This window comes from Streptomyces canus 299MFChir4.1 (assembly GCF_000383615.1).
Lineage (GTDB): Bacteria > Actinomycetota > Actinomycetes > Streptomycetales > Streptomycetaceae > Streptomyces > Streptomyces canus_C.
Genome location: NZ_KB911611.1, coordinates 1 through 106494, shown reverse-complemented (window position 1 = coordinate 106494; position 106494 = coordinate 1). Strand labels below are relative to the sequence as shown.

The 106494-nt window shown below is 68.2% G+C and carries 75 protein-coding genes and 15 pseudogenes; 61 read left to right on the top strand and 29 right to left on the bottom strand.

The features are described 5' to 3' along the window. The first annotated feature begins 86 nt into the window (after positions 1–86). The gene (locus tag H293_RS0138375; protein WP_310591947.1) at positions 87–1205 is read left to right on the top strand and encodes an IS630 family transposase; all 1119 of its coding nucleotides are present in this window, start codon (positions 87–89) and stop codon (positions 1203–1205) included. 31 nt (positions 1206–1236) lie between these two features. Continuing rightward, the gene (locus H293_RS55700; RefSeq protein ID WP_020124820.1) at positions 1237–1557 is read left to right on the top strand and encodes a MafI family immunity protein; all 321 of its coding nucleotides are present in this window, start codon (positions 1237–1239) and stop codon (positions 1555–1557) included. 171 nt (positions 1558–1728) lie between these two features. Here H293_RS55700 and H293_RS60595 read toward each other — a convergent pair. Next, positions 1729–1884, bottom strand: a pseudogene (locus tag H293_RS60595) (transposase domain-containing protein); the annotation flags it as partial. Positions 1885–2391: 507 nt separating this feature from the next. Between H293_RS60595 and H293_RS55690 the strand changes: the two are divergent. Further along, positions 2392–2673 (top strand): WhiB family transcriptional regulator, encoded by a 282-nt coding sequence (locus H293_RS55690; protein WP_078612802.1) that lies wholly within the window; start codon positions 2392–2394, stop codon positions 2671–2673. 203 nt (positions 2674–2876) lie between these two features. On the opposite strand, the pseudogene H293_RS62020 reads toward H293_RS55690, so the two are convergent. Both H293_RS62020 and H293_RS59355 read right to left on the bottom strand, forming a co-directional pair. Then, positions 2877–3082 (bottom strand): annotated as a pseudogene (locus H293_RS62020) (IS701 family transposase); the annotation flags it as partial. Positions 3083–3261: 179 nt separating this feature from the next. Continuing rightward, positions 3262–3856 (bottom strand): annotated as a pseudogene (locus H293_RS59355) (IS701 family transposase); the annotation flags it as partial. 185 nt (positions 3857–4041) lie between these two features. Here H293_RS59355 and H293_RS60585 point away from each other — a divergent pair. After that, positions 4042–4268, top strand: a pseudogene (locus H293_RS60585) (hypothetical protein); the annotation flags it as partial. Between the two features lie 15 nt (positions 4269–4283). On the opposite strand, the gene H293_RS0138360 reads toward H293_RS60585, so the two are convergent. After that, the gene (locus H293_RS0138360; RefSeq protein ID WP_020123094.1) at positions 4284–4883 is read right to left on the bottom strand and encodes a TetR/AcrR family transcriptional regulator; all 600 of its coding nucleotides are present in this window, start codon (positions 4881–4883) and stop codon (positions 4284–4286) included. 111 nt (positions 4884–4994) lie between these two features. Between H293_RS0138360 and H293_RS0138355 the strand changes: the two genes are divergently transcribed. Together H293_RS0138355 and H293_RS0138350 are read left to right on the top strand one after the other, a co-directional pair. Next, a complete protein-coding gene (locus H293_RS0138355; protein WP_020123093.1) occupies positions 4995–5963 on the top strand; it encodes an NADP-dependent oxidoreductase in 969 nt (322 codons plus the stop codon). Positions 5964–6081: 118 nt separating this feature from the next. Beyond that, on the top strand, positions 6082–6927 hold the full coding sequence (locus H293_RS0138350) for an alpha/beta fold hydrolase (protein WP_020123092.1): 846 nt from the start codon (positions 6082–6084) through the stop codon (positions 6925–6927). On the opposite strand, the gene H293_RS58655 is transcribed toward H293_RS0138350, so the two are convergent. Both H293_RS58655 and H293_RS0138345 read right to left on the bottom strand, forming a co-directional pair. Next, positions 6902–7063: a hypothetical protein gene (locus H293_RS58655; RefSeq protein WP_158694495.1), complete on the bottom strand. Its 162-nt coding sequence runs from the start codon at positions 7061–7063 to the stop codon at positions 6902–6904. The genes H293_RS0138350 and H293_RS58655 overlap by 26 nt on opposite strands. Continuing rightward, positions 7060–7413 carry a hypothetical protein gene (locus H293_RS0138345; protein ID WP_020123091.1) on the bottom strand — a complete coding sequence of 118 codons (354 nt, stop codon included), beginning with the start codon at positions 7411–7413 and terminating at the stop codon, positions 7060–7062. The genes H293_RS58655 and H293_RS0138345 overlap by 4 nt, the downstream gene beginning before the upstream one ends. 275 nt (positions 7414–7688) lie before the next feature. Here H293_RS0138345 and H293_RS50835 point away from each other — a divergent pair, with 275 nt between their 5' ends. Further along, positions 7689–8702 (top strand): glycoside hydrolase family 26 protein, encoded by a 1014-nt coding sequence (locus H293_RS50835; RefSeq protein ID WP_106968507.1) that lies wholly within the window; start codon positions 7689–7691, stop codon positions 8700–8702. Positions 8703–9070: 368 nt separating this feature from the next. Here H293_RS50835 and H293_RS0138335 read toward each other — a convergent pair whose 3' ends face one another. Next, positions 9071–10270 carry an MFS transporter gene (locus tag H293_RS0138335; protein ID WP_051138215.1) on the bottom strand — a complete coding sequence of 400 codons (1200 nt, stop codon included), beginning with the start codon at positions 10268–10270 and terminating at the stop codon, positions 9071–9073. Between the two features lie 233 nt (positions 10271–10503). Here H293_RS0138335 and H293_RS0138330 point away from each other — a divergent pair, with 233 nt between their 5' ends. Then, positions 10504–11469, top strand: coding sequence for an alpha/beta fold hydrolase (locus H293_RS0138330; protein WP_020123088.1), 966 nt, complete (start codon positions 10504–10506; stop codon positions 11467–11469). 75 nt (positions 11470–11544) lie between these two features. Here H293_RS0138330 and H293_RS0138325 read toward each other — a convergent pair whose 3' ends face one another. Continuing rightward, positions 11545–12180, bottom strand: coding sequence for a TetR/AcrR family transcriptional regulator (locus tag H293_RS0138325; protein ID WP_020123087.1), 636 nt, complete (start codon positions 12178–12180; stop codon positions 11545–11547). Between the two features lie 298 nt (positions 12181–12478). Between H293_RS0138325 and H293_RS55675 the strand changes: the two are divergent. From H293_RS55675 to H293_RS0138240, 17 genes and pseudogenes are all read left to right on the top strand, one after another. Beyond that, positions 12479–12646: pseudogene (locus H293_RS55675) on the top strand (dTDP-glucose 4,6-dehydratase); the annotation flags it as partial. Positions 12647–12693: 47 nt separating this feature from the next. Beyond that, positions 12694–13020, top strand: a pseudogene (locus tag H293_RS0138320) (transposase); the annotation flags it as partial. A 446-nt stretch (positions 13021–13466) separates the two neighbouring features. Beyond that, the gene (locus H293_RS0138315) at positions 13467–14246 is read left to right on the top strand and encodes an aspartate/glutamate racemase family protein (RefSeq protein ID WP_020123085.1); all 780 of its coding nucleotides are present in this window, start codon (positions 13467–13469) and stop codon (positions 14244–14246) included. A gap of 8 nt (positions 14247–14254) precedes the next feature. After that, positions 14255–16168 carry a flavin-containing monooxygenase gene (locus tag H293_RS0138310; RefSeq protein WP_020123084.1) on the top strand — a complete coding sequence of 638 codons (1914 nt, stop codon included), beginning with the start codon at positions 14255–14257 and terminating at the stop codon, positions 16166–16168. 26 nt (positions 16169–16194) lie between these two features. Further along, a complete protein-coding gene (locus H293_RS53905) occupies positions 16195–17886 on the top strand; it encodes a CocE/NonD family hydrolase (protein WP_020123083.1) in 1692 nt (563 codons plus the stop codon). A 114-nt stretch (positions 17887–18000) separates the two neighbouring features. Next, complete coding sequence (locus tag H293_RS0138300) at positions 18001–18471, top strand: Ohr family peroxiredoxin (RefSeq protein ID WP_020123082.1); 471 nt, start codon at positions 18001–18003, stop codon at positions 18469–18471. Then, complete coding sequence (locus H293_RS50825; protein WP_020123081.1) at positions 18468–19223, top strand: RidA family protein; 756 nt, start codon at positions 18468–18470, stop codon at positions 19221–19223. Before H293_RS0138300 ends, H293_RS50825 begins: the two co-directional genes overlap by 4 nt. Then, the gene (locus H293_RS50820; protein ID WP_078612798.1) at positions 19216–21243 is read left to right on the top strand and encodes an oxidoreductase; all 2028 of its coding nucleotides are present in this window, start codon (positions 19216–19218) and stop codon (positions 21241–21243) included. The genes H293_RS50825 and H293_RS50820 overlap by 8 nt, the downstream gene beginning before the upstream one ends. A gap of 55 nt (positions 21244–21298) precedes the next feature. Further along, positions 21299–22036: an SDR family NAD(P)-dependent oxidoreductase gene (locus tag H293_RS0138285; protein ID WP_020123079.1), complete on the top strand. Its 738-nt coding sequence runs from the start codon at positions 21299–21301 to the stop codon at positions 22034–22036. Continuing rightward, positions 22033–22590, top strand: a complete 558-nt coding sequence (locus H293_RS50815; RefSeq protein ID WP_020123078.1) for a hypothetical protein — start codon at positions 22033–22035, stop codon at positions 22588–22590. Before H293_RS0138285 ends, H293_RS50815 begins: the two co-directional genes overlap by 4 nt. Positions 22591–23262: 672 nt before the next feature. Then, a complete protein-coding gene (locus tag H293_RS0138270) occupies positions 23263–24414 on the top strand; it encodes an ABC transporter substrate-binding protein (protein ID WP_078612795.1) in 1152 nt (383 codons plus the stop codon). Between the two features lie 79 nt (positions 24415–24493). Then, positions 24494–25342 (top strand): ABC transporter ATP-binding protein, encoded by an 849-nt coding sequence (locus tag H293_RS0138265; protein ID WP_020123075.1) that lies wholly within the window; start codon positions 24494–24496, stop codon positions 25340–25342. Positions 25343–25377: 35 nt separating this feature from the next. Beyond that, positions 25378–26241, top strand: coding sequence for an ABC transporter permease (locus H293_RS0138260; RefSeq protein ID WP_020123074.1), 864 nt, complete (start codon positions 25378–25380; stop codon positions 26239–26241). A gap of 176 nt (positions 26242–26417) precedes the next feature. Then, positions 26418–27656 carry a CaiB/BaiF CoA transferase family protein gene (locus tag H293_RS0138255; protein ID WP_020123073.1) on the top strand — a complete coding sequence of 413 codons (1239 nt, stop codon included), beginning with the start codon at positions 26418–26420 and terminating at the stop codon, positions 27654–27656. Next, entirely contained in the window at positions 27656–28465 is an 810-nt protein-coding gene (locus tag H293_RS0138250; protein WP_020123072.1) for a cyclase family protein, read from the top strand. The genes H293_RS0138255 and H293_RS0138250 overlap by 1 nt, the downstream gene beginning before the upstream one ends. Beyond that, positions 28462–29910 carry an MmgE/PrpD family protein gene (locus H293_RS0138245; RefSeq protein WP_020123071.1) on the top strand — a complete coding sequence of 483 codons (1449 nt, stop codon included), beginning with the start codon at positions 28462–28464 and terminating at the stop codon, positions 29908–29910. The genes H293_RS0138250 and H293_RS0138245 overlap by 4 nt, the downstream gene beginning before the upstream one ends. After that, positions 29907–31373, top strand: coding sequence for a dihydroorotase (locus H293_RS0138240; RefSeq protein ID WP_020123070.1), 1467 nt, complete (start codon positions 29907–29909; stop codon positions 31371–31373). The genes H293_RS0138245 and H293_RS0138240 overlap by 4 nt, the downstream gene beginning before the upstream one ends. Before the next feature lie 59 nt (positions 31374–31432). On the opposite strand, the gene H293_RS50810 is transcribed toward H293_RS0138240, so the two are convergent. After that, a complete protein-coding gene (locus tag H293_RS50810) occupies positions 31433–32230 on the bottom strand; it encodes an IclR family transcriptional regulator (RefSeq protein WP_051138214.1) in 798 nt (265 codons plus the stop codon). Positions 32231–32360: 130 nt separating this feature from the next. Here H293_RS50810 and H293_RS0138230 point away from each other — a divergent pair, with 130 nt between their 5' ends. Further along, on the top strand, positions 32361–33314 hold the full coding sequence (locus H293_RS0138230; protein ID WP_078612794.1) for an HpcH/HpaI aldolase/citrate lyase family protein: 954 nt from the start codon (positions 32361–32363) through the stop codon (positions 33312–33314). Between the two features lie 179 nt (positions 33315–33493). On the opposite strand, the gene H293_RS55670 is transcribed toward H293_RS0138230, so the two are convergent. Further along, a complete protein-coding gene (locus H293_RS55670) occupies positions 33494–33688 on the bottom strand; it encodes an IS110 family transposase (RefSeq protein ID WP_259294615.1) in 195 nt (64 codons plus the stop codon). Between the two features lie 236 nt (positions 33689–33924). Further along, positions 33925–34131: pseudogene (locus H293_RS55665) on the bottom strand (transposase); the annotation flags it as partial. An 802-nt stretch (positions 34132–34933) separates the two neighbouring features. Here H293_RS55665 and moaA point away from each other — a divergent pair. After that, complete coding sequence (gene moaA, locus H293_RS0138215; RefSeq protein ID WP_028808546.1) at positions 34934–35923, top strand: GTP 3',8-cyclase MoaA; 990 nt, start codon at positions 34934–34936, stop codon at positions 35921–35923. On the opposite strand, the pseudogene H293_RS53085 reads toward moaA, so the two are convergent. From H293_RS53085 to H293_RS50795, 5 genes and pseudogenes are all read right to left on the bottom strand, one after another. Further along, positions 35920–36467: pseudogene (locus H293_RS53085) on the bottom strand (IS630 family transposase); the annotation flags it as partial. The gene moaA and the pseudogene H293_RS53085 overlap by 4 nt on opposite strands. Positions 36468–36666: 199 nt before the next feature. Beyond that, positions 36667–36996 carry a WhiB family transcriptional regulator gene (locus tag H293_RS55650; RefSeq protein WP_078612792.1) on the bottom strand — a complete coding sequence of 110 codons (330 nt, stop codon included), beginning with the start codon at positions 36994–36996 and terminating at the stop codon, positions 36667–36669. A 498-nt stretch (positions 36997–37494) separates the two neighbouring features. Further along, entirely contained in the window at positions 37495–39630 is a 2136-nt protein-coding gene (locus tag H293_RS55645) for an ATP-binding protein (protein WP_078612791.1), read from the bottom strand. Then, positions 39627–40490, bottom strand: coding sequence for a hypothetical protein (locus H293_RS58650; RefSeq protein WP_158694493.1), 864 nt, complete (start codon positions 40488–40490; stop codon positions 39627–39629). The genes H293_RS55645 and H293_RS58650 overlap by 4 nt, the downstream gene beginning before the upstream one ends. Positions 40491–41635: 1145 nt before the next feature. Beyond that, positions 41636–41908, bottom strand: a pseudogene (locus H293_RS50795) (IS5/IS1182 family transposase); the annotation flags it as partial. Between the two features lies 1 nt (position 41909). Here H293_RS50795 and H293_RS0138175 point away from each other — a divergent pair. Both H293_RS0138175 and H293_RS0138170 read left to right on the top strand, forming a co-directional pair. Then, positions 41910–42609, top strand: a pseudogene (locus H293_RS0138175) (transposase); the annotation flags it as partial. An 85-nt stretch (positions 42610–42694) separates the two neighbouring features. Beyond that, positions 42695–42877, top strand: a complete 183-nt coding sequence (locus H293_RS0138170) for a hypothetical protein (protein WP_020123056.1) — start codon at positions 42695–42697, stop codon at positions 42875–42877. Positions 42878–43053: 176 nt separating this feature from the next. On the opposite strand, the gene H293_RS58645 is transcribed toward H293_RS0138170, so the two are convergent. Next, positions 43054–43212: a hypothetical protein gene (locus H293_RS58645; protein ID WP_158694492.1), complete on the bottom strand. Its 159-nt coding sequence runs from the start codon at positions 43210–43212 to the stop codon at positions 43054–43056. Positions 43213–43495: 283 nt separating this feature from the next. On the opposite strand from H293_RS58645, the gene H293_RS0138165 reads away from it, so the two are divergent. The 4 genes and pseudogenes from H293_RS0138165 to H293_RS61770 all read left to right on the top strand — a co-directional run. Further along, positions 43496–45838, top strand: coding sequence for an ATP-binding protein (locus tag H293_RS0138165; protein WP_020123055.1), 2343 nt, complete (start codon positions 43496–43498; stop codon positions 45836–45838). Between the two features lie 457 nt (positions 45839–46295). Beyond that, positions 46296–48863 (top strand): ATP-binding protein, encoded by a 2568-nt coding sequence (locus H293_RS50790; protein WP_078612789.1) that lies wholly within the window; start codon positions 46296–46298, stop codon positions 48861–48863. 176 nt (positions 48864–49039) lie between these two features. Then, positions 49040–49178 (top strand): annotated as a pseudogene (locus H293_RS59350) (IS5/IS1182 family transposase); the annotation flags it as partial. Between the two features lie 356 nt (positions 49179–49534). Further along, a pseudogene (locus H293_RS61770) lies at positions 49535–49992 on the top strand (Tn3 family transposase); the annotation flags it as partial. A 45-nt stretch (positions 49993–50037) separates the two neighbouring features. Here H293_RS61770 and H293_RS50780 read toward each other — a convergent pair. Continuing rightward, positions 50038–50610, bottom strand: a complete 573-nt coding sequence (locus H293_RS50780) for a TetR/AcrR family transcriptional regulator (RefSeq protein ID WP_020123051.1) — start codon at positions 50608–50610, stop codon at positions 50038–50040. Between the two features lie 143 nt (positions 50611–50753). Between H293_RS50780 and H293_RS0138135 the strand changes: the two genes are divergently transcribed. Continuing rightward, positions 50754–51491: an SDR family oxidoreductase gene (locus tag H293_RS0138135; protein ID WP_020123050.1), complete on the top strand. Its 738-nt coding sequence runs from the start codon at positions 50754–50756 to the stop codon at positions 51489–51491. Positions 51492–51546: 55 nt separating this feature from the next. Here the strand turns inward: H293_RS0138135 and H293_RS50775 are convergent. After that, a pseudogene (locus H293_RS50775) lies at positions 51547–52029 on the bottom strand (IS30 family transposase); the annotation flags it as partial. A 431-nt stretch (positions 52030–52460) separates the two neighbouring features. Here H293_RS50775 and H293_RS58640 point away from each other — a divergent pair. The 18 genes from H293_RS58640 (at position 52461) to H293_RS0138035 (ending at position 73003) form a co-directional block, all read left to right on the top strand. Then, positions 52461–52649: a hypothetical protein gene (locus H293_RS58640; protein ID WP_158694491.1), complete on the top strand. Its 189-nt coding sequence runs from the start codon at positions 52461–52463 to the stop codon at positions 52647–52649. Positions 52650–53277: 628 nt separating this feature from the next. Further along, the gene (locus H293_RS0138115; protein ID WP_020123046.1) at positions 53278–53904 is read left to right on the top strand and encodes a class I SAM-dependent methyltransferase; all 627 of its coding nucleotides are present in this window, start codon (positions 53278–53280) and stop codon (positions 53902–53904) included. Positions 53905–54065: 161 nt separating this feature from the next. Next, positions 54066–55328 (top strand): MFS transporter, encoded by a 1263-nt coding sequence (locus H293_RS0138110; RefSeq protein ID WP_020123045.1) that lies wholly within the window; start codon positions 54066–54068, stop codon positions 55326–55328. Between the two features lie 50 nt (positions 55329–55378). Further along, positions 55379–56620 (top strand): ATP-grasp domain-containing protein, encoded by a 1242-nt coding sequence (locus H293_RS0138105; RefSeq protein WP_020123044.1) that lies wholly within the window; start codon positions 55379–55381, stop codon positions 56618–56620. Positions 56621–56629: 9 nt separating this feature from the next. Continuing rightward, positions 56630–57874, top strand: a complete 1245-nt coding sequence (locus H293_RS0138100) for a hypothetical protein (protein ID WP_020123043.1) — start codon at positions 56630–56632, stop codon at positions 57872–57874. Further along, entirely contained in the window at positions 57871–58857 is a 987-nt protein-coding gene (locus H293_RS0138095) for a phosphotransferase (protein ID WP_020123042.1), read from the top strand. The genes H293_RS0138100 and H293_RS0138095 overlap by 4 nt, the downstream gene beginning before the upstream one ends. Next, entirely contained in the window at positions 58850–60343 is a 1494-nt protein-coding gene (locus H293_RS0138090) for an FAD-dependent oxidoreductase (RefSeq protein ID WP_020123041.1), read from the top strand. The genes H293_RS0138095 and H293_RS0138090 overlap by 8 nt, the downstream gene beginning before the upstream one ends. Positions 60344–60347: 4 nt before the next feature. Further along, positions 60348–62615, top strand: coding sequence for a non-ribosomal peptide synthetase (locus H293_RS0138085; protein ID WP_020123040.1), 2268 nt, complete (start codon positions 60348–60350; stop codon positions 62613–62615). After that, entirely contained in the window at positions 62602–65604 is a 3003-nt protein-coding gene (locus H293_RS0138080; protein WP_020123039.1) for a beta-ketoacyl synthase N-terminal-like domain-containing protein, read from the top strand. Before H293_RS0138085 ends, H293_RS0138080 begins: the two co-directional genes overlap by 14 nt. Further along, complete coding sequence (locus H293_RS0138075; protein WP_028808544.1) at positions 65604–66452, top strand: 3-hydroxyacyl-CoA dehydrogenase family protein; 849 nt, start codon at positions 65604–65606, stop codon at positions 66450–66452. The genes H293_RS0138080 and H293_RS0138075 overlap by 1 nt, the downstream gene beginning before the upstream one ends. 1 nt (position 66453) lies before the next feature. Next, positions 66454–66714, top strand: a complete 261-nt coding sequence (locus H293_RS0138070) for a hypothetical protein (protein WP_020123037.1) — start codon at positions 66454–66456, stop codon at positions 66712–66714. Continuing rightward, on the top strand, positions 66711–67862 hold the full coding sequence (locus H293_RS0138065) for an acyl-CoA dehydrogenase family protein (protein ID WP_020123036.1): 1152 nt from the start codon (positions 66711–66713) through the stop codon (positions 67860–67862). Before H293_RS0138070 ends, H293_RS0138065 begins: the two co-directional genes overlap by 4 nt. Continuing rightward, complete coding sequence (locus H293_RS0138060) at positions 67859–68911, top strand: HAD-IIIC family phosphatase (RefSeq protein WP_020123035.1); 1053 nt, start codon at positions 67859–67861, stop codon at positions 68909–68911. Before H293_RS0138065 ends, H293_RS0138060 begins: the two co-directional genes overlap by 4 nt. Further along, positions 68908–69867 (top strand): aminotransferase class IV, encoded by a 960-nt coding sequence (locus H293_RS0138055; protein WP_020123034.1) that lies wholly within the window; start codon positions 68908–68910, stop codon positions 69865–69867. Before H293_RS0138060 ends, H293_RS0138055 begins: the two co-directional genes overlap by 4 nt. Before the next feature lie 29 nt (positions 69868–69896). Beyond that, positions 69897–70703 (top strand): DODA-type extradiol aromatic ring-opening family dioxygenase, encoded by an 807-nt coding sequence (locus H293_RS53900; protein ID WP_158694490.1) that lies wholly within the window; start codon positions 69897–69899, stop codon positions 70701–70703. Positions 70704–70705: 2 nt separating this feature from the next. After that, positions 70706–70996 carry a hypothetical protein gene (locus tag H293_RS0138045; protein WP_020123032.1) on the top strand — a complete coding sequence of 97 codons (291 nt, stop codon included), beginning with the start codon at positions 70706–70708 and terminating at the stop codon, positions 70994–70996. Beyond that, positions 70984–71733, top strand: a complete 750-nt coding sequence (locus H293_RS50760) for an SDR family NAD(P)-dependent oxidoreductase (protein ID WP_020123031.1) — start codon at positions 70984–70986, stop codon at positions 71731–71733. The genes H293_RS0138045 and H293_RS50760 overlap by 13 nt, the downstream gene beginning before the upstream one ends. A gap of 1 nt (position 71734) precedes the next feature. Continuing rightward, positions 71735–73003: a Gfo/Idh/MocA family protein gene (locus tag H293_RS0138035; protein WP_020123030.1), complete on the top strand. Its 1269-nt coding sequence runs from the start codon at positions 71735–71737 to the stop codon at positions 73001–73003. A gap of 748 nt (positions 73004–73751) precedes the next feature. Here H293_RS0138035 and H293_RS50755 read toward each other — a convergent pair. From H293_RS50755 to H293_RS0138020, 3 genes are all read right to left on the bottom strand, one after another. Further along, positions 73752–75464 (bottom strand): BTAD domain-containing putative transcriptional regulator, encoded by a 1713-nt coding sequence (locus tag H293_RS50755; RefSeq protein ID WP_033416124.1) that lies wholly within the window; start codon positions 75462–75464, stop codon positions 73752–73754. A gap of 98 nt (positions 75465–75562) precedes the next feature. Beyond that, positions 75563–76582 carry a methyltransferase gene (locus H293_RS0138025; protein ID WP_020123028.1) on the bottom strand — a complete coding sequence of 340 codons (1020 nt, stop codon included), beginning with the start codon at positions 76580–76582 and terminating at the stop codon, positions 75563–75565. Continuing rightward, on the bottom strand, positions 76579–76794 hold the full coding sequence (locus tag H293_RS0138020; protein WP_020123027.1) for an MbtH family protein: 216 nt from the start codon (positions 76792–76794) through the stop codon (positions 76579–76581). Before H293_RS0138020 ends, H293_RS0138025 begins: the two co-directional genes overlap by 4 nt. 121 nt (positions 76795–76915) lie before the next feature. Between H293_RS0138020 and H293_RS50750 the strand changes: the two genes are divergently transcribed. The 9 genes from H293_RS50750 to H293_RS50740 all read left to right on the top strand — a co-directional run bounded on the left by H293_RS50750 (position 76916) and on the right by H293_RS50740 (position 99845). Beyond that, a complete protein-coding gene (locus H293_RS50750) occupies positions 76916–79582 on the top strand; it encodes an amino acid adenylation domain-containing protein (protein ID WP_078612785.1) in 2667 nt (888 codons plus the stop codon). Then, complete coding sequence (locus tag H293_RS0138010; RefSeq protein ID WP_020123025.1) at positions 79579–80823, top strand: cytochrome P450; 1245 nt, start codon at positions 79579–79581, stop codon at positions 80821–80823. Before H293_RS50750 ends, H293_RS0138010 begins: the two co-directional genes overlap by 4 nt. After that, positions 80823–82028, top strand: a complete 1206-nt coding sequence (locus H293_RS50745) for a prephenate dehydrogenase (protein WP_020123024.1) — start codon at positions 80823–80825, stop codon at positions 82026–82028. The genes H293_RS0138010 and H293_RS50745 overlap by 1 nt, the downstream gene beginning before the upstream one ends. Positions 82029–82059: 31 nt before the next feature. Continuing rightward, positions 82060–83358, top strand: coding sequence for an aminotransferase-like domain-containing protein (locus tag H293_RS0138000; protein WP_020123023.1), 1299 nt, complete (start codon positions 82060–82062; stop codon positions 83356–83358). A 306-nt stretch (positions 83359–83664) separates the two neighbouring features. Continuing rightward, the gene (locus tag H293_RS0137995) at positions 83665–85458 is read left to right on the top strand and encodes an acyl-CoA dehydrogenase family protein (protein ID WP_020123022.1); all 1794 of its coding nucleotides are present in this window, start codon (positions 83665–83667) and stop codon (positions 85456–85458) included. Next, complete coding sequence (locus tag H293_RS0137990; protein WP_020665688.1) at positions 85455–94784, top strand: non-ribosomal peptide synthetase; 9330 nt, start codon at positions 85455–85457, stop codon at positions 94782–94784. The genes H293_RS0137995 and H293_RS0137990 overlap by 4 nt, the downstream gene beginning before the upstream one ends. Positions 94785–94786: 2 nt before the next feature. Beyond that, positions 94787–96112, top strand: a complete 1326-nt coding sequence (locus tag H293_RS0137985; RefSeq protein ID WP_106968504.1) for an MFS transporter — start codon at positions 94787–94789, stop codon at positions 96110–96112. Then, positions 96109–99087 (top strand): type I polyketide synthase, encoded by a 2979-nt coding sequence (locus tag H293_RS0137980; RefSeq protein ID WP_020123020.1) that lies wholly within the window; start codon positions 96109–96111, stop codon positions 99085–99087. The genes H293_RS0137985 and H293_RS0137980 overlap by 4 nt, the downstream gene beginning before the upstream one ends. Beyond that, the gene (locus H293_RS50740) at positions 99084–99845 is read left to right on the top strand and encodes a thioesterase II family protein (RefSeq protein ID WP_020123019.1); all 762 of its coding nucleotides are present in this window, start codon (positions 99084–99086) and stop codon (positions 99843–99845) included. The genes H293_RS0137980 and H293_RS50740 overlap by 4 nt, the downstream gene beginning before the upstream one ends. A gap of 1056 nt (positions 99846–100901) precedes the next feature. On the opposite strand, the gene H293_RS0137970 is transcribed toward H293_RS50740, so the two are convergent. The 7 genes and pseudogenes from H293_RS0137970 to H293_RS0137935 form a co-directional block, all read right to left on the bottom strand. Beyond that, the gene (locus H293_RS0137970) at positions 100902–102008 is read right to left on the bottom strand and encodes an alpha-hydroxy acid oxidase (protein ID WP_020123018.1); all 1107 of its coding nucleotides are present in this window, start codon (positions 102006–102008) and stop codon (positions 100902–100904) included. Continuing rightward, positions 102005–103054, bottom strand: coding sequence for a 4-hydroxyphenylpyruvate dioxygenase (gene hppD / locus H293_RS0137965; RefSeq protein WP_020123017.1), 1050 nt, complete (start codon positions 103052–103054; stop codon positions 102005–102007). Before hppD ends, H293_RS0137970 begins: the two co-directional genes overlap by 4 nt. 776 nt (positions 103055–103830) lie before the next feature. After that, positions 103831–104553, bottom strand: a pseudogene (locus H293_RS50735) (recombinase family protein); the annotation flags it as partial. Positions 104554–105160: 607 nt separating this feature from the next. Beyond that, positions 105161–105577 (bottom strand): nuclear transport factor 2 family protein, encoded by a 417-nt coding sequence (locus H293_RS0137950; RefSeq protein ID WP_028808541.1) that lies wholly within the window; start codon positions 105575–105577, stop codon positions 105161–105163. Positions 105578–105623: 46 nt separating this feature from the next. Next, complete coding sequence (locus tag H293_RS0137945; protein ID WP_020123014.1) at positions 105624–105872, bottom strand: NAD(P)-binding domain-containing protein; 249 nt, start codon at positions 105870–105872, stop codon at positions 105624–105626. 32 nt (positions 105873–105904) lie between these two features. Further along, entirely contained in the window at positions 105905–106120 is a 216-nt protein-coding gene (locus tag H293_RS0137940; protein ID WP_020123013.1) for a hypothetical protein, read from the bottom strand. 72 nt (positions 106121–106192) lie between these two features. After that, positions 106193–106494, bottom strand: a pseudogene (locus H293_RS0137935) (IS630 family transposase); the annotation flags it as partial.

The window sequence follows — 106494 nt, the reverse complement described above, 5'->3', positions numbered from 1 at the left end:
CTAGTGCTCTGACCGGGAAGGTTCGCCGGGTTGATGTTGGGGGCGGTTGGATGTGCGGTGACGTCCGTCTGATCGTTGGGGGTGTGGTGTCTGAGCCTGTCCGTGTACGCAGGTTGACCGATCAGGAGGGGCAGAAGCTTCAGCAGATCGTGCGTCGGGGCACCACCAGTTCGGTGCGGTACCGGCGCGCGATGATGCTGCTGGCTTCGGCCGGCGGGAACCGGGTGCCAGTGATCGCGAAGCTGGTGCAGGCCGACGAGGACACCGTCCGGGATGTGATCCACCGGTTCAACGAGATCGGGCTGGCCTGCTTGGACCCTCGGTGGGCGGGAGGCCGTCCCCGCCTGCTCAGTCCTGACGATGAGGACTTCGTCGTCCAGACGGCCATCGCCCGCCCGACCAAGCTGGGACAGCCCTTCACCCGCTGTTCCATCCGCAAACTCGCCGCCTACCTGCGGAAAGTGCACGGCCGTGTCATACGGATCGGCCGTGAGGCGTTACGGTGCCTGCTCGTGCGCCGCGGCGTCACCTTCCAGCGGACCAAAACATGGAAGGAGTCCCCGGACCCCGAGCGCGACGCCAAGCTCGACCGCATCGAACACGTTCTGGACCGCTTCCCTGACCGGGTCTTCGCGTTCGACGAGTTCGGTCCGCTCGGCATCCGCCCCACCGTCGGCTCGTCCTGGGCGCCTACCGGTCACCCTGAACGGCACCCTGCCACCTACCACCGCACCCACGGCGTTCGCTACTTCCACGGCTGCTACTCCGTCGGCGACGACACCCTGTGGGGCATCAACCGCCGCAAGAAGGGAGCCGGCAACACCCTGGCCGCATTCAGGTCGATTCGCGCGGCCCGCCCCGACGGCGCCCCGATCTACGTCATCCTGGACAACCTGTCCGCCCACAAGGGCGAACAGATCCGACGCTGGGCGAGGAAGAACAGGGTCGAGCTGTGCTTCACGCCGACCTACGCGTCCTGGGCCAACCCGATCGAGGCTCACTTCGGGCCGTTGCGGCAGTTCACCGTCGCCAACTCTCACCACAGCAACCACATCGTCCATACCCGGGCCCTGCACGCATACCTGCGATGGCGCAACAAGAATGCCCGGCATCCCGACGTCCTCGCCGCCCAGCGGAAGGAGCGTGCCCGCATTCGCAGCGAGAAGGGCCTCCACTGGGGCGGACGTCCAACGAAAGTCGCGTGATCCCACTCATGGCACCGGCGACACTGGCGCCATGACCCATGATCGTGAGGCTCTGCAGGGCAGTTGGAATCAGACCCGTGACCACCTCGACGCCGCCCGAGCCCACCTCACACGCCTGCCGGACATCGATCTCTCAGCGACGCTGGAGTTCCTGGAGCACAACGAACTGGGACTCGCCTTCGACTGCTTGGTCGATCTCGGTGACGACCTCGACATGCCCCTCAGTTTCTGGCGACACCTGGACCGAGCGGCTCGTGAGATGCGGCTTTACAGCGCTGCGCTGCGCAGGCCCCATCTCACAGCTGCCGACTTCTGTCGCCGTCACCTCGCCGCTGCCTCCGAGCAGGAATGATCCGCCAACCCGGCGAACCTTCCCGGTCAGCCGCGTAGAAGGCGCCCTGAGTGTCCGGTGCGGCAACAGGACGGCACACCCTCGCGAACAGCTGCCGCAGCGGCGCACCCCCCCCAGCTGGGACCTGGCTTTCCAGATCGCCGCCGTACTCGGCACCACCCACGACGTCCGCCTACGCCGCGCAGCCTGCAGACCTGCGGTCAGCAGCCGCGCGACCTCCTCATAGCTCTGCCCGGAGAACAGGCACATCGCCAACACGAAGTAGACCACCAGCCGGGTCGGCAACAGCCGGTTCCGCTGCTCCACCCGCCCCGTCTCCGCCAGCACCTCATCCACAAGCGACTGAGGAAACGCCGGGGTCAGCACCCCGACCGCGACCCGGTCCGACAACCGCTCACCAGATGACTTCGGATCTTCGTGATGCGGCTGGGGTCGAGGTTGACCCGGCGCAGGCCAAGTGAAGCCAGGGGGTTCGGTGTTGACATCGGAAGAAGACCGGGGCAAGCTCACTGCACGGGAGAACGTTCTATCTTTTGGACCTGCTGGGGGTTTCGCCTTGGAAGCAAGGTGCCGGTGTGCAGCCCTCGGCACCACTGCACCCGGACCAAGGCCGCACGCCGCTCCGAAATCGCCCAGCAGCCCACGGACCGCCGCGCGGCACAGTCCTGGTCAGCCGGTCGGAAAAGGTCGCCATCATTCTGCCGGTGATCGCCGGAAGGAACTCATCGAGCGGGTCAGTCGTGCCCACAGCCGACCAGCGGCTGGTCCCGGCGAAACGCCAGGGAACCACGGCACGCTGCACAGTTCTTGACCAGAGTGGAGGAGAAGGCTGTTGTGGCCAGCACTCATTGGATCGAAAACGCCGCGTGCCGGGACAGTGACCCGGACGAGCTGTTTGCCGAGAGTGCCCGACAGAATCGGGCTAAAGCGGTATGTGGCGGATGTGTCGTGCGTACGGAGTGCCTGGCCGAAGCCCTCGACACCCGTATCGAGTTCGGGGTATGGGGCGGCATGACCGAGCGCGAACGCAGAGCACTGCTAAATCGTCGCCCGAACGTCACCTCATGGCGAACGGTCCTCGAGCAAGCGCACAAGGCATCGTCCCGTGTCGGCTGACCACCGGCAGCCGGCCGCTGCAGAACCGCGGGAATCAGCGCAGCAGATGCACTATCCGCTCTGCCGCTTCCCGGCGCGGCCTGTCACTGGCGAGATGCGACAACTACAGGTAGTAGTGCTTCGCTAGGTTCTGGATCGTCTGCGGTGGGTTCGTGGGCTGGGCAGGGGCCGGCCGCAGCTGGTGGAGGCACCGGTCCAGCACCTCAGCAGGTTCTGAAGAACGTCAAGGCCCTGGTAGAGGGGCAGGCCGGTGTATGGGCTTTTGGGTCGAGCCGCCTGAGGGTGAGGAATGCCTGGGCGGCAGTGACGAGGGTGACGTGGTGGTGCCAGCCGCGCCAGGTGCGGCCCTCGAAGTGGTTCCAGGCCGAGGCCGTGCTTTGAGTCCGCGGTAGTCGTGTTCGATCCGCCGGCAAGGGCACGATGACCTCACGGTCCTCCTGCGCCGCAGCCAGGGACTGCTTGCCCGCGCGGGCCGCGCGGTCAGCACCGCGAACCGTGAGGTCATCGTGCCCTTGCTGCCTTGCTGCCTTGCTGCCTTGCTGCCTTGTTGCCTTGTTGCCTTGTTGCCTTGTTGCCTTGTTGCCTTGTTGCCTTGTTGCCCTGGCGCCAGGTCACCTCGGTGAACCGGTCGGCGCCGGCCTCGACCGCGAGGGCAGAGACGGCTCGCGGTGGCGTCCGGTAGCGGGGCAGCGTCGGCGGACTGGGCCCGCCGTAAGCGGGCTGATGCGGCTCGGCATCCTCTGGGTGGGCGACTTGTTTCCCGTTCAGGGCGCGAACATAGGCCAGCCCTCGCTCCTCAAGACCGACCCGGAAGGGGGTGCTGACGCCGTAGCCGACATCGGCGACCACGACGGGTGCCTTCAACTGCCAGTCGGTGAGCGTGTCGAGCAGGCTGAGCGCGAGACGCCAGTTCTCCGGGTGGGCGACATCATCGGGGGACTCCCGCCCTGCGGCATCGGTCCCGCTGGTCCGTCCACTCGCGCGGCAGATACAACTGCCAGTGCAACGCGCATGAGGCAGTGTCGGTGCCGGCGTGGACGCTGACCGAGACCTGGCAGTTCACCCGTTTGCCGACGGCTCCGCAGTACTGGCGCGCAACGCCGACCGACGCTCTGCCGCACTTGGGGAACGACACGTCGTCGCCCACCCACACCTTGGGCGTGGTCACCTCGGTCAGCCGCTGGAGCGGCATGGACCCCTCCTCGGTGTATACAGCTGGCGCATCCTCGGTGTACGACCGGTGCGGCTGCCCCTCGGTCATGAGGCGTGCCGAGCGGCCGAGGCGCACTGACTTGCCGTTCCGGCAACCTCGTCGCGGGCGCGGTGTTGGCCTTCGCGGGCGCGCGTCGGTTGAAGCCCGACGATGACTCCAGCCTTCACATCGTGGGGTTCTACCCGTCTCTGCACCTGAATCCTGCGGACAACTACCGTGGCTGGGGTCGTTCGACGCCGCCACCGAACACATCGACGCGGCCAGGGAGCACGCCCCGAACCTCCCCTAGGACGCGTACGGAACCTTTCTGCGCACCGCTATCGCACAGGTGGCCGAGGCCATCGCCGCTCGCCGGCGGACCTCTGACCGAACGCGCCGGTGAGCGCCCGCGCCCCCCTCACGGGGAAGAGGGCGGCGGCTGGGGCAGCGGGTGGGCTCCCGCGGGGCGCAGGCCGTCGAAGATGATCGCGAGGTAGCGCTGCCAGAGGTCGGGTGGGGCGTCCGGCAGGGAACTCGCCGCGTGCTTCGGCGCGCACATCAGCGCCACGACATCCGCTCCGGTGATGTCCGCGCGCACCGCGCCGTACGAACGCGCGCGCTCGACCAGCACATGGACGTGCCGGAACAGCCGCTCCTGGGCCCGGGACAGCTCAGGGACAAGCTCGGCCGCGCGCTGGAGGTACACCAGGTCGAAGTGCTGCATCTCGCGCGCCACAACGGACAGGAACTCCAGCAGCGCGGCTCCCGCATCGGGGGCGTTGAGCAGTTCTCCACCCGTCTCGGTGAGCGCGGCGATCCGGTCGAGGACGATCGCGGCGATGAGGTCGTCTTTGGTCGCGAAATGCCGGAAGACCGTGCCTTTGCCGACGCCGGCCCGGCGGGCGATGTCGGCCACCGACACGTCCAGCCCTCGCACGTCGAACTCGTCCGCCGCGGCGGCGAGCAGCAGCTTCCGGTTTCTGGCGGCATCCGCGCGCAGCGGTCGGGGCGAGGTCACACGCAGAGACTAGCAAGTTGACCGCTCAGTCCGTTTAGGGTTACGGTCCTTTCATAACCGGACCGCATGGTCAGGTTACTGTGCATGAGACCCACGTAGGGAGCGCTATCCATGAAGGCCGTCGTCGCGCACGCATACGGACCGCCCGAGGAGTTCACGGTGCAGGAGGTACCGGTACCCCGACCTGGGCCCGGTCAGATCCAGGTCCGGATCGCCGCCGCCTCGCTCAACCCGACCGACATGCGGCTGCCCGGCGGTGAGTACCGCGCGCTCGTGGACCTGCCGTTCCCGCACATACCGGGCAACGACTTCGCCGGGACGGTGAGCGAGGTCGGTCCCGGCGTCACCGCCTTCCAGGTGGGTGACGAGATCTTCGGCGAGGCCGTTCCCCGCGCCCTGCGCGCGGTGGCCGACCCGTCCCGTCCCTCGCTGAGCACGGGCTCGCTCGCCGAGTACGCGGTCTTCGAGGCAGACACTCCGCTGATCGCGCACCGCCCGGCGGGCCTGTCCGCGCCGGACGCCGCCGCCGTGGCGACCGCGGGCCTGACCGCGCTGTCAGTGATCGGATCGGCCGAGGTGAAGGAGGGCGAGAGCGTCCTCGTCGTCGGCGCGACCGGTGGCGTCGGCACCGCCGTGGTCCCGCTGCTCGCCGCCGCCGGGGCGCGCGTGATCGCCACGGGCACCCCTGCGGACGCTGACGTCCTGCGCGAGCTGGGGGCGAGCGAGGTCATCGGCTACGCGGCCAGCGAGTACCCCGCGGACCTCGACGTCGCGTTGAACCTGACGCTGCCCGATGACCGGCTGGCCGGACTCGCCCGGACACTTCGGCCCGGCGGTCGCCTGATCACGATCATCTTCCCGCCGCCCGCGCCGGAGGTCCTCGGCCGCGACGACGTGGAGCTGCGCTTCCTGCTCGACCTGGGCGGGGAGTTCGGCGGCATGCGCGAGGTCGGCGCACTCGCGGTGGACGGCCGGCTGCCCGTGACCATCAGCGGCCGCTACACCCTCGACCAGGGCCCGCAGGCATGTGTCGACCTGGTCCGCACGCACACCCTGGGCAAGCTCGTCGTCACCATGTGAGCGACGGCCGGCCGGCGTCCCGATCCCGTCCTCATCCGCATCGGTACACCCGCAGGCGAGCGGCGGCCTCCCACACCCCTGTCCTGATCCGCCCGACAGAAAGCGAGGTGGTCCGATCATGGCCGCCGACCCGTCCGCCCCACCCGAGCTGTCTGAATACGTCCGGTCCGTCAACGGGATCGAACTGCACGTCACGGAAGCCGGCTCGGGTGCGCCGCTGCTGATGCTCCACGGCGTCGGCGTGGACGCTTCCGCACAGCGCCGCGAGATCGAGGCACTGGCCCGCTCCCACCGGGTCATCGCGCCCGACCTGCGCGGCCACGGGCGCAGCACACGTCCTGCCGCCTTTTCGCTGCGCGACCACGTCGACGACATGATCGGTCTGCTGGACGAGCTGGGCCTTGCCCGGACCGCCGTGCTGGGCGGCTCGATGGGCAGCTACGTGGCACAGGCTCTGGCGCTCGCCGTACCGCAGCGCGTAAGCGAGTTGATCCTGGTGGTGGCCACGTCCCACGGCCGCACGTCCTCCACGGACCGCGTGCTCGCTGAACACGCCGACGAGCTGCGGGGACTCTCCCGTGAACAACAGCAGCAGTGGCTCAGCGCCCGCCTGTTCGCGCCGGAGACCCCGCCGTCCGTCCGCGACCAGGTGCGTGACTGGTACGTCTCGCGGTACAGCCTCGGGCTGGCGCTGAGCCCGGAGCAGATCGAGGCCGCCAACAAAGCCGTCCTCGGGTTCGACTTCCGGGCCGACCTGCCCACCCTTGAGATCCCCACCCTGCTGATCAGCGGACGCCACGACATTCTCAACCCGGCGGCGGAGGCCGAGCAGATGGCCCGGCTGCTGCCCTCGGCCCGCCTGGAGGTGTTCGAGCACTCCGGCCACCTGCCGTCCCTGGAGGAACCGGAGCGCTTCGACTCCACCGTCCTCGCCTTCCTCACTGAGCACACGGCGGTGTCCTGACCGCATTCGCCAACGGCCGGCGACGCGGAGTGAGCGTGCGGTCCTTGATCTCGGCGACAATGCCGTTGAAGGGCACGTTGTCGGTCGCGGCCGCCGCGAACCCCATGCCGGTGAGGGCGACTTGGACGCCGGTCACACCGGAGGCCGGTTCTCTCTTCGAGATGGTGGGGCCGGAGGGGGCCACCGAGAACGAGTCGGTGGCCTCACGCTCTTCCCGGCCACGGTCGCGGCCACCTTCCCGCTCACCGCATCCGCGGGCACGGTCACCACGAGGCGGGTGGCCAAGGCGGAGGTGACGGTGGCGGCCTTGCCGCCGAAGGTCACGGCATTGTCGGGGCCGGCCAGGGTGACCCTGGCACTCGCCTTGGCCCTGCCCGGTACCACGGACTGCACCAACAGCGTGTTGGAGGCATACCGGTCGATGCCCAGCCGGTTGCCGGCCTTGCCGTAGCGGTAGCGGGCGGTCTCGTCATCGGGGTCGCTCACGCCGACCGCGGGCCGGGCATCCCCACCCAGGAGAGAGAAAATCCTCGGTTACCGAGTGACCGGCGGCCCGGGGCGGCACCGGCATTGGGCTCGCCATCGTGTGATGGGTTGCCGAACCGCGCGGCGGAAGCACCGACGCCGCCGCATCAGCCCAGGGGGAGCACTCGTGGAACTCACACTCTTCGAGTACGTCCCTTCTCGACTGTTTCGGCGTCTTGATCGTCTCCTCATCAAGACCGCGGCATCGTAGAGACGTGAACAGACACTTCAGGCCCATGTATGCCGCCGCCTCCCAGCCACCACTGCGCAGCGCGCCGAGCAGACGCTTCGTCAGGACTGCCGCCGCGCTGGTACTGCTCGTGACAGTCACTGCACTCGCCGGCGCGTGTGCCGGCCCAGAACCTGACGCGCGCGCCCCGCTGCAGGCCCCTGCCCCGACGCCAAGTCCATCGACGGCTCAAGAAGCTCCTCTCGTGCCTGCGCACGGAGCGCTTCTCGGTCACTACTACGGTGCGGGTTCGATCGCCCAGACGGACGCCCGCATCGGACGCAAACCGGCGGTGCATCTCACCTACTACAGCTGGCTGGACGACTGGGCAGGTTCCCCGACCACCCGCGCGGACTTCGCCGACGGGCGTATTCCGCTGGTCAACTGGGAGCCGTTCGGCGCCGACTTCGACGACATCGTCAACGGCGACCTGGACGCGACGATCCGGCAGCGCGCGGACGGCGCCAAGGCACTGGGCAAGCCGTTCTTCCTCGACTTCGCGGCCGAGATGAACGAGGAGGAAGGCTGGGGCGGACACGACGCGAAGAAGTACATCGCCGCCTACCGCCACATTCATGACATCTTCGTGCAGCGAGGCGCGACGAACGTGGTCTGGGCATGGTGCCCGAATGTCACCGACAGTCCCGACGCTCCGTCGGCGCTGGCCTATTACCCCGGCGATCACTACGTCGACTGGACCGGCGTCGACGGATACAACTGGGGCACGTCCGATCCGGACTTCCAGTGGCAGAGCTTCGACGATCTTTTCGCCGACATCTACGCCAAGCTGGCCACCAAGGGCAAACCCATCATCATCGCAGAGACGGCCTCCGACGAGACGGGGGGCAGCAAGGCGTCATGGATCAACGACGTCATCCCGACACTGATGACCAAGTTTCCCCTGATCAAAGCCCTCGTGTGGTTCGACGTAGACAAGGAACGTCACTGGCAGATCAACTCCTCACCCCTGTCTCTCACGTCGTACCAACGCATGGCACAGGATCCCTATCTCAATCCCTGACCTGCCCCGCCAGGGAGGCGTGACTCACGCCCGGTGTTCCACACCCTCTCGCCACGGGTGGCGATGGTGTGGGAAGCCTTCAGGTCGGCGTGGGCAACGACCCCGCACCCCCGGCCGATGTAAAGTCCCTGGTCGGCACGGTTTAGTTGAGCGGCTGGTGCCGGACGGGCGGTGGGAGATCTTGCCGCTGTCGCTGTCTGCTCCGCCGGTTTCCCTCGCCTGGTCGAACCGACGCAAATATACGGCATTTGAATGGGGTCACGGTAGGGTCGCCGTAGCCGGGGAACAGCGCGAAGCGCGCCCTGGACCCGCCATGACGTCGGGCCATGGGGCGGCCCGGCCAGCGCAGGTGAACCGCCGGAAGCCCTCTACCGTCCCTGGGGAAACGCCGTCCGACGGCCCCAGCCGACGAGTGCGAGGGCGACGAGCGCCAGCGCTGTCACCCCTGTGGGAAGCATTCGGGCCCCGATCCCGTCGACCACGACGGCGCCGAGAGCGCCGCCGCCGAAGATCGCGAGGTTGAAGGACGTGGTGAGCAGCGAGTTACCCACGTCGGCGTTCTCGCCCGTTGCCTCGCCCATGGCTGTCTGCAGGTGTGTCGCCGCTCCGCCGAATGCGACGCCCCACACGACGAGAGCGACGAGTGCGACGGCGAGTGAGCCCTGGGCGAGCAGGAGCACCGCCCCGGTGACGGCGAAGAGCGCCACGCTCGTCATCGTGAGAATGCGCAGCGCGCGGTCGATGAACTGGCCGGTGATCCAGATGCCGACCAGAGCGGCGACACCGAAGACGATCAGGGCCAGGTCCGGGCGGAGGGCGATCTCTGCCTCGCGCAGATACGGGGCGATGTAGGTGTAGAGGAGATTGTGAGCGAGCATCCAGATGAAGACGACCGCCAGGATGGTCCGTACGCCGGGAAGCCGCGCCACGCCCGTCAACGGTAGCTGTGTCTGCGCCGGTTGCCCCGGGACGTCGGGGACGAGGCCGCGCGCGGCGGTCATGATGAGCGCGGCCAGCAGGGACATCACGGCGAAGGACCACCGCCAGCCGAGCACGCTGCCGAGCCAGGTTCCCAGCGGTGTTCCGACGGACAGCGCCACCGGCGTCCCGGTCATGGCGATGGCCAGCGCCCGCCCGGCATGCCGGGGCGCGGCTATGCGGCGGGCGTAACCGGCGAGCATGCCCCAGAGCAGGCCGGAGAAGGCGCCCGCGATGAACCGGCCGACCAGGGCGACCGCGAGTGAGGGAGCCAGAGCGGTGACGGCGTTCGCCGCCAGGAACCCGAACAGACCCATCAGAAGCAGTGGATGTCGGCGGACCTTGCGGGTCACCGTGATCGCGGGTATGGCCGCGAGCACCGTACCGATCGCGTACGCGCTCACCAACTGTCCCGCACTGCCCTCGGACACGCCCAGCCCCACGGCCAGTTGAGGGAGCAGCCCGGCGGGCAGCGTCTCCGTCGTGATGACGAGGAAACCGGTGCAAGCCATCACGAGGAGCGCGGTCAGGGGAAGCTTGCCCTCCTCCCGCGGAGGGGCTTGAGCGGGGACGGGAAGTCCTGTGGGCACGAGGGGGTGTCTCCTCACATAATTTCGGATTGCCTGATCCGATATTGACCTGGGCGTGCTCGCATGTCAATATCGGAACGTGCGATCCGAAATCGGGCGAGCCGTCGTCGACGCGGCTGAACAGGCGTTTGCGGCAAGGCGCCACCGGCCGGACGGCGTCCGCCCCCTCCCCACTCGTGAGTCGCTGGACCCGTGTGAGCGCTCATGACCTGTCGAAAGGACAACCCGCCTACATGACCACCCCCACCACCCTCGCGGCTCAGCCGACAAGCCCAGTAGAGCCGTTAGGCTTCGGCACCGTCACCGGCGTACCGGACCTGCCCGCAGGCTTCGCGGACGTCTTCTCCAGCAGCTACGTCGACACCGGTTCGGTGCGCCTGCACACCGTTGTCGGAGGCAGGGGACCGGCCCTGCTGCTGATCGGCGGCTGGCCCCAGTTCTGGTACCAGTGGCGCCACGTCATGCTGCCGCTCGCCGAGCAGTACACGGTCGTGGTCGCCGATCCGCGCGGGACCGGCCTGTCCGACAAGCCGGTGACCGGCTACGACTCGGCGACGTGCGCGCAGGATTTCCACCGGCTGATGGAGCGGCTCGGTCACGAGCGCTTCGCCGTCGTCGGACACGACATCGGCATGTGGACCGCCTACGCCATGGCGGTGGACACGCCCGGTCGTGTCCAGCGGATGGCGCTCGTGGACGCGATCATTCCCGGCGTCTCCCCGTCGCCCCCGCTGCTGGGCGACCGGCGCACCAGCGACTTCCTGTGGCACTTCAACTTCAACCGTGCCCACGACGTCAACGAGCAGCTCGTCCAAGGCCGTGAAGACGTCTACTTCGGCTACCAGTTCGCCACCAAGGCAGCCACCCCCACAGCCATTCCCTCCACCGCCGTGGATGTGTACGTCGAGGCGATCCGTCTGCCCGGAGCTCTGCGAGCCAGCTTCGAGTACTACCGGGCCATCGACGAGACCATGACGCAGACCGTGCTGCGCAAGCAGAACAAACTCACCATTCCCGTCCTGGCCGTCGCCGGCGACGCGCTCGGCGGGGAGAACGTGGAGAGGGAAGTCCGCTCTCTGGCCGACGATGTCACCGGTGTCGTCATTGCGAACTGCGGACATTTCGTGGCGGAGGAGGCGCCGGAAGCGTTCCTCAACGCTCTGCGGCCGTTCCTGGAGCCGTACCGCACGGCCGAATGACCTGACCGTACGGCCGCTCGCGATCCTCTGCGCGGCGCACATCGCGTCGCGCAGAGGACGCGACCGCCGAGTCCGTCACGACCTGGCCGTGCTCGATCCGGCCGTGCTGTCGGCCGGAGTCCAGAGGCGGAGGAGGGCGTCCGCCGCGGCGTGCAGTTCCTGTGCTGCCACGCCATCGCGGACCTGGGTGGAGATGCCGAGCAGAAAACCGTGGATCATGGTGGTGACCGCGTTCGTGTCGATGTCCTCGGGAAGTTCACCCCAGCCGACCCCGCGCACCACGGCGGCCCTGATGCGAGTGCGGTCGGTCGCGCGGCGTGCCGCGACGACCTCGCGGACGCCCGTGTCATGTCCGTCCTGGGCTTCCAGGGTTCCGGACAGGGCCACCAGGCAGCCGCGGGGGTGGGTGGGATCGGTCTGCATGTCGATCGACCCGTGCAGCAGGCGTGCGACAGCCTGATGCGGAGTCAGTGACTCGTCCGCGACGACGTCGGTCACACTGCCCGGCCCGCTGACGTAGTGCTCCACGGCCCGGGTGAACAGGCCTTCCTTGGAGCCGAAGGCCCCGTACAGACTCGCGGAGGACAGCCCGGTGGCTTCACGGAGCTGCGCCATCGAGGTTGCCTCGTAACCCTGTCGCCAGAACAGCAGCATGGCTGCGTCGAGAACGAGGCCCTCGTCGAAGGCGCGGGGGCGGCCGACTGATGACATCGCAGCCCTCCAAACTTCTAGATTGATCGATCCGAATTTACGCGTGGGGTCTGCGGCTGTCAAGACGGGCCACGTGCTGAGCATCACGCGGACCCGACGGCCGCCGCGCCGTGGCTGAGTCGAATCAACGGCCATTCCGCCGGCCTCCTGAGCGGCGCTGGCCGGGGCCGAACCGCGCAGTCCGCAGAGCCTCGCCCGGCGATGTCGCTACGGCAGGCCCAAGATGCGGACCGCGGGGAAGAAGGCGGCCGCGCAAGTTCGAACGAGGACCAACCCTTGAGATCGTTGTTCGCGTGTTCTGGCACACTTCGTCAAGCGACTTCTGCGATGTGAGGACATCGTTCAGGTCACCGTCCTGGACGCCCTGACGTACGCGGGGAACGTCGAAAACCTCGGGGAGGCGTTCCTCGATCCCGAGCTGGACTTCGTCGAAGGCGACATCCTCGACGCCGACCTGGTGGACAGCCTCATCAAACGGCACAGCCACGTCGTCCACTTCGCCGCCGAGTCCCACGGCCGGACGTGGTCGCCGGGGGCAAGGCCTACTCGTCCTGCGGCAACCATGCCCACCTGCGCAAACGCCGTATCAAGGCGGTCATCCCGGAGAAGAAGGACCAGGCCGCCAACCGGAAGAAGAAGGGCTCCAGAGGTGGTCGGCCCGTCAGTCACGACGCCGACCTCTACAAGGAGCGGAACACCGTCGAGCGTGCGATCAACAGGATGAAGGCGTGGCGGGGCATCGCCACCCGCTACGACAAGACTCCGGGGAGCTACCTCGCCGGCCTCCACCTCGGCGCCTCGATTATCTGGATCAAGGACCTCACGCAAACCTCTCTTTGATCACGACCGAATACGCTCCCTAACCTAATCGGGGTCGAAGGCTCGGGGAATTCCGGCCGGGCGATCGCGGTGCACCTGATCCTGAGGTCGACGCCCTCGCGGGAGGCCATGGCCGTGGAGGTCCCGGTCCTGATGACCTCCCAAGAGCGTCGCGCTCAGGTCGGCCGGGGCGAGAGGACCCATTCGATGGGCCGGCGACCGCCCGAGTCACCGCTCGGGAGACGTCAGTTGGCGGGCGATTCACGGATGGTGGAACTCGACTCATGGAACGCGACCATGTCATCATTGTCGTTCCTGCTAGCGGAACGGTTGACGGCCCATATAAGCCCATGTACCGTCTGCGGCAGATCAATGATCCGGCAAGCGGAACACTCGTGATCGGCATGTGAATAGGTCGACGTGATCGTATGAGAATTTGGTTTCAAAAACACACCGTCGAGGGCCGCATGCCACTTCTCGACAAGTGGTATGCGGATCATCTTTCAAGCGTGGTGAGTGACGACGTCACGATCGACATCCATACCCTCCCGGCTGAGGCATACCCGAAGAGCATTCCGGAGGGCGTGGTGCGCTTCGGGGCCGTAGAGACTTTCTTCAGTACTTACTTCGCACAGCAAGCCCTCGAGGCGGACCGGCAGGGCTATGACGCCTTCGTCATCGGCACGAGCCAAGATCCCGGTCTGCGCGAGGCCCGCACGCTCGCCAGGATCCCTGTCCTCGGTTACGGCGAGACTGCCTTCCACATTTCAGCAATGAGTGGCAACCGCTTCGGGGTGGTGGGCTTCATCCGGGAGCTGGCTGAGCCGATCCGGGAGAACGTCGCCGCCGCCGGTCTACTGCACCGGCTTTCGGGGTTCCACTATCTGCAAGGCGGACAGTCGAGCGTAGTGGCTGCTCTCGAGGGCGATCCCGAACGGTTCCTGCAGGATTTTCGGGCGTCCGCCCGCGAGGCGATCGCGGCGGGGGCTCAGGTCCTCATCCCGGGGGAAGGGTTGCCGAACGAGATCCTGTGGAGCCTAGGGGTCCACGACATCGACGGCGTGCCCATCATTGACGCGGACGGGCTGGTGGTGAGCACTGCAGAGTTCATGGTGCGCCTGACTCGGCACAACATCATGCGGCGCTCCCAGGTCGGCTACTGGATGGCGCAACCGGACGGCGACTACGTCGATCACCTGAGGTCGGTGTTCTGGAGTCGGCCGAGCCCTCCCCGAGAAGAGAGCTGATCCTGAACATGGACTTCTCCGCATCCTACAGCGACTCGCCGCTGCGCGCCGATCTCATCGAACGAGCCGTTGATGAGGCCGAGTTGCCCGCCCTCCTGGCCTGCCTGGCGGTGGCCACCGGCGACGAAAGCCTGATACCGGACCGACTTCGGCCGGATCCCCGACCGCTGGGGATAGTCCCGGCGCGGCAGGGCGGGCTGGATCAATCCTGCCAGCAAGAGGCACGCAGATTGGCCGTGGCCGCATTGCAGCGCCTGACGCAGCACGGCGCGACGCCCGAGCCAGGCCTGGTCGATCGTGCCATCGCCTTCATCTCGGGGCCGACAGACGCCTCTCAGCGCGATTTCCTGCGCGAGGAACTGGGGCTGGATGGGGACCTGCGTCGTCCGGGCTGGTCCCAGGAGCAGGTGGCACCGGGGCGTCGTCTGAGGGTCGCCGTCATCGGAGCGGGCTTGTCAGGACTGCTCGCGATGTATCGCCTGGCGCAGGTCGGCGTGGACTTCGTGGGGTTCGAACGGCGCAGTGACGTCGGGGGCGTGTGGTTCGACAACGACTATCCGGGCGCGCGTTTGGACGCCAACAACTTCCTTTACAGCTACTCCTTCGCGCAGAAGGCGGGCTGGAAGCACTACTACTCCTCCCGCGACGAGGTCCAGGATTACCTGCGTAGCATGGCCGACGCGTTCGGCGTCCGCCAGAAGATCCGCTTTGGTACCGCGGTGACCGGCATCGTCTTCGACGACGACCAGCGCGTGTGGCGGATCAGCTCCGATGGACCCGACGGTCCCACCGAGACACTCACGGACGTCGTCATCTCGGCGGTGGGGCAGCTCAGTGAGCCGAAGCTACCCGACATCCCTGGGCTCAAATCCTTCGCGGGCGAGTCGTGGCATACGGCTCGCTGGAACCATCGGTACCCGCTCACGGATAAGCGGGTCGCGGTTATCGGCACCGGCGCCAGCGCGTACCAGGTAGTGCCCTCGATCGCCGACGCCGTCGGACATCTCGACGTCTTCCAGCGCTCGGCACCATGGATGGTGCCGACCCCGACCTACCACGACGAGATGCCGCCCGGGCTCCGCTGGCTCTTCACCTGGGTACCGAATTACCACTCCTGGTACCGCTTCTACCAGTTCTGGCACAACGTGGAGGGACGCCGAAGGTTCGCCATCGTCGATCCCTCGTGGGACGTGCCAGGCTCGGTCTCGCCGGCCAGCGCGGAGCTACGCTCCTACCTCACCGACTACATCCGCGGTCAGTACGAGGACCGCCCGGACCTGGCACAGAACGTGGTGCCCGCCTACCCGCCCTACGGCAAGCGCATGCTCCGCGACAACGGGGTGTGGGCGAGCACACTGCACCGGGACAACGTCGCGCTCGTCACCCAGTCGATCTCCGAGATCGTCCCCTCCGGGGTCCGCACGTGCGACGGCCGGGTGCACGAGTGTGACGCGATCGTCTACGCCACCGGTTTTGTCGCCACCGACATGCTCAACACCCTCGGCGTGCGGGGCCGCGGTGGGCGACGCCTCTCCGAGGTGTGGGGGAGCGATCCGGCCGCTTACCTGGGCATCACCGTCCCGGGGTTTCCCAACTTCTTCTGCCTCTACGGACCCAACACCAATCTGGTCGTCAACGGCAGCATCGTGACGTTCTCCGAGTCCTCGGTGAACTACGTCATGTCCGCTCTCCATCTTCTGCTCGAGTCCCAGGCCCGGACGATGGAGGTCCGACAAGCGGTGCTGGACGACTTCGTGGCGATGGTCGACGAGGCGAACCGGCACATGGCCTGGGGCGTCGAGGGAGTCGACAACTGGTACAAGGCCGCTTCGGGCCGGGTCTCCCAGGTGTGGCCGCTCGAGGTCGCCGAGTACTGGCGCCTGACCCGACGTGCGGACGCCGACCACTTCGACCTCACCTGACCGCCGATCGAGAAGAATGGACCACAGTGCCGACCCTGACCCCACCCGGCTACGACGTCCACGTGGGCGTTCCCATGCGCTGCCGCGACGGTGTGCAGCTCCTGGCCGACGTGTACCTTCCCCGAGGGCGCGCTCGCTCCCCTGCACTCCTCCAGCGGACCCCGTACTCCCGCGACCGCTCAATCGTGGTCGACGGGGCCATCGCGCTGCGAGCCGCCGTCGAGGCCGGATTCGCGGTCGTCGTTCAGGACGTGCGCGGGAGGGGGGGCTCGGACGGTCGCTTTGAGCCTCTGGTCCACGAGGCGGACGACGGTTTCGACGCAGTGCAGTGGGTCGCCGCACAGGACTGGTGCGACGGCCAGGTCGAGATGTACGGCCGCTCCTACGCCGGACTCGCTCAGTGGCTGACCGCGGCGGCATGCCCCCCTGCGCTGCGGGCGATCGCGCCGATGATGGCGGGCAGCGACGCCGGCCGCAACTGGTTCGGGGTAGGGCGGGCTTTCGAGCAGGGCTTCGTGACGGCCTGGGTCCTCACATCGCTGGCGGCCGGCGACCTGCGCAGGAGCGGCGACGAGGAGGCCCTCGACCGGTTGTCCACACTCACGGCCGACCCGGACGGGTGGCGACGCCCGCTCTCGGCGGCCGACCGCGAGCTGCTCGGCCGTACCCTGGGTTACGTCGGCGACTGGCTGGGCGGACCTGAACCGCTGGAGCGATGGCTGAGCGATGAGCGCCTGCACGTCGACCTCGCCTCCGTCGAAGTGCCGGTGATGATGACTGGAGGCTGGTACGACTTCGGTATCGGGGGCGTGCTGAGTACCTACGTCGAGTTGCGTTCGGTAGCGGCCCATCCGCCGACGCTCGTGGTAGGTCCGTGGTCCCACGGCTCCTTCACGGGTTCATATGCTGAGCACGACTTCGGACCTGGCGCCGGCGTCGACGGCGTGGGCCACAGTGCGCGGCAGTTGCGGTGGCTGGCAAGTCACCTCCGCCCGGTCCCGGGAGACGCAGCGACGCCGCCCGACCGGGGACGCATCGACCTGTTCGATACGGGCGCGAGGTCATGGGCCGAGATCGAGCCGCACAGCCTGTCGGCGACGGCCGACCTCGTCCTGCACGGGGCCGCCACCTCGGACCGGCTCGGCCCAGACGCGGACGCCACGACCGAGAGCGCCGCTCCCCTCATCCTCGTCGCCGACGTCTCCGACCCCGCACCCACGGTCGGAGGGCCGGTATATCTCCCCGGACGACTCGAGCGGTCCGGGCCCCGTGACCAGCGCGCCCTGCTCGGGCGCCCAGACGTGGTCGAACTCCCGTGCGTCGGAGTGCCGCGCGGCACGCAACTGGCCGGCGCGGTAGTGGTGCGCCTCGCCGTGTCGGCGCCGCACACCGGGACGCGCTTCGTGGCGAAGCTGTGCGTACGGCACGAGGGGACCGCTGGAAAAGGATCGACCATGCTGCTGCGTGAGGCTGCTGTCACCGTCGAGGTCGCCGGTGACAGCGAGGTGGAGATCGCGATGGGCTACGTCCTGCACCGACTCGGCGACGACGAGCGGTTGGTGCTGCTCCTGAGCAACACCAGCGCCCCTCGTTACGGACCCTCACCCGTCGAGGGGCACAGCACGACAGAGCAGGACGGACCGATCCGGTGCGCCGTTCGTCACGTGACCCTCGGACTGGTGACCCAGGCGGCGGACGTCGGTCCCACCGAGGTGTGACTGGTGCCGTGGCAGGCAGTGTCTGCGCGACGGGGCGAACGCTGCCGGCCACGGCCAGGGCGAGCGGCCACCCCGGTCGCGCGCCGGAACAACGAAGAGATGAGAGGACTGACCATGACGGCCACGAAGGTCGACCGAGTGCGGTACACCGCGAGCGCCGAGGCCACCGGCGGACGAGAGGGAAGGGTACGGTCCTCTGACGGCGTGCTGGACCTGGGCCTCGTGAAGCCGCCCGGCATGGGAGGGCCTCGCAACGGAGCCTCGGGCACCAACCCGGAGCAGTTGTTCGCGGCCGGGTACGCCGCATGCTTCCACGGCGCACTGCTGTTTCACGCCAAAGCGAAGGGCTTGGACCTCGCGCACCGCTCCTCGGTCGGCGCCGCGGTCGGGATCGGGCTGTCTCATCAGGCAGAGGGCCTGTGGTTGACGGTCACCCTGACCGTCAACCTTCCCGAGGAGGTCTCCGCGGCCGACGGTCGCGACCTACTTGCGGCGGCTGACATGACGTGCCCCTACTCACGCGCTGTGCGCGGCAACATCGAGGTGCGTATCCAGCGGGCGGACGAACAGATGGAGGACCAGTGAGCCGCGACCTGCTCCAACTGTCCGTGACCAGCACGTCAGCCTCCCTGGGCGCGACCACGACCGACGGGACCGCCGACGAGGGCCGGTTCGTGGACCTGTACCGCTCGTGCCTGGCCGAGCTCGAACGTCGGGTCCGTCCAGCCGGCTATGAGCTACGCGACGTGGTCTCGATGGTCGAGCACGTCGCTCCCTCGGCCCGCGCACATTACCGCGAGGTGCGAGGACTCCGTCGGTCAACGTTCGGTGCGGTACTGCCCTGCTCGGCCGTCGTCGTCCGCTCGGACCATGCCGAAAACGGAACGATGCTCACGCTCGACGTGACGCTCGCGCGGGGGGCGAAGAAGTCAGTCGTGATCGACAGCAAGCACGTCGGTGACGTGAGCTACAGCGCCGGGGTCGTGCGGGGACGGGACGTCTTCCTCTCCGGATTCGCGGCCATCGATCTCGCATCGGGCGAGACAGTGGCGGCCGGCGACCTAGCCGCCCAGCGCAGCCACTCGTACGCCTCGGTGGCCCGTGTCCTCGATGCTGCCGGCTCCTCGTGGTCGCAGATCACTTCGGTCCAGGAATTCGTCACCCCTGCGGGGCTGCGAGCCGCGGGCGCGTCCGGCGTTTCCCCCGACACGTCGCGCCCGCCCGCCGCCCGGGTCGCGATCTGCCCGTGTGACGGCTTGATCCGCGACGAACTGATGTTTGAGGTGGTCGTCACGGCGTTGACCGGGCCCGGCGCAGTCGAGCACGCCAATGACTGAGTCTGCCGCCGGCATGCCGCTGAGGATCGGGCCGCACACGATGCGCAACCGAATCTTCATCTCCGCCCACACCCTCAACTTCGCCGAGCATCACCGCGTGTCCGACCGCCACCTAGAGTACCACCGGCGCAGGGCCGCCGGGGGTGTCGGACTCATCGTCACCGAGGGCCTGCGCATCCATCCCACCAGTCTCAAGCGTCCCGAGACGCTGTCGCTGTGGACCAACGATGCGGTCCCCGGGCTGGCTCGGCTGGCCGAGGTGGTTCATGACGAGGGGGCCCTGCTCTTCGGCCAAATCCTGCATTCGGGCCGTGAGGCCGCAGACGCCTATCCCCGCACCCCGTCGTGGGGCCCCAGCCCCATCCCGTGGGCGCGCGGTGCCGCCCTCCCGCACGTCATGACTGACGAGGACATCGCCGAACTCGTCGACTGTTTCGCACAGGGTGCCAGGCGCGTGGTCGAGGCGGGCCTGGACGGACTGGAGGTGCACCTTGGCCACGGGCACCTGCTCCAGCAGTTCCTCTCGCCCCTGTCCAACGCGCGGCTCGACTCCTACGGGGGCTCGCTTGAAGGTCGTCGTCGCGTCGTCGATGAGGTCCTGGCAGCGGTGCGAGCCATGGTGCCCGGCTCGGTCGCCATGGGAGTGCGCGTCAGTGGGGACGAGTTCATGGACGGCGGTCTGACTGTCGAACACATGGCTCCGATGTGCGCCTCCCTGGTCGAGGACCACGACCTGGACTTCGTCAACGTCAGCCACTCCGCCTACGTCGGCGGTCCCAGCCTGTCCACCCAGATGGCGGACATGGCTCATTCCCCGACGCCGTTCAGGTCCATCCCTCGCGCGGTCAAGCAGGCACTCGGCTCCTCCGTGCCCGTTCTCGCCGCCGGCCGGGTCGACACGCTGGAGGACGCGGACCGTCTGATCGCGGCCGGGGACGCCGATGCAGTCGCGATGACTCGCGCTCATATCGCCGACCCGACGATCGTGGTGGGCCGGCGCGCGGGAGCCACCCAGCGCCGCTGCGTCTCGTGCAACCAGCTGTGCATCGGCCGCTCCTCCGAAGGGCTGGCCCTCAGTTGCGTGGTCAATCCCGAGGTCGGTCTCGAGGAGGCATGGAGCCGGATCTACAGCAGCCTCGAAGCGGCCGTGTCGTCCCGCCCTCGCATCCTGGTGGTGGGAGCCGGTCCGGCCGGGCTGGAAGCCGGTGCCGTCGCCGCGCGGTGGGCGGACGTCACGGTGGTGGACGGACGGACCGAGCCCGGCGGCAACATCGCCCTCGCTTCCCGCGTCGGTACCCGCCGTTCCAAGTGGGCGCAGATGGTCGAGGACCAGGTTGCGGCGTGCGAGGAACGAGAAGTGACGCTGAAGCTGGACACGTACGTCGACCCCAGCGCCCTCAACGGAGACGCTTGGGACAGCATCGTCTACGCAACAGGTGCTCCCTATCACGACCGCCCCGTACCTACCCAGCGCGCCCCGTACCGGTCGATCGTCGCAGACGTGACCGCGGACCTCGGTCCGGCGGGCCGGTTCATCGTCTTCGACGACGTCGGCGGCTGGCCGGCGTGGAGTTGGGTGGAGCACTTGCTCGACCGCGGGCACGAGGTCCACTACGTCACCCCCCTGTCCTCTCTCGCCCCCCAGATCACCGTCTACAGTCGGCTGGGCCTTGTGAGTCGGGTAAGGGCCACAGGCCGTCTCTCGGTCCACCTGATGAAGGAAGTTGAGTCGTGGGACGGCTCACGCGTGCGCCTGTCCGCCGCCTTCGGGGAGTCGGTCGAGGTCCCGGACGTCACTGCGGTGTACGACCTCGGCGTGCCGGTCTCGCCGCACACCGACGGCTGGCCTCGGGGAGTGGTCGTTGGTGACGCCTACGCGCCTCGTGATGCGGGGTGGGCGGTGTTCTCGGGACGCCGCGGCGGCCTCGAGGCGCTGGTGCGGTCGGGGGCCGTGAAGGACCCTGCGACCTGCGCCGACCTCTTGCACAGACTAACGACCCTGCCTCTGCTGGGCCTGTAGCCCTGCTCCGATCTGTTGGCGAGACGTTGAGCAACCGCTCTGGAAGAAGGATGCTGTGGACGAACGATCGACACCCCCGGAGGACGTGCCCGTCGCCGTGGTGTCCGGGTCCTCGGGGGCTCTGGGAGGCGGGATCGCCCGCGCGCTTGTCGACGGCGGTTACCGCGTCGTGGGTCTGGACCGATCGGCACGACAGGCAGGAGATTCGCTGCACGCGTCCTATGCGCTGGACGTCGTCGACGAGGTCGCCTGCCGCCGAGTCTTCGAAGAGATCGCTCGGGCGGTCGGGCCTCCCCGTGTGCTGGTCTGTGCCGCCGGCGTCATTGAGCGCGGGAGCGCGGCCGCCACCTCGCTGGACTCGTGGAACCGGGTGCTGCAGACCAACCTGACCGGCACGTTCGTGGTCGCGCGGGAATTCAACCGGGTCCGGGTCGCGAGTGGCGCATCTGTGGTGAGCATCGGGTCCATGCGCGGCGAGCACTCTTCTCCGGGGGCTGTGGCCTATGCCGTGAGCAAGGCGGGCATCCACCACCTCACCCGTCTTCTGTCCAGGGAATGGGGCCCGACCGGTTGCCGCGTCAACGCAGTAGCACCAGCGGCGGTCGCCGGCAACGGCCAGGCCGCCGAAATCACCTCGTCTCCGGGCTACCTGGACGCGAAGCGGGCCTCCATTCCGGTCGGACGGCTCGGCACCTCGCAAGACGTGGCCAACGCGGTTTTGTACCTATGCTCGGACCGCGCGTCCTTTGTCAATGGCACGGTCCTCGCTGTGGACGGGGGCGAGTACGCATGAGGCCCGCGCTCGACCAGGGGATCGCGAACGTCCTGCTGACCGTCCTTTCTGCGGGCAGAGACGTGACCGTGCGCATCAGCACGCCGCCCAGTGCCATGGCACAGGCGCGCCGGACAGCACAGCTGTGGCCGGAGGACTGCGAGATCGCGCCGATCACGTCCCAGGGGGACCGGAAGCGCGCCGTTGCCGACAAGGCCGACTGGATCTCCGCGCTGGTCACATCCCTGCGCGACGGTGAAGTCGACGTGTCGGTCCACGCGGCAAAGGACGTTCCGAGCCGACTCGCGGACGGCTGCGTTCTGGCCGCCGTGCCGTGCCGCGACGAGCCGTACGACGCCCTGCGTGGTCGGCGGGGCCTCGCCGGTCTGCGCCCAGGCGCACGGATCGGAACCAGTTCGGCGCGACGCCGCGTATGGCTGGAGGCCGCGCGTCCCGATCTCGTCGTGCAGAACCTGCGCGGCAACGTCGAGAGCCGTCCAGGCAGTTGGTGTTTCTCGAGTCGGATCCCAGATAGCGAGACAACGTTCGACTCGAAAGCGGACGGCTTACCCTAATATCGCCCATACTGCTATCTGAGATTTTTCCGCTCAACACCCGCCACCCAGAGTGCCTCCGGTCAGGGGGCGACGCGATCGTCGTCACCCTCGCGGTGCTCGAATGCCCAGGACGTCAGAATGCCTGCGCGGAGGTCTTGACAGACATGCCTCCCGCCCCAGCCCGAGGCGCCCCCATCCTCGAGACTCGGGCAGAGGATGCCGGTTGCCTCCGCACTGCTCAGACACTCACCGACCCCGCAGCGAACGAGCGGTGCTGTGCGAAGCGCGAGCTCGTCCGATGGCTCGGCGCCGACTGACGCAGTGCTCTCGGGGCACACACGATCGTGCACGAGGGCGGCGGCGACCCTGCGCGCGGACGTCTTCGGCAGACGTGAGCGGGTGACGTCCTCGGAATCCGGCGCCGAAGCGTCCATGGTCTCAGGGCGCGGCGCCACCAAGCTCCTGCACTAGCGCGCCGGCCGCCTCCTGGCTGAGTGGAATCTGCAAAGCGTTCCGTTCACAGAAACAGTTCTGCATCACGAATCGATGATGGGGACCCCGCGCAAGATGTTTACCTATGGGCTACATCTACCTCATTGACGTGAAGAGAAGGTTCGGTTCCAATACTTTCAAGCTGACCTCTCGTGCAAATGTTCCGCATAGCGGTACACACAAGGAAGCAGGTCTCTCATGGACAACGTGACAAACCGCCGAGGCGCTCGTCGAGCGTGCCTGATGGCGGTCGTCGTGCTGCCGCTGGCGATCATTACGGGATGTGGAGGGGACTCCGAACCTGCGTCGGACGGATCGACGACGCACTTCAACATCGGGCTTGCGACCACGCCCATCTCGATGACCGAGGTCGTGCCCACGATCGCGGTCCCCAGTCAACTTGGGTTCTTCAAGGACGAGAGGGTCTCGGTCGACGTCCAGCCGATGGCGGGGTCCACGGCAGTCATCCAGGCCGAGACGGCAGGGTCCATCGAGGTCGGCGAAGCCTCCTCGACGAACGTCATCCAGTCGGCCCAGAAGGGCGTGCCCGTCAAGTCCTTCCTGGCCCTTGGCGTCTCCTACCCCTACAAGGCCGTCACCCTTCCCGGCAGCGGCATCGCCAAGATCTCAGACCTCAAGGGAAAGACGCTGGGCGTGACCAGCCTCGCCTCAGCCAGCTTCGACGTCGCGAAGGCAGAGGTGAAGGCGGCCGGCCTGACCGGCAAGGTCAAGATCGCCCCCATCGGCTCCGGTGCGGCCGCCGTCGCCGCCCTGAAGTCAGGTCAGGCTGACGCTCTGGTCAACTACACCGGTGACCTGTTGTTCATCGAACAGAGCGGCGTCAAGCTCGATGACGTCGATCTCCCACGCAGCCTGGACCGTGGCCATTTCGGTGTCACGTGGACCGCGCCCGAGTCGGTCATAAAACGCGACTCCAAGGCCCTCACGGGGCTGTCTCGCGCCATGCTCAAGGGTCTCATCTGGAGCGCCGCCCACCCCGAGGACGCCGTCAAGCTCGGCTACAAGGAGTTTCCGCAGCTCAAGCCGCCGTCCAACTCGTACGACAAGCAGTTCAAGCTGGACGTGGCGAGCATGAAGCAGACGTTGTCTCTCATCGCCCCGCCGTTCGCGGACGGAGTGCCGGGGACCTCACAGGGCGAGGACCCCTCCACGTGGAAGAACTTCGGCTGCGTGGCGGACAAGGCATGGAACAACATGATCAAGTTCGCCGAGGCTGCCGGCAACCTGACGGACGGCAAGCCGGAGATCAGCGACGTGTGGGACGGCTCCATCTGCAACGCAGCTGGTGAGGGCATCAACAACCAAGAAGTCATCGATACTCGCCCCTGAGTGGATGCTCCGGGATGTGCGGCCCGCGCCGCGGCCGCACATCCCGCGCCACCCGCGTGTACAGCGAAGGACAATCCGCATGAACACCGAGCAGACATCCCTCAACACCGACGGTGTCGACCGCTCCGACACCGCCGAGTCGGGCTTCATCGACGTGGCGGAGACGTCGAAGGTCTATCGCCGCAACGGCGAAGTGAAGCAGGCGCTGCGGTCGGCCTCGTTCCAAGTCGGCCGTGGCCAGTTCGTCTCTCTGGTGGGACCGTCGGGGTGCGGCAAGACCACCTTGCTGCGCATGATCGCCGGACTGGTAACCCCCACCACCGGGCAGATCCAGTTGAACGGTACCCGCGTAGACGGGCCCCGTCGTGACACCGGGATGGTGTTCCAGAGTCCGACGCTACTTCCGTGGCGGACGGTGCTCGGCAACATCATGCTCCCCGTTGACATCCTGCGTCGCAATCGCCGCGAGTACCGCGACCGGGCCCACGAGCTGCTCGACATGGTGGGATTGGGCGAATGCGCGCACCAGCACCCCTGGGAGCTCTCGGGTGGAATGCAACAGCGGGTCGGCATCTGCCGCGCCTTGATCCACAATCCGTCCGTGCTCCTGATGGACGAGCCCTTCGCCGCGCTGGACGCCATCTCCCGCGAGTCACTCAACAGAGAGCTGCTGCACATCTGGCGGGCGAGCCAGAAGACGATCGTCTTCGTGACGCACTCGATCTCGGAGGCCATGTATCTCTCGGACCAGGTCGTGGTGATGCAATCTCACCCGGGGCGAGTTCGGCAGATCCTGCAGATCCACACACCCCGGGAGCACCGGGCAAACGATCCGCAGGTGCAGAAGGCCGCACAGGATGTCCGCGTCCTACTCGAGCGCAATGACCCGCCCGCACCCGACCCGGCCACTTCTGGAGCCAGCCGATGACAGCCATGCCGCCAGTCCCTGACAGAGCCACTCCGATGAACGCCGGCTCGGTGACGGTGGTCGACTTCGTCACCGACGAAACGACGACGCCGATCCTCGCGGACGAGACACCTACGAGTCGAGCATACCGAGGTGCCCGGTTCGTGCTCCGCTACCCCGCCGTGTTCATCTCTCCGCTGATCGTCATCGCGCTTGTGGCCCTATGGCAGTGGGCGGTGACGACGTTCGACGTGTCGACCTACGTGCTGCCCGCGCCGTCGGAGATCTGGACGTCGCTGCACGGGATCATCAGCACCGCGACCTTCTGGCAAAACGTGAGCGTGACGGTGCAAGAGGCCGTACTGGGCTTCGCACTGGGCGCCGGCCTCGCCTTCCTCATCAGCCTCGTCATCTCCGAAATCGCTCTTCTCGAACGCGCGGCGATGCCCTACATGGTGGCGTTCCAAGCCGTCCCTACAGTCGCACTCGCGCCCATTATCGTCATCTCTGTCGGCTACGGTCTGACCTCGAAGGTCGTCATCGCGGCCATCATCGTGTTCTTCCCCATGCTTGTGAACTGCGTCGTAGGTCTCAGGGCCACCGGGATGGACCGCATCGAGCTCGTCCGCTCGCTGGGCGGGACACGATGGCAGGTCTTGCTTCGTATCAAGCTCGTCGGAGCGTTGCCGTACATCTTCGCCGGCCTGGACATCGCGATCGTCCTTTCGGTCGTGGGGGCCGTCGTTGGGGAGTTCGTCGGCGCGAAGGCCGGACTGGGCTATGCGCAGCTCCAGGCCAACTACAACTTCGACATCCCGGGCTCGTTCGCCATCTTGGTGGTGATGGCCGTCATCGGCATTGGCATGCACGAGATCGTCCTGGTCGTCCGCCGCCGGGTGGTGTTCTGGGAGCAGCACTGAGCGGGAAGGCCACCACCCGGTCCGAACGCAGTGGCCCCGGACGGCCCCATCCGACCAGCGGCGAAAACGCCGCGGCGTCGCCGCTGGCCCACCTCGGCGTCCAGAGGCATGCGGTCCGGCCGCCCCCTCCATCTGGGTCCTGTCACGCAGCGACCCTGCAACCAAGGAAGTGAGTCATGACGCTGTCGGAGCCTGACGGGGCGCCGTACGCCCGAAGCCGACCGACGATGCCCCTCGAGGGCATCAGGGTCCTCGACGTCTCCACGATCCTGGCGGGCCCCTTGTGCTGTCAACTGCTCGGTGACTTTGGTGCCGACGTCATCAAGGTCGAGCACCCGCGCCACGGCGACAACCTGAGGGGTCACGGCCCGCAGAAGGATGGAGTTCCGCTGTGGTGGAAAGAGGTCAGCCGCAACAAGCGGACCGTCGCGGTCGACCTGTCCCAACCGGACGGAGCGCAGGTGCTTCTTGAGCTTGCTCGAGACGCCGACGCCCTCGTGGAGAACTTCAGGCCGGGGACGCTGGAGCGATGGGGGCTGGGACCTGATGTCCTGTATGAGGTCAACCCCGGGCTGGTGCTGCTCCGACTGACCGGCTTCGGGCAGGTCGGCCCCTATGCGAGCCGACCCGGGTTCGGCACCCTTGCCGAAGCCATGAGCGGCTTTGCGGCCCTGACGGGTGAGGCAGAGGGACCGCCCACACTGCCCGCCTTCGGGCTGGCTGACAGCATCTGCGGCATCGCTGCGTCCTCAGCTTTGCTGATGGCGCTCCGCCACCGTGAGGTGAACGGAGGGCCGGGCCAGGTAGTCGACCTGAGCATCCTGGAGCCGATCATGGCGGCGGTCGGCCCGGGTCCGACTCAGTTCGACCAGCTCGGCACGGTGGAGACCCGGCACGGCAACCGCTCGACCAACAACTCTCCTCGCAACACCTATCGCACCAAGGACGGATCATGGGTCGCGGTCTCGACCAGCGCCCAAGCGATCGCCGAGCGGGTGATGCACCTCGTCGGCCACCCGGAGGTGATCGACGAATCCTGGTTCGCGTCGGGCCGGCAACGCGCTGAGCACGCCGACGAGCTCGACGGCTACGTCGGCAGCTGGATCGGTGGTCGGGACCGGGACGAGGTGCTCGACGCCTTCGCCGCCGCGGGAGCGGCAGTCGCCCCCGTCTACGACGCACGCGACCTGACAGCCGACCCGCACGTCCGTGCCACGCAGATGCTCCTCGACGTCCCTGACGACGACCTGGGCACGATACTGATGCACAACGTGATGTGGCGCATGTCCCGGACACCGGGCGCCATCCGCTTCACCGGTCGAGGCATCGGCGCGGACACCGACGAGGTTCTGGGCGAGGCGGGCATCTCGACGAGCGAACTCGACAAGCTGCGTCAGCGCGGGGTGGTGGCCTGATGAGCGCCCTCCTCGATGCGGTCTCGGACGGAGTCCGCGTCATCGACCTTGCGGTACCGCTGTTCGTGGGGATGCCCCAGTCTCCGAACCATCCCGCCTTCTGGCACACCCTTCCACGACGGCACGGCGACACGGTCCGCGATGACGGCTCCTCGGCGTCGAACGACATGATCGTGATGGGCACCCACGTCGGCACCCACATCGACGCCTTGGCCCACGTCTCCTTCGACGGGTGCCTGCACGGAGGCGTCGACGTCCCCGACGCGATGAGCGGAGGCAAGTTCCTCGAGCACGGTGTCCACACGATCGAGCCGATGGTCACGCGGGGCATGCTGTTGGACATTCCTCGCGTGCTGGGTGTGTCGGCCTGCGAGCCGGGCTACGAGATCACGGTGGACGACCTCGTCCGAGCCGAGGAACTCACGGGGTCGACCCTCAGAACGGGTGACGTGGCCGTCATCCGCAGCGGGTGGGGCCAGAGGTTCGAGGACGCCGTCGCCTTCGTCGGCAAGGACAGCGGTGTGCCGGGCGTCTCCGAGGCCGGGGCCCGTTGGTTGGCGGGCCGTCAGATCCTCGCCGCCGGAGCGGACACCATTGCCTTCGAGCGGCTCCCGCCCGGCGATGGCCATGCCGTGCTGCCAGCGCACAAGGTCCTCCTTGTCGAGTCGGGCGTCTACATCATCGAGACGATGGCGCTCGAAGAGCTGGCGCGATCTGGCGAGTTGGTCTTCACCTTTGTGCTCGTGCCGCTCAACATCATCGGGGCCACGGGTTCCCCGGTCCGTCCGCTCGCGGTGCTGAGCCGGTGACCCGAGAGACCCTGGCCGAGCAGGTCGCCGCGTTCGCCGTCCGGGTGCGTGACGCCGGGCACGACCCTGAAGTCCTCCCTGCCGAGGTGGTGGCCAGCGTGCGCATGAGAGTGCTCGACGTGCTGGGCATAGCCGTTGCCGCCTCGGCGCTCGAAACCAGCGCGTCCGCCCGAGCCTACGTCGCCGAGCAGGGCGGGCGGGGGGTGGCGAGCGCGATCGGGGTGCCGGAGATGTTGTCGGCGCCGCTCGCCGCCTTCGTCAACGGCGTCCTCGCCCATTCCCTCGACTACGACGACACCCATCTGCCATCCGTTCTTCACCCCAGTGCCTCGGTTGTCCCCGGAGCCCTCGCAGTCGCGGAGGCGACCGCGGCGACCGGGCGGCAACTGGTGGCGGCGATCGCCGTCGGTCTGGAGACCACCGTCCGGCTCGGCATGGCCGGCTATGACCGCGAGGCCCAGAACTCCATGTTCTTCGAGCACGGGCAGCACGCGACCTCGATCTGCGGAACGATGGGAAGCGCGGTCGCGGCCGCGCTGCTGCTCGGGCTGGACGAGCGTGGGGTCGCCGACACGCTCGGCGTGGCGGCGTCGATGGGATCAGGCGTGATCGAGGCCAACAGGACGGGTGGCACGGTCAAGCGGATGCACTGCGGGTGGGCCGCGCATTCGGGCGTGGTCGCGGCCCAGCTGGTCCGTCACGGGTTCACCGGCCCGCCCACGGTGCTTGAGGGGCGCTTCGGCTTCCTGCGAGCTTGGTTGCACGGCAGATCCTTCCCCGACGAGGTGTCTGCGGGGCTCGGCCGGACCTGGTCGCTGCCCGAGATCTTCTTCAAGCCCTATCCGGCCAACCATTTCACCCATGCCGGCATCGACGCGGCACTCACCCTGCGCGCACGTGGGCTGGACCCGGCCGAGATCGAGTCCATCGAGCTGCGGGTGCCACGTCAGAACCTCCCCACCATCGGTGAGCCTATCGAGGTGAAGCGGGCGCCACAGACCGGCTACATGGCCCAGTTCAGTGGCCCCTACACTGTCGTGGCCGGTCTGCTGGGCGGTGGGGGACTCGGGGTCGGCCTCGAGGACTTCACCGACGAGTTGGCCCAGGACCCCGCACGCCGTGAACTCATGGCCAAGGTCGACGTCGTAGCCGACCCGACGTGCACCGCCATCTTCCCCGCACAGTTCCCGGCCATCCTGCGTGTCCGCACCCGTGGGGGCAAGGAGTGGGCAGAAGAGGTTCTGGCGAACCGGGGAGGGCCGCAACGACCGCTGTCCTTCGCCGAACTCGCCCTCAAGTTCCGTCAGAACGCCTCACTCGGCCTCGACGACGACGCGCTCGAGTTCGTGGAGCGGACGGTCGCTGCATTGGAAGGGCTCGACGACGTGCGCCCGCTGTTGTCGTCGTTGCGCACCTTGGCGAAGACAACAGAGGAGAAGTCATGACCCAGTACGACCTGATCATCAAGAACGCCCGCCTCGTGCGGGCCGACGAGGCAGATGTCAAGCTGATGGACATCGGCATCCGCGACGGGAAGTTCTCGGCATTCGCCCCCCATCTCCGTGTGGAGGATGCCCGCGAGGTGGTCGATGCCGGCGGGAAGCTCGCCTTTCCCGGCGTGATCGACGTGCACCAGCACTGGGGCATCTACAACGACCTGCGCGAGGACGCCGTCAGCGAAAGCCGCGCGTCGGCCCAGGGCGGTGTGACCACCGGACTGACCTATATGCGCACCGGCCAGTACTACCTCAACCGCTCCGGCCCGTACGCCGACCTGATGCCGGAGGTCCTGCAGGCCACCGAGGGGCACTCGCACATCGACTTCGGCTTCCATTTGGCCCCGATCGAGCGCGAGCACATCGACGAGATCCCTTCCATCATCGACGACCTTGGCGTGCCCTCCTTCAAGATCTTCATGTTCTACGGCGGTCACGGGTTGCACGGGCGATCGGCGGGGCAAGACTCGTTCCTGATGCTGAGGGACGGGCAACGCTACGACTACGCGCACTTCGAGTTCGTCATGCGCGGCATCCAGCAGGCCCGTGAGGAGCGACCCGACATCGCGGACGCGATCTCGCTGTCCCTGCATTGCGAGACGGCCGAGATCATGCGCGCGTACAGCGAGATCGTGGAGCTCAGGGGCGGCGCGCGTGACCTCGCCGCCTATAGCGACTCGCGGCCCCCGCACTCCGAGGGGTTGGCCATCACCATCGCGTCATACCTCGCACACGAGACGACGTTGCCCACCATCAACCTGCTCCACCTCTCTTCGCGCAAGGCGATCGAGGCGGCGATGATGATGCAGTCGACCTTCCCGCACATCGACTTCCGGCGCGAGGTGACCATCGGGCACCTCGTCGCCGACATCAGCACGGCGACGGGAACAGCGGGGAAGGTGAACCCGCCCCTGCGCCCCAGGGAGGACGTCGAGGCGTTGTGGGAGCACCTGCTGGCAGGGCACTTCTCATGGGTCACGAGCGACCACGCTTGCTGCCGTGAGGAAATGAAGTTTGGTGACCCGCGCAACGACGTCTTCGCCGCGAAGTCCGGGTTCGGCGGTGCCGAGTACCTGCTGCCGGCGCTCGTCAGCGAGGGCCGCCGCCGTGGTCTGCCGATGCACAAGGTGGCCGAGCTCACGAGCACGACGCCGGCCGCTCGCTTCGGCCTGACGACGAAGGGGCAGTTGCAGGTGGGTCTGGACGCTGACCTCGCACTCGTCGACGACGACGCGAGCTGGACCATCACGGCCGAGGAGTCCGCTTCGACGCAGGAGTACACGCCGTTCGAGGGCTTCGAGCTCACCGCCAAGGTGACCGACACCTTCCTGCGCGGCCGCACCATCCTGCGTGGCGGTGAGATCATGGGGGTGGCGGAGGGTCGCTACCTGCATCGACCGACCTCGCGGTGAAGTCGTTCGCAGGCTTCGTCCTCGTCCCCCGGCAACGCGCAGGTCGGACCGGCCACATCCTAGTCGGGCAGCCCGCCGCGCCATCCCAGCAAGCAGGAAAGCTCATCCGCGCCGGCGCGCAATGCCGACGCCAACCGGGCGCGGACCTCGTAGTTGAAGCGATTGACCGGCCCGCACACCGAGAGTGCCCCGATCGCATGCCCGTCGACATCGAGGACGGGTGCTGCCACGGACGCAGCCCCTGCTTGGCGCTCGCCGCCGGAGAACGCCAGTCCCTCGCGGCGAACCTCCGCGAGGCGTTCTCGCAGGACCTCCTTGTCGACGATCGTGCTGTCGGTCAGGGCAGGGAGGTCGCCGGCGAGTATGCGGTCACGGTGCGCGGGTTCGAGGAAGGCCAGGACGGCGCGACCGGAGCTGCCGGCGTGCAGTGGCCAGCGGCGGCCGATCTCCACCGTCATCTTGATCTCGTCGTCGCTGATGACTTGGTCGAGGTAAACGCGTTCGTCGGCCACGAGTGCGGAGACCGTGGCGGTTTCCCCCGCACGCGACGCGAGGTCGCGCAGGATGGGGAGAGCAGCCCGGCGCAGGTCGCTGTCGCGCAGGGCGCGGGAGCCCAGGGCCGCGACGGCAGGGCCCATCCGATACCGACGGGTGCCGACATCGAACCCCAGGAGGTCTCGGTCGACCAGGGTGCGCAGGATGCGGTGGACCACGGCCTTGCTCAGACCCAGGTCACGCGCGATCTCAGAGACCCCCTGCGTCTCGCTGCCGCCCAAGAAGTGCAGGAGCACGTCGGCAACCCGCGCAGTGGCTTCGGTACGGTCGTCGCCGCCCTGGAGGGGAGAAGATGGTGACACAGATCGTTCCGTTCCGCTGGACGATACAATATCGCTCAATCTACTACATCGACTTATCGGTGCGAGGCCCGGTTCTGGATGACATGGAGCCTGTGGAGGACGGTGAAGGCATTCGACGGGAGGAAGTCAGATGTTCCGACTGGCGAAACCCGAACGAGGACTACGGGGTTTCGTACTGCCCCCGAGGAGGAGGCATCTGATGGGTGAGAATAAGGACGACCTCCGACCAGCCCGGAGCTATCTCTACGTCCCGGGGAACGACGCACGTCTGTTGGCAGGCGCCGACCTCCGGCGTCCCGATGCCATCATCGCCGACCTCGAAGACGCCGTGGCACCGGCCGACAAGGTCCCGGCTCGACGCACGGTAAGTGACTGGCTCGCGCGCAGGACCGGGGCTCAGCAGTGGGTCCGCGTCAACGCCGACAGTGTGAGCGCCGACCTGGACGCAGTGGTGGGACCGAACCTGACCGGCGTCGTCGTGCCGAAGGCGGACTGCCGCCTGATCAAGGAGGTCGCAGCCCATCTCGACAGGCTTGAGGCGCAACGACGGCTGCTGGAGCGGAGTATCGTCCTCGTACCGCTCATCGAGAGCGCGTCCGGCCTGATGGAGGTAGGACAGATCGCGCGGCTGCCGCGACTTCACCGCATTGGCGTGGGGGAGGTCGACCTTGCCGCGGACCTGGGGGTGGAGCTCGACGAGGAGCGCCAGCATCTGACCGCGATCCGGCTGCAGGTCGTGACGGCCTCTGCAGCAGCCGGCGTCGCGAGACCACTGGGATCGACCTCCACCGCGTTCAGGGACCTGAAGCTCTTCGACCGCACGTCCAGGAACCTGCGCAAGCTGGGATTCCGTGGGCGCACCGCCATCCATCCGCAGCAGATCCCAGTAATCCACGAGGTGTTCACGCCGTCGGACGACGACGTCGTCCGGGCCCGCCGGCTGCTGGATCTCAGCTGCCAGGCGGACAGCGGCACGCTCGTCGACGACGAAGGGAGGTTCGTGGACGCGGCCGTCCTGCGAAGCGCCGAGGAGATCCTCGCTGTTCGCGCGCTGGCCGACGCGACAGACAGATCCTCGGGATGAGGCACGCCGATCCATGCCGCCGAGCGCCGCACCGAAGTCTCACGCACGCGGATCTTCCCCCCGAGTGGTGGACACCTCCGATCCCGGCCCCGGGGAAGAGGAGTCGCGTATGGTCATGAGGGTGTATTCGCCCGAGTTCAAGGCCGATGCCGTGGTCTCGTGCCCCTCGGACCCGGACCTCACGATCGCTCCAGGGCCGCGTAGGCGGCCAGGTTACCGGGGAAGTACTCGCGCAGCGTGTTCCTCAGCCGCTGGAAGGTGCGGGTCCGCTCCCAGATCAGGGTCTGGTGGGCGCGGGTGACAACCTTCACGGCCTGGGCCCGCTCGCTGTCGCCCGCGATCAGGCGCAGTTGGGCACGGTCGATGCGGACCAGCCGGGCGGTGGCGAGCCTGCGGCCCGCTCCGTCCCGGACCTCGATATCGTGATGGTCCTCAGCCCAGTCGTCGCCGACGAACTGAACCCGCTTCTCCAGCCTCTCGACGAACTCGTGCGTGCGGCCGGCGGAAGGCAGCTCGCGCCCTAATGGATCCAGTGATCACGCCAGCACAGCTTGGCGGGTACGCCATCCCGTCAGCAGTCATGGCCTCCCGGCCGGACCAGCAGGGGCACGGTCTGGCCACAGAGCTCGAAACACGGCGGCAGAGCCCGCCAGGCACAGCCGCTGACCAGCACGTAGATGATCGCCGCGAACAGCGTCTCATCAGGCGTGTCCTGCGTTCCACCGCCCTGCGGCCGCAGCTTCGACGGTGGAATCAGCGGCCTCGCGATCTCCCACAGCCCATCCGGAACAATCCAACTCCATGTACCCCGCCCCATAAACAGTCCAACGAGCGGCGAGGATGCGCAGTTCGCTACGCATATGGGCGTGAGCCGCGAGCTCGGCAACCGCCGGGAGACGGTGGCCAGTTGGGAGTCCGGCAAGAACGAACCGCGACCGCCACAGCGAACCGCCTACGCTCGCCTGCTCGAAGGCCTCGCCGCGCGCTGCCCCGTACCCGCGGCCGATGCGGACTCCGAGCCGAACGTGCCCGAGACGTTCACCTCCACCCCGGCAACTTCGGCGCCGGCTCCACCGGCGCCGGCCGCCGCGAAGCCGCCCGCCCGACCGGCGGCGACCATCACCAGGCCGACCGCGACGTCGCGTCTCCCGGGCGCGAAACTAATGCGAGGCCATGGCTGGCGCCGCAGCGGGAGACATGGCGCCCCGACATCCGGGCCGCCATGCTGGCGGACCAGCGGGTCGGTATCCGTACCTGGTCAAGCTGCTCAAGGGCGCCAAGTCCGCCGCCCAGGCGCTCGGGGTTTCACAGCACACGGTGGAGCGGTATGTGGCGGGCAAGTTCAAGCAGATCTCCTCGCCGTCGGCGAGCGGATCGTGTGCGTCCCGCTCAAGCCCATGGCTCACTGCCACCCCGCCGCCCGCACCTGCAGCGACCCTATCGATGCCCTGGCCGCAGCCCGAGCGGGAGAGCAGCCCATCCGTGACCCGGCCGGTGACACGACGCGGCCGTGCCGCGCCTCACGCGGTCGGGCCGACGTGCTTGTCAGCGCGGTCACGTAGGCTCGCACGTGACGGGAAAAGAATGCTGACACCGATCCGCAACGAGGGAGGGGCCACGTGCTTACCGACACATACGGCCGAGTGGCCACCGACCTGAGGGTCTCGCTCACCGACCGGTGCAACCTCCGGTGCACGTACTGCATGCCGGAAGAGGGCCTGCAGTGGCTGGGCAAACCCGACCTGCTCACCGACGACGAGATCGTCCGCCTGATCGACATCGCCGTCACCACCCTCGGGATCAAGGAGGTCCGCTTCACCGGCGGCGAGCCCCTCCTCCGCCCGGGCCTGGTCGGCATTGTCGAGCGGGCCGCCGCGCTGGAGTTGCGCCCTCGGATGTCCCTGACGACCAATGGCATCGGCCTCAAGCGCACGGCCGCGGCCCTGAAGGCCGCGGGCCTGGACCGGGTGAACGTCTCCCTGGACACCCTGCGCCCGGACGTCTTCAAGACGCTCACCCGGCGGGACCGCCACAAGGACGTCCTCGAAGGTCTTGAGGCCGCCCGCGCCGCGGAGTTGACCCCGGTCAAGGTCAACAGCGTCCTGATGCCCGGTCTGAACGAGGACGAGGCCCCGGACCTGTTGGCCTGGGCCGTGGAGCACGACTACGAGCTGCGCTTCATCGAGCAGATGCCCCTGGACGCGCAACACGGCTGGAAGCGCGAGGGCATGGTCACCGCGGGGGACATCCTCGCCGCCCTGCGCACCCGCTTCGAGCTGACCCCGGAGGGCACCCAGGAGCGCGGCTCGGCCCCCGCCGAGCGCTGGATCGTGGACGGCGGCCCGCATCGCGTCGGCGTCATCGCCTCGGTGACCCGCCCCTTCTGCGCCGCCTGCGACCGCACCCGCCTCACCGCAGACGGCCAGATACGCACCTGCCTGTTCGCGACAGAAGAGACGGACCTGCGTGCCGCCCTGCGCTCGGGTGTCCCTGACGAGGAGATCGCGCGCATCTGGCGTCTGGCCATGTGGGGCAAGAAGGCCGGCTCGGGCCTGGACACTCCCACTTTCCTGCAGCCGGACCGCCCTATGTCGGCGATCGGCGGCTAGTGTCCTGCGCCAGAGATTCGTCGGCAGAAGCGGGCGAGGGAGTCGGGGATCTCTTCGGCTGTCTTGGTCCAGATGAACGGCTTGGGGTCCTTGTTCCAGTTCTTGACCCAGGCGCGGATGTCGGCTTCGAGGGCTTGGATGTTCTTGTGTGCGCCGCGGCGGATCATCTGGTGGGCGAGGTAGCCGAACCACCGCTCGACCTGGTTGATCCAGGAGGAGCCGGTTGGGGTGAAGTGCAGCTCGAACCTCGGGTGCTTGGCCAGCCATGCCCTGATCGCAGGGGTCTTGTGGGTGCCGTAGTTGTCCACGATCAGATGGATCTGCAGGTGTGCGGGCACCTCCTTGTCGATCCGGATCAGGAACTTTTTGAACTCCACGGCCCGGTGCCGACGGTGCAGGGCGGTGATGACCTCACCGGGGCGATGTCGAAAGCAGCGAAAAGGGTGGTCAGGCCGTTGCGGACATAGTAATGGGTGCGCCGTTCGGGCATTATCGGCAGCACCGGCTGGGACCGGTCCAGGGCCTGGATCTGCGACTTCTCGTCAGATCTCCTCCGGTCGGTGACCTGGTAGATGGTGCTCCCGAAAACCTTCCCGGGGAGGTGCTGTGGTTCACCACAAAGGCCGTGGGCGGTGCAGACCGCAGGGCGTGCTCGGGAACGGTTACCTGACGTAGGCGGGCGGTGCAAGCCCGGCCTGGTGCGACGGCCGAGACGGTGGCGTGTGTGTCCGGTGTACGGAAAGTCAGCAGGCTCGGGGCGGCGTGTGGACCGACTCGCCGGCGCAGACCGGGGGAGTGCTCTGCTGCTGCGCGCGGGCGTCCTCCAGCAGGCGCTGCCATGACGCGACGGTCGGGCGACGGCGCAGCAGTGCCCGCCGCTCACGCTCGGTCATGCCGCCCCAGACTCCGAACTCGATGCGGCCGTCCAACGCGTAGGCCAGGCACTCGGTGTCCACGGGACAGCCGGTGCATCGAGCTTTCGCTCGATGCTGCGCGGCCCCCTCGACGAAAAGGTCGTCCGGATCGCCGGTCCGGCACAATCCGCGCTCACCCCAATGGGAATCCGGTATCACCGTTCTGTTCCTCTTCTCGTATCCGGCCTGCGGTGAGGCCTCGGACAATCATGTAGCAGGCAAGTGACAGTACGCCAGGGCCCCACGGTGCAGGTGTGCACCAGCTGGAGCCTGCACACGTTTGAGTGACGAGGACTTGTCCGCGCGGGAAGACAAGCTGTACGGCACCCCACACGGATGGGCGCGGATGGCGCACTCGAAAGGCCGACTCCCCAGCGCCGCAGAGCCGTTGACTCCATGTGCTGTTGCTCCTCGACGCCATCCCCTTCCACGCTCAGACAGGGCAACCGCCCCGACGACACCGCACGAGGCCGACCCGATTTCAGCACGGTCTGTGACCGAGTGCTCTCCGCCCGCTGCGGACGGGGCCACGATCGCACATGCGGACAGGCCTTCGGGTGGCGCCGCCCGTCTGATCACTGAAGACTTCTCGCCCGATCGGTTGGGCCTGAGCAGTGTCGTCACAGGCCGCCGTCCCCCTGCTGGCATTCGCCGTGATCAGCTTGCTTCGAGCGGGTTGGCCGGGCGGCCCGAACCGGGGTTCCCAGCGTGCGGAACGACGAAACGGCCAGCTGTCAGGGTCGTTTCGCGTTTCCACAGTTGCCAGCAGACCTGTTCGATGCCTTGTTTGAGGTAGCGGCGATATGTGCTGAAGGACAGTGACAGTTTCCGGGCTATGGCCTGTTGCGTGCTGCCGCCCTCCAAGTAGGTCGCCCGGACCACCGCCTTCTGCTGTTTCGTCCTGGCGCCTTCGGCGATGGCTTCGATCGCCTGCACGATCAGGTGCCGCAGATTTTTTTCCGGCTCACCGGGCAGGGAAGCGACGAATGCGGCTCGCAGTAGCGGATTGGCAGCCATACGCTCCGACCGGTGCCAGTTACGCAGGGCGTCGTGCACAGCGAGGTCAAATGCAGCTCTGGACAGGCGGGTTCGGCGCGGGTATCTCACACTGTCGTAGCGTCGGGGTCCGGAGACCACCTGGTCGTCCAGCATGCTGATCCATTCGTCCATCCCCCTTAGGCCCCAGTCGTGTTCCCACAGTGTGATGCCTTGCCCCATCAGCAAGGGGGTCCGGGGCAGGCGATGAAAATCTGCGTACTCCAGCAGGCGTGCCGTCGAGTCGTCCGAACCAGCGACATGAAAGGTCCACTGCAATTGGTCCTGACTCAGGATTTCCCGGGTGATCCGAGCCATCATCCTGGCCAGGACGGCCGGCCGCTCCGCAGGGCGTCGACGGACGAGGGCGAAGCGGATCAGTTGCACCTGCTGACCGGACCGTAGTGCGCGGTTGATTTCGACGTGGTTGCGGATGTGGGCGACCACGGGATCGATAGAGGTCTCCACCGCATCCCAGCGATCAAAGGTCAACAGGCCGATACAGCCAACGATTTCTCCCGATTGGGCTGATCGGTATAGGCGGAAGCTGTTCGGCCGACGGTGGAGCCAAAAGTTGAAGATCTTGACACTAGCGGCGTCGAGTACCTCACCTGCCAGGTCCAGGGCTGCAGAGATGCTTTCGGCGCCGAACGTGCTCTCGTGTGTGTGCTCGTCGCGATCGGTCCAGTCGAAGCCAGGTAGCCATCTCCCCATGATCTGAACGTGGTTGAACAAGGCAGCGGCCTGTAGGGAGGCTGATTCAGGACCGCTGCGAATCAAGTGGGTCACATGAGCCCGCACCTCTTGGTGCATCGACCGATAGTAGCTGGGCGCCCGCCATTTGAGATCCTTGTCCAGGGCCTCGCCCACCACGGCCAACAAACGCAGACCGGAGCGGCGGCTTACGGTGTAGGGCTGCCGTCGCATCCAGTCGAATACCTCGTGCGCTTGGTCGGGTAGGAACAAACGGAGTGCGTCCTCCGTGACCTCGCTCAGGTGTGCACAGATTTCGAGGGCTCGACGATGGGCCAGCGACGGCACAGTGCCCACCACGCCATCGAGAAGCTCTTCGACGACGTGTGGTGAAGGCTGCCAATCACCCATGGTGGTAGAGCCTGGGTCGCGACCAACCACACGCAGAACCAGGGGGTGACCGCCGGCGAATGCGAGCCTGGCCCTACGGTCGGTGATCCGGCCGGGGATCGTGGTGTGGAGGAGATGCGCTGACTCAGCCGGATGCAGAGGGTGCAGAGGAAGGATTTCAAGTGCGTCGTCCCATGTCGGATCAATCTGCCAGATCAGGCTGGGGGGGCGGCGGCTCGCGAGTACCACCAGCGAGTCTCGGGGGAGTCCAGCAAGGAGCCGGTCCCTCAGCCAGCCTTCCGGACGGTCGAGACGGTCCACGGCGTCGACGAGTACGACGATGCGCTCCGCCGTGGCGACGTCCGACGCGACTTCGAAGGTCTCCTCAGTCGGGTTGATTCGTCCCGCGTCGAACTCGACAACGTGCAGACCGCGCTGCCTGGCCTCGACGGCGAAACGTTGCAGGAGCGCTGTCTTGCCGATTCCTCCGGGGCCGTGAAGCGCCAGGACCACGAGTGAGCCAGTGTCACGCTGCAGCGCAGCGCGGAATCGCTCCAGTTCTTCCTGCCGGCCTACGAAAGACCGCAGTAACTTGTTCTGTCGTAGGCGTGTGTCGGCTGCACTCGATGACTCGTTGAATGTGTTGCCGCATGCAGGGCTGCTCAACTCGCTCATCGCTCACTCCAACCGGCCGCTTCGGCGTGGAGGCGGATCCCTTGATAGGCGAGTGCTTCTGCTCTTCGGTCGGTGGGAGGCCAAGCAGGATTGACTTCCTTGTCGATGAAGCCAGGTTCATCCATGCGGTCTTTGAGGAGTGATGGGCTGTTGAAGGCCCCGGTGGATGCCACCCATTCGCCATTGGCCTCCAGCCCTGTGGCGATCTCGAACACGACGGTCGCTGCGAAGGCGCATCCGGCAAGCACGTACCGGCCGTGTGGTTCCACGTGGGGGATGGCTGCGACGTCTGACCGGGTCGTCTGGGTGAAGTTGCCGAAGGGCTTTCCTGCAGGGCTGAGGCCACGGGCTCGTAGGGCGTGAAAGGGGCGTTCGTGCGTGAAAGGCTTCGCCATGGCCTGTGGTGGCGCCACAGGGGCGTCGCTCCTGGCGGTGTTGTACGGCGCAGCGATGAGCCGTGCTGGTTCATGCATGCTGGGGGCTCGCAATACGTTGAGCGCCGGTGGTTCCTGTCCGAGCCCTGTCCGCGCTGTCCGCGCTGTCCGTGCCAGCCGCAGCACGTCGAGTGATATCCCATCCAGGTCGTAGACGCCGGTCGTGGCGTTGAACGTGGCGAGGTCGAACAGTTCGGCGTAGATGTCTGCCAAAGCGGTTTCGGTCGATTCTTCGGGATAGGTGTTCTTGCCGATTGCCTCCCCGACTGCCTCCCTGACTGCCTCGCCGAGTGTCTCGGCGACCAGAGCGACGATCACCCGGTGCATCTCCTGGTCCACGACCGTCGTGGTGGACAGGGCAGCCAACTGCTTGAAGTCGCTGTCTGGCGGCAGGATGGGAGACAGCCACAAAAAACCGGGTGACAACTTCGGACACGGCAAGCACGGTTTCAAGCTGGTGGCTGGAGCAGTCAACACCGTTGACGATGATGCCGGCCTTGCTGTCCCCTGTCGGCGTCAGGCGCCCACACCTGTAGTGCCGTCGGCACGTCGGGAAGGGAACACATGTCCAATGCCTGTGGCCCCCAGTCTGGCCGGCTTCGTGGTTTCTCTGAGTCGAAGTGCGGAGACCAGGAGGAAAATCCAACTGAGCACCGTGCAATGGGTGATGACGCCGAGCTAGGCGTCCAACCGTCCGGCCTGCAGTATGAACGACGCCCCAATGGCGGTGGAGACTGTACTGTTCACGACTCTGGGCCGCCGACCGCCCATTGCGACGACGAGTTGGACGATGGTCCAGATCTGCCCTTTGCGAAGAATGCTGGCGGTTTCGACCGAGGCTACGATGCCGATGTTCAACGCGGCCGGCAGGCTGAGCCCGGCCCTGTGCGGTCACCGGAGCCAGTGCGCCCCCGACGACTGCGAACGCGACACGGTTGAAGTGCGACCGAAGCAAGGGGGGCGCGATGACACCTTCGGGGGGGTTCACGGCTCTCTTCCGGATCCGGTGTGAACAACGTGCCCACGCTCGACGATGGGAGATCGGACTTGATAGGAACGCTCGCCATATGTTGAATCTAGCTCCACCAAAGAGCACCGTCAAGATAGAACGTTCTATCTTTCTCGGACTCGATGGGGGCATATAGGCAGCGGTTCAAGAACATTGTGACCAGCGTCGTCGCCCGGTCCCGGCACAACTCCTATAGCCCGACACCCTGGGCAACCCCGGTCGTTGCCCCAGGTTGGGTAACGCGTTTCGCGTCCCGCCGGGGGGATCCGAGCAACTACTCCGTGTGCAACGGTGGTTGCTGCCAGAGCACCCGGAGTCGTGTGGCGCTGGATGATCCGCCTCAGGCGCCGTGATGTGCCTGCTCGTCCAAGTCATCCAGACGTTGATCATCCGGCGGACAGCGCTGTCCGGGCCGGCGTCTCGGCCGCCGATACCCATGACGGCGAAGCGCTGAAGCCCATCGTCGAGGGTCACCGAACGAGGCAAGCCGCCTGCATTGTGGCCGCCACTTCAAGTTCAAACGTCACGTGTCCGCACATCGGCAAGGCGTTGATGTCCTTACGTTCTCGGACAGGCTCGCGGCGGCGACAGTCACGGCGAGGATGAGTCCGATCGTGTCGGTGAGGATGCCCTGTCTCCTGCCGACGATCTTCTCGGCGGCGTTGGTTCCCTGGCTGGTCAGGGGCATGTTGGTGGGGGTCTTCACGCTTTGGGTGTCGATCACGGAAGCGGCCGGTTCGGGCTTGCCTCCTTCCTTTACGCGGGCGAGGCCGGTCAGGTCGTAGTTGAGCCTGGTGAGGATTCCCTCGTCACGCCAGGCGGCGTAGTAGGCGTAGGCACTGGAGCGCGACGAGCAGGCGGTTGGGCTGTGGAAGAAGGGTGTGTGGCCGCAGGGGGAATGACCGCGGTGGCGCCTGGCCGCGTACATCGTCTTCGAGGACGAGTCCGGGTTCTCGATGACGCCGCCCCGGGCCCGCACTTGGGGCCGGACACACGCCGGTGGTGCGGGTGCGGGGTCGCTCCGGGCGCCGCTGGTCGATCGCGGCGATGTGCTGCCGCAAACCGGGCGAGACGTCCCGGCTGATCTACCGACCGCGCCGCCACCGCAAGCACAGGGGATGCGACACCTTCGCCTGGAGCGACTATCGCGACCTGGTCGTCCGCGCGCATGTCCAACTCCAGGCACCCATCGTCCTGATCCGGGACAACCTCAACACTCACCGGGCCGCCGGGATGCGCGAGTACGCGGCTGCACACGACTGGCTGACCATCATCCAACTACCCACCTGTGCGCCGGACTTGAATCCAGTAGTGGGCGTCGGGTCGCTGTTACGGCGTGGGCCGCTGGCCAATACCGCTTTCACCGACGACGAGCACCTCGAACGCACCCTCCGCCGGGGCTTACGTCAGATCCACATCCGGCCCGACCTCATCGACGGCTGCCTGGCCGGCACCAGACTGGCCCTCACTCAACAGCGACAACAACCCGAGGAAGTCAGCCACGACGAGCAGAGCGCCACTATCCGTAGAAGATAGTGGAGCCAAAGCACCGGGATTGCGGCTACTCCTAGCTTCTTTACCAGAAGCCCAGCAGGGATCTTCACCAGGAAGGAAGCAAGAGATGAACAGCATCGTCGCATTCAGGACCAAGATCACGAAGGTTGCCGTCGTTGGCATCATCACCGTCATCCCTCTCATGGTCGCAGGGGCCGACGATGTCGCGCCCAACCGACTGCACGCTGCGACCGTGCAGGCCGACGGGGCAAGTGGCGGCACGGAGGACGACACCAACCCCTGGACCTGAATCGTGTCCAAGGTGGTGAGTCCGGTGTCGACCCTCTATGAGGGGAGACGTGGAGTCGGACCGTGCCGGACGGCTCGTAGGAGATCACATGGCCGTTGATCTCAGACCAGAGCACGACCGTAGGGCGGCGGTGCACCGAGCGTCGCATCTGATGAGGCACGGTTCGCGGCCATGATCTACGTGTTGGTCAGCAGCTGTGCCTGACCAGTATTGGCGCCCTGCTGCGCCTCGGAGTTACCGGTGCACCTTCGTTTCCTGATCTGGCCCCGTGCCGGGGTGTGGGTCGGCTGCACCAGGCGATCCTGCACCGGCGGGAAGACGTCGGCTTGATTCATGCCACCCCCGTTACGCACGACACAGCTTGTCCGGCGAAGGGGGCATCCCGCAGAGTCGTCCGCCAGGCGCACTAAGCATGAGGTGGGGATGTATTCATATGGAGAGGATTTGTGAATGATGACGGCCGAATCATCCTCAACCTTGCGAGATGCGACTTGCGGCGAGCCGAGTTGCGAAGAGGGCACACGCACGGGGATCAGAAAACCGTCCCCGAGGGATCGCGCGGAAGACCGCCGTCAACCCGCGTATCACCGACGGCTCGGCGCCGATGGAAACCGTGCCGTGGGTTCGGCTGGGGTGCCGGCCCGGCTGGACAGTTTCATCGGACGGTCCGACGAGCTGGTGGAGCTGAGGCAGCTGGCGCGCACCACTCGGCTGCTGACCCTGACGGGGCCGGCTGGTGTGGGCAAGACCCGCCTGGCACTGGAACTGGTCAGGCTGGAGCAGCGAGGCAGGCGCACTGAGGTCCGGCTGGTGGAGTTGGGCTCAGTGTTCGAGGGCGAGCAGGTGCGTCGGCGTATCACTGCTGCGCTCGTCCAGAGCGACGACAGGGGTACCGCGATCGCGGGGACGAGGAGCGTGGCGAATCCTGACCGGGATTGGCTGCTGGTGCTGGACAACTGTGAGCATGTGATCGACGACTGCGGTGCGACCGTCAGCGAGCTACTCCATCGCTATCCTCGCTTGCGTATCTTGGCCACCAGCCGCGAGTCGCTGCTGCTGCCCGGCGAGGTGGTGTACTCACTGAGTGGTCTCGGCGTGCCGGATCCGGCTGAGAGCCAATCACTCACCAGCGTGCTCCGCTCAGACGCAGTCCGGCTCTTCGTTGACCGGGCACAGGTCGTTTCCGAATTCCAGCTCACCGATGACAACGCCGCGCATGTCGGCGCGCTCTGTGCGGGACTCGACGGGCTGCCGCTGGCGTTGAAACTGGCGGCCGAGATCGTGGGGGTCTTTCCGCCGTCGCAGCCTCACCGCCTGCTGGACGATCGCCTGGCTCTGCTGACCTGTGGACGACATACGGCGGAACCGCGTCACCGAAGTCTGCGATCGGCGATTGGTTGGAGTTACAACCTGCTGACGCCAGTGGAGCGATCACTGATGCGGTCGCTGTCGCTGCTGCCAGGTGGGTTCGGTCTGGACGCCGCCGTGGTCCTCGCCGAGGACAAGGGCATTCCCGCGTCGGCGGTACCGGAGCTGCTGGTCGGGCTGGAGACCAAGTCTCTCATCGTTGCCTGTTCTGGAAGGGTGAGTTCCGCTCGGTTCCGGATGCTGGAGTCGATTCGGTGCTACGGCCAGGAGCAACTGCGCGCGGAGGGTGAAGAGCCACGGGTGTACGACCGCCTTGTCGACTGGCTTACGGAACTCGCGGGTCCGCTCCGAGACATGGCGCTGACGCCTGCTGAGAGTTGTCTGCGACTGCAGGAGGAACGCGACAACCTTCAGCATGTGTTGCAGTGGCTGAGCGGAGGCAGTGACCCGCGCCAGCTGCTCCTCGTCACCGCGCTGGTCCTCACGGACATTCACCAGGGACATCACACCGCGCAGCACCGGAAACCGCTGGCCAGGGCGCTTGAATGCACGGCCTCGGGATCCGACGACCGCAGCACGGTCCTGGCGACGGCGGCGCTGTTCAGCGTGGCGGAGGGGGACTACGACGAAGCGGTGGGGCTGGCGCGGCAGGCCGTGCAGCTTGAACGCAGGCGTCCGCGCCGTCATGAACCTCGGCTCGCCCGCGCCGTGCTCGCGCTCAGCATCGTCAGAACGACGCGGGGCGACCAGGGAGCAAGGACCGATCTTGAGGAGTGCCTGGAGATCAGTGACAGGCTTGGCGATCGGGTCACAACGGCATTCTGTATGAGCCTGCTTGCGTGGCTGTCCATGCTGGATGGCGACGGGGCCCGGGGAGCGTGGCTCGTCGATGAGGCCCTCCCCGACTTGAGAGCCGGAGCGGGCCCGGCTCCGCTGCGAGCGGCTCTCTGCATCGCGGGCATCCTTGCCTTGGACCGGGACGACCTCGCCGGAGCGGAGGCGTACTTCACGGAGTCGCTGCAAGGAATGCACCACTCGGATGGAGCGGGCCTTGCACTGTGGGGCCTGGCCATAACCGCGGTCCGCGGCCGGCGGTTCGAGCGGGGACTTCGACTGTGCGCGGCAGTCGAAAGGTCAGGTGTGTTCGCGCGTCCCGCGTGGCACCCCTGGTTTCAGGAGAGGCTGGAGGAGGCGGTGGCCACGGCACTGAACGCCCTGCCGAAGGCCCGGGCCGGGGGAGCACTCGCGGCGGGACGCGAGATGGGACCGCGGCAGATCGTGGACTTTGCGGTGAAGGGAAGGCTGGGCGTTCCCAGCGGGGTACAGAGCACTGGGCGTGCTACACACGATATGGCCGGGAGCGACGATCCCCTCAGCCCGCGTGAGTGGGAAGTGATCGCCCTGGTGACCATGGGACTGACCAACCGCCAGGTAGCAGCGCGGATGCATCTGTCGGTGCGTACCGTCGAGGCGCATATCCGTAACATCCGTATGGCACTCGATCTTCGTTCCCGTACCCATGTTGCGGCCTGGGGTTCCCGGCGGGCGAACGCGATCCCGCGTGAGGCGCCCTCACTGAGCGAGACAGCCTGATGCTGGGGCGGATCCTCGCAGGAAGCGGTCGGCCCGCCAGAATGGGTGTCCTTCCGGGCGGATCCGGCGAGCCACCGTATACCCTGCCCAGGCCCGAGCCTTGTGGCCGACCGCGCCGGGGTTCTTCGGTGTGATACCGCGCTCGCGGGCGGCGTCGACAGATGTCGCGGTCGGGTAGTGACGTCGTTGCGGTGACCGCTGGTCCAGGACACCCGCAGTGGGACACCACAGTCGGTACCTTCCCGCCAAGGCCGCCGCGACGCCGGCTGGACTTCGAGTCCAGTGGCGCAGACACCGGGAGCTGTCGCGGTGATCCTACGACCCTGTCGTCGACTCGACGTGTACTCGTGCCTCGTTCCAGTGCAAGGGGATCGGCACAAAGGACGATACGGCACGCGAGTGCTCCGTCACCGAAGTCTCTTTGTTCCTGGCACCTGCTCAGAAAAGGGATGCACCCATGACACCGACCGGATCAAAAATTCGCTCCGAGTACCGCAGGATCGGCAACTCCGTCAAAATTCTCAGCCCTGTTGTCCACCAATCTGGATCTGACGTTGTGGCCGCGCCTGCAGCGGGTGGCAGCACAGCTGACGTGGGTATATCGGAACTGTTGTTCTGCGCGGTATGTGCCAAGGCATTACGCACGCGCGAGCTGGGGAGCAGGATATCGGCACATTACTGTTCGAACGCCTGCCGTCAGCGTGCCTACCGTCGTCGTCTGAAGGCACGGGAAGTAGGTGCCACGGCTTCCTATGGAGTACTCAACCAGCTGAGCAGCTTCGTCGGCCGCACCGAGGAACTGGCTGAGTTGGGGCGGCTGTTGCGCAAAACTCGATTGCTGACGCTGACCGGGCCCGGAGGAGTCGGTAAGACACGACTGGCGGTCGAGTTGGCCGGGCGGGCGCGGCGTAGCGGGCGCTACGAGGTCATCCTGGTGGAGCTTGCTTCGCTGACCAGCGATGACCAGGCACAGCAGAGAATCGTTGGGGCACTGCGAGACGCTACCGAAAACGGAGTTTCGATCACGGCGCCGCCGAATCCCTCCGGTCCCGGCACCAGCGACCGGCTGCTGGTGCTGGACGGCTGCGACCACATAGTCGAAGGTTGCGGGCGACTGCTGAACGAGTTGCTTGGCCGACTGCCGCGGTTGAGGGTGGTGGTCACCAGCCGGCAACCGCTGGGGCTACCCAAAGAGACGGTGCACTCGGTCACCGGGCTTGCCCAACCCGATCCGGACGGACGGTTCTTGTTCATCGACCATCTGCGGTCGGATTCCGTTCGCTTGTTCATCGACCGGGCGCGGGCGGTCGTAGCAGACTTCCAACTCACCGAAGAGAACGCCGCGACGGTGGCCGCGATATGCGCTCGGCTCGACGGTGTTCCTCTGTTCATCGAAATGGCTGCTCGGCTGGTACGGGCATTTCCGTTGAGCGAGATCCACAATGGAATGCGTGACTGCCTTCCCCTACTCACCGCTGGTTGGAGGACGGCGGATCGACGTCATCAGAGTCTGCGGGCGGCGTTCGACTGGAGTTATGACCGACTGACGCCAATGGAGCGGATTCTGTTCCGTCGGTTGTCGGTGCTGCAGGGCGGTTTCAGGCCGGATACTGTCGCGGCCGTTGCAGCCGACGAAAACATTTCGACCGCGATGGTCCCCGTTTTGCTCGCGAGCCTTGAAGCCAAGTCCCTCATTACCCCTTACACCACCGGCCGTGAGGATTCGACGCGGCTGCGGATGCTGGAAGCCATTAGGCACTACGGACATGAAAAGCTCTGCGCTGAAGGTGAAGAGATTGGAACATACGGCCGTTTAGCGCACTGGCTCACTGAGATCGCGAGGCCGATTCAGGAGACCGGGGTGACGCCGCTGAGAACGTACGAGCGGCTGGCGGAGGAGCGAGACAACCTCGCACACGTCCTGAGGTACTTGACGGACAACGGTGATGAGCGCAGGCACCTACTGGCCGTGGCGCTTGCCATAGCGGAAGCGCAGCAAGGCTCCAAGCACGCCACCCGCGGGCCGCTGGCAGGCACCCTGGACGCCACCGCTGCAGACCCACACCATCGCAGCCTCGTACTTGGCGGTATGGCGCTGCTCGCCTTACGGCACGGCGACCACGACGAGTCCGTACGTCGCGCGCGACAGGCTGTGCAGTTGGAACGCCGCAACGCCCCGGGTCCGGTACTCATCCGTGTGCTGTTGGTGTCGAGCATGGCGATGGAGATGTGCGGTGATGAAGACACCGCCCTCGCGGAACTGCGGGAATCCTTGGAGATCAGCCGCCTTTTGGACGACAAGCTCAGTATCGCTGTCTGTCTGAGCAACCTCGCCCGGCATCACCTGGTGCGAGGGAACCTGGCGCGGGCCACACGGCAGATTGACGAAGTGCTCCCAGTGCTGCGTGCCGAGGCGCCACCGAGCTGGCTGCACATCGCTCTTGTTACGGCAGGTGCCGTAGCCCTTGAGCGCGATGACTGTTCGGCGGCGGAGGAGTATTTCGCCGGGCCACTGCGGAGTGCTGCAGACGATGAGTCCGGGGTTGTCTACTCGATCGAAGGCATGGCAGTTGCCTCTGTGAGGGCCCGCCAGTTTGAACGAGGACTTCGACTCATCTCGGCAGCCGAGGTGCTCGGCAGGAAGCCTGCGCAGAGCACACGACCCTGGTGGCGGGAGCTTGTCGGGGCGGCGAAGGCCACGGCGGTGAAAGCGTTGCCGCCGACGCGGGCCAATGCCGCGGTCGAAGCCGGCCACGGAATGCTGCGAGACCAGGCTGTCGCATACGCCTTGAGGCATGATCGCGCGCCGACGCCGGAGGCAGTCAGCGGCGACCCGCTGAATCGGCGTGAATGGGAGATGATAAATCTTCTGGCCGAGGGTCATACGAATCGGCTGATCGCCGAACATATGCACCTATCTGTGCGCACTGTCGAAGGCCATCTCCGCGGCATTCGTACCACGCTCGGTCTGCGTTCCCGTGCCCACATAGCCGCTTGGGCCGCTCAGCGCAGACCGGCGGCCTGAGACCGTGTCCTACGTGGCGAGGCGGTCGTCGGCTTCAACATGGGCCAGGGTACGTGGAGTTGAATTGTGCCGGACCAGCCGTCTACGACCGCCCAGAGCCCTGGTCCGGTTCTTGCGGATCTCGAACACGACACCCCACACGGAGAGGTGTTGCAACGATCGCTAGAACCCAACTGGGCAAGCCGGGTTCCAAGACGCAAGTCCTGCCGGACGCGAACGGACTGCCCCTCCTCGTCGGTGTCTCGGTCGGCAACACCCACGACAGTGCCGCAGCGCCTGCATGCAGACAAAGCATATGGCCGCCCGAACCTACGCGCCCGCCACGCCGCCGGCCAGGACGACACCGTCGAGTAACTGTTGCGGGAGAGCAAGGAGCTGGCATGCACAGGCAGCCGCAATCTGCTCTACCTCTCCATCACCAAGGGCCGCGCCGAGGCGGCGACGAACCCGTCACGACTCCGCAGCGCTCCGCCCGCCTCCTCCTCACTCATCCCGAGAACCTGCGGGACAGGGGCCTCGGGGAACAGCGGTACAGCGGTTGGCGCTGAAGTTGGTCACGGCCCCGGTGTCCTAGCTCGGACACCGGGGAACAGGTAACCCGTCAGCAGGTTTCCGGGGGACTGGTCACTTGCCGAGGGTGCTGACGCGGTTCGCGTACTCGCGGCGGGCTTTGCGCTGCGGAGTACGGGCGGATCACCAAGACCGAGCACCTGCTGCGGGTGGTCGACCCGGTGGACGACACCTACCGGCGGCAGATGAACCGGCAGCTCACCGTGCAGGAGTCCCGCCACGAGCCGGCCCGGGACGTGTGGCATGGCAAGCGCGGCACCATCCACCAGGTGTACCGCGACGGGATGGAGGACCAGCTCGGCGCGCTCGGCCTGGTCCTCAACGCCATCGTCCTGGGGACTACGAAGTACATCGATGCCGCCATCGCCCAGCTCCAGGCCGAGGGCCATGAGATCCGAGACGAGGACATCGCCCGGCTCCCCCCCCGCTCAAGCACCGCAACCTCAACTTGCTCGGCCGCGACAGCTTCACCGCTGGCGACCCGGCCGCCGGCGCCCTGCGCCCGCTACGCGACCCCGACGGGCCGGAGCTGGACGAGGACGACGGCAGCGAGGAATGACCGCCCGAGGCCCTGCGGTGGTGGAGCGGACCCACGTACGCGTCGTTATGGGCGGACCGTGAGGCCGTCCAGGGTGAGGTCGAGCAGGCGCTCCGCTTGCTGTCGGTGTTCAGCACCCGCCGAGGTGAGGGCGATGCCTTCCAGGGCAGCGCCGATGTCGGTGGGCTGGATGTCAGTGCGGATCGCCCCCGCGGCCGTGCAGGCGTCCAGGAGTGAGGTAATGGCGGCCTGGATCATTTCCCGGCTGTGACCATAAGGATTGCTTCCCGTCGCGGCGATGGCGCGCAGGGCGTCGATCATGCCGTACTTGGCGGTGACGTAGTCCAGGAACAGGCGCGTCCACGCGCGCAGGGCTTCTGTCGGCGGCTTTTGCGCAAGGAGAGCGGGGGCGGCATCGCACAGGTGGGCCACCTCGTTGCGGTAGACCGCCTCGATCAGAGCCTCCCGGGTGGGGAAGTTGCGGTACAGGGTCGCACTGCCCACGCCTGCCTCCCTGGCGATGCGTTCCAGGTGCGCATCCAGCCCTTCCGTCGTGAAGACGCGTACAGCGGCCGTGAGGATCTTCTCCTTGTTCCGCCGTGCGTCAGCCCGCAGCGGTCGAAGCGTTCCGTCGGTCATCAGTGCTCGCCATCCCCTTGTCGAAGCCTCCGGACTTGCTAACCGGATGCGCCCCCACTTAGGGTGGGATAACTGGGGACACCTCCGGTTTCACTGTAGGTCACTGTACTGACCTGCGCGCACCCCAAGAAAGGACGCCGATGATGTCGGGCATCCAGGGCAAAGTCATCGCGATCACGGGCGCCAGCAGCGGCATCGGTGAGGCCACTGCGGCCTACCTCGCCGAAAAGGGCGCCCAGCTCGTGCTCGGAGCCCGGCGCGAGGACCGACTGAATGCCGTCGTGGACGGCATCACGGCGAAGGGCGGCACCGCCACCGGCGTCATCGTCGACGTCACACGCCGCGAAGACCTCCAGCGCCTGACGGACACCGCCCTCAGTCAGTACGGTCGCCTCGACGTCTTCGTCTCCAACGCAGGCACGATGGCCGTCTCACCATTCGACGACCTGCGCCAGGACGACTGGGACGCCATGGTCTCCACCCACATCACCGGCCTGCTCAACGGCATCGGGGCGGCTCTGCCCGTCTTCCGCCGACAGCACTTCGGCCAGTTCGTCAACGTCGGCTCCACCGCGGCCTACGTCGTCAAAACCCCCCAGGCGGTCTACGCGGCCACCAAAACCGCGGTGAAGGTGCTTACCGAGGGCCTACGCCAGGAGTCGGGACCCAACCTGCGCGTCACCCTCGTCTCACCCGGCTTCACCAATACCGAAGGCATCGGCAAGGGAGCCAGCCCTGAAGCCGCGGCCGCGATGACCCGGCAGCGGGACGAGATCGCCATGCCGCCCTCGGCGATTGCCTCCGCCATCGGCTACGCCATCGAACAACCCGACGGCGTCGATGTCGGCGAGATCGTCGTCCGCCCCACCGCGCAAGCCTGATAGCGGCGAGTCGGGCTACTCGAAACCGCCCTCCTGCCGGCAGACGTTGGCGAGCTCAAGCGGTCAGCGCATCACCGCTGTTCAGGAGGTCAGCGTAGACCTCTGCCGGGGTGCGACAGCCATGGATCTTGCGCGGTCGATGGTTGAGCTCGTGGGCGATGGCCTCCAGGTCGGCCTGGCTGAACGTGCCGAGGTCCGCGTCCTTGGGAAGGTACTCGCGAAGCAGCAGGTTGGTGTTCTCATTGGTGCCGCGCTGCCACGGGCTGCGCGGCTTGCAGAGGTGGATCGGCATCCCGGTCTTGGCAGTGATGGCCTGGTGCTCGGCCATTTCCCGACCTCGGTCCCAGATGAGTGTTCGCCGTAGCTGGGGCGGGATGCCGAGGAGACTCCTGGTGAGGTGCGGAGCGATCTGCTCAGCCTTGATGCCGTAGGGCAGCGCGACGATGGTCGTGTAGCGGCTGGTTCTCTCGACGAGCGTGGCGACGGCCGAGGGCCGGGCGCCCATCACGAGGTCGCCCTCCCAGTGGCCGGGAACCTTGGAGGCGTCACCAGGAAGCGGAGTGTCCACAGTATTTCCGGGGTCCCGGCCTCGATTCGGCGGAGCGTGTGCCAGGCCGCAAACGGTGCGCCTGGCCGCCGGTGCGCTGGGCCTGGTCATCGCGGTCACTGTGCCGGCGTGACCATGCCCGACGATGCTGCGGGTATCGCCACTGCCGAGCCTGATCGCCGAGCACGTCGGCGGCATCGTCGAGAAGGTGCTGGTGATCAGGCTTCAAGAAACGGTGCCATCGCGCACCGTTCAGTCCCGGGCATCGACGTCGAGACCGTCGAGCGCGTCCCGCGGAACACCGCCTGCGTTGTGCGACCGAAGTGGTGGAAGGCCGAGCAGCCCTACGGGATCTGGATCCTGTACCGGTCTCTGATCCGTGACTACGGGCACCGCCCGGCCTTCTCCGTGTCCTGCGTCCAATGAGCGATGGTCCCATCACGACCCGCCGCCTCACCGGCATGAGTGCTCCCGCTTGGCGCGATGCGCAGGCGATGGATTGCGTGAACGTTCAGCCCCTGTTTGAGGCACTCGACTGGCAGGTCGATGCCGTGCGGGCCTTGGTCGGTGACCTGCCAGGAGAGATCGCGTACCTGGCCAACCCCGGATGAAGCGTTTACCCCGGCCTGGCAACGCCTCTCCGCAATCCCGCCGTTCACCTCACCACCGGCCCGTCCCGATGATGACCAGGTAGGGAACAACCCGCAGCATCCCGGCTCCGTTCCAGATGGGCGAAGCCGCAGCGGCACGCGAAGATCCCGCCCGCCCCGCCCGCGAACGGAAACGGGGTTGACCCTCACTCCGACGCGCGGCAATCACCGCTGAGGGACGGAGGGAAAGCCGACTGAAAGGACTCTGTAAGGGGACGGGCAAGATGACAGAAAGGGGTGCGGTGGAGACTTCTGACATCGGCCGACACGGGGCTCGTGGCACTTACAGCCGCGGTCGGCTGAAACAGCAGACTCAATAGCCTGTCCACGTTCAAGGGGGAGAGCCGCCGTACCGAAAAGGGGGAGAAGCGGCGACAACGGCACGGAGTGGATCGCGGGAGAAGTCGGCGGGGTACAGGCGGGACCAGAAGATGGGCCGCGCCGCCCGGACGCAGTGACGGAAGTCGTTTCTTCCCCGATCCTGAATTTTATCGCTGCTCATCGATTCCAGTTTCGAGATCGGTGGCGTACGCAACCGCACTACCGGAATACATCAAACCGCAGAAAAGAATGAGTGACGGGAATTCAAATGAAGGCATTCACCGACAGCTGGGTCGACACGTTCTCCACGGTCTACTCGGATGAGCCGTTGGCCCGGCTTGCCTGGTTCACCGCCTCGCCGGGGATCGAGTTGATCAAGCTCGTTGCGGATGGGGTGATCAAGCGGGGCGACCGGGTCGTCGATCTGGGTTGCGGACCTGGTGTCGACTCCGTTTTCCTTGCCGCGCAAGGCATGCACGTGACGGGGATCGACCTCTCCGATGCCGCGCTCGAAAAGGCGCGAGCGTGGGCGCGACTGTCCGGTGTGTCGCCGGAATTCGTCCAGGGCGACGTCCTCGATCCGCCGTTGTCCGACGGGGTCGCCGACGTCGTCACCGATTCCTTCGTATTTCACAACATGCGGGATGATGCGCGCAGCATCTATGCAGATCAGGTGCATCGGCTCCTGCGACCGGACGGCCTGTTTGTCCTGAATTCCTTCTCCGACCGCATGGTGCCGGGAACCGGCCCCCGCCGGATCACCAGTTCAGACATTCTCTCCACCTTCGACAGCACGCGATTCGACTGCGAGGAATTGCGGACCTATCGCAACCTCCCCACGGCCACGAAGCCCGACCAGATTCACTGGATCGGCAGGTTCCGCAAGGTGGGGTGATTACCTGCGTGTGGCGAGCAAGAGCTCGGTGACAACCTACCGCGGCAGACGGTTGACCCCATAAAACATCAGTTGGAGCGCAAACAAACCATGTTCGATCCCGCGAATACGTTCATCGCCTCACCGGAAGGTTTCGGAACGTACGGGGAGGGCCCCCGCTGATGAGGTCCACCACGCGCACGCCGTTCCTGCCGATCTACTTGGTCGGCTGGACCGTCAGTCGGTTGGGTGTGGGGATGGTGCTGCCTCTCACCGCGTTGTACCTGAGCGACGCCGTCGGGTTATCGGTGGCCGGTGTGTCGTGGTACTTCGCGGTGTCCGCGGTGTCCGCGCTGGTGGTGAACCCGGTCGCCGGCTACCTGTGCGACATCGTGGGACCGGCGAAGATCAGCCTGGTCACGTTTGCTCTGAGCTCCACGGGACCGTTCTTCCTCGCCTTCGCGCCGACGACGCTCAGTGTGCTGGCCGCCGCACTGACCGGTGCAGGGACGGGACTGTCGTACGCCATGCTCACGCCCCTGCTCGTGTCGCTGTTCGGTGAGCCGGAACTGGGTCGTGTTCTGGCGGCGCAGAACCGCATCAAGGCGGGGGCGGTCGCCGGAGCCGCGATGCTGGGCAGTTTCCTGGTCGGCTCGTTCGGCCTCACGGGATACCGGATCTGCTTCGTGGCCAACGGGGTTTCCGCCTTCGTCTACGGGGCCGTCACGATAGCGATCCTACGGAGCAAGGGCGGCTGGGAACGGCCGGGAAAACGGGCGCCCGCTTCGGAGAATCGCAAGGTGTCCGACGTCTGGGCGCCACTGCTCGACCCAGTGTTCCGCGCAGTCCTGGTGCTCCAGGGGATGCTGGTGATTTTCGGATTCGGCCAGCTCGAGTCGGTGCTGCCCATCATATTGCGCGACGGCAGTCGGCTCGGCGCCTTCGGGGTCAGTGTCGTGCTGGCGGTCAACGCGATCACCGTGGTTGCCCTACAGGGCGTGGCGGTGCGGGTCGTTGCCTGGCTGGGTTATGTCCGGGCGCTGCAGATCGCCGTGTTGCTGTGGTCGCTCAGCCTCGGCCTGCTGCTGTGGTCGGCGCACGCGCCCTCCGTTCGTGCCGCGCTGGCGATCGTGGTGGGCTACGGGGTGGTGTTCGCGCTCGGCGAGTGTCTGGTCTCACCAAGTCTGCAACCCCTGGTGGTGGCCACCGCTCCGCCGGCGAAGGTCGCGGCGTACTCGGCGTCGACCTCGCTGGTGTTCAGCATCGGCAACCTCGCGGCGTCATCACTTTGCCTTCCGGCCTTCGTCTTCCTGGGCCTTCCGGCCTACCTGCTCATACAGCTTGCCGGCCACGGTGTCGCGGCGACTTCGCTCTCCCTGCTGACCCGCAGGACGCCGGCCCGTGCGGCTGAAACCGTCACCAGGAGCCCGGTCTCCTCTCGATGACAACAACCCCCTTAGCAAAGGACGGTCACGTAATGCCAGGCAATACCCATGTGCGCGGAACCCTGCTGGTGGTCGGCAGCGGCAACCAGATCCGGCACGAGCACCTGCTTGCGCAAATGGCGCAGGAGGCCGACCTGGTTCTCTTGACACCGCAGCCGGCGGATTGGCAGTTGCGCTGGGTCGGGGACACCGAGGTCTTCGATCCGAAGGATGCCGACGACGTACTGCGGTCCGCGAAGGAGCTGATGTCGCGTACTCCCGCCGATGCCGTGGTGACCTTCGAGGAAGCACACGTCGTGCTGACCGCGCAAATCGGCGAGGCGCTGGGGCTGCCCGGCATGCCGGTCGAGGCGGCGGAGCTGGCGCGGGACAAGAAGCTGCAACGCGAACTGCTGACGCGAACGGGACTGTCGCCGACGCGGTCCGTGCTCGTGCACGATCTCGCGGCCGCTCGCGCCGCCGCCGAAGACATCGGATATCCGGTGGTGGTCAAGCCCCAGGGACTGTCCGGCAGCGCTGGGGTGCGCAGGGTCGAGCATGAAGCCGAACTCGACGATGCCCTGCGCAACGCCACCGACGCGCCGAGCATGGGTATGGCAGCCAAGGGGCTCCTCATCGAGGAGTACCTGGACGGCTACGAGTTCAGCGTGGATTTCTGGGTGTCCGGCGGGGAAGCCGAAATGGTCTACGGGAACCGCAAGCTGTGGGGCTTCGACCCGTACCCGATCGAGGTCGGCCAGATCTGCGGGCGGGACGCGCTCGATCTGCCCGCCCTGCAGCCGGGAGTCCAGCTGGCCCAGGCCAGTGTGCTCGCGGCCGGGTTCGACCGGGTCGTGGCCCACATCGAGGTCAAGATGACGTCCGCCGGACCGCGGATCGTCGAGCTCAACGCCCGGCCCGCCGGCGGCCTCTCACCGCGAGTCATCGAACTTGCGTGCGGAGTGAAGACCGGTGCCGCGCTCGCCGCCGCGGCACTCGGCCGACGGCCGAATACCGAGCCGTTCGAAGACCGGGCGGCAGGCCTCCTGTTCCTTTACCCGGCCGCCAGGATGCGGTTCGAGGGCCTGGCCCCCGCCCCCTGGCTGCGTACCCGCCCGTGGTTGCACGACGTGTGCGAGTACACCGCGCACGGAACCGTGGTCGCCCCACCGCCGGAGGATGTGTTCGGCCAGGTCGGGCACGTGATCGTCACCGGCAGCGACGCCGAGGAGGTTCACGATCGCCTCCTGCTGGCGGAGCACGAGTTGCGGGTACTGGGTGATCCGACCGAGCGCGCTTGCGCCGGGCACTGAGGGGGTCTCATGCGTGTTCTCGGCAGTGCTCAGGCATTCGGGTTCGGACCGGTGGCCAAGCTGGTCAGCCTGGCGGCGCAGCTCCATCGGAGCAGGATCCACTTCATCGGCAGCGGTATCGCTCTCGACTACGCGCGGCTCAACGGGAAGGGCTTCACCGATATCGATGAGTTCGATCTGTCAGACATCCCGGTCACCCGAGCGATAGTTCGTCAGTACGACAGTGTGATCAGCGTGATGGAGCCCATGCTCGTCTACGCGGCGGTACGCGAAAGGGTGCCGGTCAGGTTCTTCGACAGCCTCTTCGGATTCTGGATCGTCGGCCGTGGCTTCGCGGAACTGGGCCGCGTGGCCGAGGCGGTCCGGCTCGGCTCGGACGAGGAGGCCGCGGCGGCGTTCGGATCGCTGTCCGTGCACGAATCAATGGTGGTCGCGCACATGATGGCGACGGAGTCGTTCGCCCAGGCGTTCCCTGGAGTGACGGAACGCGTGGACCTGCTCGCGTTGCAGGGGTTCGAGTCGACCACTGTCACCGGGGCGATGGTGGACCTCGGCGAACTCAACCCCATTGTCCAGCGGACGCCCCGAACATTGGTGGCCAACCTGGGTGGCTTCACCAACGCGTTCCTGGATTACGAGAAGCATGGTGCGTACGTCGACGTCATGCTCCGGTGGCTGGAACGAATGGCTGCCGACGGGTGCGATTTCGACGAGATCATCGTGTGCTCCGGGGCCTTCCGCCACTCCCGCAATTACACCGTGAACGGGGTGCGGCTGCGGATCGGGCTCCTCCCGCACGCCGATCTCCTCGAACTCCTCTCGACAGGGCCGGTGTACATGGCCCCGCCGGGCCTCACCTCACTGCATGAGGCCGCCGCGCTGGAGGTCCCGGTCATGCTGCTGCCCGATCAGCACCACGGGCACAGGCACAACCGGGAAAGCCTGGCGGGAACACTGGTCGAGCGGTACGGCGCCTCGTTCGGTGAGGCCGGTTTCGACAAGGACAACCCGGACGACGATCTCGCCGGGACCCTCGCACTCGCGGATCTGGCCGCTCAGATCGACAAGAGTCCCGAACTTTTCAAGGAGTTCGCCGATTACGCGGACCGAAAGCTCTCAGCCTTCATCGATGTCTGCCGCCGCGACCGGAGGGCGTACGTGCGCGAGTTGCAGCGGTTGACCCACGGAGTACCGATCGCGGAGGTCATTCGCCGCATCGACGTCGACGAACACAACGCGGAGCTCGTCTCATGAAACAGCAGTCAGAAGCCGTCGAGGCCCGGATCGACACCCGTGCCCGCATCGACCTGATGGCGGTGCACGAGCGGCACAGCGGGGTCGTGGAGGAGGACCGCATCACCTTCACCTCGTGGACACCGGTGGGGGCTCGGAAGATCAAGAAGCGGAGGTTCACCGCGCTGGCACTGGACGGCAGGCCGGTACTGGTGTCGAAGTCCGCGCTCGACGACGACGACGCCAAGGTAGCCGCCGAGTGGCACAAGCTGGGCCGGCTGGCGCTTCCTGCCACGGTGGACTGGGCAAAGCCCGTGGAGCAGACCGAAGACGGCTTCATCATGACCTACGCGGCGTCGGAGGACCTGCCGACCGCGTTGATGGGGACCGGTGACAGGGAGACGTTCGCAGCGCTGCTGACCCGGACCGTCGACCTCGTCGCTGACATGCATCTGCGCGGTGCCGTGACCCACAACGACCCCGCCGCGCGCTGGGCGGCGGCACGGCAGTACGTGGCAGATCCACTGGTGTCCTCGCCAGCCCTGCGGGCGGCGCTCGAACACGCACTGGTCGGCCCCACGCACGGCGACCTGGCACCGTGGAATCTGCGGTACGACGCCGAGACCGACCGGGTGTCCATCATCGACTGGGAGGACTACCGGCCGCTCGGCGTCGCCGGCATGGACTTGCTGAACCTGCTGGTCACCTTGGGCCTGGTGGTCTTCCCCGAATACCGTGAGCGGGGGGTGGACTGGCTCTACGACCAGGTCCTCGAGAGCGATCACTGGTACGCCTTGCTGCTGCGGGACTTGCTCGTCCGCTACGCCGAGCGTACCGGTCAGCTGCCGCGGCGAGTGGTGGACCTCCTGCCTCTGTTCTGCCAGTGGCTCATCGCCCGCATCAGCAACGAGGGGCGGGACCCCTCCCCTCTCTACTACGGGCACTTCATCGCCCGCTACACCGCCAGCGCGCCCCAGTGGGTCAAGGAGTTGCCGGATGAGTGACACCGAGCGTTATGACAGCGTCGTGATCGGTGGCGGTCCCGCAGGGATATTCGCCGCCTACACCCTGGCACGGGCGGGAACCCGCGTGCTGCTGCTCGAAGCGGGCGGCCCCATGCTGGGCAGCCTCTGCCCGCGGGTCAAGGTCGACCTCAACGGCAGACTGGTACGGGCCAGTGAGCGGTTCCGGATGCAGTGCCCACGCTGCACGTGCCTGACCGGGCTTGGTGGCGCCGCGTTCCACTTCGACACCAGCCTGGGCTACCCCAGCGCGCTGAGCCGATCGAAGATCGAGCAGTCCGAGGACGGTGAGGTGCGCAAGTTCAGCAGCCTGGAGCGGGCGCTGGGCTCGCTGGACGGCGCCGAGCAGGCCGTACGCGAGGTCTTCGAGGAGCTGCACCGGCACGGGCTGAACCAGCACGACACCAGCGGCGGCCCCGTTGTCGCGGACACCACGTCGGTCAACAGCCATTTCGACGGCATCGATCTGACCGTGTCTCAGTCGATCACCGTGGACACGGCGCTGACCGTCGTGGAGAGCATGATGGAGGCACTGGTCGAAGCGGGTGGCGAGGTCCGCTTCCACACCCGCGCCACCAGGATCGGCACAGCAGCAGACCCCCGGTTCGTGGTCGAGGCGGAGCAGACTGACGGTACGGCCGTGACCCTGACGGCCGACTCGGTCGTCGTCGCGGTCGGTAAGCTCGGCCTGCCGTGGGTGCGGAACACGATCGCAGAACTCGGTCTGGAGCACAGCGCCGCCGCGAAGGTCGATGTCGGGGTGCGGCTTGAGGGGGACCGGGAGCTGCTGGCCCCGCTGTCCTCCCAGTGTTCCAACCCGAAACTCGCCTTCCTCAACGAACGTGGTGAGTCGGTCAGGACGTTCTGTGTCTGCGCGGGCGGCCGCATCATGCAGTACGGGTTCGAGGACGCCGTCGTACTCGACGGCCAGCACTGTCTGACCAGGCCGACCCGGCGGACCAACTTCGGCATTGTGACGACCGTGCGCATGCCGGCCGGCCAGGACGGTACCGATTTCGCGCTGGAGCTCATTCGCGATGTGGCCCAGCGAGGAGGCGGACGCCCGGTCGCGTGCACCGTCGAGGAACTGCGGGCGCACTACCGGGGTGAGCCGGTCACACCGGCCACGTCCCTCGACACAAGCTTGATCAACTACGAGCACGCCGCGCTGACCGAATGCCTCCCCCGCACGCTCGTCGGGGACGTGCTCGCCATGGTCGACCGGCTCAACGCGGTGTTTCCCGGAATGATCGTGCCCGGCGCCGTGGTCGCCGCACCGGTCATCGAGCGGATCTCCCCTCAGATGTCCCTCACGCCGGACATGGAATCCAGTGAACCCGGCCTCTATTTCGTCGGAGACTCCTCCGCCAAGATCATTGGGGTCACCTACGGAGCAGCGACAGGCACGGCCGCGGGCCGGCACATCATCGCTACCAGGCACCCCGTCCTGGCCGGAAAAGGCCGGTGAGACGATGACATCGACCCTGGTGGCCGAACGCGCCTACCGCATCGGCCCCTTGACGGCAACCGGGCCGGATCTCGACCTGGCGCACGCTCTGGCGACGACGGTCGGGCTGCTCCTGCACCGGTACGGCCTGCCCCCGTCCGTCCACCATGTACTGCCTGACGGCTCGCTGGTGGCGGCCCCCGAGGTGCAAGACCCGGACAGCTACCGCCTCGGGGACGTTCTCACCACCGCGACCGGCAGTACCCCGGGTTCCGTGGTCGTGGCTCTGCGATCCGCTCCTGGCGGCCGGGTTCCGCTGCGAGCGACCCTCGTGCCGTCACCGGGCGAGGACGGCACCGAGGTGACCGCGCTGCTGCACGAAGGGGCCCCGGACGACCTCGACCAGGTGATGGAGCACATACAGGTCGTCCTGCGCGCGGCTGCCATCCGCCCGCAGGACCGGTTCGGCGACCTCGACGTGCTGACCGAACGCGAACGCGAACTTCTCCTTCGGGAGTGGAACGGGCCGCAGGTGCGGTATCCGGACACCACCCTGCACGCCATGTTCGCCGAACAGGCCCGGCGCACGCCGGACGCCATCGCCATCATCGACGGCGAGCGGAGTGTGACCTACCGCGAGCTCGACCTCGCATCCAACCGCGTCGCACGGCGGCTGCGCCCGCTGCTGCCCGGCGCCGGCGCACCGGTCCTCTGCACAGGACCGCGGTCGATCGAGACCTTGACGGTGAAGATCGGCATCATGAAGGCGGGCGCCGCCTTCCTGTACGTGGACCCGTCGACACCGTCGGCCCGGGCCCAGCGGATATGCGAGATCTCCGCCCCTGCCGCCGTCGTGTCCTCGCGGCACGCGCCCCGGCCGGATTTTCAAGCGCCGACGTTTGTCCTGGAAGACCTCCTCGAAGACATGTCCGTCCCGGACGCCCCCATCGATGACATCGCCGACGAGAGCACGGCCGCGTACATCCTGTTCACCTCCGGCTCGACCGGAGAGCCGAAGGGGGTGGTCCGCCCTCACCGGATGCACACGACACGGATCTTCTTGGAGCAGCGGCTCTACCAACTCGACGGTGGCGACCGGCACTTGATGAAGTCGGTGCCGTTCTTCCGGGAGTTCTACTGGGCTCTCGCGACCGGCGGGACGATAGTCGTGGCCCGTCCCGGTGGAGAGCGCGACGACGCGTACCTCGACCACCTCATCCGCACCCACGGCATCACCGTATGCAGCTTCGTACCCTCGATGATGCGGGTGTTGCTGGCCAATCCCCGCTTTCGCGTGCCGGGCCTGCCGATCCGGCACCTGTTCACCGCGGGCGAGGTGGTCGACCTCGACCTGGAACGGCAGTTCCGGGATCTCGGCATCGCGGTGCACGTGACGTACACCCTGGCCGAGGCCGACTATGTGTGCCACCGGGGAGAGGCACTGCCCGACGACGAGAAGACGTCGACCGTCGGCAGGCCCATCGACATGCGGCTGTACGTGTGCGACTCCGCAGGTCGCCTGAGGCCGCCGGGATTCGTCGGGGAACTCTACGCCGGCGGGCCGGGACTCGCCGACGGGTACCTCAACCGGCCGCAGCTCACCGACGACCGCTTCGTACCCAATCCCTTCGACCCGCAGCACGCTCCGGTGCTGTTCCGCACCGGGGACCTTGCGCGCTTCCGCCCGGACGGCCAGGTCGAGTTCGTCGGCAGGGCGGATGCGCAGATCAAGATCCGCGGACAGCGGGTCGAGCCCACCGAGGTGGAGCACGCGATCCGTGGCCACCACAACGTCGCGGCCACCGCCGTCGCCAGTCTGCCCGACGCCGACCAGGGGAACCTGCTCGTGGCGTACGTCGTGCCGATGGACGGCGTGCTCGACGTCCCCGGGCTCAAGCGCTTCCTCTTCGACCTGCTGCCGCCGTACATGGTGCCCACCTACATCGTCCCGGTCGCCGACCTGCCCCTGCTCGGCAGCGGCAAACTGGACCGGGCGGCCTTCGCCACGCAGCTCAGAGCACGCCCCGATTTCCTGGCGCCGCCGGAACCACCCGAGGACCACGTCGAGCTCACCGTCGCGACGGTGTGGTCCAACGTTCTGGGGCTGCGCGAGATCGGAGTGGAGGACTCGTTCCTCGACCTGGGAGGTGACTCCCTGAAGGTGATGCTCCTGCGCATAGCCCTCGAAGAGGCGCTGGGCGACCGCATCGACCTGGCCATGCTGCTCCAGACGCCGACCGTCCGGGACTTCGCCGAGCAGTGGAAGTCGTCGGGAGGCCATGGTGAACGGTGACAACGAGGTGACGTCCTGGGGCGGCAGGGTGGCGATCGTCTCGGCGGCGCTCCGGCTGCCGGGCGGTAACTGCCCGCAGTCCTACTGGGACAGCCTGCAGGACGGCACGGATGCCATCAGGCGTACGGCGGACAGCGCGCCGGACTTCGGCCAGCACCCGCTTGGTACTCCGGACAATGCCCGCTTCATCTCCGCGTACGGCGCCATCGACGCGGCCACCGCGTTCGACCACCAGCGGTTCGGCATGTCGGCCGCCGAGGCGATGCTCACCGATCCCCAGCACCGGACGTTGCTCGAACTGGCGGACGAAGCGCTGCACCGGGCGGCAGTCCCCGCCGCCGGACGGGCACGGACAGCGGTGTTCGTCGGGACGGGCCCCACCTCCTACGACGAGGTGGTACGACGCCACCTGGCAGGCACACCGGGTGTCGACGACTTCGCCGTCGAGTTGGGCACGGCACGTGACTACGCGGCGGGGAAGATCGCCTACCGGCTCGACCTCAAGGGCCCCGCGGTCAACGTGCTGGCCGCCTGCTCGACGGCACTGGTCGCCGCCCACCTGGGCTGCCGAGCACTGCTGGCCGGTGAGGCCGACACGGCACTCGTCGGTGTGTCGGCGATCCGCTTCCCCGAGTGGCGCGGGTACTGGGCCGTACCGGGCAGCATCAGTTCCGTGGACGGGGTGTGCCGTCCCTTCGACGCGATGGCGGGTGGAACCGTACCCGCGGACGGGGCGGGCGCCCTGGTCCTCAAACGCCTGGACGACGCACTCGCCGCCGGCGACGACGTACTCGCCGTCATCCGCGGCAGCGCGACGAACAACGACGGCGCCAAGCCCGGCTTCGCGAGCGTGAGTTCAGCCAGCCAGGAGGCCGTCATCCGCGCGGCCCTGCATGCCGCCAACGTCGACCCGAACGCGGTTTCCTACGTGGAGAGCCACGGCACCGCCACGCGACTCGGTGACGCGGTGGAGTGGTCGACGCTACAGAAGGTGTTCCGCCGCAACGACCGCCCGCTGTACGTCGGCGCGGTGAAGGGGAACATCGGGCACACCAGGGAGGCCGCCGGGTTCGCCGGGCTGCTGAAGGCCGTCTACAGCCTGCGGCACGGCCTCGTCCCGCCGACCGCGAACTTCGCAACGCTTCCAGCGGAAATGCACGTCGATGACTCTGCGGTCCGCCCGGTCTCCAAGGCACAGACCATCGACGTCGCCCCCGGCCGTGTCGCGGGGGTCAGCGCGTTCGGACTCGGCGGGTCGAACTGCCACCTGGTGCTGGAGGCCCCACCCGAGCGTGCCCCGGCACAGGGCGGAACCCGCGGCGTGGTGCTCCTGTCCAGTCACCGACTCGACACGCTCGACGCCGACACCGAGCACGTCCGCGACCTGCTCGGGTCACGTCCTGAGGCTGCCGCTCCCCTCGCCCACCGCACCCAGCGCAGGGCCCACCCACACCGCTACCGCCGGTTCGTCAGGCTGGACGGCGGCCCCGGAAGCGGGGTGTTCGCCGCGCCCGCCGGACGGGTACCGAAGCGGCCCGACAAGATCGTGTTCGCCTTCCCCGGGGTGGGCAGCGAGTACATCGGCATGGGAGCCGGACTGGTCAAGACGTCCGCGGTGTTCCGCCGCAGCATCGAGGAATCGGTGCGGTTGGCCGCGGATCGCGGGGTGGACATCTCCGAGGTCTTCACTACCGCCCCGCAGCCGGACGCGGAACCGTCACACAGCCTCGATCTGCTGAGGATGGTCCGCGGCACGGGCGGCGCACAGCGACCGGGCGCGCTCGATTCCCTGCCCGGCCGGCACCTGGCGCTGTTCGCCGTCCAGTTGGCCTACGTCGACATGTTCGCGGCAGCCGGCATCCGCCCCGCGGCCGTGCTCGGGCATTCGCTGGGCGAGTGGACGGCTGCCACCGTGGCGGGCGTGCTGCGCAAGCGGGACGCCGTCGAGCTGATTGCGAAACGGGCCGAACTGATCAGGGAAAGCGGGCCGGGCGCGACGATCGCCGTCGCCGCTCCCGCGGACGAGGTGGTCCCGCTGCTCAACGGCCGGATGACCTTGGCTGCGGACAACAGCGCGCAGAGTTGCACGGTGTCCGGACCCGCCGACGCGGCCGAAGAGGTCCAGCGGGTACTGGACGCGCAGGGGATCGTCTTCCAGCAGATCGACTCCGGACTGGCCTTCCACAACGACCAGTTGAGCGACGCGAGCGTCCAGCTGCGGGAGATGCTGCGGGACCGCAGTTTCGGGACTTCCGACATCGACATCGCCTCCGGTGTCACCGGTACGTGGTCGGTCGGTGCCGCTCTCGATGCGGAGTACTGGCAGCGCCAGCTCACGGCCGCCGTGCAGTTCCGAAGCGCGCTGCGTACCGTCGCCGGCCGCTATCGGGTGCTGGTCGAGATCGGGCCGGGCAACATCCGCCCGTGGGCCGCACAGACGGCGGAAGGGCTCGAGTCGATCCGTGTGGCTCGAGCCTCGTACGAGGGCGTACCGGATCTCACCGTGTACGAACAGGCACTGGCCTCTTTGTGGATGCGCGGACACGAGCCCATATGGCCGTCGTGGGAATCCGCCTCGGAGGCGATCGCAGAACCAGAAGCCGCCCCGTCGCTGCACCGCAGTGTGTTCGACCCGAGAGGCGCGGCGGCCGCACCGGAGTCGGCACAACCGCACCGGGCGGGACCGGACGAGCCGGTTGCGGACGGGCGACCGGAACGTGCCGAGATCGGACTGCAGTCGCTCACCGACCAATTGGGCCTGATGTGGTGCGCACTGCTCGGCCTCGCCGAGGTCGACCCGGACGCCCACTTCTTCGATATGGGCGGAGATTCCCTGCTCGGCCGTCACCTTATCGCGATGGTGCAGGAGTACTCAGGGACCGCGGTCCCGGGGACGGTCGTGTTCGAGTCCGGTTCGCTGCAGGGCATGGCCACTTCGATCCACGCATGGATCACCCGGGAACGGATCGCACAGGAGAGGAAGCACTGATGCCAGATATGGTCGCGGTCTTGGGCGCGGGTGTCATCGGCACGAGCGTGGCCCACGCGTGCCTGCAAGCCGGACACCGCGTCACGCTCATCGACCGTAAGGACAAGGACTGGTCGCAGGTCCAGGCGGCATTGCGGCGCCACCAGCGGCTGATGCGGTTCGCTCAACCTGACCACACCCCCGTGGACCTTGAGCGACTCACTCTGTCCGAGGACCTGGCCGACGCCGTCGGCGCCGGCCTCGTCATCGAAAACGTCACCGAGGAATGGGCGGTCAAACGAGAGGTGTACGACACCCTGCGGATCCTGGGTGTCAAAGAGGCATACATCGCGGCCAACACCTCGGCCATCCCTATCGCCCGGCTCGGCTCGGTGGCTCCCGACGAATCGCGAGTCGTCGGCGTCCACTTCATGAACCCCGTGTCGGCGATCGACATGGTCGAGGTGGTCCGGGGACCGGCCACGTCGGACGACACGATTCAGTCGGTGCGCGCATTCCTGACCGCCATGGGAAAGAAAGGCGTCGTGGTCAATGACAGTCCCGGGTTCGTGATCAACCGGATCCTCATGGAGGTGGTGAACCAGGCCGCCCAGCTGGTCCATGAGGGCGTCGCCGAACCGCACCAGATCGACGAGCTGTTCAAGGGCTGCCTCGGCCACACAATGGGGCCGCTGCGCACGGCCGACCTCATCGGCATCGACACCGTCGTCCGCACGCTCGACGTTCTGCGCGAGGCCTTGGACGACCCCATGTTCGAGCCTTCTGCGCACCTGCTGAAGAAAATGCGAACAGGGGAGCTGGGCATGAAAACCGGGCGGGGATTCTACGAATACGGTAAGGAATTCTGAAATGACTTCGAATGCAACGATCGACTACGACGTACAGAACAAGGTCGTCGGATTCGTCAGCAAGCTCGTAGGACGGCGGGTCGAGGCCGACGAGGCGCTCATCAGTTCCGGGCTGCTCGAGTCGCTCGCCGCGGTGCAGCTCATCCACTTCGTCGAGAACGAACTCGGCGTGGCCGTCGAGGACGGCGAGATCGACCTGGCGAACTTCGACTCGGCACAGGCGATCACCGCTCTCGTGCGGTCGAAGGCGAGCTCACAGTGACCACTTCGACGGCGCCTGCCGTCGCGGACGTCGAAGCCTTACTGGACTCGCCGGCCTTCGCCCAACAGCTCGCCGAAGCGGAGGAGTCCGAGCGCATCCCGGACGAGCTGTACCAGGAGTGCGCGCGGCGCGGCCTGTTCGCACTGGCCGTGCCCGAGAACTACGGGGGGCTCGGGCTACCGCTGCACGAAAGGATCCGCCTGCACCGCCGCGTCGCCGCGCTCTCTGCCAGCCTGCAGAGCACCCTCATCGTGCATGAGATGGCCGTCCACGCGATTGCCCGGTACGGCCGTTCAGCGCTCCGCCAGCAGTGGTTCCCCTCCATGGCGACCGGCGAGACCCTCGGCGCGTTCGCACTGAGCGAGCCCGACGGGGGCAGCAGCTTCGACCAGATACGCACCCTCGCGGTCGAGGACGACGGCGGTGTGCGCGTGACCGGGACCAAGTGCTGGGTCAGCTCGGCCGCCCGCGCGGGCCTGTTCGTCGTCTTCGCGCGGTCACGGATCGGCTCGGTCGCCGTCCTGGTGGAACGGAACGCCCCCGGCCTGACGGTCACCGCGAAACCCTCGATGAGCGCATTCCGCGCCACCGCGATGGCCACAGTCGCACTGCAGGACTGCCCGGTCGCGTCGGAAGCCAGGCTCGGGCCCGACGGTTTCGGCATGCTGTGGGTGGCGACCTCGTGCTTGAGTGTCGGACGGGTGCTGGTCGCCGCCGGTGCCTTGGGCGTTGCGTCCGCCGCGCACGACCGGATGCTCACCCACGTGCGGCAGCGGGCGGTCGGTGACCGGCTCCTCGCCGACTACCAGTTGGTTTCTCATGCCGTGGCCCGGGCCCATGTCGCCAACAGCGCGGCATGGCTGCTCACGGAACAAGCGGCGGTGGCCATCGACGCTCACTCTCATGACGCCCCTACCCAGGCCATCGCCGCCAAGGTGGCCGCCGCGGACGCGGTCGGCTCGGCGACCGACGACGCACTGCGTTTTGAAGGGGCCGGCGGGCTCGTCACCGGCTCGCGGGCGGTACGCCACGCACTGGAGGCGAACGTGTACCGCACGATCGAGGGCAGCGCGGAAGCCCTGCTCACCGCGCTCGGCGGAAACCTTATACGGGCGCACGCCGGCGCCGAGGAAGGGGAGCCGGTGTGAGCGGCGTCCTCAAGTGCGTCATATGGGATCTGGACAACACCTTGTGGGACGGAGTCCTGCCCGAGGGCGACGATGTCGCGGTGTTCCCCGAAGCACGCGAGCTGGTCGACCGGCTGGAATGCGGGGGAGTCGTCCAGTCGGTGGCGAGCAAGAACGACCACGACGACGCCTGGCAGCAGTTGACGACGAACGGTCTGCACGAGATGTTCGTGTATCCGCAGATCTCCTGGTCGGCGAAGTCGGGATCGGTGCAGCGGATCATCGAGCTGCTGAACATCGGCGCCGACTCCGTCATCTTCCTCGACGACTCGGAGTTCGAGCGTGGGGAAGTGGCGGCCGGCGTACCCGGTGTGCGCTGCTACTCGCTCCAGGAGTTCCTGAAACTCGACGCGGACCACCGCCTCGTACCGTCAGAGGTGACGCCCGACGCGGCCAGGCGGCCGAGCGCCTATCGGGAGGACTCGCACCGCAAGGCGGCGGAAGAGACCTTCAAGGGAACATCGTCGGAGTTCTTGGCGTCGCTGAACATGGTACTGACCGTCCGCGACGCGGACGCCGACGACCTCGGCCGAGCCGCGGAACTCACCGAACGCACCAATCAGCTCAACACCACCGGGCAGACGTACTCCGCCGAGGAGCTGGCCGACTATGTGAACGACCCGGAACACCGCGTTGTGCTGGCGGAGTTGAGTGACCGCTTCGGTGACTACGGCAGGATCGGCCTGTGCCTGCTGCGGCGTCACGACGACCACTGGTCGATCGAGTTGCTGCTCATGTCGTGCCGGGTGATGGGCCGCAATGTGGGAACCGCGCTCATCGCCGTCGTCGCCGGGCTCGCACATGCCGACAAGGTCCCCATCCGGGCGCGGTACCGGCCCAACGGCCGGAACCGCCAGATGCGCATCGCCTACTCCTTCCTGGGATTCAAGGAGGTCGGCACCTCCGACGGGGTGGAGATCTTCGAACACACCCAACCCGGTCGGCTCGCCGTTCCGGCCTACACCACGGTTTCACTGTCGCCCACATGGATCGGACACCCCCACCAATGACTGCTCACAACCCCGGCAACCCCTACCTCTGGCGCTCCGGCCGAATCGTCCCGTCGGCAGATGCCACCGTGCACGTCCGCGCCGTCGGACACGCTTCGGTGTCCGCCGTCTTCGAAGGGATCAACGCGTACTGGAGCGACACCGACCAGCAGCTCTACGTCTTCCGGCTGCGTGATCACCTGCAACGCCTGCTCCGCTCGGCGCAACTGTCCTACCTGACCGTCAGCCACACCGTCGACGAGCTGGAGTCCGCCACGCTGGAACTGCTGCGGCGCAACGAGGTCCGTGGCGATGTCCATATCCGTCCCTGGTGCTTCATCGACGGCAACCCCATCGAGCAGATGGTGCCCGAAGGCGCGAAGTGCGAAGTGGTCATCGACAGTTGGGCGTTCAACAGCGCTCTCTCCGAGCCCCGCACCAGGAAGGCCGCCATCGCCTCGTGGGAGCGCATCAGCGGCAACTCGATGCCTCCCCAGGTGAAGGCGTTCGCCAACTACCACAACGGCCGCCTCGGCAACATCGACGCGCAGCGCCGTGGCGCGGACTGGCCGATCTTCCTCAACAGCCGTAACCAGCTGACCGAAAGCTCCGGTGCCACCATCGGGATGTTCTCCGGCGGCGTCTTCCACACACCGGGACTCGACAGCGGCATCCTGGACGGTGTCACCCGCGCGACGGTACTGGACCTGCTGAGCACGGAACTGGGTGTCCCCGTGCAAGAACGGGCCATCGAGCGCTCGGACGCGTACCTCGCCGACGAGTTCGTGTTCGTCGGCACCTCGTCGGAGGTGCTGCCGATCGTCGAGATAGACGGTCACGTCATCGGCGACGGTGATATCGGCCCACTCACGGCGCGGCTGCGAGCGGAGTACGAGTCGGTCCTGCGTGGCAGGCGCCCGGCCCGGGCCGGCTGGCTCACGCCGGTGTGGCCGGGCGGAGCAGGGAACGGGCGCTGACCGTGCCGACCTCACACATCGTCTGCGGTGTGGGCGTTCCTCACGTACCCGTATTCCCGAAGCTGGTGGCGGAGGGCGACCACGACGTGCGCAGCCGCTACGAAGCCGTACGCGCCGTGCTCGAACGCACCGAGCCGGATCTGCTCGTGGTGATCGCCAACGACCACCTGAACGCGTTCTTCCTCGACCGATTGCCCACCTTCTCGATCGGCATCGGGGAGCTGATGTCCGGTCCGATGGACGATGTTCCGGGGCTCACGGCCGCACCGCTGCCGACCGACACCGGCGCCGCGCGAGCGCTCGCGGAATTCCTGGTGCGTGACGACTACGACCTCGTGCTGTGCCAGGAGATCGACGTCGACCACAGCGTGATCGTGCCGCTGCACTTCCTCAACCACAAGGGCGTCCCGGTTGTGGTGGTGAACATCAACGCGTACGTGGCACCGCTGCCGTCCGCACAACGCTGCCACGAACTGGGGCGTTCCTTGGGGACAGCAGTCGAGGCGCTGGCCGGTGACCGTCGGGTCGCCGTGGTCGCGAGCGGCAGCTTCTCCCAGGAGGTGGGCGGCCCCCGCGTCGATGCGGGGCGCGCGTGGTCGGTCCCCCGCCCGGACTGGGCGGGCAGGATCGCCGAGCTGCTCACACGTGGGGACATCGAGTCACTGCTGGCCGAGTCCACCCCCGGCATGCTCCGCGACGCGGGCACAGTGGCTGGTGAAGTGCTCAGCTGGATCACCATGATCGGTGCCGCGGGACCGGCGGGCGCGAACCTGTCTCCCCGGCTCGACCACCGCTCCGGCGAAGCGTTCGCCTTCGGAACCTGGGAGGAGAGATAGGGATGTCGGTCTACGCCATCAACAAGTTCTGCCATCGGCTCACCCTCGACCCGGCACACTGCGCGGGAGCTCAGGACGACCTGCCTGTGGCGCTCGGCCCATACGACCTGACGCGCGCGGAGAAGCAGGCCATCGCCGACGGCGATGTGGGCTTCCTGCACCGACATGGTGCGCACCCGCTGCTCTTGGTGCGCCTGTATCAGCGCTCCATCGGCGGCCTCACCGAGGCCCTCTACTCGGAACGGATCCGCCGGTCGGCAACCACGGAAGGGGGACGACCATGGGGGAGTTGAGCAGCGACGAACGGTACTGCCTGATAACCGGCGCGACCGGAGGACTCGGCAGCGCGCTCGCGAGGGTGTTCTGCGCAGCGGGCTACCACACCATCGTGTCCGGACGTGACGAGCACAGGCTCCGGTCCCTGGCCGCCGAGCTGGGAGAGTCGGGCCGGGTCACCGCGATCACCGCCGACCTCGGCGACGCCGACGACATCCGTCGGCTGGCCACCGAGACAGCGGCGATCACCTCGCGCCTCGATGCCGTCGTCGCTGCGGCGGGGCAGGTCGCCGGAGACAGCTTCGTCACGCCGAGTGGGGCGCTGGAACGGTGGCGGGAGACGGTCCTGGTGAACGTGTTCGGCACGGCGGCGGTGGTGCGTGAGCTGCTGCCGGCGCTGATGGAAGCGGGCGGCAGCCTGTTTCTCATCGGCTCGGTCGTCGGCCGGAGCATCGTGCCAGGCGATCTCTACTCGGTCACGAAACACGCTGTGTCCGCGCTGGCGGAGGCTGTACGGACCGAGGTCGAGCCGCTGGGCGTGCGCGTGTGCGTCGTTCAGCCGGGCCTGATGGACACACCGATGGTCTCGGCCGGCAGACGGTCGCGCCCCAAGATGGATCCGGACGAGGTCGCCGCGGAGATACTGCGTCTGGCCGCCCCTGGATCTTCCCTGCACACCAACGAAGTCGTCCTGCGGCCGTACGTCCGGCCGACGCGGCAGACCGGAAAGGAATGCAATGTCGTCAGAACGTGAAGTGACAGTACTCGGTGGCGAAGGTGAGATCCGCTCGCTGCGGCCGGTAAGACTCGGCGTCGTCGGCTGCGGCGGCCACACCTACCGCAACGTCCTCCCGCCGCTGCGGCAGATCCCTGAAGCGGTCATTGCGAGCTTCTGCGACCACAACGAGGAGAAGGCGCGCCTCTACGCGCGGGCGGCGGGCTCCGATGCGACGTGGCATACCGATCTCCACGAGATGCTGTCCAGTGAGGACCTGGACGGGGTGATCGTGGTCGTCGGGTTCGACGACGAGAGCGGTGAGCCCCTGTACCCGCCCGTCGTCGCGGAGATCCTGCGCCGGGGCCTGCCGGTGTGGATGGAGAAGCCGCCCGCGGCCGACACGCTCGGGGTGCGGCAGATGATCGACGCGGCACGGGAGGGGGGTACGTTCGCGCAGGTCGGCTTCAAGAAGGTGTTCTCGCCCGCCGTCGACCGACTGAAGCAGCTCACCGCGCTGCCGGACTTCGGTCGGATCACCCAGTACACCTACACCTACGACGTCGACCTGCCCGCCGAGATCGGCAACCTCCGCTCCCCGTCCGGGCGTCGCTTCCTGGACGACTTCGTACATGTGGCGTCAGTGCTCGACTACGTCGTCGGATCGGCCTCCCAGATCCAGGTCGTCCGCGGGCCCTCAGGTGCGGGCATAGTGGTGAACCAGCACGCCGACGGCACCATCGGGACGATCAGCCTTTCCAGCGCGGCATCGGGGCTTTCCCCGGTCGAACGGTTCGAAGTCGTCGGCGAGGGCGCCAACGCCGTTCTGGAGAACGGCGCTTACCTGCGGTACTACCCGCCGGGTGACCGGGGGCCGTACGGCACGAGCACCAGCTACCTCCCGCCGGTGGGCGTCGCCTCGCCGCCCGATCACGGCCCACGCATCTGGGAGCCTGAATTCTCCCTCGGGAATCTGCATGGCGGTTCCCACTTCGTGCAGGGCTACTACCACCAGATGCGCCACTTCGTCGATTCGGTGCGTTCCAAGAGGCCTCCGCAGCGGTGCGATCTCGCGGCGGCACTCCGAGTGATGAGCTTCCTGGAAACGCTGGCCGGCGGTTTCTGCGAATGGCGGGACATCGCGGGGCAACCGCAGGTCACCTACCAGCACGTGGTGGACGCGCCCCAGTCGTTCACATGTTCCGTATGCGGTAACGCCATGACGCTCAAGGACGGATGGAACTACGTCTGCCGCACCTGCGGGCTGACCCGGTCCGGTCAGCAGAGCGCCGACGCCGCCCGGGTGTGACCGACTCCGATCCAACGCTGTGCCAGATGATCTCAGGATACGGCGACGAGGCTCCCGGCAGGACAGAAGCTCGACCGACATCCGGCGGTCCGCAAGGGAGCCTCGTCGACGCTCAGTTCGACGGTCCACCTGCCTCGATGGCCGAAAGGGCGAAGCGCCGCAGCGGGCCGGTCGACGGTCCCCGCCGTGCGGGAGGAGGGTCACCGGTGCCGGCGGCACGAGCGGGTCACGCCGAGCCGGCGGCACATGTCCGAGAGCTCCTTCGACGCGCGTGCTGTGCTCCGTGCCGCCGTCGGTGACCCCGTTGTTGTAGGTAGAGGAGGCCATCGCCGATGGATACTGCACGACGTTGCCGACGTACTGGTGTTCGGCGCGGCCTCCGGTACGCACACCTGCGCAAGAAAGTCCGCAACCGCTCGACGCGGTGAGGCCGCTGCGGGGTGGGTTCGCGCCACCTGGTGCAGCCGATCAGGCGTGCGGAATGCCCAGGCCGCGGCCCTGACAACCCTTGCCGCACGGCTTGTCGTGGCTCACTCCACGGTGACCGGCGACAATTGCTGTGCGACCCATGGCGGGGTGGGTCTGTCGGGCGCAGGACAAAAGGCGACGGATCATGATCGGCTCCACGTTCGGCGGAGTGAGGTACGCGGCCCGGATCTGTTCTTTGGGACTCGTCCGTCCCCTTGGAGCGGCTCTCGCAGGCGATCTCTCCCCGCACGGCTTCAGGATGCTGAGACGTCAGGCTTTCTCAGGCCAGGGACAGCAGCTGCCGCAGCGCGTATGGGTTGCCCTCACTGCGTTTGTGCAGTGCCAGGATCGCTTCGGCCTCGACGTCGGCCTCGACCTGGGCGGCGACCAAGGCCGCGACCGCGTGCTCGGACAGGCCCCCAAGCCGCAATGTCCACGCCCGGGTGTGACCCAACACCTGCTTCAGCGCCGCGTGCGACGGGCTCTCGGCCATTGCGCCCGGTTCGGCGCTGGTCACCAGGATGCCCAGCGGCACGTCGGGGAGACGGCACACCAGTTGGTGCAGCAGGTTCAACGAGAAGTAGTCCGCCGACTGCAGATCGTCCAGCACGAGAAGGAGAGGCTGCTGCCTGGCCAGCGCGGCAAGGACGGAGCACACCGCGTCCTCGACGAGAAACGGCGCCTGCGGGGGCGGTTGCTCGTCCGGCACAGCCTGCGTCGTGCCCAGTGACAAGGCGGGCAGGAGTCCGCCGAGCACACGACCATAACGTGCCCCGGCCGCACGGAACGCCTCGGGGCGTGAGTTGGACAGCTGCCGCAGTATCGGGGCCCACATCCCGTAGGCAGGACCGTTCTCGCTGCGGAAGGAGACACTGATCACCTCCCGCCCGGCCTCCCGCACCCCCCGCGCGACTTCCGCCGTGAGCTCGGTCTTGCCGATCCCGGCCTGACCCGTCACGGCCGCCAGACCGCCCTCGCCGGACAAGGCGGCGCTCGCCCACGCCGTCAGCACAGCCAGTTCGTAGTTCCGGCCGACGAACGGCAACGATGGCAGACCGTGCGGAACTCGCGCCTCCTCACTTGGCTCCGCCTGCTCACCGAAAGCGACCGGCCATGTGTGCGAGCCGGAGGCCACGGCCTCCTCGCCGCGGTCGCCACTCGTCGGGGCCTCAGTAAGCGGTAAGGGCGCCGCGTCGACTCTTTCCTCGCGCACGCCCACGTGCACGGCGGCGTGGTCGCCGAACGTCAGGTCCTGCCGCAGTATGGAGGTGTGGATCCGCTGGAGTTCGGCGCCGGCGTCGACACCCAGCTCATCCGCCAGATGGGCGCGCGTGCGCTCGAACAACTTCAGCGCGTCGGACTGCCGTCCCAGCCGGTACAGACCGGTCATCAGATATCCGATCAAGCACTCGCGCATCGGATACCGCTGAGCCTCCGGGTAGAGCCGCGCCACGACGGCATCGTCCTCCCCGAGTGCCAGGTACGTCTCTGCCTGCAGCTCTACCGCGGTCAGCCGCGTCTGCTCCAACCGGGTGCTCTCCTCGGCCATCGGCGCGTAGTCGACGAGATCCAGGTAGGGGTCGCCCCGCCACAACGCCAGCGCGGCGGCGAGCTGGTCGCGGGCCGCCCGGTAGTCCCTCGCCGTCATGTCGCGCCTAGCCTGGATCACCAGCCGCTCGAACCGGTAGGCATCCACTTGTTCCGGGCTGAGCGTGAGGACATAGCCGGGCGCCTGATAGCGCACCAGCGTCGATGACCCCGCCGGCCCCGCGCTCAGGCTGAGCGCACGGCGCAGTTGACTGATGTACGTGTGCAGGGTGGCCGTTGGGCGCTGAGGTGGACGGTCGCCCCACAATTCATCGATGAGCTGCGGCACGGGGACGACCTGCCCCAGCCGTACCAGAAGCAGTCCCAGCAGGGCGCGACGGCGCGGCGGGCCCAACGGCAGTTCCCGTGCCCCGTGCAAGGCGACCGTCGTCCCGAAGACCCGCATCTTCAAAGGCCTCACCGAGTCGTCCGCCAGCTCGTCCCCGGTGCTCGCTCCGAGCACAGCGGGGTGGGCCATGATTGATTCGCTCTCGTGAAACGGGCTCACTTGGCTTCGACCAGCGAGAAGTAAGAATGGGGGACAGGGGTCACCGAGGACATCGCGAAACCGGCTTGCCGCAGCAGGTTCTCGAAGTCGGACTCCGTGCGCTCTCGGCCGTTCATGAGCACCATCATGGAGATGTCGCTCCAGACGCTTGGATGCCACCGGTTGTCGGGAGGCAGAACCATGTCAATGATGATGAGCCTCCCTCCCTGACGCAGTGCGGCCCTGCTGTTGCTGAGGATCGTGAGCACCTGTTCGTCGGTCCAGTCATGCAGCACACCGCAGAGCAAGTGCGTGTCCGCCCCCTCCGGGAGCGTTTCGAAGAAGTCGCCCCCCTCCAACCGGACTCGCTCGCCCAGCGCGACCAAGTGCGGGTATTCCCTGACCCCATCGACGACCGGGGGCCGGTCGAAGAGAATGCCCTTGAGGTGCCCTGCTTCCCGCAGTACGCGATCGATTACGAAGCCGTCGCCGCCACCGATGTCCATGACGGTCTCGGACTGCGACCAGTCGGGCACGGTGACGAACTGCCCGTACAACCGTCCCGCCCGTTCCCGCATACGCCGAAGGAAGGCACGATTCGCCTGTATGTCGGCGTCCTTGTGCTCGAAAAATTCCGCGCCGTGGGTATTGTCGAAGACAGGCCGTCCGGTGCGGAACGTTTCCAGGGCACCGAGCCAGGCGCGCTGTGAATCGGTGTTCAGTATCGACTCGCGGACACTGTTCTCGGCGTCGGCACGCAGCCGGTGCCCGGCCCCGGTCAGCCGGAAAAGACCGGGTTGTTCTTCGTCGACCACGCCTACGGACGCCAAAGCCCGCAGGAGCCGGCGTAGTGCGGCGGGGTCGGTGTCGGTCTCGGCGGCGATCTCCTGCACTGAGCAGATCCCTGCCGCGATGACCTCGGCGATGCCGAGTTGGGCCGTGATCCGCAGCACGTGTGGCAGCACGGCCACACAGCTGTCGTCCGCCAGGGTCAGGAAGTCATCGAGGAGCGCCGCAGGCGCATGTGTATCGGTCATGATCCGGACTTCTCCATCGCGGTGACCAGGCTCGTGGGCCTCATGTCGGTCCAGTTCTGCTCGACGTATTTCAGGCATGCGTCCCGCGAGTCCTTCTCGTGCGCCACGTGCCAGCCTGCCGGCGCCTCGCGGAGGTCGGGCCAGAGCGAGTGCTGCCCCTCGTCGTTCACGAGCACCAGGAACATGGCGTCCGGATCGTCAAACGGATTCACTGCGGGCTTCTCCCATTCGGTAGGCACAGGAGCGTCGGTGGCACCAACGTCCCCGACGTCGAGCACCTCGAACAACGGCAATGACCGCAGTTACGCCGGATAACCGGGGGGCGACGTAACCATGCGGTTATCGCGGATGACACGCGCGGGCGGGCCCAACATCCTGGAAACGCTTGCCGAACGACCACAGATGGGCGGCCATGTGATGACTTCTCTGCTTGCAGCACCACCGGCTGCGGAACACGCGGAATCGGTGCACGAGGCTTTCGCGGCCCAGGCGGCCCGGTCGCCGGATGACCCAGCCGTTCGCTCGGCGGGCCGGGAACTGACTTACCAGGAACTGGATCAGGCGGCCAACCGGCTGGCTCATCGGCTGCTCCGGCTCGGGGTCGTGCCGGAGCAGCCGGTGGCGATCCTAACGGAGCGAACCACGGATGTTGTGGTCGCGACTCTGGCCGTGCTCAAGGCGGGGGGCGTGTATCTGCCGCTGCACAGCGGTTTCCCCCGGGAACGCATGGAGTGGATCCTGCGCACGAGCGGGGTGCAGGTGTTGCTGACCGACCGGGCCACGAGCACATCAGCTCTGCCGGCCGGCCGTCACACCACGGTGGTCGTCGACGACGACCCGCATCTGGACGGACTGCCGGCGACTGATCCGGCGGTGGCGAGGCATCCGGACCGGCTGGCATACATCATGTTCACGTCCGGTTCTACGGGCTTGCCCAAGGGAGTCGGGGTGACGCATGGGGATGTTGTCGCGCTTGCGACGGACCCGTTGTTCGCCACGGGGCACCGGGACCGCGTGCTGATGATCGCCCCCTACGCCTTTGACGTCTTCACCTACGAGGCGTGGGTGCCACTGCTGCACGGCGGCACCACCGTCATCGCTGCGACCACCGGCCTCGACGCCGCGACGCTCGCGCAGACCCTGGCTGCTGAGCGGATCACCGGACTTCACGTGACCGCCGGACTGTTCCGGGTGGTGGCCGAAGCGGCACCCGAAGTGTTTGCCGGTCTGCGCGAGGTCCTGACCGGCGGTGACGTCGTCTCTCCGGCCGCGGTGCGCAAGGTACTCGAGCACTGCCCAGGCACCGCGGTACGGGCGATGTACGGCCCGACGGAGACCACGCTGTTCGCGACCCACCACAAGCTGAGCTCTGCCGAAGCTGTCGGAGCGAGCGTCCCTATCGGGCTGCCCCTTGACGGCGTTCGGGTGTACATACTGGACGCGAAGCTCGCCGTGGTGGCCGCAGGCACGGCCGGCGAGTTGTATATCGCCGGGGCAGGCGTGGCACGTGGCTACTACGGCCGGTCGGCTCTGACCGCCGAGCGGTTCGTTCCCGATCCATTCGGGCCGCCGGGCTCACGGATGTACCGCACGGGAGACATGGTCCGCTCGTCCGCCGACGGGACACTGGAGTTCCTTGGCCGGGTGGACGACCAGGTGAAGATCCGTGGTTTCCGGGTCGAGCTGCCCGAGATCGAGTCGGTGCTCGCGACCCATCCGGATCTTTCCGATGTCGCCGTGGTCGCCCGTGAGGTGAGTCCCGGCGACAAACGGCTCGTCGCCTATGTGGTGGGACGGGCCACATCCGACAGCACCGGTCTTCGCGACTTCCTCGCCGCGAAGCTGCCCGAGTACATGGTGCCCTCGGTCTTCGTCAGGATCGATGAACTCCCGCTGACTCCCAACGGCAAACTGGACTACCGGGCCCTGCCCGAGCCCATTTTCGAAGGTCCTGCTCTGTACCGTGGCCCGCGTACCGCTCAGGAACAGATCCTGTGCACGCTGTTCGCCGAGGTGCTGGGCGCCGAGCGGGTCGGCGTCGACGACAGTTTCTTCGACCTCGGCGGGCACTCCCTGCTAGCGACCCGGCTGGTAAGTCACATCCGCGCCGTTCTGGGCGTCCGGCTGTCCATGCGCAGCCTGCTCGACGCACCGACGGCCGCGGGGCTCGCCCGGCTGCTCTTCGAGGGCGGCCAGGACAGCGAAAGGGCCCTGGATCCCGTACTCACGCTACGTTCCGCGGGCAGCCGCCCACCGCTGTTCTGCGTGCATCCGGGCAGCGGCACGGCATGGTGCTATTCGGGCCTGCTGCGGTATATACCCGGCGATCACCCGGTGTACGGGCTTCAGGCCCGAGGTCTGGCGGGGGGAGCGAAGCTGCCTTCGACACTGGCCGAGATGACCGAGGACTACCTTGGCCAGATCCGCAGGATCCAGGCCGCTGGGCCGTACCACCTGGCCGGCTGGTCCTTCGGCGGGACAGTCGCCCACTCTCTCGCGGTCCGGCTGCGGGAGCAGGGCGAGCACGTGGCCTTCCTCGGCGTCCTGGACTCCCGCTATGACCGGCTGCATGGCACACACCGCGCCTACACCTCACGTGAGCTGCTGACACTGGCCTTTGACGGTATCGACTCCTTCCGGCTGGAAGCCGGTGACGGGCTCCTCCCGCCATCGCGGGTACTGGAGATCCTCAGGGAACGCCCGGGAATCATCAGCAGTCTCGACGAGCGCACCGTCGCGGCGGTCCTGGAGATCACGTCGAACAACCTCATGCTCAACGCGGGGGCGACGCCCGCCGCTTTCGACGGCGACCTGCTCTTCGTCGAGGCGACCGGCGCGGACGGCGAGCCCTCAGGGCTCGCCGAGTACTGGAAACCCTATGTGACCGGCCGGATCGACCGACAGGTCGCTCCCGTCGACCATCTGCGCATGATGACCCCGCAGGCTCTCTCGGTCATCGGCCCCATGCTCACCCAGTCCCTGAAGGAGATCTCGTCGTGACCGTGACGCAGACAGGTGTCCCGGCTGACCTGGGTGAGGTCAACCTTGCCGACCCCGCGACGTTCGTACGGCTCGACATGGACGGGACATGGCAGCGGATACGTGCCGAACGGCCCGTCTGGCGTCACCCGAAGACGTCGTTCGGTCCGGAGTTCTGGGCGCTGTCACGATATGCGGACGTACTGTCGCTGTTCAGCGACGACCGGTTCAGCTCCGTTCCTGGAAACATGCTGCCCTCGCTACTCAAGGCGGGCGGCGATCCGGCGTCCGGCAAGATACTCGCACTCACCGACAACCCACGGCACAAAGCCCTGCGGACCAATTTCCTCAAGGCGTTCACGCCCCGCATTCGCGCGCTGATCGCCGACCGCCTCCAGGAGCGAACGGACCACCTGATCGGGGCGAGGATCGGGATCGGCGAATTCGACTTCGCCAGGGAGGTCGCCGAGCCGATTCCCATCGGCACCATCTGCGATCTGCTCGGCTTTCCGCCGGAAGACCACGAACGGCTGCTGGAGCTGAGCCGCGACGCGCTCAGCTCCGACGAGGTCGGCCAGACAGAGGAGGACACCTGGCTCGCACGCAACGAACTGCTGCTCCACTGCATGCAGTTGATGGAGCAGCGAAGGGCCGATCCGCAGGACGACCTGGTAAGTGTCATGGTGAACTGCCTGGTCGACGGTGAACCGCTCACGGACGACGAAGTGATCGTCAACATTTACGGTTTCATCCTCGCCGGTGACCACACCAGTCGGCTGGCGATGGTCAGCGCCCTGCTGGAGTTCGCCCGACGACCTGAGCAGTGGCGGGCGCTCAAGGAAGCCCGTGTGTCGCAGTCGACCGCGGTCGACGAAATCCTGCGCTGGTCGACTCCGGTCATGCACATCGGACGTACCGCCAGGGCCGACGTCCATCTCGGCGGTCAGCTGATCCGGGCCGGAGATCTGGTCACGGCGTGGACCATCGCTGCCAACCGCGACGAGTCGGTGTTCCCCGACCCCGGCGACTTCGACCTCGCCCGTAAACCCAACAAGCACCTGTCACTCGGCCACGGACCGCACTTCTGCCTCGGCGCCTACCTCGGCCGCGCCGAGATCACCGCGGTGCTGAACACACTGGTCAACACCGTCGACTCGATCGAGCTGGCCGGCGAGCCACAAGCGGTGTACTCGACGTTCCTGCGCGGCTACAGCAGCCTGCCGCTGGCGCTCACCGGTCGTCCCAAAGCGCTGGAACGGTGATGGCTGCCACGAACCTGGCCATCGGTAACGCGCAGGACGGGAGCACGTCATCGCCTCCCGCGGGACTCACGACGGTGCTGGTCATCGGGGCCGGACTCATCGGGACGTCGGTGGCACTGGCCATCAGCAGGCAGGGCGTGAAGGTCCACCTGCGGGATACCGACCCCTCTGCGGCCCTGACCGCGCAAGCACTCGGCGCCGGCACGGTGGAGCAGCCGCGCGGGCCCGTCGACCTGGCCGTTGTCGCGGTTCCACCTGCCCAGATGGCGACCGAGCTGGCCGCGGCGCAGGCCGCCGGAGCGGCGCGGGCCTACACCGACGTCTCCAGTGTCAAGGAAGCTGTGGAACAGGCCAGTTCGGACGCAGGGTGTGACATGTCCTCGTATCTGGGCGGACACCCGATGGCCGGACGTGAGCGCTCTGGCCCCTGGGCCGCGAAGCCCGGCCTCTTCGAGGGCCGCCCGTGGATCATCACGCCCACCCGGGCCACCTCGGCGGTGACCGAACGATCGGTCCGGGAACTGATCGCTCTATGTGGCGCCGTGCCTGTGGTGATGGCGGCCGACGCCCACGACCGGGCCATGGCCCTCGTGTCCCACACACCGCATCTGATCTCCGCCCTGACTGCCGCACGCCTGGAGCACCTGGGCCAGACCGAGATGATGCTCGTGGGCCAGGGCCTGCAGGACGTGGTGAGGATCTCCGGAGGCGACCCGCGGCTCTGGGCCGACATCCTGGTCTCCAACGCCGGGGCCGTCGCCGGGGTACTCGGCGAGATCGCCCTGGATCTCCAGCGCGTGACGTCCGCGCTGCTCGCCGTGGCTTCCTCCTGTCCGTCGATGCTCGCGCAGGCATGGGAGGAGGCCACGGTGTCCCTGCTGGACATCCTCGGCCGGGGGCGTGCGGGACACGACAGACTCCCCGGCAAACACGGCTCCCCGCGCCAGCCGTTCGCGGAGGTGCATGTCGTCGTCGGGGACAACTCGGGCGCGCTGGCACGTCTGCTGGCGGATGTGAGCGCGGCCGGGGTGAACGTCGAGGACATCGTGCTCGACCACGCCATGGGAACGCCCAGCGGCACAGTCAGTCTGCAGGTGTCGTCGGCCGCCTCCGCGACGCTGCCCGAAGCCCTTCAAGCGCTCGGCTGGGAGGCGTACGGCCCCTTGACCGAACTCCACAGACGTAACGGTGGTCATCACCAATGACGCCGTGCCGCCGCCGCCGGAGAGTGGGTACGTGGATATCTCCGACCTGAACACCGCACTGGGCGAACCGCTCCTCGACTCGCTCACCTTCCTCAACGAGGTCGCCGGCCGCTACCCCGACGCCATCTCCTTCGCCGCGGGACGCCCGGTCGAGGACTTCTACGATGTGCGGGACCTCGTTGGCCACCTGCATCGGTACCAGGAATTCCTGGCCACCGAACTGGGCCGCAGCGAGCAGCAGATCATGCGGACACTCTTCCAGTACGGGCGTACGAAGGGAGTCATACACGAGCTGATCGCCCGGTACCTGGAGGCCGATGAGGGGATTGTCGTCGACCCGGAGTCGATCGTGGTCACCGTCGGGGCGCAGGAGGCCATGTACCTGGTGGTGCGTGCCCTGTGCCGGGACGAGCGGGATGTCGCGCTGGCCGTGTCCCCCACGTATATGGGCTTCACCGGCGCGGCACGGCTGGCCGGAATGAGGGTGCTACCGGTGGCGTCCGGGCCGCTGGGCGTGGACCTGGACGATCTGAGGTCCCAGGTGCGCAGTACGCGGCGCTTGGGCCTGCGCCCCCGGTGCCTGTACGTCGTGCCCGACTTCTCCAACCCGACCGGGATCACTCTGGACGTCGCCACGCGCCGACGGCTGCTCGATGTGGCAAGGGACGAGGACCTGCTGCTGGTGGAAGACAATCCCTACGGCCTCTTCACCGGGCGCGGCGACCGTCTGCCGACGCTGAAGGCTCTCGACCGGGAACAGCGCGTGGTCTACCTCGAATCCTTTGCCAAGACCACGCTCCCTGGTGCCCGGGTCGGCTTCGTCGTCGCCGATCAGCGAGTGACAGGAGACGGCCGGAACCCCGGCCTCTTTGCCGACGAGCTGGCGAAGATCAAGAGCATGGTCACGGTGAACACCTCACCGCTCGCGCAGGCGGTCGTGGCCGGACAGCTCCTGGAGAACGACTTCAGCCTGGCCCGCGCCAACGCGAGGTCGATCGCTGTCTACCGTCGCAACCTGGACCTGCTGCTCGACGGCCTGCGGGAACGTTTCTCCGGCAGCGACGTCCCGGAGGTCGGCTGGAACACACCGACCGGTGGATTCTTCGTGGTCCTTACGCTTCCCTTCACCGTCGACGACGCGCTGCTCGAACGTTCCGCCCGCGAGCACGGCGTGTTGTGGACCCCCATGCGGCACTTCTATACGGATTCCCAGGGCGGATGCCACCAGTTGAGACTGTCGTGCAGCACGCTGACCCCGCAGGAGATCGAGACCGGGCTCGACCGGCTGGCGGCTTTCGTGGCGGCACAGCTGGAGCCGGCCGGAGGGTGAACGAACCGGGGAACGTGAGGATCGCGCGCCTGAGTGAGGCATGTCGATTTCCGTCGAACCGCGGCCGCGAGGCGTCCGGCTGAGGCGGCTCCAGCACCCGCGCCGGCGGAGCCACCGTCTCGACCTGTGCGATCCGGCGTCTTGATGCGCTGCGCCCTCCGGCCGCCCCAGCACCGGCCGCCCGTCCCCGCACCCTGTCCTTCCTGCGTTTCTGCCCCTCCATGCCGCCCGGCCCCGAGTCCGCTCATCCCGCCGCACCGCTCTTCCCCGGCCGGGCAACCCTCTTTCCACACATAAGGAACCCCCTTGGCAACGACAACACGGAATGCGACCAGCGATCCGGACCACGTCAGCTTCCTGGAGGAGCTGTACCAGGGCCGCTTCCGCTGGGACCTCGTCCGGGACTTCCCCGTGCAGGACCCGGTGGACGCTGCAACCGGCGACAAGCTGACCGAGGAGCTGACCGCCCTCGTGCGCGAGCGCGTCGACCCCGACGACGTCGACGCAAGGGCCGCCCTGCCCGACGGATTCCTCGACGAGCTCGGCCGGCGCGGCTACTTCGCGCTTCAGGCCGACCCTGCCCTCGGCGGCCACTCCCTGTCGCACTACAACACCTTCCGCATGGTGTCGGCGGCCGCCGCGCACAGCACCCCGGTGGCCCTGTCCCTCGCCATCGAGAACGCGCTCGGCGCCGGGGCGTTCCTGGCCGTGGCAGGCGAAGGCCCGCTGCGCGAACTCCTCAGCGACGTGGTGCGCCGGGGAGCCCGCTCCGCGAGCGCGGACAGCGAACCCCAAGGAGCCGCCAACCAGCGCCGGTTCACCACCGCCACCCGTATCGAGGGCACCGACGACTATCTGCTCAACGGCAGCAAGGTCTTCGTCGGACACGCGCCCGTCGCCGAGGTGGTCAGCGTTTCCGCCACGGTCCTTGAGGACGGCGTCGACCGGGTGCGGATGTTCTTCGTGCGCACCGACAGTCCCGGGGTGACCAGCGGTGACTGGCACACGTACATGGGCATCAAGGGATTCCCCAACGGCTGGCTGGAGTTCAAGGACGTACGGGTCCGCGGCGCCCACATGCTCGTCGAACGGGACCTCGGCCACGTCGTCCGCGCGACCCCCGCCACCGCCCGGCTCGTCGGCCGCGGCAGGATGCATCTGATCGCGGCCCCGTCGCTGGCCGTCGCCCGGCTGTGCGTGGGCTGGATGCGCGACTTCGCCGCCCGACGCGTCATCGACGAGCGGCCGTTGGCGGAGTACGACGAGATACAACGGCGGCTCGCCGAGAGCCTGGCCAACACCTTCGCCATCGAGACCATGGCCCAGTGGTGTCTGCTCCCCGAGGACCAGGGCCGGGGCCTCAACCTCCGCTTCGAGCAGAACGCCGTCAAGAACGCCTCCTCCCTCCTCGCCTGGGACGTAGCCGAGGGCGCCATGTCCCTGCTGGCGGCGGAGGGGTACGAGACCGCGCCCAGCAAGCGGCTGCGTGGCGCGCCCCCAGTCCCCGTGGAACGCTTCTTGCGGGACCTGCGCAACCTGCGCATCTCCGGCGGCGTCGACTTCCAGATCGACAACTGGATCGGCCGGCTGGCGATCCTCTCGTACTACTACCCCGAGCCGGACCACGCCGCGGAGCTCGAACACGGGGACGAGGTCCCCCTGGACACCACCGGCACGGTCCTCACCGACCGCAACCTCGGCCATCTGCGCTGGGCGGCCGAGCAGACCCGGGCCTTCGGACGCACCTGTCTGGGCCTGGCCCGCAGCCACCCCGACCGGGTGGAGCTCGACGCCAAGGAAAGAACTCTCATCCAACTCGCCGGCATCGCCCGGGAGATCCTCGGCGTGTCCCTCACGCTCGCCCGTGCCTCCACCCTCGCAGCCGCCGGAGACGACCGCGCCCAGGCGCTGGCCGACGTCTTCTGCACCGCCGCCCGGCAGCGGGTGACCGATCTGCTCAGCCGGCTCCAGAGTCCGCCCGGACCGGACATCGAGGCGGTCGCCTCCGCCTGGATGTCCGGCACCGCGTACGCATTCCTCACCGCCGACAACAACCCGCTCCCGTCCCTCGGTGGCGGCATCGAACGGAGCACCGCGTGATCACCCCAACCCAGTACGTCCCGCTGACCGTAGGCCAGGAGGCGATGTGGGTCTCCTGGAAGCTCGACCCCGAGCAGTGGACCCACATCATTCCCATCCCCTTCGAGGTGACCGGCACCCTGGACGCCGACCGGCTGCGCCGCGCGGTCGCCGAGACAGCCGAGGCGTTCCCGCAGCTGCGCGCCCGCGTGCGCCCGGGAACGGACGGACCGGTTCTCGACTGGTCGGGCGCCCCGGAGATCTCCGTCCGCCGCACGCGCACGGACCAGGACCGCGACAGCGCGATCCGAGCGGCCTGGCAGACCCCGTTCGATCTGCGACACGGCCCGCTCGCCCGCGTCGACCTCCTCGACGGCCCGGACTACACGGTCCTGCTGATCGCCGTGCACCACCTCGTCCACGACGGCGCCTCCGTCCTGCTGTTCCTGGACGCGCTGCGTGCCGCTTACCGCGGCGAGGACCTTCCGCGCGAGGACCATGCCCCCGCACTCGCCGCCTTCGCCGCCCATACGCGCGACCTCGCCGACGGCCCGCAGGGGGAGGAGCACCGGCGCTACTGGAGGGAGACCCTCGGCGACGGCGGCGGTGACTTCACCCTGCCCGAGGGACAGGAGGAACCCCGCTACACCGTCGTCAGCGAGGCCCTGCCGACGGACCTCGCCGCCGCGCTGCGCGACCGCGCCGCCGACTCCGGCATGTCGTTCGTCACCGTGCTGATGGGCGCGTGGTTTGCGCTGCTGAGACGTCACAGCGGCAGCGCCGATGTGCTCTCGTTCCTCCCGTACCACGGTCGGGTTCTGCCCGAAGTGCGCGACCGCGTAGGCTACTTCGTCAACGCCCTGCCGGTCCGTGTCCCGGTCCGCGCCGACGACCGCTACCGCGACCTGCTGGCCAGGGTGCGCGGCCGGGTCAAGGAGACCCTCGCCCACGGCGACCTGCCTCTGCCTGCCATCATGCGCGCCGCCGGACTTACCGGCCCCGAGGCGCAGCGCCGCACCCACCAAGCCGTCTTCCAGTACTGGCACGCCGGTCTCCACGGTGACATCGATATCCACGATGTCCGGCTGAGCCACGGAGACGGCGAGGCACGGCTGAGCCTGATGGACATGGAGAGCACCGCCGGCTTCCGCCTCGCCCTTATGGTCCGGCAGGACAGCTGCGGCACCCATCTGCTGTGGAAGGACCCGGCCGGCTCCCTCGGCGCCACTGTGGTGCGCGCCATGGCGGAGGATTACCTGTCCATCCTGCGGACGATCGCGGCTGACCCCGATGCCCCGCTCGCCGAGGTCCTTGCCTCCGGCACGCCCGCCCGGACCCACACGGCCGCCCGACCCGCCGAGGCTCCGGCAGGTTCGGCCGAACTCGCCGCGCGGGTACGGGAGATGGCCCAGGTCTGGCAGGCGGTGCTCGGTTCGGGGCCGGTCGGTGACGAGGACTCGTTCTTCGAGCTGGGCGGACATTCGCTGCTGGCGGAGACGCTGGTGGCCGCGGTGCGGGACCGTTTCCCGGGCACGCCGGCCCGGATCCGCACCCTGTTCGACCATCCGCGGCTCGCGGAGTTCACCACCCACGTCCTGCCCGCCGGGCCCGCCCCGGCCACTGTCCCGGTGCAGCACACCGTCCCGGCCGTGGACACCTTCCCTGCCTCCAGCTTCCAGCGCCGGATATGGCTCGCCCAACGCGTCGCGGGCGACCCGGCGGCGTACAACGTGCCCCTCGCCTGGCGCGTCGAGGAGCCCCTTGACGCTGACGCCGTCACCCGGGCGCTGGCCGCGACGATCACACGCCACGAGATCCTGCGCACCGCCTTCCACGACGTGGACGGCGAGCTGACGCAGAGCGTCCGCGCCCCGTGGACCCCGCACGTGGAGCGGGTCGACCTGAGCGGCCACCCCGACCCCGACAAGGCCCTCAACGCCTGGATCCGCACCGCTGCGCACGAGCCCTTCGACCTCACCACGGGCCGTCTGCTGACCGCCGCCCTCATCGAACTCGGCGGCGCCGGACAGGTGCTCTTCGTCTGCCTGCACCACCTGCTGTGGGACGGTGAATGCGAGAACATCCTGCTCAAGGAGCTCGACACCCACTACGCGCAGCCGAGCGGTACCGCCGCGGCCGAGCGGCCGTCGGATCCTGACAGGGTGGCCCCCGCCGCACAGGACACCCGCCCCGCATCCGCGCACCAGGAACGCATGTGGTTCGTCGACCGATTCGAGACGGGCTACCTGTACCCGGGCGCGCCCACCTACCACAACCTGCCCCTGTTCCTGCGGCTGGACGCCCTTCCGGGCCGCGCCCGGCTGGCCGAGTCCGTCGCCGCCGTCGTCACCGCCCATGAGGCGCTGCGCACCGAACTGCTCGACGTCGACGGCCGGCCCGTCCAGCACGTGCGGTCCAGGACGGCCGTGGTCCCCGAGTGGCTGCCCGCCGCCGAAGGCCCGGACCGGAACCGGTCCGTCCCGGACGCCCTGACCGCTTGGAGCCGCGAGCCGTTCGACCTGAGCGCCGGACCGCTGCTGCGGGTTGCCGTCCAGCCCGACGCGGACACCCCGGGCGGCTGGATCGCCCTCAGCGGACACCAGGCCGTCGTCGACCGTGCCTCCCTGCTCACCGTCGCCGAACAGATCCTCGCCGGACCGGACGGCCGGGCACCCCTGCCGAGCAGCTACCAGAACTGGCTCGACGCCGACGTCGCGGACACCCACCGGGCCCACCTCGCCGCCCGTACCGCCGTACTCCAGCCGCCGGCCGACCCGCTGCGGCTCCCCGAACGCCGTACCCGCGACGCCGTCCACGTCTACGCGGAGCGGTCGGTGGAGTTCGCCCTGCCGCCCGGCCTCGGACTGCGTGCCTCCGCCGACCGGCTCGGCGCCGACGTGCCGGAGGTCGCCCTCGCCGCCTTCGCGGCGCTGCTCCAGTGGTACTCCGGCCAGGAGGACATGGTGCTCGGCCTGTCCCACGCCGGACGGGACGAGCGGGACCGGCACGTCGTCGGCCCCCTCGGCAACCTGCTGCCCGTACGCCTGCGCCCGCGCGCCCAGCAGTCGTTCGCCGATCTCGTCGCCCACACCGCCGCCGAGACCGCGCACGCCCGAACCCACGACCGCGCCCCGTTCGACCAACTGGTGCGCGCCGTAGACCCGTCCAAGGACATGAGCCGTACGGCGCTCTTCGACGTGCTCTACAGCTACCTACCCGCCGCGGCGCCCCTTCCCGGCCCGGACGGCACTCTCGCGCACGTCGTGGACACGGGCGGGGGCCGCGGCAAGTACGACCTGCACCTCGCCCTCCAGCCCGACGGGGACGGCCACCGCGGCCATCTCGTCTACAACGGGCGGTACTTCGATCACGACCAGATCTCCGCCATGGCCGAGCACTACGTCACGGCCGTACGGCAGCTGACCGAGCGCCCCGAGAGCGAGGTGGCGGGCATCGACCCGCTCTCGGAGCGGGAGCGCCACGTCCAGCTGAAGGTGTGGAACGCCACCGAGGCGTCGTACGAGGAGACGCCCGCCCACGAGCTGATAGCGCGTCAGGCCGACGTTCGGCCCGATGCCGCGGCGCTCACCGACGGCGACGTCACCGTGGGCTACGGCGACCTGATGGCCGACGCCCGCGCCGTCGCCCGGGGCCTGCTGGCCGCGGGCGTACGCCGGGGCGAGCTGGTCGCGCTGCTGTTCCCGCGCGGCGCCGACCAGGTGCGCGCGATCCTCGGAACGCTGTTGGCCGGTGCCGCTTACCTGCCCATCGATCCGGCAATCCCCGCGGAGCGCCGCGAATTCATCCTGTCCGACTCCGGTGTACGCCTCGCGCTCGCGCCCTCCGCGGGCGTCGGCGGTGACTTCGACGGGACGGTACTCGGGCTGGACGCGCTGCTCGCCACGCACACCGGTGAGGAGACCGCGCTCCCGTCCGTGCCGCTGGACTCACCCGCGTACTGCATCTACACCTCCGGCACCACCGGCCGCCCCAAGGGCGTCGTGCTCACCCACCGCAACCTGGTGCGTCTGCTCGACAACGACCGGCTGCCGTTCTCCTTCACGACCGCCGACGTGTGGACGATGTTCCACTCCTACGCCTTCGACTTCTCCGTGTGGGAGCTGTTCGGCGGCCTGGTGCACGGTGGCCGGGTCGTGCTCGTGTCCGAGGACGAGACCCGGGACCCCGGCCTCTTCTACGACCTCCTCCAACGCGAGCGCGTCACCGTGCTCAACCAGACGCCGAGCGCGTTCCGCCGCCTGCTCGGCCTGCGGCCCACAACCCCGCACGGACTGTCCGCCCTGCGCTGCGTCGTCTTCGGTGGCGAGGCGCTGCGCCCGGGGATGCTGACCGAGTGGTCGGAACGGTTCCCGCACGTCCGCCTCGTCAACATGTACGGCATCACCGAGACCACCGTGCACGCCAGCGTGCACACCGTCACCCGCTCGGACATGGAGACGGACATGAGCGTGGTGGGCACCCCGATCCCCACCACCCGCCTCTACCTGCTCGACCGGCACACCGGCCGCAGGCTGCTGCCCGTTGGTGCCGTCGGCGAGATCTATGTCGCCGGTGAGGGAGTGGCCGGGGGCTATCTGGGCCGGCCCGAGCTGACCGCCCAGCGCTTCGTGCCCTCGCCGTTCGGCGACGGCACCCTGTTCCGCAGCGGCGACCTGGCCGCGTATCTGCCCGATGGTTCCCTGCGGTTCATCGGCCGCGCCGACTCCCAGGTGCAGCTACGCGGTTACCGCATCGAGCCGGGCGAGGTGCAGACCGTCCTGTGCGACCACCCCGACGTCTCCGACGCGGTCGTGTTCGCCGAGGACGACCGGCTCGTCGGCGTCGTGCAGAGCGAACGCGCCCTGACCGCGGAGGCGTTGCGCGGTCATCTGGCGCAGCGGCTGCCCTCGTACATGCTGCCCTCGCTGTTCCACGTCGTGCGGACCATTCCGCTGACGGTCAACGGCAAGGTCGACGTGAAGGAGCTGCGCGCGCAGACGGCCGCGCTGGCCGCCCCCGCTCGGCGCGAGCCCCGCGCCGGCACCGCAGCCGAACTCGCCGCCGTGTGGTGCGATCTGCTCGACGTGCCTGCCGTGAGCGAGGACGACTCGTTCTTCGGGCTCGGTGGGCACTCCATGCTCGTCGTCCGCCTCATCGGTGAGATCGCCGAGCGGTTCGGCGCCGACCTGCCGATCAAGACGCTGTTCGAGACGCCGAGGCTGGGCGACCTGGCCAACCTGATTGACGCGGCCGCCGGCCGCCGAGGCCCCACCCCCTCCGCTGCGGCTCCCGTCGTACGACCCGAGCCGGTACCCCCCGCCGTACCCGCCGCGTGCAGGGATTCCCGCCCCGCCGAGGCCGGTACCGACCGGGCGGTGGCCGACGACGAGTCGCCCGCGAGCGGCTTCCAGCGCCGCATGTGGCTGGCGGAGCAGATGGGCCAGGGCGCGCCCGCCCACGTCTCCCTCGGCTGGACCGTCACCGGTGACCTGGACATCACCGTACTGGAGGACGCACTGGCCCGCCTGGTCGCCGGGCACGAGATCCTGCGCACCGCTTTCCGGATGCGGGGCGGCACCGTCTGCCAGGTCGTCCAGCAGCCCTGGTGGCCGCGGGTTCGGTCGTTCGTCGCCGAGGACGGCGACGGCCCCGAGGAAGCCGCCGCCCGGTGGCTCGACGAAGCCGCCGGCCGCCCCTTCGATCTCGCGGCCGGACAGTTGCTGCGGGCGGCCGTCGCCGACTGCGGGCCGCGCGGCACGGCGTTCATGCTCTGCGTGCACCACCTCGTCGTGGACGGCGAGTCCGTACGCGTCCTCATCAGCGAGCTGGAGCGCTGCTACCGCGACAGTCTTGCCGGGGTGCCCTCCGCGCCGCCCGCGCTCCAGTACCGCGCCCACACCGCCGCCGAACTCTCCGGCGACGCCCGCCGCGACGCCGACCTCGCCTTCTGGCAGGACCGGCTCGAAGGCTGGCCGTCCCGGCTCGGCCTGCCCGCCCCCGAGCGGCCCGAGGCCGACGGAGCAGTCCGGATCGCCCTGCCCGACGGCCTGCTCGGCCGGCTGCGACCGGTCATGGCCGAACACGGCGCAAGCTGGTTCATGATCATGGCAGCCGCCCTGGCAACGGCCCTGCACCGCTGCTCCGGTATGCCGGCGCTGACCTTCGGCGTCCCCGCCAGCATCCGTGACACCGTGTCGGCCGACCTGCTGGGCCCCTGCCTCAACCACCTCGTGCTCCGCTCGGCTCCGGCCGCGGACGCCACCGCCCACGACACCCTGACCGCCATGCGCACCGAAGTGCTCGACGCCTTCGAGCACGCCCGGGCCCCCTTCGACGAGGTGCTGGCCCGGATCCGGCCGGAACAGACGGCCGGCAGCGCACCTTACACAGACGTCGTGCTCAACATGAACCTGCGCGGCGACCGGAGCGCGGTGCTCGGCGACGCCGAACTGCTTCCGGTATTCCCCGAGTTGCTGTGGACCCGCGAGGTCAAGTTCGGCGCCACGCTGACCGTGACCGAACAGGACGGCGAGCTGAGCGCCGTGCTCTCCCACCGGGGCGACCGGGTGTCCGCCGCCGACGCCGCGCGCCTCGCGGACGCCGTCGCCGCCTACCTCGTCGAGCTCTCCGGCGACGTACCGCCGCCCCAGTACCGGGACTTCGTCCGTGCCCAGGACGCGGCCCGCTCCAGCGGCCGGTACGAGGCGTCCCTCGCCCACTGGCAGGAGCGGCTGAAGGACGCGCCCGTTTACGTGGAGCTGCCCGCGCCCGAGGAACCCGCCCCGCACGGCGTGGTCGACATGGCGCTGCCCCCGGGCGCGGGCGAGCGACTGCGCACCCTGCACGAGGCGCACGGCATCTCGCCGTTCATGACGGCGGCCACCGCGCTGTCCGTCCTGCTGCACCGCCGTACCGGCACCGACGACGTGGTGATCAGTGCTCCCATGACCAACCGCGGACGAAGCGGCTTCGCGGACGTGTTCGGGCCCTGCCTGAACACGGTGCCGCTGCGCTCCCGGCTCCGCCCCGGCGCCACGCTGCGCGACATGCTGGAGGAGATGCGGGACGAGACGCTGGAGGCGTTCGCACACGGCGAGGTTCCGTTCGAGGATGTCATCAACCGGCTCAATCCGTCCCGCAGGCCCGGCCGCACCCCCTACGGCGACGTATCCCTGTCCTTCGGCACGGCTGCGGCGCGTCCCCGCACCCTCGGCGGACGCACCCTGAGCACCGTCGCGCTCGACGGTGAGGACGCCGCCTACACCGGCAAGCTCGGCCTGACGGTCGCGCTCGTCCTGGACGGCAGGGAACTGCGCGGCCGCTTGTCCTACCACGGCAGCCTGCTGCGCCGCGAGGACGTCGAGCACCTGGCCGTCACCCTGGCCACACTGCTGGATCGCATGCCCGACAGCCTCGACGCGCCCGTCGCCACACTTGACCTGCTCTCGCCCGAGGAGTCGGAGCGCATCCGTGCCTGGGAACAAGGCCCTCCGCCGGGACCCGTCACGACCGTCCCGGCGCTCGTCCTGGACCAGGCCCGGATCCGCCCCGATGCCCCAGCTGTCGAGAGCACCCGCGGAACCCTCGGCTACGGCGGCCTCGTGCGCCGCGCCCGCGCGCTCGCCGCGGCCCTCCGGCCGCACCTGTCGGACGAGGAGCCCACGGTCGCCCTGTTGCTCGAACGCGGTGAGGACTTCGTCGTCGCCATGCTGGCCGCCTGGTTCGCCGAAGCCGCGTTCTGCCCGCTCGACCCGTCCTGGCCGGCAGCACGGCAGGAGTACGTCCTCGCCGACGTGCGCGCCGATGTGCTGCTGACTTCGGGCGGGACCGCGCTGGGGGCGACCGGGACGGCCACGGTTCTCGACGTCGCCGATCTGACGGACGTCGAGGGCGCCGAGCACGGTGAGGGAGCCGAGGACCTGCCCGACTGGTCCGCGGACGCTCGTGCCTACGTCATCTACACCTCCGGCACCACCGGCAAGCCCAAGGGCGTCGCCGTCCGGCACGGCGGCCTCGCCAACCTGGTGCGCTCCGCGGCCTCGACCATGGACGTCGGGGCCGGGGACCGCTGTTCCCACCTGCTCAGCGTGAGCTTCGACTCCACCCAGTTGGAGGTCTGGCAAGCCCTGGCCAACGGCGCCTGTCTCGTCCCGCACGAGGAGCCCGTCACCCCCTCCACGCTCGGCGCGTGGCTGGACGCCCAGGGCGTGACCGCGGCGTTCTGCGCCACGGCGCTGGCCGAGGCCATGTGGAGCACCGGCACCACGACACCGCGCGGCCTTCGCTGGCTGGGCATCGGCGGCGCCGCGCTCTCCCAGCGCCTGCCGGCCGGCCTGCCCTACCGGGTGCTCAACTCCTACGGTCCGACCGAGAACACCGTCGCCTCCTCCGAGCACATCATGGACCTGGCCGGCACCACCGCCCCGCTGAACTGCATCGGCCGTCCGCTCGCCGGGGTACGGATGCTCGTGCTGGACGAGGCCGCGCGGCGTGTCCCACGCGGTGTGGTCGGCGAGATCCACCTCGCCGGCGACAGTCTCGCCGAGGGATACCTGCACCGGCCCGAGCTGACCGCGGAGCGCTTTTGCACGATCGAGCTGGACGGCGGGCCGCTGCGCGTCTATCGCACCGGTGACCTGGGCCGCCGTCTGCCCGACGGCTCCGTCGAGTACCTGGGTCGCGCCGACCGCCAGCTCAAGCTGCGCGGATACCGCATCGAGCCCGGCGAGATAGAGCAATTCCTCCAACAACAGCCCGAGGTCGCCCAGGCGGCCGTCACCGGGGACCCGCAGCGCTCGCCGGCCCTCGTCGCCTACGTGACCCCACGCGGCGACCGCACCCCCGCAAGCGCCGAACTACTGCGCCGCGCACGGGCGGAGCTGCCCCCCTTCATGGTGCCGGACGCCGTTGTGACCCTGGCCGCACTGCCCCTGACCACCAGCGGCAAGGTCGACCATGCAGCCCTGCCGCGCCCCGAGCGCGCCGACCTCGTCGGCGACGTCGGACACGTCGCGCCGGGCACCGACACCGAACGCAAGGTCGCCGCACTCTGGTCGGAGGTCCTGGGGCTGCCCTCGATCTCGGTCCACGACACCTTCTTCGACCTGGGCGGCAACTCCCTGGTACTGGCCAAGCTGCACAGCAGGATCGTCGCCGCCTTCGGCAGGGAAATGCCCATCACCGCGCTGTTCGAGCACCCGACCGTGTCCACCCTGGCCCGCGCGCTCGACGCGGCCACCGAGTCCGGCCGCCCCGCCGGGAACACCACCGAGCCCAGGCGCCCGAAGCGCTCGGACCGGCAGGTCCGGCGCGGCCGTCGCCGCCCCGGCAGGACTGGAGACAAGTGACCATGACCATCGAAGCCACTGAGGCCGGATCCCCGCCCGGGGTCTGGAGCCATCCCACCCTGCGCGTACTCCTCGCCGCCGAGACGACGTCCATGCTCGGCACGCAGCTCAGCGCCGTCGCCATGCCCTGGCTGGCGCTCCAACTGACCGGCTCCGCCAGCGACATGGGCCTGATCATGGCGGCCCAGCTCGCCGCGGTCGTGGTGTTCGGCTTCTTCGGCGCCGCCTGGACCGGCCGGATCGGGCCCCGGCGGATCATGCTCATCGGGGACGCCGTCCGCGGCCCGCTCGTGGCGGTGCTTCCGGTGCTGTACTACCTGCACTGCCTGAACACGGCCACCTTCGTGGTCATCATGTTCGCCATGGGCGCCTTCTACGCGCCGTACCTGGCGAGCCAGCAGGCCACCCTGCCGAACGTCGTCGGCGAGGACGAACGGCTCCTAGGCCAGGCCAACGCCGCCCTGCAGAGCGCGACGCGGCTCAGCGTCCTGCTGGGCCCCACGCTCGGCGGCCTGCTCATTTCCCTGTTCGGCGCCCCCGTCGTGCTTCTCCTGGACGCGGTGTCCTTCGCCGCCTCGGCGCTGCTACTGAGCCGGTTCCTGCCGCATGCCCCGCTGCGGGCGCCGGTGTCCCGCCGCTCGCCGGTGGCCGCGCTGCGACTTCTGCTGAAGGACCGCCTGCTGAGCAACTGGTCCGCGGGCCTGGCGCTCGGGGAGATGGCCTGGCAGGCGCTGTTCGCGCTGCTCCCGGTGATCGCCGTGACCCGCGAAGGCGGATCGTCCGTCGTGGCCGGTGGGCTGCTGACCGCGTTCGGCGGCGGAGCCCTGACCGGCACCCTCCTGGCCGGACGGCTGATGCGCCGGGTACCCGCCCGCACCCTCGCCCTCGTCGGCCGGGTGGGGCTCGGCGTGGCGTTCGTCGCGCTTCCGCTGGACCTCGGACTGCCGGGCCTGGTCGGTCTGCTGCTTTTCGCCGGCCTGCTCAACGGCGTTTCCTCCTCGCCGGTCGCCACCGTCCGCGTCCTGCGGATCCCCAAGGACCGGCGGCCCGAGGCGCTCACAGTCGCGGCGGCCCTGGCGCTCACGGGCGGCACGGTGGGCTGGGTCCTGTCCGGCACGGTAGCCCAGAAGGCGGGGATCATCCCCGCCTTCTGGGGGCTGGCCGCCCTCCAGGCTCTCGCCGCCGTCCTGTTCGTCGTCGGCGCCGTGGGCACCCGGGACCCCGCGATCCCCGGCGCCATGGGCCCCCGGGACCCCGCGATCCCCCCTTCCCCTTCCCCTTCCCCTTTTCCTTCCTCTCCCGCCCCCTCCGTGAAGGACTCCCGATGACGCACGACGAACAGGAAGACCAAGACCACCTCGTCGCGGTGGTGGGCATGGCCGGCCGGTTTCCCGGCGCCCCTGATGTGGAGCGCTTCTGGGAGAACCTGCTCGCGGCCCGGGAATCGGTCACCGTGTTCCCCGACCTCGCCGACCCCGCTCACCCCGAATTCATCCCCGCCTACGGAGTCCTGGACGGTGCCGGCGACTTCGACGCGGCCTACTTCGGACTATCGGCCCACGACGCGCTGATCACCGACCCGCAGCAGCGACTGCTGCTGGAGTGCGCCCATGAGGCCCTTGAACGGGCCGGGCACGGCGGCGTGGACCGCCCGGTGACCGGCGTGTACGTCGGAGCAGGCGGCAATGGCTACGCGGAAGCCGTCCGGGCCCGAATCGACGAGATGCCGTTCCTCGACGAATGGCGTCTGCGCCAGGCCACCGCCCCCGATTTCGCCGCCACCCGCATCGCCTATCACCTGGACCTGACCGGTCCCGCGACGACCGTGCAGAGCGCCTGCTCCACCTCACTGGTCGCCGTCCACTTCGCTGTCCAGGCGCTGCTGAACGGCGAATGCGACCTGGCCGTCGCCGGCGGCGCCACCGTCGTGCCCCATCTGCCCGCCCTGCGCTACACGCCCGGCGGCATCGTCGCCGCCGACGGCCACTGCCGCGCCTTCGACGCCGACAGCGACGGCACTGTCTCCGCCAGCGCGGTCGGCGTCGTGGTCCTGCGGCCCCTGGCGGACGCCCTCGCGGACGGTGACCACGTCCACGCGGTGATCCGCGGCTCGGCCGTCAACAACGACGGCCGTCACAAGGCGGGCTTCACCGCCCCCAGCGTCGTGGGCCAGGCCGAAGTGATCCGCACCGCCCACGAGATCGCCGGCATCGACCCCCACGAGGTCGGCTACGTGGAGGCCCACGGCACGGGCACCGCGCTCGGCGACCCCATCGAGGTCGCCGCGCTCACTCGGGCCTTCGGCTCCGGCGAGGGCCGCGAAGCCCCCTGCCTCATCGGCTCGGTGAAGACCAACATCGGTCACACCGACGCGGCGGCCGGCGTCACCGGATTCATCAAGACCGTCCTCAGTGTCGAACACGGCGTAGTCCCGGCGACCCTGCACTACCGGCGGCCCAACCCGGCCGTCGACTTCGCCACCTCCTCCTTCGAGGTCAGCGGCACCACCCGCGCCTGGCCGACGGACGGACCGCGGATCGCCGGCGTCAACGCGCTCGGTGTCGGCGGCACCAATGCCCACGTCGTCCTCGAACAGGCCCCGCCCCGCGAGGAGTCCGTGCCCTCCAGCCGCTCTCAGCTGCTGATCGTCTCCGGCAGGACCCCGGCAGCCGCCGAGGCGGTCGCGGACCGCCTGGCCGACCATCTCGCCGCCCACCCGGGGACACACCTGGGCGACACCGCATGGACACTCCAGGACGGCCGGACGCACCACGCCCACCGAAGGTTTGTGGTGGCCTCCGGCACGCAGGACGCGGTAACCGCGCTGCGGAGCCGCGCCACCGCCCCCGCGGCGAGCAGCGCGCTCTCCGACGCCGAACTGGTGTTCATGTACCCGGGCCAGGGTGGCCAGCACACCGGCATGTCGGCCGAACTGTACGACGGCGAGCCCGTGTTCCGCCGTTCTCTGGATGAACTGGCCGACGCCGTCGCCGGCTCGCTCGGCGTGGACCTGCGCGAAGTCCTCTACCCCCGCACGGACGCCGAACGAGCGACGGCGGCCGAACGGCTGGCGACCATCGAGGTCGGCCAGCCGGCGGTGTTCGCCGTGCAGTACGCCACCACCCGCCTGCTGGACTCCTGGGGCCTACGGCCGAGCGCCGTCACCGGACACAGCCTCGGCGCGTACGCCGCGGCCTGTGCGGCCGGCGTGTTCGCCCCGGCGGACACGGCCCGGCTGGTCGCCGAACGGGGACGACTCCTCGGCACCGTGCCGGCCGGCGCGATGGCCGCGGTGCGTCTGTCCGAGACGGACGTACTGGGGCTGCTCCCCGCCGACATCACCGTCGGCGCGGTCAACGGCCCCGGTCAGTGCACGGTCACCGGCCCCGCCGCCTCCGTGGCGCGCTTCGCACAGGAGCTGAACGATCGCGGGCTGGAGGCGCGGGTGCTGCGCATCGCCACCGCGGGCCACTCACCCCTGGTCGACCCGGTCACCCGCCTCTTCGCCGAGGCCGTCGAGGCGTTGCCGCGCGAGCGGCCGACCCTGCCAGTGCTCTCGGACACCACCGGCGCATGGGCCGACGAGGAGGCCGTGCGCACCTCGCAGTACTGGGTGCGGCACATGCGCGAACCCGTCCGGTTCGGCGAAGCGCTGGACACCCTGTTCGGTGCCTCGGACCGCGTCCTCGTCGACATCGGCCCGGGCCGCACCCTGGCCACGCTGACCCGCCAGCACGCCGCTTATGACAACAAGCAGGCCGTCGTACACCTCGCCCCGCACCCGGCTGAAGAGGCGTCGCAGACGACGGTACTGCTGGCGGGCGTCGGCGAGATATGGGCCCGAGGGGCGCACCCCGACTTCGCCGCCCTCCAGGGCGACGGGCCCCGGCGCCGGATCGCGCTGCCGACTTACCCGTTCGAACGCCGCCACCACCTTGTGCCGCCACCGGTCCGGTTCACGCCCGCCGCCGCGGCGCCCGCGCCCTCGGCCGCCGCACTCACAGAGGCCGCCGCACCGACCGGCGTTCCCGCACCGGAGCGTCCGCCCGTCCTGCAGGCCGTGCTCACCGCCTTCGGACAGGCCCTCGGCTGCCCGGACATCGACCCGCGGGACGGCCTGTTCGACCTTGGGGGCGACTCGCTGACCGCCACCAAGCTCGCTGCCTGGGCCGGCTCCACCTTCCACGTCACCGTCAGTGCCTCGGACGTCCTGCGCTTCCAGACCCCGTCGGCGTTCACCACGCTGATCGAGGAGCGCGGGGCCGGAGCTCCCGTCCAGACCAAGGAGAACCCCGCCTCATGACCACGTCCCTTCCCGCCCCGCCCCTCGGCGTCGCTCCCGCTCGGCGCAATCCCTGGCTGAACGGTCGTCCCACCACGACGAACACCGAGCGCCATCTGTACTGCTTCCCCCACTCGGGCGGGCTCCCGGGCGAGTACGTCCGCTGGGGTCAGTACCTGCCCGGCACCCAGATCTACGGCATCTGCCTGCCGGGACGCGGCAGCCGCGTCGCCGAACCGGCCCTGACCGACATGGATGCCGTGGTGCGCGCCCTGCTCGCGGAGACGGAGTTCGTCGCCCCCTACGACCTTTTCGGCCATAGCCTCGGTGCGCTGGTCGCCTACGAGGTGACGCGCGAACTGGCCGCCCGCGGCCTGCCTCTGCCTGAACGGCTCGTCGTCTCGGCGTTCCCGGCCCCTCACCTGCCGCGCCCCGAGGCTCCGCTGTCCGGCCTGCCGGACGAGGAACTGGTCGCGGTCCTGAACGAGCGCTACGGAGGCATCCCGCCCCAGATCGCCGCCGACCGCGACCTGCTGGCGGTGCTGCTGCCCGCGTTTCGCGCCGACTTCGCCCTGCTGGAGAACTACCGGTACCAGGAATCCAGGGCGCTCCCGGTGCCGCTCGTCGTACTCGGCGGTGAGGCTGACAGCCTCACCCTGGACCAACTCGGCGCGTGGGACCTGCACAGCGGCGTGACGGTACGCCGGCACGCCTTCCCCGGCGGTCACTTCTACTTCCGTGACGACCCGGCGTCGGTAGCGGCTGTGCTGGCCGCCTGAACCCTCACCCCGAGTGCGGTGAGGCCGGGACTCCCGCCCCGGCCTCACCCCCTCGAAGCCCCCGGTCTCCGCGGCCGGCGGCGTCGGGGTCTGGTCGTGCCCGTTCGCCCGGCGGCCGGGACGCCCCATCGCGCTCACCTCCCCGTCTCCGCGATTTTGACCATGTTGACGGGCAGCACCGCCTAACGGGTGGTCTCCGTGACCGTGACGGTTGCAGGGGGCGGGCCAGGTGGCGGAGTCCTCGGACTTGCGCTCCGCTCCGCGCTTGGGTTTGTGCCCGCGCTTGCCAGGTCGCTGGGACGGGGCAACGCGGCCCTCTCCCGCGGCGGGAAGTACATGACACGGTCCGACCGCAGCCGCCCCAACAGTTCGACAGGCAGGTCGCAGAGCAGGAAAGTCACTGCCCGCCACGCATAACCGCTGGACCACCTCCCGGATCTGGGCCGCCGTGACGGTGCTCTCGTCGTCACAGGGATGGAGCCAGATCACATTCAGGATGGTGGTCCATGAGGTCCGCCCGCCAAAGCCGCTACGAACGGGTAGGGCCGGCCAGGGATCATCTGGGCCGAGCCTTTCCCCGGCCATAGGTGTGGCGGAACAGCCGGTCCGTGCTGCTATTCGCGTGCCGCCGCAGCCAGTTGCCGACATCGACTCCGGCCGCAGCCAGTTGCCGACGTCCACCTCCAGGACGATCCGCCCGTCCGCGGCCCGGGGGAACGCCAGTCCAGCCAAAGGTCCGCGTAACCGCGTCACATCCAGCCGCCGGCAGTTCAACCCGCCTGCAACACCATGAGGGGGTCTGCCACACTCGCAGACCCCCTCGGGCCCCTGTCGCGGTGCAAGGCCACAGGTTCATCTACGGGACCGGCCGGCGCGAAGACCAGGCCATGATTGGATCGGCCGTGGTGGGAAGCACAAGTCCTGTGCGCGAAAGGTCGTGCTTGGACGGCGGCCCTGGATGATGCCGACGGCGCCGACCCGGCACCCGGTGTGAGGGGGCCGCCCCGAATGACCCCCATGCTCTGCCTGGCTCTCCATTGAGTGGCGGGCCAGATATCAGGCCGGCATGACGGTCAGGTCTCGGCCTGCGGCGAGGCTGTCGCAGCCGCACAGCGTGAGCGCTTCCCGCAGCTCGGTGTGGAGCAGATCCAACACGAGGCCGGCGCCCGCCTTGCCATCCGCGGCCAGGCCCCACAGCACGGGTCGGCCGTACATGACACCGGCCGCGCCATGGGCGAGGGCCCGCAGGACGTCCGTACCGGAGCGGATACCGCTGTCGAGCAGCACGGCGCAGCGTCCCTGCACGGCGTCAAGCACCGGCGGCAGCGCCGTGATGCTCGGCACCGCGCCCGCGAACTGGCGGCCGCCATGGTTGGACACGACAACGGCCTCGGCGCCGAGTTCCGCCGCCCGGACGGCGTCCCGAGGGTCGAGGATGCCCTTGAGGACGATGGGCATATCCGTGTGCCCGCGCAGCCATTCCACGTCCGCCCAGTCAGCGGTCGGGTCGAAGGCGGTGGCCGAGTGGGTGGCCACCGCCGAGGTTCCGCTCCTTCGGGTATGCGTCGCCGTGACCGCCTCGGCTCCGAGGTTGGCGGCGGTCACGGACGCGGGCAGCGCGAAGCCGTTGCGCAGGTCGCGCAGCCGACGGCCCATGACAGGGACGTCGGCGGTGACGACGAGCGCCTCGCACCCGGCGTGTTCCGCCCTGCGGACGAGGTCGAGCAGCAGACCGCGGTCCCGCAGCCAGTACATCTGGAACCAGATGGTTCCGCCGACCTCGGCGATCTCCTCCAGCGGGTAGCTGCTCAGCATGGGGATCACGTAGGGAACGCCGGCGGTCCGAGCGGCCCGTGCCGCGTCGAGTTCACCGTTCGGATGCAGCAGCCGCTGATAGGCCATCGGTGCCACCACAACCGGCATCGCTGTGTCGGCGAGGAGCAGTTGGCCGGAAGTCTTGGCGGTGCCGGCTCCGGTGAGAGCCCGGGGCACCAGACGTACCAGGTCCAGTGCCGCCCGGTTGGCGGCCTGGACCGACTCGTCACCGCTGCCGCCCGCGACGAAATCCCACACCTCGGCCGGCAGCCGCTCGGCTGCCAGCCGTTCGACGTCCGCCACACAGATCAGTGGACCGTGGTCCCTGCCCCGGTCGGGCTCATTCACCTCGCTGCCTCATCCCGGGTTTGCTGCAGCTCGACGGCGCTGTACAGCGCCTTGATGTTGCCATTGCCGAATGTACGGGCGCCCAGCCGCTCGATCACCTCGAAGAACAGGGTGCCGCGAGGGTGCGTGGACCGAGTGAATATCTGCAGGAGCTGGCCGTCCTGGTCCTGATCGACCAGGATGTTCAGCGCCCGGAGCTGGTCCACGGAGTGCTGGACGGGCCGCAGCCGGCCCGGCACCAAGTCGTAGTAGGCGCCGGGCGTCGTCAGAAATCCGATGCCCCGCCCACTCAGGAGACCCACGTCCCGCACGATGTCATCGGTGGCGAACGCGATGTGCTGCACTCCCGCCCCGCCGTGGTCCTTGAGGAACTGGTCGATCTGGCCGGGGCGCCTGGACAGGTCGGGCTCGATGAGGGTGAGCGTCACTGCGCCGGACCGGCTCTGGACGACGGTGGAGTTCATCCCCTGGGCGCCTACGACGACGTGCTCCGTGAAGACCGTCTTGAAGTCGAGTACGGTCTCGTAGAACCGTACCGTGGGCTTGAGATGGCCCGGCTCCAGACATACCGCGAAGTGGTCGATCGTGTGCAGGCCGAGGTCGTGTCCGGACTCCGCAGGACGGACATCGTCCGGTTGCGAGGGGCGTTGGACGAAGGTGTGCGTCACGTCGCCGAACGCGGTCACGGACGCCGTGACCACGCCGTCGTGCTCCGCCGGCGCGGCCACCGGCCGCGCACCGCGCCGTACCGCCTCGCTGAACGCCGACCCGGCATCCGGCGTGCCTAGCGCGATATCGAACACACCGTCCCCGTGCTGCTGGACGAATGCCGCGGCCGGGTGGTCAGCATGACGAACCTCGGTCAGGACGATACGGATGTCCTTCCTGCGCAGGGCGACCGTGCGCACGCCGTCCGCCAGGGGCGCGTTCGCGGCTCGGGGCTGGACGCTCAGCCCATAGCCGGTCGTGAAAAGTTCGGTTGCTCGGGCGAGATCACCGACCGCGAGGCCGACGTGGTCGACGTGGAGTTCGTCGAATGCGCTCATGGCAGATCTTCCTTTGCGGAGTCGGTTGTCCTTCCGCTCACACATGACATGCGCGAGCGGGAGTCATGGGGAGCGGCCTTCCGCTGCGTGTTACCGCAGCCGGACGGTCGGACGGGCCCACCTGGCTCAACGGTTCAGGGCATGTCGTCGAACTGCATCCGGACGAGGGCGCAGTGGTCCGGGCCCCGCGCGCGGTACGTCGGGGCTCGGCGTCAGCGGCGAGGACGGGCCAACGCCCGCTTTCACGCACCGGAACCCGCAGACGGCCGGCTGCCTCGCCGCTGACGTGTCCCGTCCCGCGGGATGTGGTGCGACACCTGCGCCGTCCGTCCGGCGAGTGAGACGACTGCGGGCTGGTCGGCGAACCGCTCGGCCCAGTGGGCCTGGTCCTTGCCGAAGTCGTCCGCGGGATGTGGCCGGTTGGATCGCGTCGGACAGCCGCCGGTCCTTCACCGTTTGCGAGGTACCGTCGTCTTGGGTTGAGCGGACACGTGCGGCCGCTGTCTCGACGATCGCTCTCGTTGTCGGACCGGCCGGGGCGGATTGCCGGGCGTACCAGAGATCTTCCTGCTCGACAGTGGGACGCAGTTGACTCTTACCGCCAACGTCCATGGCACATCCACCTCAATTCAACGAGAGAACGCGGTGGATCTGTCAATGGCGCCACCTTCTTGATCCTCCGCCGGATTCATGGTCCGGTGGACGGTCTGTCGCGGACATCAGCAATTACCGCCGTTACGGCCTCCGTCCGGTCACACGGCGCCACGAAAATAGGGTCAGCCACGTTTCCAGGGGGCATCGGATGACGGGGGTCGGTGCACGGCGGGGACGGCGCTGACGCGCAGGGTGTAGCCCTGGCCGCGCCGTACGGTCATCCCCTGGTCGAGCGCGGCCCGCTCGGCGGGGTCCAGTTGGGTGGCGCGGAGGAAGTCGGCGACCTTGCCGGGTATATCGAGGGTGACCGGCAGCTCCGGCGCGGGGGCATCCTCCTCAACGGCGGTGTGGTTGGGCAGGAGGTCGGCGACGGCTGTGCGGATCGCGCCGCGGCTGACGTCGTGCTCGCGGGCAAGGGCGGCGATGGAGCGGCCTTCCAGGTACGCGGTGCGGACGGCGCCGGCCCTGTCGGCCGCCACGGCGGGGCGGCGCCCGCCTTTGCTGCCCTTGGCCTCGGCGGCTCGCAGCCCGTCGTAGGTCAGCTCGCGCTGGAGGTCGCGTTGGAGTTCGCCGGCGGCGGCGAGAGTCTGCACCATGAACTTCACGGTGGACGGCAGCTCGCCGGTGCGCGGATGGCGGGCGGTGAGGTTCATCGCGGAGAACGCGCCGTCGTGGATACGCAGCGCCACCTGGTCGCGGTGGAGGACGTCGAGCGCATCGAGGATGTGGCTGGTGCCGCGCACGAGGCGGAACATCTCGGAGACGTGCACAGGGTCGCCCGGCCGCGCGTAGGTGAGCAGTTCGCGGAACTTCGGCCGCTGAAGCGGGTGGAGGCGGCTGGAGGTTCCCGGGTCCTCCTCGAAGACGACTGGGTCCTAAATGCCGGCCTCATACAGGACGAGGTTCTGCCGGGCGGTCGACTGCTGGTCGGTCGAGACCCGCTTGTAGACCAGGTTCGACACTCGCGGGCCCCTTCCATACGGGAGGATCTGACCCTATCTGTCGTCAAACCCTGTCAGCAATCACCATCGGATCTGATTGGATTCACGCTGCCGTGAACCCCTGGATTGCACAGGTTCATTGGACGCGTCGCCTGCCTGTCGGCAAACGATCGTTTGCGAACACCATTCAGCCGGGCGAGGAGGTTGGAGACCGGCGGAACACGGCGGGGGACGAAAGTTCGTGGGCGCCGGTCAAGTCCCCAGTGCGACAGACCCGGCGGGCGGCACGCTGGTCGACATGGCGACACCGGCCGATGGCCTGGCATCGCTGGGGGACCTGATCGGCAGTCATCGCCGAAGGCCGACCGCCCCAACGTGCTGACCGGCAGCGATTGACCGGGGGCGAGTTCTGCTCTCCGTTTCGGCTTCGGCCGTGTCTCGGCTGACCCTATCTATGCGTACATGCCCGGCCCGGCCGCCCCGGGCCGCGGGGTCCCTGAGTGCCCTCCGCTCAGCCGACGTTGAACGCCTCGGCGACGGTCAGTGTGTCCTCGTACAGGTGCATGCGAACGATTCGGCCGCCTTCGACCGTCAGGTGCATGGCCACCGGTGTGGTGAACTGCTTGCCGCTGGTCACAGCGGTGTGCGTGAAGACCGCCAGCAGCACCACGTCACCACCGTCGACGATGAAGCGCTCCAGCACGACCTTGCTCTGGCCGTGCGCGAAGTGCGGCCACATGGTGGTGAAGTACGGCGCGACCTCCTCCTGGCGGGTACGGCGCCCGGTCCAGGGCAGTGCGTCACTGCCGGGGACGTGCCAGTCGATCTCCTCGGAAAACAGTTCCTGGATGCCGTCGGGGTCCTGCCTGCCGAGGCGCTCCAGGAACTTCTCGGCCACGGTCCGCGAGGTCTGAGTATCTGTTGCCACCGTCCGTGTCCTTTGCCTCTTCGTCTCTTGAGGTGTCGGTCGGGCCTCAGCCCTGGACCAAGAAGTGCTTGCCGCTCAGCGGCCCGCCGAGCTGCATGAGCGCCCCGCCTTCCCGCAGCGCGCCAAGTTCGAACGTGGCCGCCGAGGCGCCGGGCCCGATGGCGGCGGCGTCGCCGAGTGTGCTGGGGCCGCGGCTGTTGCTGACCAGCACCGGGTGCCCGGCGCGTGCCGCGTGGGCGGCCACGGCTTGTGCTGGTGCTCCCGCACCGATGGTGCCGATGGTCTTGAATTCCATGAGGTCACTGCTCCCCTGCGGTCCAGGTTTGGTCAGGTCAGTTTGAGCAACACGGTGCCGGTGCCGCTGGTCCGCGCCGCCGAGATGGCGCTCGGCAGCTCGTCGAGCGGGTAGGCGGGATGAACGGCGAGAAGGTGTGGATGCTGCGCGGCGATCTGGAGGGCGGCTCGCCGATCGGCGGCCCGGATATCCCCAGGGCGGGTCGCCCAGCGCGTGATGCTCACCGCGCGGACCCTCAGTTCCCGCATGAGCAGCTCCAACGTCGAGAGCGTCCACGGCTGCGCGGCTAGTGCTCTGACCGCATAGGTTCGCCGGGTCGTTCAGGCTGCGGTGGCGAGGGAGCGTCCACCCCAGCGGATGCCCTTTTCGCTGCGGATGCGGGCGCGTTCCTTGCGTTCGGCGGCCAGGACGTCGCGATGGCGGGCGTTGGTGTTGCGCCACCGCAGGTAGGCGTGCAGGGCCCGGGTCTGAACCGTGTGGTTGGGGTAGTTCGAGTTGGCGATGGTGAACTGCCGCAGCGGCCCGAAGTGGGCCTCGATCGGGTTCGCCCACGAGGCGTAGGTCGGCGTGAAGCACAGCTCGACCTTGTGCTTCTTCGCCCAGCGGCGGATGTCGGCGCCTT

Excerpts from the sequence above, each read along its gene's own strand:
- H293_RS55700 (WP_020124820.1), top strand. The coding sequence starts at position 1,237 with ATGACCCATGATCGTGAGGCTCTGCAGGGCAGTTGGAATCAGACCCGT.
- H293_RS0138355 (WP_020123093.1), top strand. The coding sequence starts at position 4,995 with ATGAAGGCCGTCGTCGCGCACGCATACGGACCGCCCGAGGAGTTCACG.
- H293_RS0138350 (WP_020123092.1), top strand. The coding sequence starts at position 6,082 with ATGGCCGCCGACCCGTCCGCCCCACCCGAGCTGTCTGAATACGTCCGG.
- H293_RS50835 (WP_106968507.1), top strand. The coding sequence starts at position 7,689 with ATGTATGCCGCCGCCTCCCAGCCACCACTGCGCAGCGCGCCGAGCAGA.
- H293_RS0138330 (WP_020123088.1), top strand. The coding sequence starts at position 10,504 with ATGACCACCCCCACCACCCTCGCGGCTCAGCCGACAAGCCCAGTAGAG.
- H293_RS0138325 (WP_020123087.1), bottom strand. The coding sequence starts at position 12,180 with ATGTCATCAGTCGGCCGCCCCCGCGCCTTCGACGAGGGCCTCGTTCTC.
- H293_RS0138315 (WP_020123085.1), top strand. The coding sequence starts at position 13,467 with ATGCCACTTCTCGACAAGTGGTATGCGGATCATCTTTCAAGCGTGGTG.
- H293_RS0138310 (WP_020123084.1), top strand. The coding sequence starts at position 14,255 with ATGGACTTCTCCGCATCCTACAGCGACTCGCCGCTGCGCGCCGATCTC.
- H293_RS0138300 (WP_020123082.1), top strand. The coding sequence starts at position 18,001 with ATGACGGCCACGAAGGTCGACCGAGTGCGGTACACCGCGAGCGCCGAG.
- H293_RS50820 (WP_078612798.1), top strand. The coding sequence starts at position 19,216 with ATGACTGAGTCTGCCGCCGGCATGCCGCTGAGGATCGGGCCGCACACG.
- H293_RS50815 (WP_020123078.1), top strand. The coding sequence starts at position 22,033 with ATGAGGCCCGCGCTCGACCAGGGGATCGCGAACGTCCTGCTGACCGTC.
- H293_RS0138270 (WP_078612795.1), top strand. The coding sequence starts at position 23,263 with ATGGACAACGTGACAAACCGCCGAGGCGCTCGTCGAGCGTGCCTGATG.
- H293_RS0138265 (WP_020123075.1), top strand. The coding sequence starts at position 24,494 with ATGAACACCGAGCAGACATCCCTCAACACCGACGGTGTCGACCGCTCC.
- H293_RS0138260 (WP_020123074.1), top strand. The coding sequence starts at position 25,378 with ATGAACGCCGGCTCGGTGACGGTGGTCGACTTCGTCACCGACGAAACG.
- H293_RS0138255 (WP_020123073.1), top strand. The coding sequence starts at position 26,418 with ATGACGCTGTCGGAGCCTGACGGGGCGCCGTACGCCCGAAGCCGACCG.
- H293_RS0138250 (WP_020123072.1), top strand. The coding sequence starts at position 27,656 with ATGAGCGCCCTCCTCGATGCGGTCTCGGACGGAGTCCGCGTCATCGAC.
- H293_RS0138240 (WP_020123070.1), top strand. The coding sequence starts at position 29,907 with ATGACCCAGTACGACCTGATCATCAAGAACGCCCGCCTCGTGCGGGCC.
- H293_RS0138230 (WP_078612794.1), top strand. The coding sequence starts at position 32,361 with ATGTTCCGACTGGCGAAACCCGAACGAGGACTACGGGGTTTCGTACTG.
- H293_RS55645 (WP_078612791.1), bottom strand. The coding sequence starts at position 39,630 with ATGAGCGAGTTGAGCAGCCCTGCATGCGGCAACACATTCAACGAGTCA.
- H293_RS0138170 (WP_020123056.1), top strand. The coding sequence starts at position 42,695 with ATGAACAGCATCGTCGCATTCAGGACCAAGATCACGAAGGTTGCCGTC.
- H293_RS58645 (WP_158694492.1), bottom strand. The coding sequence starts at position 43,212 with ATGAATCAAGCCGACGTCTTCCCGCCGGTGCAGGATCGCCTGGTGCAG.
- H293_RS50790 (WP_078612789.1), top strand. The coding sequence starts at position 46,296 with ATGACACCGACCGGATCAAAAATTCGCTCCGAGTACCGCAGGATCGGC.
- H293_RS50780 (WP_020123051.1), bottom strand. The coding sequence starts at position 50,610 with ATGACCGACGGAACGCTTCGACCGCTGCGGGCTGACGCACGGCGGAAC.
- H293_RS0138135 (WP_020123050.1), top strand. The coding sequence starts at position 50,754 with ATGTCGGGCATCCAGGGCAAAGTCATCGCGATCACGGGCGCCAGCAGC.
- H293_RS58640 (WP_158694491.1), top strand. The coding sequence starts at position 52,461 with ATGAGCGATGGTCCCATCACGACCCGCCGCCTCACCGGCATGAGTGCT.
- H293_RS0138115 (WP_020123046.1), top strand. The coding sequence starts at position 53,278 with ATGAAGGCATTCACCGACAGCTGGGTCGACACGTTCTCCACGGTCTAC.
- H293_RS0138110 (WP_020123045.1), top strand. The coding sequence starts at position 54,066 with ATGAGGTCCACCACGCGCACGCCGTTCCTGCCGATCTACTTGGTCGGC.
- H293_RS0138100 (WP_020123043.1), top strand. The coding sequence starts at position 56,630 with ATGCGTGTTCTCGGCAGTGCTCAGGCATTCGGGTTCGGACCGGTGGCC.
- H293_RS0138095 (WP_020123042.1), top strand. The coding sequence starts at position 57,871 with ATGAAACAGCAGTCAGAAGCCGTCGAGGCCCGGATCGACACCCGTGCC.
- H293_RS0138090 (WP_020123041.1), top strand. The coding sequence starts at position 58,850 with ATGAGTGACACCGAGCGTTATGACAGCGTCGTGATCGGTGGCGGTCCC.
- H293_RS0138085 (WP_020123040.1), top strand. The coding sequence starts at position 60,348 with ATGACATCGACCCTGGTGGCCGAACGCGCCTACCGCATCGGCCCCTTG.
- H293_RS0138080 (WP_020123039.1), top strand. The coding sequence starts at position 62,602 with ATGGTGAACGGTGACAACGAGGTGACGTCCTGGGGCGGCAGGGTGGCG.
- H293_RS0138075 (WP_028808544.1), top strand. The coding sequence starts at position 65,604 with ATGCCAGATATGGTCGCGGTCTTGGGCGCGGGTGTCATCGGCACGAGC.
- H293_RS0138070 (WP_020123037.1), top strand. The coding sequence starts at position 66,454 with ATGACTTCGAATGCAACGATCGACTACGACGTACAGAACAAGGTCGTC.
- H293_RS0138055 (WP_020123034.1), top strand. The coding sequence starts at position 68,908 with ATGACTGCTCACAACCCCGGCAACCCCTACCTCTGGCGCTCCGGCCGA.
- H293_RS0138045 (WP_020123032.1), top strand. The coding sequence starts at position 70,706 with ATGTCGGTCTACGCCATCAACAAGTTCTGCCATCGGCTCACCCTCGAC.
- H293_RS50760 (WP_020123031.1), top strand. The coding sequence starts at position 70,984 with ATGGGGGAGTTGAGCAGCGACGAACGGTACTGCCTGATAACCGGCGCG.
- H293_RS50755 (WP_033416124.1), bottom strand. The coding sequence starts at position 75,464 with ATGCGGGTCTTCGGGACGACGGTCGCCTTGCACGGGGCACGGGAACTG.
- H293_RS0138025 (WP_020123028.1), bottom strand. The coding sequence starts at position 76,582 with ATGACCGATACACATGCGCCTGCGGCGCTCCTCGATGACTTCCTGACC.
- H293_RS50750 (WP_078612785.1), top strand. The coding sequence starts at position 76,916 with ATGCGGTTATCGCGGATGACACGCGCGGGCGGGCCCAACATCCTGGAA.
- H293_RS50745 (WP_020123024.1), top strand. The coding sequence starts at position 80,823 with ATGGCTGCCACGAACCTGGCCATCGGTAACGCGCAGGACGGGAGCACG.
- H293_RS0137985 (WP_106968504.1), top strand. The coding sequence starts at position 94,787 with ATGACCATCGAAGCCACTGAGGCCGGATCCCCGCCCGGGGTCTGGAGC.
- H293_RS0137980 (WP_020123020.1), top strand. The coding sequence starts at position 96,109 with ATGACGCACGACGAACAGGAAGACCAAGACCACCTCGTCGCGGTGGTG.
- H293_RS50740 (WP_020123019.1), top strand. The coding sequence starts at position 99,084 with ATGACCACGTCCCTTCCCGCCCCGCCCCTCGGCGTCGCTCCCGCTCGG.
- hppD (WP_020123017.1), bottom strand. The coding sequence starts at position 103,054 with ATGAGCGCATTCGACGAACTCCACGTCGACCACGTCGGCCTCGCGGTC.
- H293_RS0137945 (WP_020123014.1), bottom strand. The coding sequence starts at position 105,872 with ATGGAATTCAAGACCATCGGCACCATCGGTGCGGGAGCACCAGCACAA.
- H293_RS0137940 (WP_020123013.1), bottom strand. The coding sequence starts at position 106,120 with ATGCGGGAACTGAGGGTCCGCGCGGTGAGCATCACGCGCTGGGCGACC.